This is a genomic window from Pullulanibacillus sp. KACC 23026, from assembly GCF_029094525.1.
Taxonomy (GTDB): domain Bacteria; phylum Bacillota; class Bacilli; order Bacillales; family Sporolactobacillaceae; genus KACC-23026.
In genome coordinates, this window is sequence record NZ_CP119107.1 from 3,748,648 (window position 1) to 3,863,990 (window position 115,343).

A 115,343-nucleotide genomic window follows, 5' to 3' on the forward strand; every position below is an offset into this window, starting at 1 on the left:
CAGTCAGACAATGGACGTTGTCCAGTAATAAATTGAAGTGTTGACTGTTGGACATAGTCCGTTAATGGTGTTTGTTTCAAGGTTTGCTGTTCAGATTGAGCTTGAGTATATGGATGCGGCGGATTAGGAGGAAGCAAAGTCTTGCTTTCCATATCTTTTTGGAATTGAAGCTCAGGACCACTCATCATGGATTGGAGCAATTCCGTTGAACCACCGTAAGCATAGTTACCTTGAGAGAAGCCTAAATCAGTACGTAAATCTTTCGTACCAGATGGGTTAAGACCAGCACCACCAAATGTTACATCAGGCTCAAGTGTCCGTTTACCGTTAGCGTCTTTTGTAAAGGTTTTACCTTCAACACCCCATTTGGCAAATTCTTCACCAGCATCACTGTATAATAACCAGTCAATGAATTGAAGCTCTGCAATAAAGTTAGGGTTCTTTTTAGCGTTAGCTGTAATCATAATCCCATTCTCAAGTCTGGAACCTGCAACAACGTCACCTTTAGGACCGCCTGGAACAGTGATTTTAGCTACTTCAAATTTGCCTTTACCAAGTGTTTTGTCCATATCTGTAATGTACTGTTGAGTGGTTTGTGCATTTGTAGCAATAACAAAGGATTTACCCGTTTCAAACTTTTGAACAGCTTGATCATCGGATTGAGTAAAGCTTTCTTTATCCATAAGCCCTTTAGCAACAAGATCATGGAAGTATGAAATTAAATTTTTATAGTTATCAGTAGCTGGTGCAAAAACGAATTTCCCGGAATCTTTATCAAATTGGAGTCCATCGCCTAATCCCCACCCTGCTTGAGTGCCAAATGTTGGAGCGGCAATATTCAAAGTGCTGTTTCCAGTGTTCGTGTTGAAACGGTCAGAGAATGGGATGCTGTTAGGATAAATTTTCTTTAATTTCTCAAGATCTGTTTCAAGTTCAGCCCAAGTTTTTGGAAGTGGAATATTATTCTTTTTGAAAATATCTACACGAACAGCTAGTGTGTAATCTGGCCAGTAGGCTTGGTGAATCCCTGGCAACACATAATACTTTCCATCCGCCTGTCTCAACGTATCCAGTTCAGGCTCCAAATTCCATTCCTTTACTTTTTGTTCAAAGTTTGGCATATACTTTACATAGTCACTGACTGGTAGAATCGCACCTGAAGACACAAAAGGTGTTTCTTCCCCTGGATAAGTCTTAGCAATAATATCTGGTGCGTTTCCAGAGCTGATTAACAAACTTCTTTTTTGAGAGTAGTCACTCATTGGAACAACAGTTGGTTTTAATGTAACATTTGTCTTTTCTGTAAGATCCGTCCAGAACTCCCAATCCTTTTTGTAAGGATAAGCAGGGTTATCATTAAATAGAATTGGAATAGTGATTTTCTTGGTTGCTTTAAATTGTTCCCCAGCTTTGTAATTCTTCATCGCTGCTCCGGATACCTTGACATCGCTTGAGCTTGATGATGATGATGATTTACTGCTGCCGCAGCCGGTTAGAAGCGATGCTAGAACGGTCGCTGCAACAGCCAAGGTAGCTGTCTTTTTCGCTAACTTATTCACACACATTTCCCCCTAGGAAATTTTATTAATGAACTTATATTGTCATAAGTTTCATCCGCTATTGTTTTACAGAACCTAACATGATTCCGGTTACAAAGTACCTCTGTACGAATGGGTAGACGCACAAGATAGGTAAGACGGTTAAAACCATCGTAACCGCTTTAATATTTGAAGCGATTTGAGTCAAATTATCTGCGCTTGTTGCTCCGCTTGAAAGCGAATTGGAGGCACCAGCAATCAAGTTTCTAAGATAGATAGAAACAGGGAACAAAGACGATTTATCAAAGTATAAGAAGGCAGGGAACCAAGAGTTCCATGCACCTACCGCATAGAATAAAAACATCGTGGCAAGGATCGGTTTAGAGAGTGGCAAGATGATTCGGCCTAAAGTCCCAAAAACACCTGATCCGTCAATAGCAGCCGCTTCTTCCAATTCTTCCGGCATGCTTTCAAAAAAGGATTTCATAATTAACATGTTGAAAACGCTGATGGCTCCTGGAATGACAATTGCCCAGATGGTATCCGTAAAATGCAAGCTTTTAACCAAAATGTAGTTTGGAATCAGGCCACCATTGAAGAACATGGTAAATACGGCAACAGAGGTTAAGAAACGCCGACCCACCAACCTTTTTTTAGATAAAGCATAGGCAAATATGGTGGTCAAAAACATGGAAATTAAGGTACCGACTACGGTATAGACGACTGTGTTTTTGTATGAAACCCAAAATTCCTTGTCCTTCAAAATGATTTTATAAGTATCTAAGTTAAACCCTTTCGGAATGATGCTCACATGACCTGCATTAATTTCAGCACTGCTGCTAAAAGATTCAGCAATGATGTTGACAAAGGGAATTAAAGTTAAAAAGACAACTATCAGCAAGAAAATGACGTTAAATACGGTGAATACCTTATATGAACGAGATGTTTTCATAACTATTCCAACCTCCTTACCACAAACTTGTGTCTGTAAGTTTTCTTGATAAATAGTTCGCCGAGAAGACTAGAGCGAATCCAATGATCGACTCGAATAAACCAATTGCTGTGGCGTAACTAAAATCACTTGATTGTAAACCCACTCGGTAGAGATAGGTTGAAATAACATCAGATGTCGGGTAGTTTAAAGGGTTGTAAATTAATAAGATCTTTTCAAACCCTACCGCCATTAAGTTACCAATATTAAGAATTAACAAAGTGATAACCGTTGGTAAAATCCCCGGTAACGTGATATGAATGGTTTGCTTCCAGCGATTCGCACCATCTATTCTAGCTGCTTCATAAAGGGATGTATCAATATTAGTAAGAGCTGCTAAATAGAGAATCGTTCCCCAACCAGTGGTTTGCCAAACTTCTGAACCGACATATATTGGCCTAAACCAGCTCGGGTCTTGCATGAAAAGAATTTTATGTCCAACAAGCGCTTTCATCAGGATGTTTAATACACCTGTACTTGAAGTGATTTCCAAAATCATCCCACTGACAATAACGACTGAAATAAAGTGCGGAAGATAAGAAGCGGTTTGAACGAATTTTTTGAATTTTGTTGATGTAATCTCATTTAATAATAGTGCTAAAATAATTGGTAAAGGGAAACAGAATATTAATGTTAAGAAGCTTAAAATAATATTGTTTTTAAATACGCCCCAGAAAGACGGGTCATGGATGAACATCTTAATGTAATACAGCCCCACCCATTCCTGACCGAACATGCTCCCGCCCGGCACGAACCTTCTAAAAGCGATAATATTTCCTGCCATTGGAATATATTTAAAAATCACCAAATAGGCTAATGGCAAAATCAGTAAGACATAAAGTGCCACGTCTTTTCTCATTTGTCTAAGTTTAAATTTAACCTTTGACTGGGCCTTAGGCTGAACAGTGGTAATAGGTTTTGAGAGATCGTGTTCCACTTTCATCGCTTAACCTCCTTTTTAAAATTTAAGTCTCGTCTTTTTTTAAAAAAACTCGTTAGATTGGCAGTATTTCGAAAGTTATTCAACTTAGTTCATCTATTAAACTAACTTGATTATACAAAATTCTACAAGATAATTCAAGCGCTTTCATCTATATTTTTTAACTTTTTCGTAAAATTTATATTAGATGAAGAAATATTTTTTTGATTCATTTTTTGATTGAAAGGCATTAGTTTGGAAACCAAATTTTATAGGTCCCGCTGAGTGCTAAAAGGCTGAAAAAATAAAGACAATTATCATAATACCTTCGAACACCTGTACGAACAGGGGTATTCCAAAACTTGTCAACCATCGACCATTTATAAGGTCCATCCGCTGCCAAAGAAGCCATCGCATTTGTCGCGATCAAGCCAACCGGATGTAAAGTTGCCTCTTCTAATGGGAGTCCATCGATGGTATAGCGGCGAAATTCTTCTGGAGCTTTATCTGCGAAGAAAGCCTGAATCAGGTTAGCCTCCTGTACCTCCCAAGAATCACTGCGGAACCATTCGTAATCTAGACCAATGTTGGCTGCAACACGATAAGAATCACTGTAAAAATGGCCGTAACCTCTTTCATTGTTTGGGGTTCCGTCATAATACGCATATTCAGGAGCAAGCCCCGTTACCGGATGACAGGCCAATTTTAAGTAAGCTCTGCTTGCTTCTGCTGCTTCTTTCCAAAAACTTCGATCTTCCTCATTAGCCCAAAGCGCAAACAACTCATAGAAATGAGGCAGATGATAGGATGGATCACTAAATCCACAATTTGGAACAAACTTAATCAGCTTATTTTCAGGATTCCACATGGGCTGTCCGTCACCTGACTCGCCTTTATGGAGACAAGTTCGCAGGAGCTCCCTTGCTTGTACACCATAGTTATAAGGTTCTGCTCCGTCCCCCCAGCGATGAGAGGCGAAGAAGAGGGCAAGAGCAAAATATTCTTCTCCATCCGGTGCAGGTCCGTATGCACGCTTCGATCCATCAGGATTACAGGACCACGCATAGTATCCGGCATTCTCGCCTTCAGTCATATACATATAGGTTCTTGTCCAATTCCATAAGCGATCAAATATGTCTTTTTTGTCCATTTGCACAGCCATCATCATGCCGTAGGACATCCCCTCGGTCCTGACATCCAGATTCCCTGTGTCTAAGATATAGCCTAATGAATCATCTACAGGATAATAGATACGTGTGTCATCATGTTCCCCAAATAGGGCCTCCCAAGTTTCTGTTAATCTTTGTTGAACATCTTCCTCTGTGCAGCCAATCTCTTTAAAAAGATTGGTATAGCTATTCGTTGAAAAGGCACCGTTTTCCGCTAATTTCCCCATGGTACTCCCCTTTCTCAAAGTTCTTAATTCATTCCTTCAACAGGTTGATCCGTTCAATTATTAACTAATGCCTTGCGGTAAGCGGCTACATATTGTTCAGCCTTTTTCGTTAACAGTTCATAGTCACCGGTTTTATAAGTTTCAGAGGTTAGGTCCGAACCAATTCCAACTGCCGCTGCTCCTGCATTCACCCATTCATGCAAGTTTTCTAAGGAGACACCGCCTGTTGGCATAATATGAACTTGCGGATAAGGGCCTTTGATCGTTTTTATCATGGATGGTGCAAAGTGATTGCCTGGGAACAGCTTCACGAGGTCAGCCCCGCATTCTAATGCTTCCTGGACCTCTTTAACCGATGAAACACCCGGCAAAATGGGGACTCGGTAGCGATTGCATAGGACCATCGTCTCTTTATTAAGGGACGGACTAACAATAAACGCTGCACCGTTCAGAATGGCTAGTCTTGCCGTTTCAGGATCCAAAATCGTCCCTGCACCAATAATGGGATCTTCCTCTGAACCCGAATGATAGTTAAGGGCTAATGTCTTAATGGCATCCAAAGCAAAAGGCACAGTCATGGTGATTTCAATAATTTTAATTCCGCCTTCTATCGCTTTTTCAGCAGCCTTTACAACCTCTTCCGGAGAATCTCCTCTAAGAACAGCCACTACCCCATCAGACATGACTCTTTGAAGCACCTTCAATTTCTCCATATTATCACCTCTCAATCTTTCTTTTCTTTCCTAGCAGTTGCTCGACGGTTTCCCAGGTAGGAAGAGCTTCCCAGTCACCCGTTCCTTGTACAACCATTGCCCCGACAAGACTTCCTAACTCAACTGCTTCATGGGGAGTTAATCCCTTAATAATCCCCGCCAAGAAACCTGCCGCAAATCCATCCCCAGCCCCTACTGGATCAACAACCTGTGGAACTTTATAAAAGGGCATTTCGTGAACCCCATTATCAAGAAGCAGATTGCTTTCACCGGCTCCTTTTATAACCGTTATCGTCTCAAAACCTTTAAGATATTGAAGGATATCCTCCAAGTTCGTTGTATCAAGCAAAAGCTTGAGTTCATCAAGACCTGGCAGAAAATAATCCACCTCTTGAATTAAAGGAAGTAACACCTTTCTTGCTTCTTCAATTGTCCATAACTTGAGCCGCAAATTGGGATCAAGGCTAACCTTTACTCCGAGTTGTTTGGCCGTTTCAATGGCATAGAGACAAGTATCAAGACACGACGGACTAAGAGCGGGTGTAATGCCTGTTAAGTGGAGAATCTTAGCCTGTTTGATATAAGAAGGGTCAAGATCACTTGGCGTCATAAGACTTGCCGCTGAATGACGTCTGTAATAAAAAACGAGCGTTTGATCCAAGTGCTTATCTTTTAACATCATGCCAGTTTGAGCTTCGCTTGTTTGCCTGGCTCTAGAAACGTCAACCTGTTCGCCTCTTAAGGTTTTTAAAATGGCCGTTCCCATTGGGTCAGTCCCAAGACGTCCCATCCAGCCTGCCTGAATACCTAGGCGTGCAAGACCAATGGCCACATTGCTTTCCGCTCCTCCAAATGACTGTTCAATGAATTGGCTTCGTTCAAGACTTTTATTCTGAAGAGGCATGAAGAGTCCCATGCTTTCACCAAATGTTACAACGTCCAACTTCCTCACCCCAATTCTTTTCAAAAGTTAAAAAGGTGCTACACCTTATCTCATGGTTCATCCTCTTTATTAGTAAATCAAGCGTCCTTTTTCATCAGTGATCCCCGATTTACGGTAGAAGTAAGTATTGATGATATCCCGCCATTCTTTAGAATGTTCGGCTTGCTTTGAAAGTCGATCTAAGACCGCTTCATAGCGCTCATCATCTACTTTCCCTTTCAACGATCTCCACATCACTTTAAGCTCTTCAGCCTGCTCTACACCTTCAAAATGCGTATCATAAATATGCTGAATAACGGTCTTCCCTGATTTTAATCGGTGCGTGTATGGAACATGGTGGAAGAATAACAGCAACTCATCCGGACAGGTTTCAAGGGATTCATACATCGCTTCATTTTCAGGGAAATATTGACCGGTATAGCCCGTTCCCGTCTTTTTCGTTCGATCAACCCCTATTCCGTCCCGGTCTGCAAAGTGGTACGTCCCCCAGACAGAATACTCGTATCCATCCACATTCGGTCCATAATGGTGACCAGGGTTGACCATCCAGCCGACACCAAGTGGTGAGGTATAATTTTCATAGATTGGCCACGAGCTTAGTAGCATCGTTTTAATAACCTCGTTAACAGCAGGGTCATTCCCAAAGGTTTGTTCAATCCACTCAGAAGTAATGGCTTCGGTTGAGAGATCAGGATCCCATGTCAAACGACCATATCCGAATAGATTAGCCTGAGCCAATGTGTGTCCTGTCCAATTGAGATCAAGCCCAATATTTGTTACTGCTGTCACTCCGCAGTATTTGTATGGGTAGAGCGTTCCGTCAACGACACGTTTAACATAAGAACCTTCACCCTTTGCATAAGTATCAAAATCAAGAAATTCCTTCCATTGAGGAATCAAATAACATAGATGAATTTGCTGGCCTGTGTATTCTTGAGTGACTTGAAATTCAATGATTTGGTTCGTATTCGGCATCGCACCAAATAATGGAGACACTGCTTCACGCACTTGAAAGTCCATCGGCCCATTCTTAATTTGAAGGACGACATTATCTAAGAATTGGCCATCCAATGGTTTAAAGTGATCGTAAGCCGCTCTTGCCCGATCTGTTGACCGATCTCTCCAATCCTGGAGACAGTTATAGACAAAACAGCGCCAGAAGACAATCCCGTCAAATGGCTTCAGAGCGTCAGCAAGAAGGTTGGCACCATCGGCATGATTTCGTCCATAAGTAAACGGCCCTGGTCGATGCTCCGAATCTGCTTTTACGACAAACCCGCCAAAATTTGGCATATAGGAATAGATTTCACTCACTTTTTCTTTCCACCATTGCTTAACATCTGGATCAAGTGGATCAGCTGTCGGCAGATTACCTAATTGCATCGGACTCGCATAATTAACACTTAAGAAGAGCTGAATGCCATATTCATTAAAAATACTGCCGAGCTTCGCGACTTCTGGCAAGAATTCAGAATCAATCAGCTTCGTCTCAACGGCATGAACATTGACGTTATTGATGGTTAAGGCATTGATCCCGATTGAAGCGAGTAAACGGGCATAATCGCGAATCCGTTTATAATCTTTTGTGATGCGATCATCATCGAAGAATATTGAACGCCCCGCATAGCCTCTTTCAATGCTCCCATCCATGTTGTCCCAATGATTGAGCATTCTCATTTTATTCTTAGGCTGTTCAATCAAGTTGAGCTTATTGATTGGCTGTTGCCTTTGGATAAGAGATAATAGTTTATAAGTGCCGTAAATAACGCCTTTTTCTGTCTTACCAATAACAAAAAGGTTCTGATTGGTCGTACGAATGACAAAACCATCCTCATTAAGCTTCTCCAGTTCATTTCGATCGACTTCCGGTATTTGATCTAAGCTATTTAGTGTTCCAAGAACTAGTCCGGATTCACCAATTCTCGATTGAGACACTGGTTTTTGTCCCAACATGGATTCGATTCCGCTTTTGAATTCACTCATAGCTGTTTGGATAAGGGGAGACTCTTCCAAAGCGACCAGCGTTTGACAGTATGAAAGATAGCCTTCACGAGCGTTCGTATCTTCTATTCGATTATATTGAAGCCAAGCTCTATAAGATGTAGAATCCGTGCGCTCCTTGGTTTTCATAGTTAACCATCCTTTTTCAGTTATTTACTCCTATGACGTAAAAGGCGAATCCGTTAAGCCAACTCAAGTTTCTGTTTCATGGCAGGCAGGCATGCATGCTTTAGGCTTGCCGCTATCAGTTGGCTTAACAAGCAAAGACGCCCCATTGTTCTTAACTAAAGATCCCTTAATTAGGAAATAGACTGCTCATTTTCTTGTTTTGACTGACTCTCTTTCAATTTATCCAAGCTATCCCAAATTCCTAAGATATACATGCAGCCAAGAGCACGATCGTATAACCCATAGCCAGGACGGGCCTCTTCATCCCAAATCATGCGGCCGTGGTCAGGTCTTATATAACCTGTATAGTTCGTATCGTGAAGCGCTTTAATAATCTCATATAAATCTTGTGAACCGTCACAACTGCGATGGGAGGATTCGACAAAATCACCATTTTCATAAATTTTAATGTTCCGAATGTGAGCAAAGGCAATCCGATTAATGCTCGAGAAATATCTCATCATTTCCGGAATATTATTTTGAGGATTGGCCCCTAATGCCCCTGAACATAAAGTGAGACAATTGGATGGACTATCGACCATGTTGACAATACGCTCAAGGTCCTTACGATTCTTAACAATTCTCGGTAAGCCAAAGACGGACCACGGCGGATCATCCGGGTGGATCGCCATCTTCACATCGCTCTCTTCACATACCGGAATAATTTGTTCTAAAAAGTATTGAAGATGAACAGCCAAATCCGCCTCGGTTATATTCTCATATAAAGCAAAAAGGTGTTTGATTTCCTTTAAACGCTCTGGCTCCCATCCAGGAAGCACAAACCCGTTTGATTCCTTTTCAATTTTTTCAATAAGGCCTATTGGGTCAACGCTTTCAAATTTCTCTTTTTCATAAGCCAGCACGGTTGAACCATCTGGCATACACTTTGCCAGGTCTGAACGGGTCCAATCAAAGATCGGCATAAAATTATAACAAATGACTTTTACACCGACACTCGCCAGATTTCGAATGGTTTCCTTATAGTTTTCAATGTAGCGATCGCGTGTAGGGAGGCCGAGCTTAATATCTTCATGAATATTAACGCTTTCAACCACCTCAAACGTTAAACCTTTCGATTCAATTTCTTGCTTTAGTGCGACAATCTTCTCAAGAGGCCAAACCTCTCCAACCGGAACGTCATATAAGGCACCGACAATCCCATCCATTCCGGGGATTTGTTTTATGTAATCTAAAGGTACCGTATCATCCTTGCTTCCAAACCATCTAAAGGTAAGCTTCACACAGCATTCTCCTTTGTTGTCATCAGCCAATTAAATTTAGTTGTATAGCTGATCCCCAAAATTTTAAGGTCAATTCTTACTTAAAGAAATCTGGATATCGTTCTTTTAAAACTTCCTTTTCTACTAAAGCCAATCTCAAATGATTAGCCATCGCTTCCTCCGCTTTTTGAGGCTCTTTTTCTTTAATATATTGAAAAATTTCTTTGTGCTGGGAGACAATCACTGACCAATCCATTGACGAATTGACCCTTAAGCGCCTAAGACGGTTAAGATGACTGTTCGATTGATGAAGGAACTCCCAAGTTCTTTGCTTTTGGCTGCCCTCAAATAAAAGTTTGTGAAACTGTTCATCAAGTTCAAATAATCTAGAGAACTCTTGTTTCTCAAGACAAAGCTCTTGCATCACTAAATTAGTTTCAAGCTTAAGCTCCTCTTTAAACTCATAACAGGCAAGCTGAATAACCGAGCGTTCTATACTCTCTCGAATAAAGCGATCTTCTTCTACATGGTCAAGATCAATGAGTGAAACAATTGTCCCGCTTTGAGGATAGATTTCCAAAAGTTCCTCTTGAGCTAATTTAAGGAAGGATTCCCGCACAGGTGTCCGGCTTACTTCTAGAGCAGCTGCCACTTCTTTCTCAGAGAGTTTCGTCCCTGGTTTAAGTGTTAAGCTGAGTATTTGTTCTTTAATAGTTTGATAGATAAAATCTCTTGTTAAACCCTTGCCTCGTTTGTTCGGTGTTGATATCAACAGATTCACCACCTTTTTCATATTGGCTACCTAATTGAAATATTATTTATACTAGTATGCCAGTTGGTTTAAAAAAAGAGAGGAAAGCAATTAAACATCCCCAACTAGGACGTGTTTCATTATTTAATTCGACATCATTAGATTCTTAATTACATAAATGTATTTTAATTATACTAATATGGCAGTTCTTATTATTTAGATTATAAACCGCTTTCAAGGATCCTGCAATTGTTATTTAAAAAAACTTTAGAAAATTTGACAAGAAGCTACCAAGAAGCTCGGTCAGTTCCTAGTGCGCCACCAAACATATAAGAAAAACGTGTCTGGAGCCTTTTTTGTGCGTTGGTGGCTCCAACGCACACATACTCGGGCGGTGCGGACCCTTTTGTGTGTGATGAAGCCTCCAACGCACACACACTCGGGCGGTGCAGCCCCTTTTGTGTGTGATGAAGCCTCCAACGCACACATACTCGGGCGGCGCGGCCCCTTTTGTGTGTGATGAAGCCTCCAACGCACACATACTCGGGCGGCGCAGACCCTTTTGTGTGTGATGAAGCCTCCAACGCACACATACTCGGGCGGCGGAGCCACTTTTGTGTGTGATGAAGCCTCCAACGCACACATACTCGGGCAGTGCGGACCCTTTTGTGTGTGATGAAGCCTCCAACGCACACATACTCGAGCGGTGCGGACCCTTTTGTGTGTGATGAAGCCTCCAACGCACACATACTCGGGCGGCGCGGCCATTTTGTGTGTGATGAAGCCTCCAACGCACACATACTCGGGCGGCGCGGCCACTTTTGTGTGTGATGAAGCCTCCAATACACCAATTTTCGGGCGGCGCGGCCCCTTTTGTGTGTGATGAAGCCTCCAACGCACACATACTCGAGCGGTGCGGACCCTTTTGTGTGTGATGAAGCCTCCAACGCACACATACTCGGGCGGTGCAGCCCCTTTTGTGTGTGATGAAGCCTCCAACGCACACATACTCGGGCGGTGCAGCCCCTTTTGTGTGTGATGAAGCCTCCAACGCACCAATTCTCGGGCGGCGCAGACCCTTTTGTGTGTGATGAAGCCTCCAATGCACACATACTCGGGTGGTGCGGCCCCTTTTGTGTGTGATGAAGCCTCCAACGCACACATACTCGGGCGGTGCAGCCACTTTTGTGTGTGATGAAGCCTCCAACGCACACATACTCGAGCGGTGCGGCCCCTTTTGTGTGTGATGAAGCCTCCAACGCACACATACTCGAGCGGTGCGGCCCCTTTTGTGTGTGATGAAGCCTCCAATACACACTCTTCCCCTCTAAGTTTACTCATGGTTTATGATTGAATTTTCCACAAGTCTAGAAGCTTGTAATTTCCTAACAGACTTTAAGCACAACTTTCTGGTACAAAAAAATCCACCGGTCGTATGAGAGCGGCGGATCTTAACTGTTATGGTCTGTTAAACTCAAGATATAAGCGGGTTACTTCATAGGCTGGCTCTTTTGCTTCTTTTTTTCAACCGTCTCAACAGAATCCGGAAGGGCATTCGTTTCCCCGGATTCCGCCTCTTTCATTGGCAGGACGCTTAGGATACCCGTTGGTTCTAGAATCGCCCACCGGATCGCTTCATAATTAAAATGCCCCTGTTCTCGAAGCATTTGTTTGAGCAAATCTTTGTTCACTTTACTTTTTTTTAAGTTTTCAAAGACGATCCTTCCATTATTAATAAGGACTAAAGGGAGTCCGCTCGTAGCCGATCTGAATTTACGGCTTTTCAAAGCTATGTACGATGCAAGAACCGTCAATCCAGAAAAGAGAAAAAGCTGGACAGCACTGTTGACAATCCCTTTAATATCTGAGGAGGCAATAATATTAGCTCCTATATTTCCCATACACGCTCCGGCCACCCAATTAAAATAGGTCGCCTGACTTATTTGCGTTTTACCGATCCACCGAACAAGAAGCAATAGGAACGGAAAGGTTATGCAAGTTGTTAAAACATTAAATAACCAATGAATGCCCATCTTATTTCCCTCATAGTCATATCTGTTTGTCTTTAGGATGAGCATCCCATTGAAAATTATACTAAAATTGGATTCATTTAAACTTAAGCACCCCGTCTTTCTATGGCGACCCGGATATACAAAAGAAAAAACAGCAAAAGCTCGCAAGCTTATCCGCTGTTTTTTCTTGGTTATTTTCGTAAACATTGTTTTATTTTTTAGGCTCCAATAAGCTCGTTTTCCGCGGGCAATCCGTGAGCCTCGGCAAAATACGCCTGCGGGGTCTCACCTGGCTTGCTATTCCCGCAGGAGTCTCACCTAATTCCACCTATTTTTTTTCAAATAGCAACAACCTTTTAGAAAAGAGCCTTTTCTTTTATCTCCAATAGGCTTAAGAATTTTGTTTAATCAATTGGCTTACCGCTTCTTTAATAGGTGTCACAGGACGACCAAGCAATTGTTCAAACCCTTGGCTTTCCACTTCTAATGTTCCTTCACGTATGTCTTTTTGAATGTCAACAAGCATTGGTATAATAAATTCTGGAACACCTGCTTGTTTCATCGCCTCCGCATAGGCTGCATCATCCACCTGCAGAACTGTGACCTCTTTGCCGAGAACGGTACCAACAGTTTGGGCCAGCGCCTCCATTGTCATCAATGGACCAGATAATTCATAGATGGTATTTTCATGTCCATCACCTGCCAATACAGCAGCCGCCGCTTCTGCATAATCCTGTTGAAGCGCCCAACCCACTTTGCCATTTCCTGCTGACGTCACCCAAGGAGCACCTTGTGAGACCGCTTGAATGCTGGAAAGTTCATTTTCCAAGTACCAATTATTCCGTAAAAATGAATAAGGTATACCTGTTTTTAAGATTGCCGCTTCTGTTGCTTTATGAGTGGGAGCCAGAAAATTGGTCGTTTCCTGTGCGTTCACGATGCTCGTATAGGCTATAAATTTTACACCAGCGTTTTCTGCAGCTTTTACCGTATCGGTATGCTGACGTATCCGTGTGTCATTATCGCCATCTGCCGAAATCATGAGCAGGCGATCAATACCCGTAAATGCCTTAGTCATCGATTCTGGATCATCAAAATTACCTTGGCGCACCTCTACACCGTGCACTTTTAATCCTTCAGCTTTTTCTGGATTTCGAACACTGACCACCAAATCCTCTGAAGGGACTTTCTTTAATAGTGTCTCAACCACCTTGGAACCCAATCTTCCTGTTGCTCCCGTAACTAACAGCTTCATCCTTTTTCCTCCATTCCTATTGCCTGTTAACTTGCTTGAACGACAAATGATTAAAATTTTTCCAACTCTGAATGTAATCACTCTTATTACTTGTAACCATTTTAATTACATTTAAAAGAGAAGTCAATTTATTTATCCTTATCACACCCCAATGACAACTATTAATACGGAAAAACCTTCGTTATAATAAACCTCTTATTCATATCACTGCCCCAGGATTTAGGGTATAATACTTGTAATCATTATAATTACAGTTATCAAAGTGATAGTCTGCAAGGGAGCGATTAATTATGTCCATCAGCAGCCGGTTTGCTGTCGGAGTCCATATACTCACTCTTATTGAGTTTAATAAAGAAGGCATCAGTTCCTCCGAATATTTGGCAGAAAGCGTCAATACAAACCCAGCGTTGATAAGAAAAATTACGGGTATGTTAAAAAAAGCGGAATTAGTCAACGTCCAGCCTGGCATTGCGGGGGCAAAGCTTGCTAAAAACTTGTCTGATATAACCCTTCTAGACGTCTATAAAGCAGTAGATGTGGTTCAAGATCAAGAACTTTTCAGCATTCATGAACACCCTAACCCTAATTGTCCTGTCGGCCGAAATATACAAGAAACCATTCTGCCTGTGCTTACTCATGCCCAACTTGCCTTAGAGAAAGTGCTTGGAAATGTGACCATCGAGGATATTGTGGAGGGAATCAAAGAGAAAGAGAATAACAGTCAATAATGAGGACTAGAGCGTTCTTGAAGCTCTTTAACTAACAAACAAAAGGACATCATCTTAGAAAACAGCAGTCGTTTCTAGAGGATGTCCTCATGCTTGATAAAATGAGAAAACTCGTCAATTAATGGTTTTCGAAAACGCGTCTTTTTCTTCACTATGTACAAGCTTCTAGTGATGCGAAGGTCTTTCACCTTCACCTCTTTTAGAAGGCCAAATTTCAACTCAGTAACAGCCGTCAGTTTGGGGACAATGCTCATCCCAAGCCCTGCTCTTACGGCGCTTTTAATGGCTTGAAGGCTGCCAATTTCCATTGATCCACGGATTTCCTCGAGAACACCTTTGTCTTTCAAGGCTTCCTCAACTAAAGCTCTTGTTCCGGATGATGGCTCACGCCAAATCATTTTCTCTTGGATCATCTCGCGAATCCCAATCTCAGTAATCCCTTCCCAGCGGTCATTGTTCGGAGTGACGAGTATTAATTCATCCTCTGCAAATTTCTCAACGATAATGTCTCGAGCTTTTTTATCCCTCTCAAGGATCCCTTCTACTAATGCAATATCGATCTCATAGCTCTGAAGCTTGGCTAATATATCAGGTGTATTGCTCAGTGAGAGCTGAAACTTTATTGACTCTTTTTTATTCATAAAACGCTCAAGCAAGTCAGGCAAGATGTAATCCCCTATTGTTAAACTGGCTCCAACATGAAGTTTCTTTTCAGCATTCCCCGTTATCGCCTTAACCGTCTCTATTGAGCCTTGAAAGTTCGCCACGATTTCCTTGGCATATGGATAGAGAGCTTTTCCTGCTTCAGTGAGAATTAATCGTTTATCCGTGCGGTCGAACAATTCCGCCCCGTACAGATCTTCAAGCTGATGAATTTGTTTCGTCACGGCCGGTTGTGTGACGAATCCTTTTTGCGCAGCTTGTGTGAAACTCCCCTCTTCAACTACATCACAAAACATCTTAAGACTGGATAGATTCACGGTCATGTTCACCTCCACTTTAACTTTTACTCAAAATATAGAAAAGTTCAATAGGTTCTTCTGCCGTATGCTTCATTCTTCATTCTTCATTCTTCATTCCGATTCGTTATATCCTATAACTGGAAGTGAATATACAACCTGAGTTTCTTCTTGTTAAGCTTATTACAGGCAGGTTACATAGGGGTGAAGAAAATGACAATGACAACAAGCTTGATCCTCTTGCTTATTGGTATTTTTGCAGGCGGTTATGGGACAATTGTAGGGGCTGGCGGCGGTTTTATCTATGTACCCGCATTACTTCTTATCTTCCATATGCAGCCATCTGTTGCTGCAGGTTGCGGATTAGTGATTGTGCTGATCAATTCCCTGTCAGGCGTGTTTGGCTATGCCAGGCAAAAGAGAATTGATTACCGGACAGGAATTGCCCTAGGTTTCGGCGCTCTCCCTGGTTCTCTGCTTGGCGTTTGGCTCTTACAAGTCTATTCCTCCAACTATTTCTACATTTTCTTTGCGACCTTGCTCGTTGGCTTAGGACTCTTTTTATTCATTCGGAATTCGCGTCTTTTTAATAAAAGAAATAAAACACTAGAAACAGAGGCTGAGAAGACATCAGCCGTCACTCGAGACTCAATCTTACCTAAGATTCACCTAAAATGGTTGCTTCCACTTGGTTTTTTAATGGGGATTCTTTCTAGCTACCTAGGCATTGGCGGCGGCTGGCTGCTTGTTCCTATTTTAATCTATGCTTTTAGAGTTCCGCCCCACATTGCGACCGCCACCTCTATTTTTTCTCTTTGTCTTTATACGTCAGTTGGCGTCCTTTCTCAGGTCTTTTATAGCAGCATTGATTGGATGACTGTAATATGGGGAGGCGTTGGTGTCATCATCGGCTCACAGCTGGGTGTCCTAGTGTCACAGAAAATCCCAGGAAAACTAATCGTTCAATTGTTATCCCTGCTGTTGCTTGCCATCGGCTTCAAGATGTACTTCAGTTAATTGATATCATTAAAAAACAAAAACTCACTCTAACCTTTGAGTGAGTTTAATTTACATCAAAATAGGCGGTTTTCTTGATTGAATGCTTTGGAAGCGGCCTCGTTTTGGGAAAAGAGTTTATGAATTTAAAAGCTGATTGATTAAGAGAATCACTTGGTTAATAGCTTTAATAATCAACTCAATGACGGTACCAATAAAGCGGAATACGTTCAGGATACTGTGAAAGATACCCCAAATAAACACAATCGCATCCTTAACATAACCGCCAAATTCGAATACACAAAACAGTAGGAGGCCGAGTGGTATAAAAATTTTGGCGAATAGAATCGCCGTTTTAATGATCACTTTCTCAGTAATCGACTCCACTTTTTCTTTGTCGATTTTTTTTCTATGCTTAGCTTGTTTGGTCGCAAACTTGAGCTCGTTCAGCCATTGCTGGACTTTCGCCTTTAACTTATCCGCTATTAATTGGTAGAACTGTTTTTCAGCTTTCTTTCTATGCCTTGCTTCAGTCATTCTTCGGTCATCCTTTAACCCGTCGTTAGTTTAAACCAATCAAACGACTTATTGTCCAAAAGATTGACCTTTATTATAGCCCTCAAACATTAATTTTGCATGAATACAGGTTTATTTACATGATTTCTCTTGGTTTGACTTCTAAAAAACCGCGAGCCATTCTCGTTTTTTCTTATTTTGCGGTAAACCAGCAGCCTTTAGATTTTTGCTCTTCCTCTTCTTACCCTTAAAAGAATCATTTAAAAAAAGTGAATCATGCTTCATTGATCCAGACGAGCATCTCCCCCTGCTCTCTGTTGCACCAAGCATAATAGGGAATGGCCTTAATTGGGTTGGGGACCGTTTGTACTGATGTTGCTTGATAAAGTGCCTGGTCCCACTGATTCTCATCTATCCTCACAGCATCTGCTGTTATCACCACTACCCCATTTAGCAGGGAACCCTCAAATTGAGCCGTCAGTTCTGCTGAACGCGGAAGCTTGATGGCATGTAAATTCTCTCCGTTATCCGCCTGTTCGAGACAGTAGACAACAGGTCCGCGCTTAATGGCCACTTTTCCAACATTATGGCGAACTTGCGGGTTTGAGTAAATTCTTTCAGCCACCATTGGAAAATTCAGTTCAACTTGGTCATTTTTCTTCCATTGCCTTTTAATATACACATAGCCGTCTTTCGTTAACGCTTGCTGATCGAGACGCTCCCCATTTATTTTAATCTGAGTTCCTTTAGCCCAGCCAGGAATTCTAAAGGCCATAGAAAATAGATGCTCGCGATCTGGGTCTATATTTATGACAACCTTTCCGTCCCAGGGGTAATCCGTCTTTTGCTTAACAGCAACATGGACATCTTCAATATCAAAAGCTGTTTCATTCCCCATGTACAGATGAACAAACAAGTCGTTATCCTTCTGTGAATAAATATAATGGCCAATTGAAGCAATTAGTCGAGCCAGATTTGGCGGACAGCAAGCGCAGCCAAACCAAGATTGGCGGACAGGCTTCACATGTCTTTTGTCAGGACGTTTTTCACTGGCCTCAGGCAGAACCTCTAAAGGGTTCACATAGAAAAATTTCTTCCCGTCCAAATCCATCCCGCTGATCGTGCCATTATAAAGCGCCAATTCCATAATATCTGCATAGTCACTGTTTGCTTCAAGATTCAGCATACGATTCGCCCAAAACACAAGACCGATGGAGGCACATGTTTCCGTATAAGAAAGATCGTTTGGCAAGTCGTAATTAAATGAAAAGGCTTCCCCAGCCACCATCGAGCCCATTCCGCCGGTCACATACATTTGCTTTCGCGTCACGTTCTCCCACAGCCGCTTACAGGCTGCTTTTAGAGACTCATCATTGGTTTTCGCTGCAAGGTCCGCCATCGCTGTGTACATATAGACAGCGCGGACAGCATGCCCCACGGCCTCTGATTGTTCACGAACCGGCTGATGAGCCTGATGGTAAGCATATGTATCCTCGTTCCAACTTTCAGTATTCTGCCGCTTATTTTTTTCAATATCAAAGTAATGCGGCTGTTTTCCTCGCTCATCGATAAAATACTTACTTAACTTCAAGTAGTTTTCATTTCCTGTCACATCGTATAACTTAACAAGGGCTAGTTCAATCTCTTGATGGCCCGGATAGCCGCTAAGTTTCCCTTCTTCTTCACCAAATACAGTATCAATATAATCCGCATATTTGCTCATGATATGGAGAAATGTTTCTTTACCAGTGGCTTTATAATAAGCTACTGCCGCTTCAATTAAATGGCCGGCACAATATAATTCATGATTATCTTTCAAATTCGTCCAACGTTTTTCCGGCTCTTTAACCGTATAGTAAGTGTTTAAATAACCATCTGACCTTTGAGCTCTTCCTATAAGATCAATCACCTCATCAGCCAGGCGCTCAAGTTCAGGATTTGCTTCCGTTTCTAAGCTAAAAGCAACCGCCTCAAGCCATTTGGCAACATCACTGTCTTGAAAAATCATTCCATAAAACTCACCATCTGATTCTCCAGCTGCAATCCGAAAATTTTCTATGGCATGACTTGGTTCTGCATCTGGCAACTGATCATTTAATGCCTGCCACTGATAAGGGATCATATTTTTCTTAACGATATCTTGGTACTGGCTCCAGAAAGTATCTGTGAGGCTGACTTTTGGTATAAGCTTTTCCACTGACGATTCACCCATCCTTACTCACCATTTTTTGATTGGACAACTTTTATAAGCTAAACTCGTTCGAAATTGGATAAAACAGCCGCATAGAGTACAAGTATGGTTGGAGCGCTTCGAGCACTCCGCACATATGGAAAGACGGTTTGTACGAAGGTCATCACTCGCAAGGTCCGTTTCGAGCGCTAACTGTTCGGCAACAAGCTGCTCAACGTCCAACTTCAAAATGTCTTCAACTGTTCGGCAAGCCTTACATCGTGTACTCATAAACTCACATACCTAATTCTTGAAAGTCATCGTCACAACGCTCATTGCGGGAACGGAAACCACTAACTTCCCATCCACTTCTTTGTAACTTGTAAATTCTTTTATTTTAATGACATCCGGTTCATCAAAGGAGTTATGCGAGTCCATCTTTTCTCCAGCAATATATTGACCTTCTAAACTTGAAAATTGTCCCTCTGTCAATTTGAATTCAAGCTCCTCTTTCTGATCAGTGCTAAAATTGCAAATGGAGAGTGTTGTTAAACCTGCTTTCTTAGAGGCGGTACAAGTGATAGAATCTGAGTGCTCCCCATATATCTCAATCGACTCTGCATCTTGATGATTTTTATACAAATCAAAGACATGATACGTGGGTGTTACTACCATTTTGTCGCCTTCTGTCAAGATCATCGCCTGTAACACATTAATCATTTGGGCAATGTTAGCCATGTAGACGCGGTCCGCATGCTTATGGAAAATGTTAAAGGTAATGGCGGCCACCATGGCATCACGAATTGTATTTTGCTGGAAGAGAAACCCAGGGTTCGTACCCGGTTCAACATTGACCCAAATTCCCCACTCATCAACAATTAAGCCAACTCGTTTCTCTGGATCATATTTATCCATAATATGGCTATGTTTGGTAATCAATTCATCCATGTACTGAGCTCGCTCCATCGTACTGACCCATTCACTCTCAGGAAATCCCGTTGCATTTCCTTTATCCTGCCAATTTCCGGTTGGAATGGTGTAATGATGCAGACTAATGCCATCCATATACCGTGCAGCATTGGCCATAAGAACTTCCATCCAGTTGTAATCATCTACGCTTGGTCCGCAGGCAATTTTGTAAATCTTCTCCTCACCGTATTGACGGACATAGGTTTGATATCTTCTATAAAGGTCGGCATAATATTCTGGGCGCATATTTCCACCGCAGCCCCAGTTCTCATTACCGACACCGAAAAACGCCACTTTAAAAGGCTCATCATGGCCATTTTCACGCCTGAAATTAGCCATCGGAGACTCACCAGGCATCGTCATATAGTCGACCCATTCCTGCATTTCTTCAACCGTTCCGCTGCCCACATTTCCGTTCACGTAGGCATCAGCCCCTATTTGCCTTAGCATTTCAAAAAATTCATGCGTTCCAAATGAGTTATCCTCCGTCACACCGCCCCAGTGGGTGTTGATCATCTTTTTGCGCGCTTCTTTCGGTCCAACCCCATCTTTCCAATGGTATTCATCCGCAAAACAGCCTCCTGGCCAGCGAACGAGCGGGACTTGAACAGCTTTTAAGGCTTCAATGACATCCGTGCGCATCCCATTCACATTCGGAATATCTGAGTTTTCACCGACGTAAACCCCATCATAAATGCATCGCCCTAAATGTTCGGCAAATTGGCCATAAATGTACTTGCTTATTTTGGATCCCTTTTTATCAGTCGTGAGTGTTAAAACCATGGGTCATCCTCCTTAATTAACTATGAAAAAAATTAGTAGAGTCATAGATTCACAGAATGCGCTTTCATTTAACGTCAAACCTAATCCCGTTTAAGGATCAAAAATGGTCTGCCCTTCCTTCTGGTTAATATAAGTGTTAACGCGTTTATGTAACTTCAATTCCATTTAATAATATTAACGATTTATTGTCAATATGATCTCATTGATTTAATATATTTATAAACTAGAAAAGAGGAGCCATTCCAAAATGGAACTGAATCTTACGGCAAGTGATGACTATGTCTCGATTTATGAAGCGCTCGCGAGCCCTGTCCGTCTGAAGATCATCCGACTTTTATCAGAGAAAGCCATGAACAATACCGAACTAGCTGAACAACTCAGCTTGAGTAAAGCGATCGTGACGATGCATGTCAACAAGTTAAGTGATGCGGGCATTATTACCACCGAATTAAAACGAGTGGGGAAAACGACAACCAAAATCAGCACACTAGCTCTCAATAGAATTACAATTGATCTGCCCGTGTTACACGATACAAACAACGATCCTTTTTATGAAATGAGAGTCCCAGTTGGCCATTACACCGATTTTCTAGTTCGTCCGACTTGCGGACTCGCGACAACAGAGAAAATTATCGGACATCTGGACGATCCTCGCTATTTTCTGGACCCTGCCCGGATGAATGCCGGAATCGTCTGGTTAGGCACTGGGTTTCTGGAATACAAAGTCCCGAATTATTTATTGGCAAGCGACCGGCCGAAGACACTGGAAATCACGATGGAGATCGCATCCGAAGCTCCTTCAATTAATGAAGATTGGCCCTCTGACATTTCTTTTTACATGAATAGCCTCTTTATTGGCACCTGGACAAGTCCGGGTGATTTTGGGGAAAGTCGCGGCATTTATACACCTCGCTGGTGGCCAAGAGATATTAATCAACATGGCTTGCGAAAAATTATTCGCATTGACGATAAAGGAACTTTTATAGACGGTGAGAAACTGTCAACCATCACGATCAACCAACTGGACCTGCGGCAAAAATACTTAACTTTCCGGTTATCCGTTCCTGAGGATGCCAACCATCCCGGTGGCCTGACTCTGTATGGGCAAGGTTTTGGGAACTATAATGAGGATCTCGTATTCAGACTTTATTATTCGAGTTCTCAGTTTCAAAAGGCATAGTGCCTGAGACAAAACATCCATTGCAGGTCTTTAAAAATGACGATGGAACATCCAATAAGAACTGAGCATAAGTTTTCGCATTAAATAGTCAATGACCAAAAGAGCATGCGGCAAGTTCGCGTGCTCTTTCCGCTAGACTGTTTCCTGCTATTGTTACAGAAACCCCATCTTTGAAAAATGAAAAATTTAAAATAACTTTACCAATAACACACCATGTCTGGGAACTTCACCACCAATCTCTTTTGGGTTTGTCTCTAGAAGCTCTCCTGTCCATAGGTTTAGACAGTGACTGTATGCCTGAACGCCTATTTTTTCTAGAGGAACAGAAATGGTGGCCGATTCTTCTCCTGTATTAAATAGAGCAAGATAAGTTATCGGTTCCTGAACACCCTTGGCTGCCCAAATAATGGTAGAGCCTTCTTTTGTGACCAATCGATTGTCATAACTGTTTCTATGTAATTCTAAAACTTCTTGATTGGTTAATAATGAAAGTGTCCATTCATCATTATCCCGCAACTCGCCCCCAAACATTAAGGGAGAGCGAAACATACACCACAGTGACATCATGGTTAATTGCTCATCGGAGGTAAGTCTTGTCCAACGATCTCCACCGCCTCCGTCTACCGAACGTATACCTATATGACCGAGTGGAAGCATATCACAATCTGGCCAATGCCCGGGTCCTACGAGCTCCGCCCACTTTTCACAGCGATCAAACATTTTGACTATTTCTGGCCAATGATCCCAAAGGTCATCTGTCATTCGCCACATATTGGCATTCTCAACTAAAAGACTCCCATATTCTAATGGAGCAGGACCTGGTGATAAGCTTAATACCATTGGGCGTCCGCATTGATCAATAGCCTGTCGAATCAACTTTATTTCATCAACATGAATATCATATAAGCGTGAAGCGGCACTATCATCTACCTTTACAAAATCAACTTCCCATTCAGCATATAAATCAAAGATAGAATTATAATAAGCTTGTGCCCCCTCTTTCGAAGCATCCACCCCATACATATCCGTATTCCATGGACAGATGGAATTCGTATGAGCAATGTCTCTGGCCCTCTTATCAGTTCCTTTGATTGATGTGTTTGCATGAACCGCCTGTCGCGGGATCCCGCGCATAATATGAATGCCAAACTTTAAGCCCAGCCCATGAATATAATCAGCTAACCGCTTAAACCCATCACCATTCTTGGCTGAAGGGAAACGACTTTCGGCTGGAATCAAACGGGAGTATTCGTCCATTTCGAGTGGTACAAAAGGCCGATAGATAGATGAATGCGCCCCTGGTTCATACCATTGAATATCAACCACCACATACTCCCAGCCAAATTCCTTTAAATGCTGTGCCATATAGTCCGCATTACCCCTTACTTCTTCTTCGCGAACACTGGCACCATAACAATCCCAACTATTCCATCCCATTGGTGGACGATTGGCAAATTGATGATGATTCATCCTATTCCTCACCTTTTCTTCCCATTTTTATAGTGTTTCTGTGCTAAGCCATTCCAAAATGATAGAGACAACAGCGAATCGGAATCGTTGACAATCATTCTATTTACCCGTTCTCGTTCTATTCATATTGGTCAATAGTTTTGAAGCCGTCATGAGCTCATCTTCTCCTGGCTGGCTGTTGCCATACCTCACTTTATTGTAGGTCTCTGACAATGTCTTCAATTCCTTCTCAGAGAGAGGACTCACTTGACTTACTTTTTGAATGGTTTCGGCTGGCGTTTGTGAAGGCTTAAAAGATAATCCCGTCCTTATATGATGAAGAACAACCTGACGATAAGTATGACGAATCTTTTCATCGTTCTCTAGGTCTTCCCATTTTGTCTCCCGTCTTAAAAGATGACGCAATGCTTGCCTTGCTTGACCTTTCTTCGATTCCCGCCACCCCTTAAAACTAAAGAGACTTTCTTTCTCATCATAATACTCGATCTCCTCTGTCTTCCTTAGTGACTGTAAATGAAACAAAGCATTTAATTGCTTCATCAGCCATCTAGATCCCGATTTGATCCATTTCCCAAGATTTTTGCTCAAATAATAGATCAGCCATAACGCAACGAGGATCAGTCCAATATAAAAACAAATATGGACAAGCTTATCTATTAGAAGGGCAAGCTTTGAAGGATGTCCGGGCTGTAAGAATAAGGAGGTTTGGCTGCTCTTCGCGGGCTCCTGTCCCGTTTCTTTTGAACCAAAAAGAGACATCACCCAAAATAATCCCCGAATCAGGCCCGAAATGACATAAAGAACCGCTTGTTTGACAGTCTGAAAAGCCGCTAAAATGCCGATCACTACTAGGGTAATGATAATTAAGATCACATTTTTACTTGTAATCGCCCTCGGCACGACCGGTCTCGCTTGCTTGTCGAGACTAGAAGTGGTTAAAAGTTCTCGATTTCCTGCAAGCAGGGTAGCCATGACCATGAGAACACCCGCCGTTGTCATCACACCAAGGTAAGAGTGAAGGGACGGCATGTATTTAAAGAAAAAATAGGCAAAAAAGTAAATGGGAAATCCAATTAACCAATAGGCCCATCTTGAAGGTCCATTCCCCTCCTTCAAGTTTCCATAATAAAGGCCTCTATAAAAGCAAATAAAGTTTAAGAGAAGGAGAATGCATTGGTGCAAAAGATGAGGTGAGCTAAAAAAAGCGAGGACCGCACTAATAAGGAGCGAAGAACCCATATAGACAAACCGCTTCTTGTTAGGTGCCCAAAAGCCCAAAAGCGTCCCCATTACAAACACACAAGGGAGACTCACCATTACTAATAAAGGTGAGGTGACGAATCGAACCCCTATAAAAAGCAGGATCGGAAACACTAACAAGTATTCGACAAGTCCATCCAGCCATTTTCCAAATAGGTGAGAAAGCTTAGTTGATTCCAAGTTTTATTTCACCTTCTTTCTTGTCTTCCTGACCCTTATTAAGAGAGTCAGAAATCATCAGAAGATGAACTTCATTCCCCTGATTTTTTATGGAACGGATCCTTTCCTCCCAGGCCTCCGATACGTGCGAAGTGATGATTAGAATATCCGTATTGGTACGTGAACCGATATCTTCATTTAAAAATTGCGGAAAGCTCATACTCCGATCCAAGCTTAATTTTGCCATCGCATCGTATAGACGGGTGAGCTGCTGTTGTCGATGATTGGGTTCAATTCTTACAGACGCCCTCCCCTGTGCAGGAGCACTTCCAAAAGGTGGAACAAAGTCAGAATTAGCACCAAATCCAGTGCTGATTCCTTTCGTTATTAAATAAGTCGCGAGCGTAGCCGCATAGGAGATTTTTAGTTCAGCCAAAGGTTTATTCAAGATCGGCATCCATAAATCGTCCGTTTCATCCAAATTCAAATAGATCATTAAATGAAAATCTGCGGTATAATCATTTTTGCTGACTTGTAAACGCCCGGTTCGAGCGGTTGCTTTCCAATTTAATGATCGCAAAGGATCCCCATTGACATAATCTCTTACTCCCGCCCGAATGAATGGATCTTCCATCAACCATCTTTTTACAGTGATCTCACCGAGCAAGCTATGGGCAGGTAATGGCAATTGATCGATCGGAACTAATTTGGGATAAATGAGCACCATGGCTTCCGAATGAAAGCTTTCATGAGCATTCGCTAATCCAATTAGATCCCCCAGTGTAATTGAGACGTTTTCAAGATGATAAACCCCTCTTTTCAAGCCCTTTATGCGATGTCTTCGAGTTACCTTTTGATAAGGAAATAAGCTAAATAAGGTTTTATGATAGCCTTCACTCGCTTCATCCTTTATTGAATCCTGCCTCCTTATGAACTGCAGACCGGGATCAATCCGTGATTCAAGTCTTAACCAAGGAATCGGTAAGCCTTTTCTATTTGAAATTTCATCGAGCATCTCAAACTCCTCACCTGCAAAGACACTTTCTTTACTAAAAGTACGGGAATAGGTGAGTCGAGTAAGCCCCCATTTTCTAAATAGATAGCTCTGTGCCATCAAAAAGAGAAAGGCAATAAATATAAACCAGGCGATATTCATCTTAATTAAAGCCCTTTCACAAAATCGTCTTCTGAAGGCACCATAACCTCATCCAATACGGCATCCAAAATGGCATGAATTTGATCCTTTTTTACGGGAATAAGAGAGCTCAACAGCAGGCGATGACCAAAAACAGGTTTCACCAATGCCTTGACGTCATCTGGACTAACAAAGTCTCTTCCTTTCAATATCGCGTATACCTGGACGGCCTTCAGCAAAGCTTGACTGCCGCGTGGACTAATCCCAAGTTCGATATCTGACCGCTCTCTTGTCTTCTCAACAATAGCCATAATGTAATGAAGAATTTCGTCACTCATATAGACTTGGGAATAAAACTGCCCTGCTCTTCTGATGTCTTCTTGACTTGCAACAGGCTGCAAGTCTTCCAAAGGATCGTTTTCTTTGAACCGCCTTAAAATATCAATACCTTCTTCCTTTGTGGGGTATCCCAAATTCACCTTTATTAGAAAACGATCTAATTGGGCTTCAGGAAGCGGAAAAGTTCCTTGACTTTCAACAGGATTCTGCGTAGCGAGCACCATGAAAGGACGTTCCAAAGGATAAGTCTCCCCATCAATAGTTGCCTGTCTTTCCTCCATCACTTCTAATAAACTAGATTGAGTTCGCGGCGTCGCTCTGTTAATCTCATCCGCTAAGACGATATTTGCAAAAATCGGCCCTAGACGGCATTCAAACTCTCCTTCCTTTTGATTATAGAAATGAATACCTGTCACATCTGACGGAAGCAGATCCGGTGTAAATTGAATTCTTTTAAACGTACAATCTAATGACTTAGCAAGAGATTTGGCAAGGAGTGTCTTCCCTGTTCCGGGAACATCCTCTAATAAAACATGACCTGAACTAATAAGCGCCACAAGAAGTAGGTCTAGTTGCTCCTCTTTTCCGATAACCACTTTTTCAACATTTCCCTTTATCTTTTGGGCTAATTCTCTAATAAAATGCAGCTCCATTCCCTCGAACCTCTTTTCAGACATTAATTTTTTAGTGCGCCACCTTTTAAAGCGCTTACTTTTAATTGCATTTAACATGCCCATTCAGACCTCGCAAAACCCACACATTTAAATAAATTATACACTAATTTGAATATTTGTATTATCAATCTCAAATTCTTTCTTTTTGCTTGATAAGCAGATTTAGAGGGACCTTCATTATTTACCGTTTACACTCGCCACATCTAATTGAAAATAGTCTTCGTTTTACCCAATATTGGTATCTATTACAGATGGAATAGGTACCATGAACGAGATGGGCAGGAATCTACAAATTTTTTTACCAAATTTACCTTTTTAATCTAAAATTCGCCAAGATTTCCGTTATAATAGATTAGGTAGAAAGCAAACTAAACTCTCATACTCTTGATCCTAAATGATCAAAAAAATAATCTACTAAAATTAGGAGGATTAAGATGAAAAAAGGGATTGTTGTACCCGCTCTATGCTTTGCAGTATTGTCAACTCCAGCCTTAACAAAGGCTGTTCATGCTGCAACTCCAACGACGAGCCGGCTTACGACCAATACCGTTTCTCCAACTGTCACAAAATATGTGAATGTAAATGCTGGTTCTTCGTTATTATTACGCTCGAAGGCATCAACGTCAGGAGACATTTTAGCCAAACTGTCAAAAGGAACCGCCGTGACGGTTTATTCGACTTCTGACGGGTGGGCAAATGTAAAGGCCGATGGGAAAATCGGATATGTCAGCACGGACTATCTATCATCTACTAAACTCTCAATAACGGTTGCAGGGACGACAACTAACTATGTCAATGTTGATCCTGATTCCTCCTTAATTCTAAGGAAGAGCCCATCCACCAGCAGTGCCATTCTTTCCAGTCTAAAACGCGGGGCCAGTGTCAAGGTGATTTCTACTTCTGGTGTTTGGGCTAAGGTAACTGCGAATGGATTAACCGGTTATGTACATTCGGAATATCTTTCTTCGACTAAGTTAGATTCAACGGTGGTTACAGCTAGCAGCACGACCACGGCGAAGACGACAACCAAGTATGTCAATGTTGATGCCGATTCTTCCTTAATACTAAGGCAAAACGCCTCCACCAGCAGCGCTATTCTTTCCAGTCTAAAACGCGGGGCCAGTGTCAAGGTGATTTCTACTTCTGGTGTTTGGGCCAAGGTAACTGCTAATGGGCTCACGGGGTATGTACATGCGGAGTATCTCTCTGCTTCCAAAATCGGAACCTCTGAGACCACTACAACCACGGCGAAGACGACAACCAACTATGTCAATGTGGATGCCGATTCTTCCTTAATACTAAGGCAAAACGCCTCCACCAGCAGTGCCATTCTTTCCAGTCTAAAACGCGGGGCCAGTGTCAAGGTGATTTCTACTTCTGGTGTTTGGGCCAAGGTAACCGCTAATGGATTAACGGGTTACGTTCATGCGGAGTATCTCTCTGCTTCCAAAATCGGAACCTCTGAGGCCACTGGCAATACAACCACGGCGAAGACGACAACCAACTATGTCAATGTGGATGCCGATTCTTCCTTAATTTTAAGGCAAAACGCCTCCACCAGCAGTGCCATTCTTTCCAGTTTAAAACGCGGGACAAGCGTTCAAGTGATTTCCACTTCTGGTGTTTGGGCTAAGGTAACTGCTAATGGATTAACGGGTTACGTTCACGCGGAGTATCTCTCTGCTTCCAAAATCGGAACCTCTGAGGCCACTGGCAATACAACCACGGCAAAGACGACAACCAACTATGTCAATGTGGATGCCGATTCTTCCTTAATACTAAGGCAAAATGCCTCCACCAGCAGTGCCATTCTTTCCAGTTTAAAACGCGGGACAAGCGTTCAGGTGATTTCCACTTCTGGTGTTTGGGCTAAGGTAACTGCTAATGGGCTCACGGGGTATGTACATGCGGAGTATCTCACTTCGACCCAACCTACATCAACCGGAAGTGATTCAGCCAATTCAAGTCAGAGCAGTGGATCAAGCCAATCATCAACTTCGAACCCTTCAACAATTCAAATGTACGTGAAGGTTTCAGCCGGATCTAATTTAAACATGCGAACGGCACCGACAACGAGCGCTTCTATCATTACAAAACTTTCAGATGGTACTAAAATTGAGGTCTTGTCAGAAGCAAACGGTTGGGCAAAGATCAGTGCGAACGGTCAAACAGGCTATGTGAGCACCAGCTATCTTGCACCTGCTAACGGGACTCCGACTTCAAGCACTACGGAAACCGCGGACAACGGTTCTGAGGATAACACAAGTCCAACATCCGAATCTCAAACGGTGCACATGTATGTGAACGTGTCCCCTGGTTCCAATTTGAATATGCGATCAGGACCGTCAACGACCGCTTCCGTTCTGACACAGCTTCCCTATGGCACTGTTGTGCAGGTTCTTTTAGAAACAAACGGTTGGGCAAAGGTAAGTGCCAATGGTAAAACCGGCTATGTCGATGAAACTTACTTAACCTCAACGTTGACTAATTCAAATGTTGATTCAATCGTAGAAACCTATACGCCTTATTCTATTTCATTAACTGACATGAAAAATTTAGAGCTAAACTCGAATCCTCAAACGGATAAAACCTATAATACATACATTCGATCGGACGCTCTAGTCGTAGATAATAAAACGAATCCCACTCAAGGGGTTGTATTTGGATCAAATTGGAATGTCAGAGGAGGAGCCGGTACCGACTTTTGGGTGGTTGGCCAAGTTTCAGCTGGAGCTCTTGTACAAATTCTATCATCTGTCAAAGGAAGCGATGGCTATACCTGGTACCAAATTTCTTTTGATAAGACGTGGGTTAATGCAAGTCCTGATGATGTCACCTATTATCTAGACCCCACCAATTTCGAAAATGACAATGTTCAGAAGTACCAGTTCCTTAAATTAAATGAAACGGCCAATGTGAATGCAGATGAGGTCAACCAAAAAATCCTCGCAGGAAAAGGCATACTCGCAGGTGAAGCGCAGAGTTTTATTAAAGCAGGACAAACATACGGGATTAATGAATTATACTTAATTTCTCATGCCTTACTCGAAACCGCCAACGGCACTTCCGAATTGGCTAATGGCGTCACTTACAATGGAAAAACCGTTTATAACATGTATGGAATCGGAGCTTATGATGCTTCGCCTGTCCAAAGCGGAGCGGAATTCGCTTATAATGCCGGTTGGTTTACACCAGAAGAGGCCATTATTGGGGGAGCTCAGTTCATCGACAACAATTATATTGAACAAGGTCAAGACACGCTTTACAAAATGAGATGGAACCCAGGTGCTGCTGTTTCTACTAACAGTGCCACCCACCAATATGCCAGTGATATTGGTTGGGCGTCAAAGCAAGTAACACAGATTTACAACCTGTACCAGCTGTTAAGCACTTATCAGATCAAATTAGATATTCCGCAATATCTACAGTAATCACGTTTAGAAAGTCCTATATGAATTCAAAGGATAATAGAAGTATTCGACTGAACTTAGTCCTTTATGTCCATGATTTCCTTATCCATTTGAATAATAAGTACCACTCCTATGTCGAAAGCCCTCCAAAAATTGGAGGGCTTTCTTATATCTACCTTCTTCTATGAAAAGACATAAACACGATTACGCCCTTCTTCCTTTGCCTTATAGAGCATTTTATCCGCATTATTCAGAAGGTCAAATAGAGTCTCCTCGTGATCCCCTGTAGCCTCAGCCACACCAAGGCTTAACGTCACCTTAATGACTTCATGATTCACGACAATCGGTTGTGTCCCAATTGCGTGACGGAGTTGATTAGCGAATGCTTCAGCCTCCGCTCCTGTAAAACCCTTTAGCCCAAAGACAAATTCTTCACCACCGTACCGGGCAAAAAGTGCCCCTCCCACCAATTGAGATTGACAAACTTGAGCAATATGAACCAACACACGATCCCCGACATCATGACCATATGTATCATTAATTCTTTTAAAATAGTCCACATCAATTAAGATAACCGAATACGGTGTATTAGCCCTTTTGGCCTCTTCAAAGCTTTGAGTACATTGTTGGAAAAACGCCCGCCGATTGAAGATTTGAGTTAGCTCATCATGATACGCTTGATGCTCTAATTTTAATTGCAAGTTTTTGAGCTCTGTAATATCTGTAAAAATAAGCAAGAAACCACTAATGGACCGATTATGCTGCACAGGTGAGATTCGAACTTGATAGGTGTATTCTGCCTGGTTATCTGCCAAAAACTGAAACTCCTGCTTTTCTGGGGCCTCTTTTATTTGAAAAGGTAACACGGTCCCGGAAAGTTTTTTCCAAACACTCGCAACACCCATCCCATACATTTTTGAATTTAATGATGGAAACATTTGCTGACACGATCGGTTAAACTCAATTAACCGGTTCGATTCATCCAGCACCATAACCCCATCATTAATACTGTTAAAGATCACATCTTTTGCAATGGGCATGATCTTAAACAGACGTGAGCTGTTAATGGACCATAAATATAAAAGAGAAGAGAGCCATAAAACCATTGGAACGGGGTCAAAGCCTGGAGGCGTTGCTCCAATTAGATAGAAAAAGGCGGTAAGCATAGGAACTAATTGACCACACAGTAATGTGAATAATTGAGGCTTATACTCCCTTGCAGTCTCTTTCCAATGAAAAAGACCTAATAAAAACGCAACAAACATCGTGGCAAAGGTAAAAAGCCCTTGAATCATATACCAGATCCCAATCTCCTCATGAACATAAGGAGCCCCTAAAACCGGATCAATTTCATACACTCTATAATACAGGTGGTGAAAGTCATTGGTTGCAACCATTATCAACGTAATAAAAGGAATGATAAGAAGTGCTGCACACTTTTTCTTCGTTAAAGGGATCCCTAAATAGTGCATCACAAACATTAGCCCTAAAGGAGGAGAAAAGGGCATACCCACATAACCTATGATTGTCCAAAACTTAATCTCCTCAATGGTTGTAGACATTAGGCAAAATGCAGTGGCCAAACAATAAATGGTTAAAGTTAATGTATATAAAATGAAGAGATAAGCAATATTTGTATATTTATGTCTTTTCAAAAAGACGTAAAGACATAAATACAAATTGAGAACACTTGACGTGCAAACGAGTGTGATATAGGGCATCAGCTTTGAGATCATGTTTATGTACCTTCTTTTAAGAAGAGAATTCTCTTTTCTTTCAAATGTAGCACATATAGAACGATTAGGGTTGACTATTTGATAAATTTCATCTTTGCGGGGTCCTCCCTCTACTAAAAAAACGAATAGCTAGATGAGGTCTTTCTTTCCTTAGATTAAAAAAGGCTTCGATATTACTTTGCCCATTTATTGCTTTTTTTCTTCTTAATGGTTAGATGTTCTAATCATTAAGCCATAAAAAAAACGCCTGTATAACTGATGTCACACGAATCAGTCATACAGGCGGTAAATAAATTTCTATTTGTTTAAACTCACTTTGGCGCTATACAGCTTTTGATTCTGGAACAACGGATTGACGTTGTTCGGCACGCTGATGGCGAGGTTTCACATTAAAGATGACATTTAAAATGATCGCCGTTAAGCTGCCTGTAACAATACCATTGCTTGTTAGAATTTGGACAAACTGTGGAAGCTTAGAAAACAGATCCGGTTGAACGGTGATCCCTACCCCCATTCCAATTGAACAGGCGATAATCAAAAGATTTTCCTGAGAGTTGAAGTCCACTTTTCCAAGCATTCGAATCCCTGACGTTGCAACCATGCCAAACATCGCGACCATCGCTCCACCTAAAACAGGGTTCGGAATCAATGTGGTTAAGGCACCGATCTTTGGAATAAGACCAAATACAATCAGTGCGGACCCCGCGACAAAAATAATGCGGCGATTACGGACACCTGATAATTGGACAAGCCCAACATTTTGCGAAAAGGTTGTATAAGGAAAAGCATTGAATAGAGAACCAACTAAAAGGGCAAGCCCTTCTGAACGGTAGCCTCTCTCAAGGTCATTTTCAGACAATGGCTGTTCACAAATCTCGGATAAGGCAAAAAAGGTACCAGATGATTCAATTAAACTCACGATTGAAACAAGAACCATTGTAATAATCGCATCGATATGGAACGTTGGGACGGCAAAGTGAAGCGGGGCAAGGAGATGGAACCAGCTCGCTTGTTTTAAAGAAGTAAGGTCCACCATTCCCATGAAATACGCCGCAATCGTGCCTGCAATAAGGCCAATTAGAACCGCAATAGAACGAATAAATCCTTTAAAGAAGCGTTGAATAAAAAGAATTAATAAGAGCACACCAAAAGCCAACGCTAAATTTTTCGGATCGTCATATTGCTTAGTCCCTGCAGTACCGGCAATATCTGAAATGGCAACCGGAATTAACGTAATTCCAATAATTGTAACAACAGATCCAATCACAACGGGAGGGAAAATTTTCATGATCTTACTGAAATATTTAGCAATTAAAAGGACAACTACTCCAGAAACCAAAATGGAACCTGAGATGGCACCCATTCCATACATCTTCCCAATGGAAATCATCGGAGCAACCGCTGTAAAGGTACACCCTAAGACAACCGGTAAGCCTACTCCAAAAAATTTATTTTTCCAAATCTGCAGCAAAGTAGCAAGGCCGCTAGCTGCAAGGTCAATTGAAACTAAATAGGTAAGCTGTGCAGCGGACATTCCCATTGCCGCACCGACAATAAGCGGAACAATAACCGCACCGGCATACATGGCGAGAACATGCTGAATCCCTAATGAAAAAATCTTTCCTGATGACAATCTGTTATTATCCACCAATCTTGACCTCCTCTTTTTCTCCTACAAAACTAACCTTGTTGTCTTTCAATGATGCAATTCGTGCTAATGAATAAATATCGAGATTAAGAGCGTCCAGCTTGGCTCTGCCGTCTTGAAAAGACTTTTCAATAACAATCCCTAATCCCTCTACATGTGCCCCAGCTTTTTCAACTAAACGAATCAACCCCAGAGAAGCTTCACCTCTCGCCAAAAAGTCATCAATGATCAGCACACGATCAGTTGGTTTAAGCCAATTTTTTGAAACCATAATGGTATTGCTTGTTTGCTTGGTGTAAGAATACACGGTTTCAGTGATCACTTCAGTTAGTGTTAGTGGCTTCTGCTTTCGTGCAAAGACAACCGGAATGCCCAGTATAAGGCCCGCAAAAACAGCCGGAGCAATTCCTGAAGACTCAAGTGTCACAATTTTTGTAAGATCACGCCCACTAAAATGCGTCGCAAATTCTTTACCGATTTCATGCATCAATTCAGGATCTATTTGATGATTCAAAAACGCATCCACTTTTAAGATATGTCCATCAATCACTTGGCCTTCTTTTAAGATCTTCTCCTTAAGAGCTAACATCGGCTTTCCTCCCTCTCGTTTTTCAGTACTCCTTGAATCAGGGTGGAAATAACGCAAAAAAACAAGCTGCCTTATTTCTCACCACAGAGTGAGAAAGGCACCTTGTTTACCGACAAGTTGACCTAGTAAACCGAATGTATTCTTGCCTAAAACAGGAATAACTCCCTTGTTTTTTTAGAAAACAACACGGCTTCTCACTCGTAGTCGAACCATTTACGGTAGTCCGGTAGAAACTTGTGGGCCATATCCCCACGATTATACGAGTACGATTATTAAATTCGACTTCATTATAATCGACTCTGGAAGCTTTGAAAAGTCTAAAATAAAAACTCTAATTTTAATGATAATTAAAAAAATATTCACCATCTATTCTTTTTAATTAAAACAAAGGACGTTTAACATGCTACTCCCAGAAAAAAGCTGCTTCCTCTTAAACAAATCCTTGTGAATAGCTTTCTTTAGCATGTGTGACGGACGGCGCCGCCACTATAAGAATGAAAAGGTGATAACCTTCCACCCAAATTGGACTCATTTCGGGATGGCGGAGTGCCTTTTCCCAAAACTTATCCCTTACCCAACTCCCTTACAAATAGCGGACTGGTGTTGCCGCATGGTTATCTTGCGCACCATTTTCAGTGGGCGCCCGCTCGTTTTCGTGGGCAAACTTGGCTTGCCCACCAGTTTAGCTCTCATCTCGCTAGTTTTCGTGGACAAGCTCTCACGTTATAGCCTCAATACACCAAAATGGGGCAGGAGTGATGCCAAAAGTGTGAGATGAAACCTCCAACACACCAAATCCAGGCGAGAGCGCCCCTAAAGTGTGTGTTGGAGCCTCCAATACACCAAAACATAGCGAGAGCTCCCCCAAAAGTGTGCGTTGCCTGTCCCATTACTCACTTTTCCACGCTAAGTTTATGATAGAGGTTTATAGTTCCTGAACAAAAGTAAAAACGCGACTCCTCGATTGGTATCGAGAAACCGCGTTGGTAATAGAGTTATGTATGGTGACCCGTATTGGGATCGAACCAATGACCTCCACCCTGTCAAGGTGGCGCTCTCCCAGCTGAGCTAACGGATCGTATTTGTTAAGGACAAGTAAAAATATATCGTATTTTGTCGATTAAGTCAACCATTTATTAAAATTAATTTTATAAACCTCACTTGCCCTTGATTAATCTGAAAATATAATCAAATTATAATATAGGGATTGTCTTTTGGCAATCCCTATTTGTACATTCCGAACTCGTTACAGCCTAACCGATTAAACCAATTGTCTTGAATACAAAAATAAAGGCGGTCATAGAAAAGACTGAAAGCAGTGTTGTCATCATAATGATGTTTGATGAGAGCTCACTGTCTCCATCCATAGCAGCCGTCATAATATACGAGGTAGTCGAGGTAGGCACACCAAACAGTACATATATCAATAGGACATCTTGCGTTGAAAAGCCCCAGGCTGTCGCGAGCATAACAGCGGCTAATGGAAAAATAATGAGCTTTAGAACACTTGCGTAAACCGTTGGAAGCAGCTTTTTTATAGACCCTTGGAAATTGAAAGTAGCCCCAATGGTTATTAAGGCAAGCGGTGTCGCAATCGGACTGACCTGATCAATTGAACGAGATAACATAACCGGGAGCTTTAAGCCAATTTCAGAAGCAATAATGCCCGCCACAATCGCTATAATCATGGGATTTTGGACAATCGTTTTAATCGCATCCATCGCAGTCTTCTTAAGACTAAATTCAGAACGTTTTTCTTGATTAGTCAGAGTCAGAAGAATAACGGTCAACACATTGTATAACGGAACCACAAAAGCGATGACTAAGGGGGTTTTAAGCCCGATCGTACCCGTCATATTCTCCATCAGAGTGATGCCGACATAAACAAAGTTTCCGCGAAATGCCCCCTGAACATAAGCCCCTATTTGACGCTTATCTTTTATCAAGACCAACCCGAGTCCCCATGCAAGGACCATTGTCAAGAAAGTTCCAATGACTGTGTAAAGAATAAAGCGACCATCAAAATAAGAATTAATGTGCGTGTTCATAATATCGGAAAAGAGTTTAATCGGCAAAGCCACTGTAAAAACGAGCTTATTAGATACTTTAATAAATGTGGCGTTAAGCATTCCAATACGTTTTAAAAAATAGCCGAGAGCCATGACGATAAAAATGGGCATGGCAATGTTCAAACTAAAAATAAAATTACTCATGATTTCCCTCTTAGACTGTCTATTTTTTTATACAACGAAGATACATTGAATAAGACTCAAGGTGTTTTCAAGTCAAGTCTAGCTAGACTAGTAAACATTAGATTTAGTATAGAACGACTTGAGTCTCCTGTAAAACAATCACGCCTTTATTTTCTGACAAGAGGGAGAATTCATTTGTTTTAGACAACTTACTCGTTTACTTCTTTTTTGATTCTTCCTCATCACGAATTCGATGGGCTAATCGACTAGAAGCATTTGACACAATACTTGCGACCAGGTCATCTAAAAAAGTGTGGACATTATTTCCATTTTTCGTATCCAAATCCTTTATGATACCTGTTTTGGCTTTGTCAAGATAACCAAAAGTGGTGATCGCAATACTGCCATATCCTAAGACAGCGCCTATTGCCAAAGTTTCATCGACACCAAACAGCCCTTCATCCTGCTCAACCAAGCTCTGCAGCGGTTCAGAAAGCTGCTTTTTTTCAGCAAGACGATCCAATTCGATCCCCACTAGCAAGGCGTGATGGACCTCCCGCTTTTCAAGAACGGCTTGAACACTTTCAATGCATGCCGGCATCTCTAATTCAGGAGAAAAAGGCACTTGCATCTCGTAAACAATTTCTGCCATACTTTCTATTGTGACGCCGCGCTCCCTTAAAAGCTGCTTAGCGGCCTCTGCTACAACTCGACTTTGAACGCGTTCTCCCACCAAAACGCCTCCTCTAAACAAACAGATTGTAAGAAGGTGAGGACTCCTCATCTCCCCTAAGAAAACAAGGTTATTTACATTCCTATGACTCTGTTTCAACAAGCATGCTCCTTTTTGGCATTTGAAAAAAAGGAGCCTAACGTGCGCCCAATAAAGCACTCAAAAATTTATCATTAGTTTTGAAGGATGACCGACAGCGGTATAATAATAGAGAGGTTATTTCATTTTAAGAAAGGGTGAGGAGTTTGCTCGTGTCTAACGCACAGATTCAAGATCATGCCATCCCAAGTAAAGAGTTGGATGAAGTGATCTCAACGCGTCTTTATCTGCCTCCTAATTATTCACCACTATATACATATCCTTTAATCATTGCTCAAGACGGACCGGATTATTTTGATTTAGGCCGCTTAGGAACAACACTTAACCAATTATTAAATGAAAACGAATTAGAAAAAGTCATTGTCTGCGGCATTCCGTATCCAGACCCGTTAACCCGCTGGCATCGCTATCACCCAGAAGGCGATCACCATGAGGCGTACCTCCGATTTTTGCACCGAGAGCTGCTGCCATCATTGAGACGCGATTTTGCGGTGGAAACATTGGCAAGCGGTGTAACGCTTATGGGGGATTCACTTGGGGCGACCGTTTCTCTCCTTGCCGCCTTAACCTACCCTCAATCGTTTGGGAATCTCATTCTTCAATCCCCATTTATTAACACGACCCTTTTAAACCGGATTGAAAAAGGATTGCCGAGCACTCTGACTGTCTATCATTCTGTTGGCAGAAACGAAACAGAGGTTAAGACAACATTAGGAAAGGTTGAAAATTTTTTCACTGCGAATCAAGCTCTTGCCAAACATCTGAGTCAAAATACAATTTCCAGTTATTCTTATGTCGAGCATGACGGCGTACACACATGGAGTAGCTGGCAAGAGGATTTAAAGAAGGCGCTCCTCCACTTATTCCCGCGATCCTAATGCTGCGGGTTTTCATCTGCTCAACTTTTCATTATAATTATCCTATAAGATAAGTTGATGGAGACTTGAAAGGCGGTTAGATAATGAAATACGGTATTGCCATGTTTCCAAGTAAACAGTTACAAGACCTCGTCAATTCCTATAGGAAGCGCTACGATCCTCATTATGCTTTAGTTCCGCCTCATATCACGATAAAGCCTGCCTTTGAACTAGAAAACGGTGAGGTCGATTCTTTTGTCTCACGTGTTCATGAGATCGCAGCCTCTATTGGACCTGTTCAAATTGAAGTAAACAAAGTCAAATCCTTTCAGCCTGTAAACAATGTGATTTACTTAAAAGTGGAGGAAGACCCTAACTTAGTTGAACTCTATCATCAGCTAAGGGCATTAGAAGTAGGGCCGGCTGGCGAATATCCTTTTGTTCCTCACATCACACTTGCTCAAGGGCTTTCGAACGAAGAACATAGCGATATTATTGAAGTTTTAAAAATGAAAAACATTCAGCATCATGAAACCATTGATCGCTTCCAGCTCCTTTACCAGCTGGATAATCAATCTTGGACCGTCTATGAAACATTTCATTTAGGAAAGGATACACACTAATATGTCCCTTGAAGTTGTAGTTTGTGAGAAAGAACAAGATTATCAGAACGCGCTTTACATTCGGCGCATCGTTTTTATAGAAGAACAACAGGTTCCTGAAGAGCTTGAAATCGATGACCATGAAAAAGATGCGATTCATTTTGTCGTGTATGACCAAAACCGTGAACCAGTTGGAGCGGGCCGGCTTCGAAATAAAGGCAATATGGCCAAGGTAGAGCGGATCTGCGTACTCAAGAATCGACGTGGTGAGCATATTGGCGAGGCCTTAATGGGCAAGCTTGAGCAAGTTGCGGAGGAAAAGGGATTCACTAACTTGCTTCTGAATGCACAGACTCATGCTCAAGGCTTTTATGAAAAACTCGGCTACAAAGTCACATCTGATTTATTTTATGAAGCAGGCATCCCGCATGTCGAGATGAAAAAAAACGTTTAACACTAGCCAGATTTAAAGGCTTCTCCAAGAATTTATTTTGGGGAAGCTTTTTTCATTTTTGGAAACACCCGCGAATGACTTCACTGCTTTTGAGTTAAACTACTCACACAAGAGGTGAGTCATGTGCATGAATACATAGAAACAACCGTTGAGCTCGTTGTCGGTTTCTTCGCTTTAATGCTCATTACAAAAATGTTAGGCCGCTCATCCATCTCACAAGCAACCCCCTTTGATTTTGTTGCTTCACTCGTACTAGGTGAGTTTGTTGGAGGGGCTATCTACGACCCAAAAGTCGATCTCTTTCGGATTATTTATGTTGTTGTCATCTGGGGGATCTTAATCTTCCTAGTGGACTTCATCGCCTTGAAATTCAACAAATCCCGCGGACTAATTGAGAGTGTTCCCGCGATCCTGATCAAAAATGGGATTATCAACCGAAATGTATTAAAAAAGCATCGGTTGGACATTAATCGTCTTCAGTCCTTACTTCGAGATAAAGATATTTTTTCATTTCGTGAGGTTGAGCATGCGATCTTAGAGCCCAATGGTAAAATTAATGTTATTAAAAGGCCGATGTTTGATACCGTCAAAAAAGTAGATCTCGATTTGCCTGTTCAATCTGTCAGCATTCCGGTTACTCTAATTAGTGATGGGGTTCTCATTCCAAATAACTTAAAACAGATCAATCGTGACTCAAAATGGCTGGAACAGGAGCTCTTAAATCGCTCCATTAAGAGTATACGGGATGTGATGATTTGCGAATGGCGGCTTGAGGATGGTCTCTACGTTCAAACGATTTTCCCTTCGCAAAAGACTCAATAGAAAAACCGGGCAACCCCTTTGCCCGGCCTTTTAATTTAGACTTGTTAGTCCTCCTCCTCAAGCGTCTTCTCGCGCGTCTTCTCGCGGTTCCTTTAGTGAGACCAGGAGAAAGATCACACCAACAACTAAAACGAGAAGTCCCCACCAAAGATCAATGTTTATTTTTACCGAATCCGTACGAGGATTATTGAACAGGCCATAGCCTGCTAACACAACCCCGTATAAAGTTAACAAAATGCCGATCAAGCGACGAAGGTCAAATAATTTTTGTGATTGGTTTTCGTCCATTTTTGTTCACTCCTACCAGAAGATGATGTTTAATATGACAAAGATCACTAAGCTGAGAATGCCAAGGACACCTGGGCGTTTATACCAAGCATAGCCTTTGTAGGAACGATATTTCCCGACACCCAGGACAATGCCTTTTAATTCTTCAACCGGTTTCGGTTTGGTGACAAGGCTGACCAAAATACCAACCCCCGTCGTTACCACCCATACCCACCAAGACCGCCAGAAGTTCCCTGCATTTGGTGTCGCAAAATGGATCGGTATAAAGAAATAAAAGATAAAGGCAAAAGCTATTCCAGAGACAAGCCCCCAGAATCCTCCCCAAGGTGTCATCCGCTTCCAGAACATACCGAGTAAGAACACCCCAAATATAGGCGCGTTAAAGAATGAAAAGAGCGTTTGCATGTAGTCCATAATACTTGGAAAGCCTGTCGCAATATAGGAGAATAGAACAGCCAAAACAACACCTGCAATAGTTGCGACACGTCCCATCCAGACATAATGAGCATCAGTTGCGTCTTTCTTGATATATGCCTGATAAATATCATACGTCCATACCGTTGTAAAAGCCGATATATTCCCTGCCATTCCACTCATGAAACTGGCCATAAGAGCCGTCACTCCAAGCCCAACTAGCCCTACAGGGTAATACTTAGCAAGCAAGGCAGGAAGAGCAAGATTATAACTCATCGTTCCATGACCAATATGAGGAAAAACAGCTAAGGCAATCAACCCGACCATGATATTAATCGCCGGGATAAACATTTTAATAAAAGAAGCAAAGATAGGCGTCACTTGAGCGGCTCTTTGGCTTTTGGCCGCAAAAGCCCTTTGAACAACAAGGAAATCAATGGTCCAATAAGCAAATGACGTCACAAAGCCAAGACCAAGGACAACGCCAAGCCAATTCGTACCCAATGCATTATGGTTGGATCCAAGACTGCTCCAGGCATGAGTAAATCCGTCTGGAAGCTTGGCAACTAGCCCATTCCATCCTCCTAAATGAATGAGTCCGATGATCGTAACGGGTAAAATACCAAGAACTATTAAGAAAAATTGCGTAACTTCATTAAAAATCGACGAAGTGAGACCACCCAAAGCGACATAGACTAAGACAATGGCTGCTGACAAAATGATACTCCCGGTTAATGACCAGCCCAGTAATGTTTTGAAAAGAAGCCCCATTGAATAGAGGCTTATCCCAGAAACCAGCAAAGTCATAGCCCCAAAAGCAATCGCATTCACACCACGAGTGGCTTCATTAAAACGAAGCTTCAAATATTCAGGCACTGAACGCGCACGCGATGCGTAATAGAATGGCATCATGTATAACCCCATAAAGATCATGGCTGGAATAGCGCCGATCCAATAAAAATGCACTTGAATCATCCCATACTCAGCTCCGCCTGCACTCATTCCAATAAGCTCGGTCGCACCAAGATTAGCAGACATAAAGGCGATCCCGGTAATCCAAGTTGGAAGCGCTCGGCCAGACAGGAAGAAGTCTTTTCCTGTTTTTGTATACTTTCTAAGCATAAAACCTATTATTAGAGCAAAAGCAAAATAAACAATAATGATAAAATAGTCCACAGCATGTAAATGAAACAAACCATTCATTACTTATACCCTCACTTTTGAATCAACCTCATCCTACACCTGATCTAACCGCACATGAACACGTCGTTGATGATAGTCAACCAACTACTTGAGCCAATCTTCAGTGACGGAGAACGTTGTAGGTGACATTGACTTTTTTTGTTAGTTTTTCTCCCGCCCCTTGGATTTACGCGTTCCTAAACGGATCCATTGGAAGTTCATCTTTTCAGAAGACTCTTACATTTGAATGTTTTGAGCGAAAGCGCTTTAGAAATGCTTCAAACTTAGCGAGTCTTCCCCATCTCATGCCACCCCCTCCTACTCTTAAGCTATTAGACCTTCTAACAGATGCTAAACCGGCACCAAGGAAGCGATGTCATACCACTTATTTCATGGTATGTCTCTATTAAACTGAGTATGCAAAAGCAACTGTTTGGCTTCAGTCAGGTGGGTCAGATCTCGTTACAGTCATTCTTTCAGCAGAGGCCTGTCCAAAAAAATAAAGTTCCTGATAAAACAAAAAAGAACCGCTCTCCAGTCGATCTAGCGACAAGAGACGGCTCTTTTTTTGAAGTATTAGATCCAGAATGGGTTTTGCCCAGCAGGACCTTGTGGAAAAGCCTGTGGAGCATTAGGGCCTTGAAGCGTTTGCTGTTCAGATTCCGTTGTTGTTCCTTCTGCAGCGACTGCATTTTCCTCACCGTTTGCTTCAACTGGTTGACCAGCATTAGCGAGCGGTTGTTGAGGTTGAAACATAGGGAACCCCCACAGATCGCGTTGAACTTGTGGATAAGGAGGAAGGGGAGCGGGTTGACCTTCTACTGTCCCTTCTGCTTCTCCACCCTCTACTTGGCCCTGTGGAGCTTGAAAACCTTGTGCTCCAGGAAATCCTTGTGGGGCTTGAAAGCCTTGAGGAGATGGGAACCCTTGTGGAGCTGGGAACCCTTGTGGAGCCGCAAATCCAGAAAATGGAAAACCTTGTGGGGCTTGAGTAACAACGCCTTCTTCCTCATCGCGATGGAACACGATGTCTTTGGCATGAATATGCAACGTATCTACATGTAACGTTTTGCCTTTCTTCTTTTCTTCTGGCACTTGAAATCCCTCCTGAAGTGGTTTCGTCACACTATATGCGAATGACTATCTTTTTGTATAGTCGTGTGCCCATATTTAGGGTTAAGGTTGTTTAATGACCGTGCTTCAAATGAAATACTTTTTGCTAATCAAGCGACTAGCCTGTTGGTCTAAAAAAGGATTTGGCATGACACTATAGGATATGGTTGAGAAAGAAAGGTGGTGCCTCTCAATTTAAGTTTAATAAAGGTCTGCTTCCGAATTATTTTTGTAACCCTCCCGTTTATTTTTCAAATCGAGAATGAGGTAAAAACATCATGTCGTCAAGTCCAGGGGTCCTTATTAAGTGTTTGGAACGAAAATGACTAGGGAACACTGAAAGACTAGTTGTCATTTTAAATAATAGTATCAGTTGCTAAAAGCAGATATAATAGGGATAGAACACGAAATTATTATGAACTTAATTGGAGGATAAAATGGAAGATTTACTTAAATTAGAAGGAAAAAACATCGTTGTAACCGGAGTTGCCAATGAAAGAAGCATCGCCTGGGGTATTGCACAATCTCTGTATAAAGCTGGAGCTAATGTCATTTATACATACCGCTTGGACAGATCCCTGCAAAAATTAACTAAGCTGCTAGAAAAAAACGAACAAACGACCGATCTCGTTTTCCAATGTGATGCGAACAATGATGAAAGTATTCACAACGCCTTCACGAAGATTGGCGAAAAAGTGGGCGTGATCCACGGGATCGTTCATTCGATCGCTTTTGCACATGCCGAGGATTTACATGGCGATTTTATCGATACTTCAAGAGACGGCTTTGCATTTGCCCATGATACAAGCGCCTATTCATTAATTGCGATTGCAAGAGAAGCGAAGCCTTTTATGACAGAAGGCGGATCTATTGTGACCATGAGTTATCTAGGTGCTGAGCGTGCTGTCGAAAAATATAATCTGATGGGTGTTGCAAAGGCCGCTCTTGAATCAAGTGTCAGATACTTAGCGCTTGAATTAGGCAAACATGATATCAGAGTCAATGCGATTTCCGCTGGTGCCATTAAGACTCTTGCAGCCAAAGGAATATCCGGATTTAATGAGATCCTAAAGGTCATTGAAGAAAAAGCCCCTTTGAAACGTAATGTGACACAAGAAGAAGTTGGCGACATGACCGTTGCCATGTTAAGCCATCTATCAAGGGGTGTTACAGGCGAAGTCGTTTACGTGGACTCCGGATACAATATTATTGGTTAACGATCCGACTAAAAAAAGACCGAATCCGGTCTTTTTTTAGTTTTAATTTTAATTGACCGGTGAATGGAATCAGCCGCTATTCGGGAATTCTAGTGAGAGAGAATGAGGTGAACATAATGTTTGATTGTATCGGTGACATTCACGGCTGTTATGAGGAATGTATCACGTTATTGGAAAAGTTAGGTTATAAATGGAAGGATGATCTTCCTGTTCATCCAGAAGGACGTCTTCCGGTCTTTCTTGGAGATTTGACGGACAGAGGACCCGCTTCCGTTAAAGTGATGGAGTTGGTTTCAAAACTTTTTCAGAAAAATTTGGCGAAATATGTCCCGGGAAATCATTGTGATAAACTGTATCGTTACTTAATTGGACGCAACGTGAAAATTAACAACGGGTTGGAGACAACGGTAGCCGAATTAAAGGCTTTATCCCATAAAGAATGCCGCCAAATTAGCCATGGATTTAAAAAGCTTTATGAATCTTCACCGCTTTATCTGCAGCTTGATTCAGGTCAATTAGTGGTGGCTCATGCTGGTATTAAGGAAGCCTTCATCGGTATAACGAATAAAAAAGTCAAATCCTTTGTCTTGTATGGAGATGTGACCGGCGAAACAGATGACACGGGCTTTCCTATTCGCCGAGACTGGGCCAAGCATTATAAGGGAGACGCGTGGATTGTTTATGGCCACACCCCCGTTAAAGCCCCTCGCCAAGTTGGAAACACGATTAACATTGATACAGGCTGTGTATTCGGAGGAGCCCTTACCGCATGGCGTTATCCCGAAAAGGAGCTTATTTCAGTCCCTTCCTTACAACCGCTTATTGAAGAAAAGTTTCGTCCTATCGGCGAGTGATTTTTTAAAGTGGTCCCCTATAAAAGAAGCTTCAAAAGAGAGCGCCACAGGATCCCGCTTATCGCTTCCGCAACCTGGCATCCCAGTTCACTATCCTCTCCATCCCCTTCTCTAAAAGCGGCAGCAAATCTTCTGGAAAAGGAGCCATGCAAGCTATTTCTTTTCCACTTAAAGGGTGTGGGAAAAACAAATGACGCGCGTGAAGAGCTTGCCTTTTTAATAAGGACAACTCTCCTCCATAGAGATCATCTCCGATTAACGGATGACCAATCGAAGAGAAATGCACTCGAATTTGATGGGTCCGTCCTGTTTCAAGGCGAATTCCTAAGATGGCGAGGTCGTCGTTCTGCCAAAGAACCTCATAATGTGTGATGGCCTCTTTTCCTTCATCCGTGACACAGCGCTCAATAATACTGCCTTCCTTTCTTCCTATTGGAGCATTAATTGTTCCTTGAACGGCCGCAAAAGGATGGTGAACAACGGCAATATATCGCCGTTCGATCTTCTTCTCTTTTTGAAGACGTGAGAAAAGATCATGGATATGTCCGTGTTTGGCCATTAAAACAAGGCCGGACGTTTCCCGGTCCAATCGAGTAACCGGATGAGAGGCGCCCGCTTCTCCTTTTTCTCGCAAATAGTGGACCACTCCATTGGCAAGCGTTCCTTCAAAATGCTGGTAAGAGGGAATGGTTGGCATGCCAGGACTTTTATTAACCACTAATGAGCAGTCATCCTCATAAATCACATCGAGCGGAAGAGGCTCTGGATGGAGCGATTCACTAATAGCTTCAGGAGGAAACACAATTTCTAACTGTTCACCGCCTTTTAGGATATACGTTACGAATTGGGGGGTTCCATCCACTAGAAACTCACCCCCTTGGTACTTGATGGCCTTGATCGCTCTTCTGGATACTTGCATCTGTGTTCGAACAAAATCACCTAATTTCTGTCCCGCTTTCTCGAGTGGAATTAGACAAGATAATTTAAATGGACCTTTCATGTGACCTCCTTGATGCCATTTATTTTATATGGGAGAAAAATGAAGAGAGGGCAACCTTCCTTGGCCCCTCTCTTCTAGTTCTAATTAAATCAATCACCAATAAAGGATTCTCTAACCCTGACCCAAAATGGGAATGGGCGATACCTTGCAAAGCGTACCTTTTCTTCAGCTACTCGGCAATGTATTGATTTCACACCTTTATGAATGATGGATAAATGGTCAATCGTTATGTCGAAGTTCACATCATTAACCGGTTTGAGCATACAAGTATGATGCTGCGGCAGGACAAGCGGCGACCCCACTGTGCGGTAGACGCGATTATTAATAGAAGCCATTTCTGCCAGTTGAATCGAAGCAAGCGATGGATGGATAATAGCGCCGGACAATGCTTTATTGTAAGCCGTACTACCGGTCGGTGTCGATATACAAAGACCATCCCCTCGAAACGTTTCAAAATGGTCGCCTTTGATCGTGACATCCATGACCAATGATCCTTCACTGCTTTTAACCGTACATTCATTGAGTGCCAAATAATGTCTCTCTTCATCTTCATCATTTAACTGGATAGACACTTCAAGAAGCGGGTATTCCACAACTTGAAACGGTGTCTTGGCAATATGAATCACAAGCTTCTCTACTTCATCTGGAGTCCAATCCGCATAGAAACCTAAATGACCCGTATGTACACCAACGAATGTGGTATGCTCAAGACGATTGATATAGCGGTGGAAGGCGTGAAGAAGCGTTCCATCTCCTCCGACTGAAATAACGATATCGGGTTCTTCCTCGTCAAGAGTCAACTCAAAGCCAAGCAAATAACTCATTATTTGATTCTTTATGTCGTTAGAGGTTATGTCCCCTTTTGATTGAATAGCAAATTTCATCTTTATCACCCTTAAGGCGTTGACTTGTCATTTGAATTTTTTAAAACAAAATGCTTATGTGCAATCTGAATTTCACCGCGTATCTCAGACATTTCCTCATCTAATAAAAAAGCTGCTTCGGCGGCTCTTTGGAGACGGTCCTTTATGTCCTTAGGAATACGGCCTTCATATTTATAATTTAATGAGTGCTCAATCGTTGCCCAAAAATTCATGGCCAATGTCCGAACTTGAATTTCAACCAGAATGATTTTCTCTCCTGTTATCGTTTGGACCGGATAATTGATAACTAAATGATAGGACCTATATCCGCTCTCCTTCTTTTCATTAATATAATCTCGTTCTTCGATAATTTGAAAATCCCGTCGGCTCTTCAGGAGGGCAATTACCTTATAAATATCGCCGACAAACTGACACATGACACGAACGCCGGCAATATCCTGAATGTCGGAGGCCAGGCGGTCCATTGGCACTTTCTTTCGGCGTGCTTTATCCAAAATACTTGTAACGGGTTTAACGCGGCCTGTCACAAATTCAATAGGAGAATGATCGCCACACATTTCATACTGCTCACGATATCCCCTTAGCTTAATCTTTAATTCATCAATGGCTTGTTTGTAAGGAGATAAAAACAACTCCCAATCCATTTATCATCACCCCGCCGCCTTAAGTCCCCATACTCTAACTTTCCTTACTCATACCGCTTCTTACTGAAGAAATCCTAGAAACGTTTTATGATGGGGATGAAAGGATTGTTTCCCACCTTTTATTATGTCATAATTTAGGTAACCTTTCCAAGTTAAGTTGGTGTTATTTTCAAAATGAGTCAAGAAATCGAAATTGAATTCAAAAATATGCTGACCAAACATGAGTTTGACCATCTGGTACAAGTCTTTCAATTAAATGAACAAGACTTCCTGACCCAGCATAATGATTATTTTGATACGTCCTCCTTTGAGCTTAAAAGCAAGGGAGCCGCTTTACGCATTCGGGAAAAAGAGAACCGATTCGTTCTGACGCTTAAAGAACCCCATACTGTCGGGAAACTCGAAACTCATCAATTCCTCTCAAAGAAAGACGTTCAACAGTTTTTCCAATCTCGAGAGCTTGACCCCGGTGATGTCCAGCAACGATTAGAGAGGTTATCCATCAAACCCGAGAACCTCCAGCACCTTGGGCGGCTGACCACACATCGCGCGGAGTTTCCTCATGAAGAGGGGTTATTTGTTTTAGATCATAGTTGCTATTTAGATACCGAAGACTATGAAATGGAATGGGAATTTAACGATCATCCGACTGGTCAAAAGCGGTTCGAATCCTTCCTTGAGCGCTATCAAATCCCTAAAAGACCTACACAGAACAAGATTATGCGTTTTTTTCTCTATAAAAAGTCGAAGGAAATGCGTCAGGACTAATCACCTGTAGAATCCCTTCGTTACATCGACAATCATTTAGAGGTAACGAGAATACGCTATCCGCCTCTAAATGGGGCTGAAATGACGAAATAAGGAAATGACGTTACGCCTATTTCAGTTGAGCGTAACGTGGATTCGCTATCCGCCGCGAATCCGGCCAGAATGCCGAAATAACGGATTGACGTTACGCCTATTTCAGTTGAGCGTAACGAGAATACGCTATCCGCCTCTAAATGGGGCTCGAATGACGAAATAACGGAATGGCGTTACGCCTATTTCGGCTAAGCGTAACGAGAATACGCTATACGCCTCTAAATGGGGCTGAAATGACGAAATAAGGAAATGACGTTACGCCTATTTCGGTTGAGCGTAACGAGAATACGCTATCCGCCTCTAAATGGGGCTGAAATGACGAAATAAGGAAATGACGTTACGCCTATTTCAGTTGAGCGTAACGAGAACACGCTATTCGCCGCGAATCCGGCTGGAATGACGAAATAAGGGAATGGCGTTACGCCTATTTCAGTTGAGCGTAACGAGGATTCGCTATTCGCCGCGAATCCGGCCGGAATGACCAAATAACGGAATGACGTTACGCCTATTTCGGTTGAGCGTAACGAGAATACGCTATCCGCCTCTAAATGGGGCTGAAATGACCAAATAAGGGATTGACGTTACGCCTATTTCAGTTGAGCGTAACGAGAACACGCTATCCGCCGCGAGCGAATCCGGCTGGAATGACCAAATAACGGAATGCCGTTACGCCTATTTCAGTTGAGCGTAACGAGAATACGCTATTCGCCTCCCATTATAAACTATTTGCGAAGTTAGACAGGTTGTCTTAGAATGAATCGGGGGCCTCGCTAGTTCCTTTAACCCTTTTCATTGAAGGCAGCCTTTATTTGATTTATACTAATAGAAAGATTGAACGCGCTTAACATCCTTTGTCAAATAAAGGGTATACTTGTAAATTCCAGTTAAATATGTAAGCGCTTTATATATGTAATCTCTCTTATAATAGTAGATGGGGAAAAAACCTTTTGAACCATTGCGTGTCGAATATTTGCGATACAGCACTGAACCTTGTTAAAATACTCTTATAGAAAAAAGTGTTGATGGTTCATCCAAGACCAAATACAAGGTCGGATACAGCGCTATTTCTTTGGGGGCCAAAAATGAAATGAGTCGAACAGAATATAATGCCTATAATGAAATTGGAGGTTTCGAGACGGTTGAGCGTCTCGTCACCGCTTTCTATAAGAGAGTATCCGAGCATCCCACGCTCATTCCGCTGTTTCCAAATGATTTTAAGGAAACGGCACGCAAACAGAAACAGTTTCTTACTCAATTCCTGGGAGGCCCTCCTTTATATACTGAAGAATTTGGGCATCCTATGTTACGCAAACGACACTTGCGCTTTCCTATTGGCAACAAAGAACGAGAAGCTTGGTTAAGTTGTATGTCGGGGGCAATGGAGGAAATTAAGCTTCCAGAGCCTTGGCGTGAACTAATCTTTCAAAGACTGTCCCTCACTGCACATCATATGATGAATCAAGATGACCTTAATATGAGAGGGGGATGATCATGTATAGATCCACCTGTGATGGGAGTAAAGGCAATGAAATGTGTTCATTGTCTATGGATGTTAAGAAAATTAAGCCCATCGAAATTTATTCTTTTCTCGATCCTATATGCCCTGAATGTTGGGGACTTGAACCTATTACCAAGAAATTGGCGATTGAATACGGAGAGTATTTATCTATTAGAACTTTGCTTGGTATTAACTTAAATGAATCCAACAAATCATTAGATAAGAAGTTACAATCCATTCAATGGGGCAAAACCGCCAACTTAACAGGGATGTCATGCGACGATCAAGTTCTTCGCGATTCTCCTCCCTCTCCATGGAAAGCCATCATAGCAGTTAAGGCGGCAGAATTACAGGGGAGATTAGCCGGCCAGCGTTTTCTTCGCATTTTGCAAGAAAAGTTGTTCCTCGCTAAACAGGATATCAACGATGAAGAAATCTTGTTGGCGTGTGCCAAGGCAGCTCAACTTGATTTAAATGAATTCCAAAAGGATTTGGATTCTAATGGGCCTATTAAGGCTTTTCAATGTGATCGAAAAATCATCTCTGAAATGGAAGTCATTGACATCCCAACCCTTGTCTTTTTTAACGTTAAATCCGATGAGGAAGGCATAAAAATTTCGGGGCGATATCCTTACAGTGTTTATGTACAAATTTTAACCGAAATGTTGGGCAACCCTCCTTCTCCAAAATCACCGCCTGATATGGTGTCGTTTTTGAAGGATTACCACTTTATTGCGACAAAGGAATTGGCTGTGGTTTATGATCTAGAGGAGGCGGAAGCAGAACGAGAGCTTAAAAAGCTTCAGCTCAAACAAATTGTTGAAGCCGTCCCCGTTAAATATGGAACGTTCTGGAGATATATTGGGGATTAATCGAGTTAGAAACAGCCATAGGGCTTCCTAAAAGGTCCTGTGGCCTTTTTATTTGGAAAAAAACTTTAAAAATAAGGCGCTACGCATTTTCAGAGGCTTGTATTCATAAAGTATTTGTAGACGAAATAAAATGGCTTTTCCAGTTCTTAATTAATACAAGGGAGGGAACTCCAGTGCTTCTTATTCGCATTTCAGCCATTATTTTGACTCTTATCTCCTTTTTCTATTATGTTCTCGGCCTTATGCATCTTTCCTCTTTGCTAATTACAGGTGTTGTTTTCTTTATTTGTCTTCTTATAACTATACTTCTTTTCGCGCCGTCAGAAAAAAAGGAAAAATCCACAATGCATTAAAGAGACGGGTTAGACTGTTTGGCCTGCCCTAAAGGACACCTCATGTGACCTCTATACATTTTGGGGTCACAGAAATAAAGGTTGCCCCAAATGTATAAGAAAAGCGCCCCTAAACGCTTGGGACGCTTTTTTCGTTTCAAGAATTTATCTTGTTACTCTCCTTCAAAAAGCAAGGCTTCCATTTCGTCCAAGACACTCTCAAATAATTGGAAGGCTTGTTTAACGGGCTCCTTTGTTGTCATATCGACTCCTGCTTTTTTCAGGACCTCAATTGGGTAATCAGAGCTTCCTGCTTTAAGAAACTCTTTATAACGCTGAACCGCTGTTTCGCCTTCCTCCAAAATTTGTTTAGAGAGAGCAGCAGCAGCACTATATCCTGTGGCATATTGGAACACATAAAAATTGCGGTAAAAATGGGGAATTCGAGCCCACTCGATGCCAATTTCTTTATCGACGGTCATGCCATCCCCGAAATATCTTTTATTTAAATCATAATAGATCTCTGTGAATTTTTCTGCCGTCAGTGCTTCGCCATTAGCGCTGGCAACATGGGCAAGCTGCTCAAATTCAGCAAACATAGTTTGGCGGAACACGGTCGCACGAAAGCCTTCTAACTGATTATTTAAAAGATAGAGCTTCTTCTTTTTGTCATCTGTTTGCTGAAGCAGATAATGATTGAAGAGCGCTTCATTGCAAGTAGAGGCCACCTCAGCAACAAAAATGGAATAATTAGCATAAGGATAAGGCTGGTTCTCCCGGGTGTAATAGCTATGTAGGGAATGCCCTAATTCATGTGCAAGCGTGAAGGCATCATTGATCTCATCTGACCAATTCAAAAGGATGTAAGGCATGGTTCCATAAGTTCCAGATGAGTAAGCCCCGCTTCTCTTATTCTTTGTCTCACGCACGTCTATCCAGCGGCTATCAAATCCCTCTTTAAGAATGGAGACATATTCCTCACCCATTGGAGCAAGCCCCTCTAAAACAAGCTGTTTAGCTTCCTCATAAGTCACTTTCATCTCGACATCTTTCACAAGAGGGTTATAAAGATCGTACATGTGCAGATCGTCTAACTCAAGTGCCTTTTTGCGAATTTCCACATAGCGATGAAGGAGCGGTAAATGCTCATTGACCGTTTCCACTAAATTATCATAGACCGATTCAGGGATATTGTTCCCGGCAAGAGCGGCCTCTCGTGCTGAATTGTAATGACGGATACGCGCATTGAAGTTATCCTGCTTAAAAGATCCTCCAAGGGTTGCCGCAAACGTATTTTTAAAGTTTTCATACGTTTCATGCATGGCAAGAAACGCCCCTTTACGAACCTCTCGATCCTTGCTTCGAATCAAGCTGGAATAACGTCCGTGCGTTAACTGAACCTCTTTACCCGATTCATCCATTACTTTTGGAAATTCAAGATCGGCATTATTTAGCATTCCGAAAGTATTTGAGGCGGTTGCCATGACTTCACTCGCTTCAGCTAGCAAGGCCTCTTTCTCTTCATCCAAAATATGGGGACGTTCACGATTTAAATCTTCTAATAGGTGGCGATATAGCTGTAAGTCCTTATTTTCTTTTATAAAAGAATTAAGCGTCTCTTCTGGAATGGCTAATATTTCCGGTACTAGAAATGAAAGCTGTGCGCCAACCATCGCACCTAACTGACGCCCTCGGTCATTAAGCGCTTGAAATGTCGGATTCGCCGTATCTTCATCTGCCTTCATATGAGCATAGACCATTAATTGACTAAATGTTTTGGTCAACTCATCCTCTTGCTGCAGAGCATTGAACAACGTCTCTGCTGACTCACCTAATTTTCCTTTGTAAGCGACCACTTTCGGGACGAGTGCTTTTACTTCTTCAAAAGCCTTTTCCCATTCTTCTATACTGCTATAGATCTTCTCCAAATCCCATTTTTCTAGATCTGGGACATCTTGCCTTGTTAAAACATCTTTTGCTTCGGTCTGCGCCATGCCTGACACCTCCATGATCTCATTCTGAATCATTCTTACTTAATAATATTTCTCTTTAATAAATGGATAATCCTCCCTCTTTATTCTACTATACTTTACGTATTCCCATTCATCCCTTTTCCTTGCTCAACCAAAACTCTAGCATGTGTTGATCTTCTTTCATTAATTCATCGAGAAAAGGCTCTGGCCATTCAAGCTTTTTTTCTATAACATATGCGCCCTTTGATTCCAGTCTTAAATAACCTAATGTACATAGGGCTTGGAGATAGCTTAGAACAACCGTCTCCCAATTGTTGAGTGTTTCACAGCGGATCTGAACCCGTATCCACCTTCTATTAATTAATTGTGAGAACTTATACCGTACTGTCTCCCATTCAATAAGTGTGCCTTCCGAATAGCCAAATAGGAAGATCAAGCAAATCCAACCCTGCCATTGATAGCAGGGGGTTTCAATACAGGCAAAATCTCCAGTTGGCAGTCCTACGACTCCAGGGAATGCCTTCCATACGACCGCTTTGTTACTGGCAACACGCTGAAGTTCATATTCAAACACTTGAGAATAGGCAACATAACCGACTCGCCATTTCTTCTTGACCATCATCCAGTTAGCTAGCAGTGAGTGTTGTTTGGGGAGGAGAAAGGGTTTCAAGAGATCTTGCAAGGATAAGGAGCCAAGCGGCCGTGTCACTTTCTCGGCCATAACCCGACGTGAATTAAGAGGGATAAGATGATATAAAAAGGTGACGTACTGACTTGAAGGTTCATAAAAAATTAAAAATCCTTTTTGTTGCTGGCGTAAAGTTAGTGGGGGATGAATAAAGGGAAAGCGAAGGGTACTCCATTCAAGCGGGGTGAGTTGAAAGGTATGGGTGCTTAATTGCCGGAGACGTTTCTTATGCCATATCCAAATCGGCTGCATGTCTCTGTTACGATAGCCTTTGTCTCTTTCTAATAGTTTCTCAATCGGTATGGTCGAGCATTGGAATTCAAAAGCAAGTGACTGGGGAAAACACGTAAGTCCCACATCTGCACGCTGGTTAATTTCTGGAAAGTACCATTCCAATTTTGGACTGAGCTCCTGCTTCTTGAGCCACTCGTACAGGTCCTTCTTTCCTTGAATATGTGCTGGGGTCTCTGGCTCGGAATGACTTAAACAATCTGACTCCCTCTTATGAGCAAAATGATAACACTTCTTCATACCAAGCTTCATTAAAAGCGGTGAATGGCAAATCGGGCACAAGAAGGTTTGTTCTTCTCTTTGCTTTAAGAGCCAACTGTATTCATGCGGTTCCGCCAGAGAAAAGGGGGTTCCATCTTTCCAAAGCGCGACTAACATCGCTCACCTCCAAGATGAATTTATCTTATGCTTCTAAATTCGGCACAAGAAGGTCGAGTTCCTTCTTATTAGATTTAAAATGATGACGAAGCTTACACGTGAGAAGCTTGGCCAAAAAATCACAGAAGCTCACTCCCGACTCTCATCCAGGAGCGCAAAATCCAAGAAGGTTCTCCATTTATCCAAGAAGGTCGCTAAAAAATCCAAGAAGGTTTGTCAAAAATCACAGAAGCTCTCCCCCGTCCCTCATCCACGTGAGTAAAATCCAAGAAGGTTCTCCTTTTATCCAAGAAGGTCGCTAAAAAATCCAAGAAGGTTTGTCAAAAATCATAAAAAGTCTACCAAAAATCACAGAAGCTCTCATCCAGCTTTATCCAGGAGCGCAAAATCCAAGAAGGTTGCTCATTTATCCAAGAAGGTCGCCAAAACATCCGAGAAGATTTGCCCAAAATCCCAAAAGGTCAGTCCAAAATCACAGAAGCTCACTCCCCACCCTCATCCAGGAGCGCAAAATCCAAGAAGGTTCTCCTTTTATCCAAGAAGGTCGCTAAAAAATCCGAGAAGGTTGGTCAAAAATCATAAAAGGTCAGCCCAAAATCACAGAAGCTCACTCCCCACCCTCAAGCATTAAGGGGAAAATCCCCATTTATTTATCAAATCTGCTTTAGCCTCTCCTATTAAAGATAAAAGCTTGGGATCCCCCAAGCTTTTGTCTTCTAATTATAGTGTTATTTTAGTAGCCATGGCTTTTTATTGGCGTTCGCTCACAGCAGCGGCGACAAGAGGCGTGAGGTGGATTCAACCACTCTTGTGATGATCGGCCGTTTTCTAAAAACGTCCAAAACAATTGGCGTTGCGCTTTCCAAATCTTTAATATAGTCCGCAACCAATTGAACCGTACTCTCTGTTCGATACAAGAACGCATTGACTTCAAAATTCAGATGAAAACTCCTCATATCCATATTAGCGGTTCCAATAGAAGCAAATTCATGATCGACAATAATCACTTTGCTATGCAAGAAACCCGCTTTGTAATCATAAATGTTAACCCCTGCTTCTAAGAGCTCTGGAAAATAGGAATGGGACGCATAAAAAACAATTCGTTTATCAGGACGGTTGGGTACAAGCAATTTCACGTCAATCCCACTAAGGGCGGCCACTTTGAGCGCACTCAAAATATCATCATCTGGAATCAAATAGGGAGAGGCAATCCAAATGGAACGTTTGGCTGAGACGATCATGGAGAAGAACAGGCTCTTTATTACCTCCCATTCGTCATCAGGAGATGAAGCGATCATTTGAACAGCCCCAAAATTTTTCCCGATTGCCGGCTCTGCTTTAAAATAAATAGGATCGGTTAGAACCGTCCCTGTCATATGATACCAATCCTGTAAAAAAATCGTTTGGAGGCTTTCCACAGCTTCTCCTCTCACATATAAATGAGTATCCCGCCAAAAGCCAAAGGAGGGATGTTTACCAAGATACTCGTCACCGATGTTTAATCCGCCTATGAACCCAATCTTTCCATCAATTACGACGATTTTTCGATGATTGCGGAAATTGATTTTATGATTTAACAAAGGGACTTTAACAGGGAAAAAGGAGACAACCTCTGCACCTGCCTCTTTCAGCTCTTCAACATAATGCCTTGATAACCGCCAACTCCCAACCGCATCAAACATAAAGCGAATCTCAATCCCCTGCTTCGCTTTTTTAACCAAAAGATCCTTTATTTTAGTTCCAAGTTCATCATGACGCACAATATAATATTCCATATGAATATGGTGCTCTGCTTTTTCAATGGCGTCCATAATTTCTTTGAAGGTCGCTTCACCATTTGTCAATATTTTCGTCTCTGTACCAAACGAGATCGGAAAGGGCGTTAAGCGCTGAGCAAGCTTCAATGTTCGGCTCTGATCTTCCCCCATTAAGGCGAGCTTCTCATGATCCAGCTGACTTGTTGGCGACGCTTCAGCATACGTCATTTCATTGAGGAAAGCACGTTTTCGAAACAGCCTCTTCTTTCTATAACTTTTTCCGAAAATAATGTAGACAATAAAGCCCACGACTGGAAAAATAGCGAGAACCATCAGCCAAGTAATCGTTTTAGAAGGCTGTCTATTCTCTAAGAAAATGACAATCCCTATAAAAACTACAGAGAGTGATAAACCAACATTCAAGGTCTCATAAATCCAGCGTTGCCAATTCTGCAAGAAATAAAGGAGCACCAAAGCCCCAATAATTAAAAGGGTTAATTGTAATTGCCTTTTCATATCGTGACTCCTTTTGACTCATCCCTATAACTCGCGTCTTTTTAGTAAGCTTACTAACGGTTAAGATGGCGTCTAGTTTTAGAAAATAAGCGCTTAACCTTTTTCACACACATTTAATCCGTACCTCTATAAAATCATAAGAAAAAAGGAAGGGTCAAAAGAAATGAACGCACCCATCGCTTAGATAAAGAATAGATTAAGAAGTGGGTAGTGGTCTAATTATAGTTTACCTTTTTTTACAAAAACGTTAAAGTACAAAGCCATTCGGGATATAAAATAAGCAAAACCGACTTCCAAAATGGAAATCGGTTTATTGTTAATTAGAGAAATAGTGGCGAGTTGTCTCTATAGCATGATCTTGCATGATCAGCTTGCCATACTCATGCAACACATGATTGGATAAACCCGTTTCAAACCCATATTCTAAGATGAGACTGAGACGATCTTCTTGTTCATCCTCTGTCAAGATATCTGAGAAAACAACTTCGAGATAGTAGTCCCCATCATAATGGTATAAGTGTGTTAAAATGTTATCCGTGCTCACCCGTGCGCTTAAAGCAATCATCGATTCAAAATCTTCAAGCTGAATGAGGAAGGTGAGGTCATCCTCTGTCCATTCATCCTCTGAATCTTCTTCTGTTTTGTTTCTCTTCTCATGACGTTCAGATAAGAGATCCTCGAAGCTTTCATTAACAGGAATATCAAGATGTTTGTCCTGTGATATGGGAAGTTCTAACTTGGAGCCATCCTTTGATAACTGGGCTCGGGTGACAATGATCTCCAATCCCTTTTCTAGCGCTTGGACTTGTATCCATAGAGGACCTTCTAGAGGGAAGGATTCTTGATGATTCGCTTCATCCATCATTTCCCAGAACAGTTCCTCTCCGCGCTCTCGATCAGACCAAATATCCTCACGAGTAAAGCCACGATTCTCAATATCGAGATAACTAATAAAGCACTTTAACGTGTACTCATTGACGCGTTCGATTTCCACGTCGATCTCTCCCTTCCATCATTAATTTAAAAAAGTTGGGAGCGACATACCCGAATGGTGTTCAAAAATGGCGACTCTTTTTATGGCTCTCCCAGAACACAAGTCCTTCCCATCGCTTTGAAAGACAAGACCTGTTAACCGCCTTTTTTGAACAACAAGTCTTAACACATTTGCTGTCTTACTAAACTGTGATAGAACCTCTTATACATCTATTGTATGACAAATCCAAGCCAATTGAAATTCAAAAAGCCTGAATGGTGACAAATAACACATTTGCCCATACCACTGTGTCATCATTAGTGTATGACCGTATTTTATCAAACATTAATAAGATTTGCTAACAAAAAGAAGAAATATTTAGAAAGGATTTTTCACAATTTGAACTTGCCGGCTCCTGTCATATAGAGGACAAGTTTGCATAAACATGATGTAGAGACTTGAAAGGAGATTACCTATGTCCCTAACGCAGGAGACCTTGTTTTCAATCTTAAACATAATCCTCATAGATATTGTATTAGGAGGAGACAATGCAGTCGTCATCGCACTTGCCTGTAGAAGACTTCCAGAAAAAAGACGAAACAAAGCTATTATTTTGGGAACAGGGTTAGCCGTTGTTTTGAGAATCTGTTTAACCGGCATTATGGTGGTCTTACTAAAAATCCCCCTTCTGCTCCTGTTAGGCGGTCTTTTACTAGTCGTCATTGCCTACCGTTTAATTGCCAATCAAAACGAAGACATGCATGTCCAAGCAGGCACCACCTTATTCTCGGCCGTTCGGACCATTGTTATCGCTGACCTTGTCATGGGTCTCGATAATATTTTGGGCATAGCTGGCGCATCAGATGGCCATATTGAGCTCGTTGTGTTAGGCTTATGCTTCTCTGTTCCTATTATAATATGGGGAAGTAAAATTATACTAATCGCTATGGAATATGTCCCCGGCCTGATCTATATTGGCGGCGCTATCCTTGCTTATACCGCAGCTAACATGATTGTCAGCGAACCAAAGCTCACACCATGGGTCAATGACCACCCTAATATAAAGCCGATTACGATGGCTATTATAATCACTTCGGTACTTATCAGTGGTTGGCTTAAAAATAGGCTGAACCACCACTCTTCACAGCACCTTTCTTAACACGCCTAACAGAGTGCTCAAGGCTAAGTTGCCTCCCCCTGAAAATAAGTCCAATTTGGTTGCCTAGAAATAAAGGTTAGCTAAATTTCTATTAGTTGGTGAAAGCGTCATAGAAGGCTATTAGAAAAGAAGAACACGAGTGCCTAAGCTCTCATGTTCTTCTTAAACAAACCATCTGTATGGAATTAATTAACCATGCGCTGAGCTTCTTGAAGTTTAAATGTCCTTACTTTTCTAGGTAAGAAACGGCGAATTTCATCGTCATTATACCCAACTTGAAGGCGTTTTTCATCAATCATGATTGGACGTCTTAGAAGGCCGGGATTGTTTTGAATAATTTCATATAAATCCTGTAATGGCAGCGTGTCCAACTGGATGTTTAACTCTTGGAACGCTTTGGAGCGAGTTGAGATAATCTCATCGGTTCCTTCCTCTGTCATTCTCAAAATCTCTTTAATTTCCTCAATTGAGAGTGGTTCAGAAAAGATATTACGTTCAACAAACGGTATGTCATGTTCATTAAGCCATGCCTTTGCCTTCCGACAAGATGTACAACTTGGTGATGTATATAAAGTGACCATGGTCTCACCCTCCTTAAAAGGAAATGTCACTTATCCACAATAACTCATCTATTATTATATTATAATATTTCTAATTTGACTAGCCTTTATTTTTGCCTGTTTTGTGAATGACCATAGACCTAATTCCCTTTATTTACTTGAATGAAACCACTTTTTCAAAAATTGTCGTTTATTCACTGCACCTTCTAATTGTTGAGAATGCGACTATAGTCCCTATGTAAAATAATAGCTTACACCTCTTAAATTTCCCTTAACATTCTAATGATTAACACGAAATCGATCTATTTTTAGAACCTCCCACAAATAGAAGGGAGATTTTCCTTCTGCGTGAACTAATTTTTGGGCGCAAAATTAAAGAAAACAAGGCTCGCTCCAAGCCTTTAGGCGAAGGGCTGGCCTTGCAAGCACTTTATACTTCCATCTAAAAAAGACGACCCTTCTGACAAAGAACAAGTCGTCGCAAATTTATTAGGCAGATATTTTGGTTTGAGGTGCCTGAGAAGGCTTTTGTTGAAGGCCCAGCTGACCGAATCGATCCTTTAACCATTTCTTCAAAGCACTGCGTTTCTTCCGCTTTCTATCATTTGGCTTCATATAGGCTCACTCCTCCCTTTAAGGCACCAATTTATTAATGGAAGATGATAGTCCCCATTAATGATAAGTATATTGTCTTACCTTTCCTTATCAATTGTCAAGCCTTCATTAAAAGATTAATAGTTCAATCAAAAAAGACTTTTATTTGTGAACAAAAATGGTGTCTTACTGTCTTTGACTTTTTCTATTAGTTTATGCCTTAAGCTCTTTCAGCGTGTCTTCCTCTTTACCCAAATTTGCCGATTTCAAGTGAAGAAATGCATGTCAACTTACCCGAATTGATGACGAGTCCCTTCACTTTTCGGATGAAACCTTTTTAGAGTTCTGTTCAAATGCTATAGTATAGATAGTTCAAACCCATTAAAACAATTTGCGTGACAGGCGCTTTCCACATGTTTGACATGAAAGCGAGTTTATCACTTAGAAAGGCTGATTCCTTTGTTTTATAAAATGGTAACCCTTATTTCAATAATAGGGTGTCTTGTCCTGCTTCTATTAGTCTTCTTAGAACAATTTAGTGGTCATTCCATTAGCTTTCTCAAACCAATTCTATGGGTGACGCTCCTCGCCTTCATAACCCGCTTAATTATAAGGGCTAAGACTAAGAAAAAATAAGATAAAAACAAATCTCTAACAGAAGCGACTCCCTTCTAAGACTAAACCCATGCATGTTTCTCGGGCACTATTTTTATCGCTAAACGATTAGCAAAATGGGTGGTTGTCTAACGATGTGGATATTCTCTCATTTGCTGCGGACAAACGGCCGTGTCCACGGGATGCGAGTGTCCAATTCCGAGTTCTCTATAAATTCAGATCTTAAAGTTTCTTAAGCAAAAATAAAGCCTAATCTTCTTTTAAGCAAGAGAGACTAGGCTTTTATTTTTATTTGAATTCGTGTTTATACGCATCATCGAACAGGTGACAAGCTACATAATGGCCTTCTTTTGCTTCCAACCATTTTGGTGTAACTTGAGCACAAATTTCCTGCGCCATTGGACAGCGGGTTCTAAACCGGCAGCCGCTTGGTGGATTAATTGGGCTTGGTACATCTCCCTGTAAAATAATGCGCTCACGAGAACGTTCAATTTCAGGATCTGGAACTGGTATAGCAGAAAGTAATGCTTGAGTATAAGGATGAAGCGGATTGTCATATAACTCATCACTCTCAGCAAGCTCTGCCATATTTCCAAGATACATAACGCCGACACGATCACTAATATGTTTAACCATTGAGAGATCGTGGGCAATAAATAAATAGGTTAAACCGCGCTCTTCTTGAAGTTTTCTAAGAAGATTGACGACCTGTGCTTGAATCGATACATCAAGCGCAGAAATAGGTTCATCGGCAATAATAAATTGAGGATCTACGGCTAAAGCACGAGCAATCCCAATACGCTGACGTTGACCACCACTAAATTCGTGTGGATAACGGTTAGCATGATCTTTATTCAGACCAACGACTTGAAGAAGTTCATGGACGCGTTGACGTCGTTCTTCACGAGTTGACGTTAAACCATGAATATCTAAGCCTTCAGCAATAATATCTTCAACGGTCATACGCGGATTAAGTGATGCATATGGGTCCTGGAAGATCATTTGCATGCTTCGATTAAATTCTTTAATTTCTTTTTGAGTTTTCTTACCATGTACAGGCTTCCCATTAAATAGGACTTCACCGCCTGTCGCTTCATACAAACGGATAAGTGTACGACCTGTTGTCGACTTCCCACAACCAGACTCTCCTACAAGACCTAACGTTTCACCTTTGTAAATATCAAATGAAACATTATCAACAGCTTGAAGGATGGCACTGCGGCCCACTTTAAAATGCTTTTGGAGATTTTTAACTTCCATTATTTTTTCGCGACCCTCGTACTTTGAGGAAGCGGATGCCTTCTTTGTTTCTTGAGCCATCACCGTGCACCTCCTACACTAATCGTTTCAGGGGGGTCAACCTTTGGTGCCCGCTCATCTAAGAGCCAACAAGCTGATTTCTGAGTTTCTGAAGAAGGAATCAAGTCTGGCATGTGCTCCAAACAAACCTTCATGGCATGTGGGCATCTTGCTGCAAATGGACAACCCTTCGGTGGATCAGCTAAATCTGGTGGTGATCCAGGTATTGCGAGAAGCTCAGCATCCTTTTGATTAAGACGCGGCATAGACGAAAGCAAACCCCAAGTATATGGGTGCTTTGGACTATAGAAGATTTCATCCACTGTCCCAGTCTCTACAACTTTCCCGCCATACATAACAGCTACTCGGTGAGCCATATTGGCGACAACACCTAAGTCATGTGTGATTAAAATAATCGATGTTTCCATTTTATCTTGAAGGTCACGCATGAGATCTAATATTTGTGCTTGAATGGTCACGTCAAGAGCGGTTGTCGGCTCGTCCGCAATCAACACTTTAGGGTTACAGGCAAGAGCAATCGCAATGACAACGCGCTGCCTCATACCGCCGGAAAATTGATGCGGATATTCCTTAACACGGACTTCAGCATTTGGAATACCAACTAGCTGTAAGAGTTCTATAGCCCGCTTCTTAGCTTGAGTTGTGTTCATCTTTTGATGTTTCTTAAGCCCCTCCATGATTTGTGAACCCACTGTCATGGTAGGATTGAGAGACGTCATTGGATCTTGGAAAATCATCGAGATATCTTTACCTCGAATGTGCTGCATTTTACGTTGGCTTAGCTTCGTGAGGTCTTGGCCTTCGAAGAGAATCTCTCCGCCTGTAATTTTACCAGGAGGGTTAGGAATGAGTCCCATAACAGCCTTTGAGGTGACCGACTTTCCCGATCCTGACTCACCTACTATAGCTAAGGTTTCACCCTTTTTCAATTCAAGATTAACACCTCTTACTGCTTGAACTTTCGCAGCATAGGTTGAAAAGGTTACTTGCAGGTCTTTAATCTCTAAAAGGTTTTCCATTCTGTTTCCCCCTTTCTCTTTGTCTATTTTCTCATTTTAGGATCAAATGCATCGCGCAAGCCATCAGCAAGTAAGTTGAAGGAAATCATCAAAATACTGATGATCAACGCTGGGAATAGTGCTTGATACGGATAGATTTGCAGGTTCTGGAAACCAGATTGGTTTAACGAACCTAACGATGCTTGAGGAGCTGCAATTCCTAATCCGATGTAGCTTAAGAAAGCTTCAAAGAAAATCGCACTTGGAATTGTAAACATTAGTGTGATAATTATTTGGCCAAGAACGTTAGGAATCAAGTGTTTCCAGATAATCCGCTGGTCAGCGCTTCCTAAAGTTCTGGCAGCAAGTACAAAGTCTTGATTTTTAAGCTTCAGGATTTGTCCGCGTACAAGTCGAGCCATGCCTGTCCAACCCGAAATAATCAATGCGAGAATGATCGATTTCATTCCAGGCTGCAGCCATAAGATTAACAAAATTAATAGGATCAAGTTTGGAATACCAATTAATAACTCAATGAATCGTTGCATGATGCTATCAATGCGGCCGCCATAATAGGCTGAAATCCCGCCATAGGCCACACCAATTAAACAGTCACCAATTGAAGCTACCAGAGCAATTATTAAAGAAATTTGAGTTCCTTTCCAGATCCTTGTCCATTGATCACGACCAAGTGAATCTGTCCCGAACCAAAAATTATCTTTTACATGGCTTGCAGCATATTGGTCGGTTCCAGAACCGTCTTTCCCTGTAAATCCTAACCAGCCAAGGCCATGAACCTTAGGAGGCAAGTTTTGCCGCATAAGCGATTGGTCATTGTATCCCCACTTATTCATATGTGGTCCAATTAACGCCATAACCACAATAAATAAGATAACAACAAGACCTACAATTGCTGCTCTATTCTTTGATAAACGAATCCAGGCATCTTTCCAGAAACCGATACTAGGGCGTGAGACTAGATCTTTATCATCAGAAGAGAAATCAGCTGGTGTGAACAAATCTTTTGAAAGTTTATCTTTTTCTACTGTCATTCTGAACGGCCTCCCCCTAGACGTATTCTTGGATCAATGACACCGTATAGCAAATCAACAACTAATACAACAACTAGGAATAATAGTGTGTACATTAAAGTTGTTCCCATAATCATAGGGTAGTCACGCTGTGTAATACAATCAACAAATTCTGCCCCAATTCCTGGGATAGCAAAAATGTTTTCAATAACGAGTGACCCCGTCATGATATTGACCACTAACGGTCCTAAAATGGTGATGATCGGAATCATCGCATTTCGAATCGTATGCTTGAAGATAACAGATGCACTCGTCATCCCTTTAGCCTTTGCTGTTACAATATAATCTTGACCTAAGACATCCAGCATTTCTGTCCTCATAAACCGGGCAATGGTTGCGATAACCCCAACCGCTAATGCAAAGGCTGGCATGATTTGGTACTTAGGACCGCCCCAGAAGGCAATTGGGAGCCATTGAAGCTTAACCCCTATCCAATATTGGAGAAGACCAGCAAAAACGAAAGACGGAATGGATATTCCTATTACCGATATAAAGTTAGAAAGATAATCAGCCCATGAATTTCGCTTTAGTGCGGCAATAATTCCCAGTAAGAGGCCAATAATTGATCCAACGATTACGGCTTCTAAACCAATTAAAGCTGATGGACCGATCTTAGTTGACAATATTTGCGTAACAGGACGCCCGTTTTGAGCAAAGGAAACCCCTAAGTCACCATGGAGCATATTCCCCATATACGTCATAAATTGAACAGGTATTGGATCGTCTAAATGATAGTTATGCTTTAATATTGCTATCTGTTCTGTCGTTAATTTCTGAGAATTAAACGGTGAACCCGGTAATAATTCCATCATGAGGAAAGTGATCGCTGCAATGATGATTAATGTTACGATGAGATAGCCAATTCGACCAGCGATGTATCTAATCAATGTCAACCCTCCTTGTATTTTGAAAAAAAATGTCGAAAGTTCTTTATAAAGCCACTTTATTAGTTTAATAGAAAAACAGTTATCTGACAAGTTTAAATGGAAGGGTTTGCCTTAGCAGTTTTTAGTACATGACTTTTACGCGTTAAATCAAAAGACTATTTGTTGCGTTTTAAAAGGGGTACATGTCAGTTGACATATACCCCTGATTTTACCTTTTATACCTATTAGCAAATTTTAGTGCTTTTTAACTGACATGTATTTGTAGCTGTAATCGAAACCGAATGGGTGCAATTTGAAGTTAACCAAGTATGGTTTAACTAGTGTAGCTCCACCTTGTTGATACATAAGACCGAGTGCACCATCTTGTTGGATTAAGATTTTTTCTGCATCCAACATATCTTGGTCACGTTTCTTAAGGTCGGTTGTATTTTGAGCATCTTTAATTAAAGCATCATATTGCTTATTGGAATAACCCATCTGGTTGTTACCATTACCAGTTGTGAACATATCAAGGAATGTCATTGGATCTTGATAGTCAGGGCCCCAACCAGCTGTAACGATGTCGTATTTCATGCTGGATTCTTTATCAAGCATGACTTTGAACTCCTGTTGGTTAACTGATACAGTCAAACCAGGAAGGTTCGTTTGAAGCTGATCTTGGATATAAGAGATCTCATTTTTATAAGTATCAGTATCATAAGCAAGGATTTCAAGATTAATTTTGCTTACGCCAAGCTCTTTCAAACCTTTTTTCCAGTACTTCTTAGCTTGAGCGAGATCATAATCTTGCAGGCTGCCGTTCTCTTCACGGAAATCTTGACCGTCTTGAGTTTTGTAGAAGCCTTTTGGAACAAGACCCGTTGCGTCAATTGAGCCATCGTTAACAAGTTTGCTTAAGAAAGGTTGACGATCCCAAGCCATTGAAATCGCTTTACGGATATCAGGATTTTTCAAGTACTTGTTTTGCTCATTGAATTTCAAATAATAAACAGAAGTACCAAGTGTTTGATGGAATTCAGGACTTGATTTGTATTTATTTACATAATCACCAGTAAGAACAACTGCGTCGATTTGACCGCCGTTGTAGAGATTGATTTGAGCTTGCTCATCTTTTACAACTTTTTCATTGATTTGGCTAACTTGAACATCTTTAGCATCCCAATAATTTGGGTTCTTTTTGTACGTCCAACCTGCACCAAGCTGCCAGCTCGAAAGAACATATGGACCGTTGTAAACCGCTTTGTCAGCACTTAGGCCGTAGTCTTTGCCTTGAGCTTCCACGAATTTTTGATCTTTTGGATAGAAAGTTGCCATTGCAAATAATGACTTATAGAAAGGAACTTGGTGAGTTAATGTAACTTGAAGCGTGTGATCATCCACTGCTTTAACACCAAGGTCTGTAACAGGCTTTTTGCCAGCCATAATATCTTCAGAATTTAAAACTCCCAAAGTTGGGAAAAGGTAGCTGTAAGTAACGTTTTTCGTTTTTGGATTAACAACGTCTTGCCAAGCATAAACGAAGTCTTTAGCTGTAACTGGGTCGCCGTTGCTCCATTTTGCATTTGGTTGAAGCTTGAACGTGTAAACAGAGTTACCAGCACTGTCCTTAGTGATCGTTGGGTCGCCAACGGCTAAAGCTGGAACTAAGTTATTGTTATCATCGATTGTGTAAAGCCCCTCGTAAACTTGACCAGCGACTTGGAAGGATACTTGGTCGTTAGCTACGGCTGTATCTAACGTTGGAATATCTTCCGTTGTTGCGAAGTTGATTACTTGAGTATAATTTGAATCTGCTGATGAAGAACCTTTATCAGACGATGATTTGTTGTCTGATTTTTTGCTGGATCCACAAGCAGAAAGGACCATACTTAGCGCTAAAACTAGCACAAGTACTAAGGACCATTTTGACTTTCCTCTCATGTTGAGATGACCTCCCTATTTTTATATAGTTAAACGATGAGCAAATTGAAATACTTTTCAGACTTCTATTTGCCCTTCGTTTTCGATTATACAAGTTTCCTAATTCATTTGCATAGCACTTTTTTTAAATAAAATTTAAGATTACTGAAATATTCACTATTTCGCCCATAAAAACGGGACTTTTGTCCTAGTATTCATTACACTAATTTTACCGTTTATTTACATTCAAAAACTTTTTCTAGTAGTATTGACTCAACTCCTATTTAAAGTGATGGTATAATATTCTTTTTTGGTCATACTAATTCTTAGTCGCACGACATGTTTCGGAGGTTTCTTAATAATGAACCAGACTAATTTGAAATGGACACTTTATTCTTTTGCCGGATGTCTATTGTTATCCCTCATTTTCCAGTTTTATATGTATAAAAATGTGTTTAATTTAACAGATCTTATTAACGATTTATTTCTCGCCGGCCTCACTTTCTTTTGCATCGGTGGTTTTATGTTTGTGATTCAAAGCGGTTTTTTTGATGTCCCTGTTAATTCAATTAAGATGTTTTGGAGATCCGTCTCAAAGCTTGGAAGGTGGATCCGTGATAATGAAGGGGATGAGGACCAACCGCTTTATGACTATGGAAAAAGAAAGAGCAGGCATCCTTTTGCCCTCTCCAGTGCGTTAATAGGTTTATTTTTTTGTCTCTTGAGCTTTGCCCTAAGTCTCTCGCTGTAATTGGCGGGAGACTTTTTAAGAACAGGATGTTTTACCAAGTTTACTATTTGTATTTTCCAACAAAATGTTTATAATAATAATTAAATTATTTTTTTGATAATAGAAGAAAGGCTATGAAGAAGAGTAGTACTTACGCCTCGCCTTTTAGAGAGCCCGAACAGGTGGAACCGGGCAGGAACTGAGCGTTAGGAATGGACTTTGGAGCCCTGCTTTTGAACCTATTTAAGGTGTAGGAAGCAGCGTCATTCATGCGTTAAATGAAGGGGTTATCCTAGTAAAGTTAGTTGCTTAGGATAACTTCTTTGAGCAGATTTCTTATTTTAAGAAATAATAAGGGTGGTATCGCGGTCCTGTCGTCCCTTACGACGGGGCCGCGTTTTTTTGTGCTTTATCAAGTAAATTTAATAGAAGAGGTGACAAGATGTCCATCATTTTCTCAGGCATTCAGCCAACAGGGGTTCCCACACTTGGAAATTATCTTGGGGCCTTAAAAAACTTTACACTCCTCCAAGAAAACAATGAGTGCTATTTCTGCATCGTCGACCAGCACGCGATTACTGTTCCGCAAGATCCAAAAGCTTTAAGAGAAAATACGCGCAGACTAGCGGCCCTCTACATTGCTTGCGGAATTGATCCCGAACGTTCAGTCCTATTTGTTCAATCCGAGGTTCCGGCCCATGCACAGCTGGGATGGATGCTCCAATGTGTCAGCTACATCGGCGAATTAGAGCGCATGACCCAATACAAAGACAAATCTAAAGGTAAAGAAGCCGTGTCGGCGGGTTTATTGACTTACCCTCCACTCATGGCAGCCGATATTCTTTTGTACGGAACAGAAATCGTTCCTGTTGGCGAAGATCAAAAACAGCACCTTGAATTGACAAGAGATCTAGCTGAACGATTTAACAAGCGCTATAAAGAAATCTTTGCGGTTCCAGAACCTTATATTCCAGAAGTTGGCGCTCGCATTATGTCTCTTGTAGAGCCAACCAAAAAAATGAGTAAATCTGATGACAACACCAAATCTTTTATTTTGCTTCTTGATGACTTAAAGCAGGTTGAGAAGAAGATTAAAAGCGCCACAACGGATAGTGATAATGCCATTCGCTATGACAAAGAGAATAAACCAGGCATTTCTAATCTAATGTCTATTCTTTCTCTCTGCTCTGGTCAATCCCTTGAGCAGATTGAGAAAGACTTTGAAGGGCAAGGCTATGGGGCTTTTAAGCAAACAGTAGCCAATGCCGTAGCCGAGACTTTAAAACCCATTCAAGACAGATATAACGCTCTAATTGATTCCGACTATCTTGACGAAGTGCTTGATAAAGGCGCAGAAAAAGCCAATCAGACCGCTCAAAAGATGTTGAAAAAGGCGGAAAATGCAATGGGACTCGGAAGAAAAAAACGGTGAAATTTAAACCTTTTTTAAACAAAGGCTCATACTAAAAAGAAGACGCTCACCTAAATGAGCGTCTTCTTTTCTAACTTCAAAGAATGCTATTCACCTTTTCAGAGCCTCTTCTTCTACTAGTTCACTTTAGAAACATGTTCGAGTTCCCAGATTTTCTCAAAATAGGGTTGACCTTTAATAAGCCGCTCACAGAGGTCCTGATGCTTATCAGACCAACCTTCTTTAATGGATTCAAACAGGCGATCCCAGGCTTCTTGGAATTCTAATGTTCTGCTTTCAAGATAATTTTTTGGAAACCATTCGGTATACCAATAACGCATCTCTTCAATATTTCCAGATGTTTTCAGCTGATCTAAAGCCATGAAAAGAATTTGCTTAAGCTGCCGTTCCTTCCTTGTCAGTCCTCTCATCCAATTCGGATGCGGTGAAAGAATATGATATTCTTTTTCCGAAACGGGTTCCCAATGATAATAAGAGGTTTCTAATTCCTCGGCTTTTTCCAAGATCATTTTTTCCTGTCTTGGAATCATACGACTTTTTCGAATTGGAATGGTGTAACCCAATGTATCCACTACGATATGGCGTTTTCCATCGGTTGCGATAAAGGCGTATTCAATCACTTCTCTTTGATTGTTTTTCCTTATGTAACTTTTATTTCGAACATCTTCTAATAGACTAGGCGGAAGATCAGTTAAATCATTTTCAATCCGTTCAAACAGTTTGGGCTCGACCTTGATCAGTGGCGCCTGGTCTAATAGTTCAATAAAATCATGCTTCCGCCATTCATGAAAGTCGCAGACATTATAACCATTTTCTTCGCCTTCGAACCAATTCACCCATACATCTCCTATGAGTTCCATGATGATCTTCCCTCGCTTTTAAATATTTGCCAACAGTATGGTCAGAAAGTCATGGAAATATTCCTAAGGTCTGTTTATTGTTGTTAATATATCCTATATATTCCTTTAAATAGACGGGAAATAAAGGGAGAGCCACATCAGCAATAGCCCCCCTACAAAGAGGTAACTTTCGGGTCTATGTACAACAAAATGGAAATAGTCTACGGCAGTATGCCCCATTGTTAATAAATTCAAAAAAGCAATCAGAGTCACTCCTCCAGCAACAGCTAGGCCAAAGCCAATAAATAAAAACAGGACACGGACAATCATTTGTCCCTCTCCTTTCCATACCTTCATGCGCAGGCGGCTTGTCCGTTTCTTAATTATCCCTATGCTTAAAAAGGCGTCAGTATGAAAGAGATAAACAAAAAAGACATAGAATTGGATGACCAGAAGGAGAAAGGACTGACACATCGATCAATTAGGCGTAACCTAGATTCCCTATTCCGCCCCACCGCACACAGCAAGTTCCGCCAGTAGATATGCAACGAGGATGTTTTCTAATCAAAAAAGCGCCCCAATATGGGAGCGCTTTTTGATTCATTCTCTTAGGCTTCGTAACGCTTGAAGACAAGTGTAGCGTTGTGACCGCCAAAACCAAATGAGTTGCTCATCGAAACATTAACCTCATGCTTACGAGCTTCATTTGGCACATAATCCAAATCACATTCTTCATCTGGCGTTTCATAATTAATGGTTGGTGGGACAATATTGTTCTCAATTGACTTTATAGCAAAGATCGCTTCAACACCGCCAGACGCACCAAGTAAATGGCCTGTAGCCGATTTGGTTGAACTCATTGGAATTTTATAAGCCTGCTCACCAAATACCGTTTTAACAGCGGCTGTTTCATTGCCATCATTCAATGGGGTACTTGTCCCATGTGCATTAATATAATTCACATCGTCTGGTGACAAACCAGCATCGTCTAGTGCCATCTTCATAGAACGCGTTGCTCCCGGACCGCCTGGTTCAATCGCAGTTATATGATAAGCATCACCTGTTGAGCCATAGCCCATAACTTCTGCATAGATATGGGCCCCGCGTGCAAGAGCCGAATCCAATGCTTCAAGCACAAGAATGCCTGCTCCCTCTCCCATTACGAAACCATCGCGATTTTTATCAAATGGCCGCGATGCCGTCTTAGGATCCGGATTGAACGACAAGGCTTTCGCAGAGCTAAATCCAGCAAAAGACATATGAACAAGCGGTGCCTCAGCCCCTCCAGAAATAATAATATCGTTATCACCACGCTGGATTGCTTTGAAGGCATCTCCGATCGAGTTCGTACCCGTTGCACAAGCTGTAACTGTACAAGAGTTAATGCCCTTTGCTCCAAGCTGAATGGAGACTTGCCCTGAAGCCATATCCGGAATCATCATTGGCACAAAGAACGGTGAAACGCGTCTCCAGCCCTTTTCAAGCCCTGTACGGAATTGCTCTTCATACGTTTCCATTCCGCCAATCCCAGAGCCAATCCATACACCGACTCGATAAGCATTTTCTTCATTGATAGTTAAGTTTGCATCTTCTACCGCCATTTTGGCAGCTGCGACGGCATATTGAGTAAAGCGATCCATCCGTCTTGCTTCTTTTTTTTCTATAAAATCCCCTGGATTAAATCCTTTTACTTCCCCTGCAACCTTCGCAGGAAAATCATCGGGGTTGACTCGGGTGACTACATCGATCCCTGATTTCCCTGCTAGGAGATTATCCCAAGTTGTTCCCACATTAAGGCCTAAAGGTGTTACAGCACCCATGCCAGTCACGACAACACGACGTTTCATGACGAAAGTTCTCCTTTCCATGACCTGAACAAAATAAACTTACAACACGACGTTCAATAAAAAATAAAGAGATAAATGCGTATTATATCTATTGTATATTACCTCATTCTTACGAAAAAGAGCAAACTATTTTCCCCATCTAAGGGTTAAGGCTCCCCATGTGAGGCCGCCTCCAAAGCCAACGAGCACCAACAAATCATTGTCTTTTATTCGCCCTGACTCAACTGCATCACAGAGGGCGAGAGGAATCGAAGAAGAGGACGTGTTTCCATATTTGTGAACCGTTTTAATCATCTTTTCCTCAGGTAATTCGAGACGTTCTCGAGCAGCCTCCATGATCCGGATGTTCGCTTGATGCGGGATTAAATGGTCGATATCCTCTTTCGCTAACCCAGCTTTTTCAACGACATTCACCGAGGAATCACCCATTTGACGAACCGCAAATTTAAAGACTTCACGACCGTTCATGTAAATGTGTGGTCCATCTTGAAACAGTTCTTTGGCTTTGGTGCCATCGGAGCCAAGTTCAAAGGATAAAATTCCTTTTCCTTCTGATACTTTCCCAATGACAGCTGCACTGGCAGCATCACCGAACAAGACCGCTGTGTTACGGTCTTCCCAATTCGTTATTTTAGAGAGCTTTTCCACACCAACAACTAATATATTCTTATATACATTCGTTTCAATAAATTGTTTTGCCGTTACCATCCCGTAAATAAACCCAGCACAGGCTGCACTTATATCCATTGCCGCCGCCTTGGTTGCTTGAAGCTTTCCTTGAATCAGGCTTGCTACAGACGGGAATCCATAATCCGGGGTGACCGTAGCCACCAATATTAAATCGAGATCTTGACCCGTTAATCCTGCATCTTCCAAAGCTTGTTTTGCGGCTTCATAGGCCATATCAGAAGTATTGGTTTGATCATCTGCAATGCGGCGTTCCTCAATCCCAGTCCGAGTGCGAATCCACTCATCAGATGTATCCACTAATTTCTCAAGATCGAAGTTAGTTAACACTTTATCTGGCACATATTTCCCGATTCCAATAATCCCTACACCCATGTTTCTAGCCCCTCTCAATGTATATGTCAACAAAAATTATTATCAAATATTAAGACTTGGTGCTAAATCAGTTTAATATATCCTTTATCAGTTGTAAAGGGTTCCTTTAGACTTAAACCTATGGCCTGCCTCAAAATTAAAGTTAAAATAGACAGATCCCCTACACAGTAGTATATGGCAAACATAAACTATTAACAAAACAGACTTTAAAGGAGGGGTTTTGTTATGGTAAGTCCAAATCGTCCTGCACAATCCAATTTTGCTCCACCACAAGGCCCATTTCCCCTTCGCGTTTGGGGTCAAGGAATGGGGCAAAATGGAATGCCTTATCAACCTTTTGGTCAGCAACCATTTATGCCGCCGCAAATGGGGATGGCGCCTATGAATCAGATGCCTTTTCAAGGTCAGATGTCCCAAAACTTTCAAAATGGGCCAATCAATCATCCATTCCTCGACCAAAACGGCAATTTTGATATAAATAAACTAATGGGCCATGCTGATAATATTAACAAATTTATTAACACTGCTAAACCCATGATGAAGCAATTGTCACCTCTTTTTAATATGTTCAGGGGCCAATAAAGGTTCATAGGGATAGGTTTCACTAGGCGTATAGGAAACGTTTGGCAGAAAAACGCTCATCTGGTGAAATTTATCCTTTTTAACCCTTCTCTAATTATTCGTCCACTTTATTTAAAATGAGACGGCTGTTACTCGGCTTTTCATCCTCTCCATTCCCCTCATCTGGAACGACCATCTCGTAAAAATGAATGCCAGCCTTCCTTTTTTGACCAATCAATTTGAGGATCTGTTCTGCAAAAATCGGTCTTAGTTCCTGTTGCGTGGCTAAAAGACGAGTTAAAGGAGCCCGAATAATTGCCAAGGTTAAGTCTTTTCTTTTCTCTAAAGTCTGGTTTATTTTGTCTTGAAACCTTCTCTCAATCTTCGTGATAGGGGACTGTTCCTTCTCTTCTTCCCCTTCTTCGTCAGCTCTTATTAATAAAATGGTTTTAATCGGATGATCCTTAATCAAAGAATCCAGCTTTAAGAGAAGATCTTCCTCTGTTTCAGCGAATCCCTCTTCCGGCAGCAGAAAGCACACGGTCGACCAGTTTTCATCGCTCACTTGGCGTTCCTCACTATGTTCTGAGTGGAACAAAGCATGGCGGCCAAAAAACATTTCATGCTCTTCCTCTTCTTCATTTCTTACATTTGATTTTATAGCCCAAGTCTCGATCCCTTCATCCAAGAAGCTGGTGATTAAATGGTCACCCAAGTCATTAAGTCCTCCATAAATAATTATCCCCATCATGTCTCCTCCATTATAAGTTTTATCTAGCTCAAGTCCCGTTCATCGTTATAATCCATTCTATGAGGAGTATATCTCATTCTTTCATTTAAAAAGAAAAGAGCCTGATCCTATAAAGATCAAGACCCTTACAAAGTATAATTAGCCGCCGCTCACTGGCGGGATGAGAGCAACGGTGTCGCCCTCGTTTATCATTTGATCATCTAGAGCATAAGCTTCATTGACCGCTATCATGACTTGATCAACTGCATCAAGCCCTGGTACACGCTTCAGTGCCGCGCGTAACTCGCTGACCTTTATTGGACCTTTTTCCCACTGAATCCGCTCTTGCCCAACGCGCTCTTTGAGACTGGCAAAGAGTAAAATCGTTATCAAACGTCTCCCTCTTTTCTAGGGACTCCATTTTCGTAGCTCATGGTTTCTTTTTGGTTGCCTATCCATGCCACTCCGTTATCCCAATGCTCTTTCTTCCAGATTGGTACGATCTCTTTAATTCTTTCAATCGCATAGCGGCAAGCTTCAAATGCCGCTGCTCTATGAGGAGAAGAAACGGCAATCACTACAGCAATATCCGATATTTGCAACTCGCCAATACGGTGTGTAATGGCAACACGCGTCCCGTCCCACTTTTCTTGAATTTCATAACCGATGCGCTCCAATTGTTTCACCGCCATCGGTACATAAGCTTCATATTTCAGATAAACCGTTCGTTTATCATGGGTCATTTCTCGAACTGTCCCAATAAAAGTGTTAATCGCACCGGCATTTCGATCTGCTACTTGATCGATAACGGCTTGGACATCAATTGGGCCCTCAATAATTTCGAAAAGACTCATTGGTTACTCACCATCTTCCTTTTACTTCAACTAATCCTTATTTATTTGGCGAAAGAAAGGCGCCCTTTTCTAAAAATGCCACGATCTTTGATAGTTCTCCGCGACTAAAGACAGGAAGACATCCTTTCATATCCGCTTTTAATTCTTGATTATCCGTTATAACTGCTTTGATTTGAGATAGCCTTGATAAAGCTTGCCAATCTTGAAGAGACGCAGCAACGACCAATTTCGGATAAGATGCCTCTTTGTACCCTTCAATGAACAGCCAGTCCACTCGATCGATCTGCTCATAGAACGCGATGAATGCCTTTAGCGGCGGCTCTTGCTCATAGGAAAAATGGGCAAAGAACGGGGAAATGACACCAGAAACGAGTGCTCCGGCGCTCAAGTGTGACCCACTGTCCCCATTTCTCATAGGATCTAGTTCTTCATGGCCATGATGCTTCAGTGCTGCCACATGATTCCCCTGCTTTTTCATCGTTTCGATAAGCCGAGACATCAAGGTTGTTTTTCCACTATTTTTGTAGCCGACGATTTGACAAATGTTCAAGGTCAAAACAGTCACTGCCCTCTCCATTTAGCATTAACACATCGACTCGATCCCCTTTAGAATAGCCGCGTGACCCTCCTGGTAAAACCGTTAAGGCATTCGTTCCTGCAAGGGATGTCACCACATTCGATTTATCAAGACCAACTGGGTTAACAAGAAGCGAGCCATCCCTAAAATCTACATGACTTCGGATAAATCGAGCAAATGGATTAGGCTTTGGAAAATCACTGCCAAGGACAGCCTTTGTCATGCTCAAATAACGCTTTGTCTCGCCCTGCAAAGAGCGGACGTACGGAGCAGCATATAGCTCAAAGCCCACAAAACAAGCAGAGGGATTCCCAGACAGTCCAAAAAGCAGCTTGTCCTCTAATAAAGCTACTGTTGTAACACTCCCTGGCCGCATGGCAATTTTATTAAACAAGACTTTGGCGCCGAGTCGTTTATAAATTTCCGGCAGAAAATCAAAGTCGCCCACTGAAACGCCGCCTGTTGTAATTAAAACATCCACTGTGCTTAAAGCGTTCTTAACAGCGTTATAACTCACCTCTAGATCATCTGCAAATTTCCCTAGATTAACAGGAATTCCTCCTGCTTTTTTGACTTGCGACATGACCATAAAAGCATTGCTGTTTCGTATTTTTCCAGGTTCAAGAGGTTCATCTAATTCTAATAGCTCTGAACCCGTTGCAATAACCCCCACCCGAGGCTGTTTGGCGACCTCTACCTTAGAATAACCAAATGTTGCTAACACCGCCTTAATTCCGGGTGTGATACGTACCCCTTTTTCAACCAAAACAGTGCCTTCTTTAGTGTCCTCACCTTTATAAGAAATATTGTCACCTTTTGGTACTTCCCGCTTAATCAAGATACAGGCTTGACCATCTTCTTCTAACTCTTCAACCAACTCAAGCATAATAATGGCGTCAGCCCCCACTGGAAGCTGTGCCCCTGTCATAATCCGAATCGCTTGTCCATGCTCTAGAGGCTTAGAAGCCACATAGCCTGCTCCTATATGATCCACCACTTGAAGTTTTACAGGATTCTCTCGAGTTCTTCCCTTCGTATCTTCAGACTTAATAGCAAATCCATCATAAGGTGAGCGATCAAACGGAGGGACATCATGATCGGCACGGATGGGTTCAGCTAGTAAACGTCCATCACTTTCTTCTATGGAGACATATTCTGCCTCCAGTTGTTTCTCATGCGCCATCACGCGCTGAACGGCTTCTGTGACGGGTATTGGAACGCGGCGTTCTACCATTAACTAACACACCTCAACTAATTAAATATCTTATAGCTCAACTTTAGTCTATGTAGATTAGAAAAACTTGGCTTATCGCCTAAGTCCTGGCGAAAGTTTAGTTTTCTTATACTCTCTTCTATAAACGCGAAAGTTTTTACTTTGATAGTAAAAAAAGATCAAGGTAAAGAGTAAAACCCTTGGACCTGATCTTCTTTATAAGTTCCATCTAAGGATACATCAACCAATCAAATTAAGAAATTCCGAGCGCAATTTTCGCATAGCGAGACAAACGTTCTTTTGACCAAGGCGGATTCCAAACGATGTTAACTTGAACATCGGTGATCCCCTCAATCGGTGCCACAGCCGCTTTTACTTCATGCTGAATAGTAGCTGAAAGCGGGCATCCCATTGCCGTAAGCGTCATGGTCACCATACATTCCCCTTGATCGTCGATGTCCACACCATATACAAGGCCTAAGTTGACAATATCAATGCCTAACTCAGGATCAATGACCTCTTCAAGAGCTTCCATGACTTGATCATGTAACTCACTGCTTGCTTGACCCATATAACACTCCCCTTTCCGTCTATAATCCAAGTATAACCTTTTCTGTGAAAACGATAAAGCAAACGAGTCCTCAGCTGTTTTTTTTAATACTCTCTCCACAACATCCCCTTCTCAAACCTAAAGTAGGGTGAGGAAGTCACTGAGCAGTTATTCTTACTGCAGAAGTCTGTCCACCAAGCTGCCTTTAGAAAAGAGTTATTGCGGTGAGGAGGGATTCCAATCCTTTAAATGACCTGGAAGCTGCTGAATAGAGGTGTTTAATTCATCAAGCTTCCCTTCTATTCTATATAGAAGATAGAGGGTAACGACAATCGGAAATCCCACATCCTTAATCATGCTCACCCAATCATTCATAACTGGTGTCCTCCTTTCAGTCCGAATCAAGTTTAGATGAACCTATTTTCAAATGAAACAGAGAAAGGAGGGGAATCCCCTCCTTACAATTAGGTTAATGGAATATCAGTGACATTTCGTTCAACTAGTCGCGCACTCTTTTTCTTAACAAGATCACCGCCAGAAGATGTGAATGCATTTTGAGCTAGAACCGCATCCATTGCCTGATTAATTGCCGCGGCATCAAAAGGTTCAACCGGGTTATCCAATGTATAACGCACGGCTTTGCCATCTTCATTCTCAAACTGTAATTCAAGTGTCTTTGCCATCCTTCTCACCTCCTTATTCGTTCATATGGCCGCTCACTGTGTTAAGCCGTGATGTCAATGGTATTGTCACGCTTCACCGTGAGGACTGGATAACTTTGGAGCGGTGCCAGAGCCTCAATAATCGCAAAAAGCTGATCATCCTGAGCCCCGATTTTAATTCCTGTGAATCGTTTGGTCATCACAACCGATTTCCCATCAGTGTCAATGCCGCCATCAAAGCTAACCGTTAACGTTGAATCGACTAAATTCGATGTTGCCATGTTCTTCACCCCCTTTCACCTTATAAATAGCTTTTCAACCGTAGAAATGGTGAAGGGAAATTAGAAAAAAAAAAGAAAGCCACCATTTAAGCGGCCTTCGAAGACATAATCTTATAAATAGTTAACGAACCAGTCTCTCATTCCAATGGCTCCTACTTGTGACACCACATGTTCTGCTTCCGGATCACTGAGAAAGGACATGTGATAATCAGCTTCGCTGTGGAAGCTATCATAGAATAATCGTGATTGGGCATATGGAACAATCGGATCTCGTTTTCCATGCCAAAATAAAAGAGGAACACCTTTAATTTTTTCCGGAGTCCTGCTTAAATCAAACGAAACCAGCTCTTGCATTAGATAATTTATCTCGGCTTCAGAATAGGGAATCGTATATCCCGCGTCCTTGTATTGTGCTAACACATGGCGGGCATAACCAACAAGATACGGTGCTCCCATCAACGAAACGCCTGATTTGATCCCCTCAAAAACGGATAAAGCGCTTAGAGTAATCATCGCCCCCATGGAAGTCCCGGCTAATGAAAATCGTCCATCTAGTATCCAACCCTGATTCTCACAATAATCCCAAATCACTTTTGTCTCTTCCACGCTTTTCATAATAGCAGGAAAAATAGCAGTTTGCCTTTCTTCTTCTGTAAATTCATGGGCACGTTCGCCATGTCCCATAGCGTCGGGCATAATTACTCGAATTCCTTCAGCCGCAAGGAGATAAGCATAATAAAGATTTCTCTCCTTAAGACTGGTCCATCCATGCCAAAATAAAACAAGGGGGAGAGGTTTGCCAATTGATTGGTCTTGTTCGATCTTAAGAGCCGGGATTCCCTCTATAACTACTTTATCCATACAAATCATGACACGCACTCCTCTTCTCGTGATTCTAAAAACTAGTTGTCCATTCAGAAGACCCTTTAATCAACTGGCTGTTCCATTCATCCTCTGGGTGCCGTTCACCAATTTGTTTAACAAGCATTTTAGTGCAATTTTCAAAATTGTACAGCTGGAAAATACGACTTAAAGCAGGTTTACAATAGGTTTTTGCCATTTTTTCCATTATAATCAACTATGACACTCATAATTGGAGGCATTTATTCGATGAGAAAACCTTACTTGATCGCCTTAGACCTCGATGGAACGCTATTAAGAAGCGACAAAACAATTGGTGAGAGAACGAAACGTGCACTCGATAAATGCGTATCACTTGGTCACCAACTTGTCATTGCAACAGGGCGTCCTTACCGTGCTAGTCAGAACTATTATACCGAATTAGGGCTTTCCACACCAATTGTGAACTTCAACGGGGCACATGTTCATCACCCTAGAAATCAAGCGTTTAAAGCCTATCATTCCTCAATTCCTAGGGAAACCGTCTGTTCAATCCTTGATATTTGTCATGATTTTCAAATTAAGAATGTGATGACAGAGGTCATTGAACGGATATTTGTGGAAACGTGGGATGAAGAGTTGATGGCTTCTTTTGATATTGAACGTTCGGATGTTGTGACAGGGCCTATTCAAGACACATTAAAAGAAGATGCCACCTGTGTTCTTTTAAATACACCTAGAGAACAAATTGACCAATTAATAGAAGCCCTTGATTCTGAACATGCGGAAATCATTGAACAGCGAGCATGGGGAGCACCAAGTGAAATTATAGAGATTGTGAGAAAAGGAACAAACAAGTGGTTTGGACTTGAAAAAGTAGCTGAATATCTTCAAATACCACCCTCTCGTATCCTGGCTTTCGGAGATGAAGAAAACGATCTGGAAATGCTTGGAGAAGCAGGGATCGGTGTCGCAATGGGCAATGCGCGTGACACTGTAAAAAGCGTAGCAACCTATATCACAAAGACAAATGATGAAGAAGGGGTCGCCGAGTTCCTTGAAAAGCATTTTATAGATGCAAATAGTTAATGCTTTGATCGCGATAAGGCATTAATCAAGAAGCTGCCTCTTTTTATCTTTTAAAGTGAGAAACATTGTGATATCAGCCTAATTAAGGTAAACTAGCTTTAGAAATTACAAGACTGGGTCTTTTAGTTACCATATAAACCTATTCCATTTCGAAGTATTTTCTTCTAAAAAAATGTTTAATAGAGGAAGGGAGCTCTCACATGAGTATAACCATGAGAACCGATCGCACACCTAATCCAAATGCAATGAAATTCACTGCTAATTCAAGTCTTTTTACCGATCGTTTAATTGCAAAAAAAGGGGACTCTGTCGACCATCCGCTTGCAGCCGCTCTTTTAGAAATTGAAGGAGTCGACAATATTTTTGGCTACGACGACTTTGTTACCGTGAATAAAACGTTTGATGCATCATGGGACGAGTTGCTTCCAAAAATTGAAGCCGTTTTTCAAACTAACTAACTTCATACATTTTTAGGACTTGATCCATTCTTTTGGACCAAGTCCTTTTCTTAATCAATAGGGCGGAAGAAGCCGAAGATACCCGCTGTCTCAACAATATTAGTAAAGGCATTCGGATCCACCCATTTAATAATTTGCTCAAGCGTATAGAGCTCATATCGAGTAATAACAATCATCATCAGCTCACGGTCTTCTGAGGTAAACCCGCCTTTAGCTGGAAGGCGCGTAATCCCTCTTACCATTTTTTCATGAATGGCTTTGGTAAGGGCCTCACCTTTTGTTGTGATGATCATCGCTGTCAGCTTTTCATGACGTGTATGAATAGCATCTATAACGCGTGAGCTGGCATAGATCGTAACAAGTGTGTAAAGGGCTTTTTCCCACCCAAAATAAGCGCCGGCAGATAGAACAATCAACCCATTTAATATAAGAAAATAAGTTCCAATGGGACGATCCTGCATCCTAGAGAGCACCATTGCAATAATATCCATCCCACCTGTGGAAGCACCGAATCTTAAGGTTAAACCGACTCCAATGGCACTGACGACGCCTCCAAATACGGCGTTTAATAGTGTATTATCGGTCAATGAAACAATAGGAAGAATCATTAAGACAATCATGGTCGTCGCAACACTAGCCAAACTATAGATGGTGAATCGTTGCCCCACTTTTTGCCAAGCCAAGATTGTAATGGGGATATTAAGAATGAACAAAACAACCCCTGTCCCAACCGATAGACCTAATTCATTTTTGAGCAAACTCGAAACAAGCTGTGCTACCCCTGTAAAACCACTCGATAACACATTGGCTGGTATTAAAAAGAAGTTGAGGGCTATGCCGTTTAAAATCGCTCCTATGATGACAATAGCCGTTATCTTCGCCTCAATATAGAGTTTCACATCATAGAGCTTCAACCTCCATCATCCTCTCATTTTTCTTATTAGTGTCCCTCTTTCCGTTCAAAAAAAACACTTCTTACTCAGCGCTCGTCCCGACCTTTTTTAACGTTGCGGTTTGCCGGACATTCCTTCTGCGTCAGCTAAATGCTTTTTACAAAAAAACTGACCTAAGGATATAACCCTTAAGTCAGTCTCGTTTCTTTTCTTATTATATTATACAAATATATTTAGGATCATGGCGCCAGCAAAAGCAACGAAGGAAAGAATGGTTTCGAGGACCGTCCATGTCTTGAATGTTTCTTTCATGGTCAAACCAAGATATTCTTTAACCATCCAGAAGCCTGCATCGTTTACGTGTGAGAACATGAGCGAACCGGCACCTGTTGTGATAACGAGTAATTCGAGGTTAACGCCAGTCATATGCTGAATAATTGGTGAAACAATCCCAGCAGCTGTTGTTAAAGCAACGGTTGCTGAACCGGTCGCAATCCGGATTAATCCGGCCACCACAAAGGCAAGAACAAGTGGTGAAAGATGCATACTTGTTGAAAAGTGAGCAATAACGTCACCAACGCCGCTTTCAATTAAAATCTCTTTAAATCCGCCGCCTGCGCCAATGATTAAAGCAATAGAGCCAACTGGCAGTAAGCATTCGTCTGTTAATTTTTTAAGGTCAGCTCCTTTTCTTCCTTGGCGATAGCCCAAGAAGAAGTAAGCAGCAAAGACGGAAATAAGAAGTGCGATAACCGGACTGCCGATGAAAACAAAGAATTTTTCAAAGCCTGCAGGCAGAAATTTTAAATAAGGAGCAACTGCAGAGAAAATCAAAAGGATAACCGGTAAAAGAATAACAAAGAAGGAAGTCCCTGTTCCAGGCAATTTGGATTGATTTTCATCGACTTGGATGAGATTTGGCTCCCCTTCAGGAATCACATGATTTTTCACCCACATAGCAAACAACGGGCCTGCGATGATCGCAGAAGGAATCGCAACAATCAGTGAGTAAAGAAGAACTTTACCTAAGTTTGCTTTATAAATCGTGATGGCAGCGATCGCCCCAGGGTGTGGTGGGACAATCCCATGAACGATTGATAATCCTGCGATAACTGGTAATGCAATCAATAGAAGATTTTTCTTTGATGTTTTATAAATCGAAATAACGAGCGGTAAAACGATTAAGATTCCAACCTCAAAAAAGACAGGAAGTCCGATGATTAACCCAGAGAGCAACATCGCCCAAGGCAAGAACCGTTCGCCAAAGCGGTTGACGAAGAAATTTGCAACACGAATCCCCGCACCGGAATCAGCCATCATCTTACCAAGGATGGTACCTAAAGCTAGAATACCAATGATATGGCCGAGCGTACCGCCTACTCCCGTTTCATAGGCGGTTGCAATTTTATCCATTGAAAGTCCAGACACAATGGCCAAGAACACGCTGGCAAACAATAAACTAATAAACGCATGCCATTTAAATACGGTAACCCCAACAATAACAAGAGCAATTGATAGCAATGCCATCAATAGTAAATATACATCCATTTAAAGCACCTTCCCTTATGTGTAATCCTGTTGATTAATGAATTCCATTAAGTATAAATTCAGCACGAAAATGATTTCGCTTTCACAATGTAACATAAAACCCTTTCATTTGTCCATGTGATTAGAAAAAAATTTTTTCTTAAATTCGTTTTTCGAAATATTTTTCCAATCCGACACACCATCTATAATGACCCGTTCCCTTTTTTAAATTTGAACTAAGGCTGTTTGCGCAAGCTTTTATCTCAGAACAAAATTAGACTCGCTATTTTTTAGAAAGGCTCTTTTCTAAAAGATTGTTGCTATTTTTAAAAAAATAGGTGGAAATAGGCGAGACTCCTGCGGGAATAGCAAGCCAGGTGAGACCCCGCAGGCGTATTTTGCCGAAAAGGCTCACGGATTGCCCGCGGAAAGCGAGCTTATTGGAGCCTAAAAAAAACAACAAAGTTTACGAAAACAGCCTTTAGAAAAGAGCTTGGTCAAATAAAAAACTCCTTAATTTTAAGGAGCTTTCAGCTTTTCTTATTATGGGTCATTTCCCTCTAAATATGCGTTTACGGTCGTCCCAAATAAGACTTAAGTTTCTTAATTGAGTTCTTTAAAAATCCTTCTCTCGCATTAATCACATTGACATAAAGGGCATCAATCAAGCTGAGTTGTAGGATCCGGGAAGAGACGCCATTCTCAAGCTGATCATTCATTCCATTGACCGCCATGTTGAGGGCAACGTCAACGCCCCGACTCAAAGGTGAGTTAGAAAAATGGATAAAGCCGATGGTCTTAGCCCCGCTTGCCTTTGCAATTTCAAAAACCTTAAATAAGTCTTCTTGGTGATCGAGATCGGATAAAATGACTGCTACATCCTTATTTGTAAGCTGTGTGGCAGCTTTTTGTTGGAGATAACTATCCGTATAAGCGGCTGTCGTAATTCCCGACCCAATAAATTTATGATGAGCATCTAACGCGACTATGGCTGAATTCCCTAAGCCATAAAACTCCACCCGGTCCGCCTTTACTATCGTATCGACGGCTTGCTTCACCTGGTTAAAATCAATCATTTTCATGGTTTCTTTAAAGGTCTGAATCGTTGTGTTGAATATCTTCTCAGTAATTTGCCGTTCTGTATCATATTCCGTAATTTTCTCTTGAACACTTTCTAAATACGGGTTGGCCACTTCGGCAGCTAAAGTAATTTTCATCGCTTGATAGCCTTTAAAGCCAAGTGTTTTACAAAAACGGAAGACCGTTGAATTCGCGATCTTCAAATCATCTGCAACTTGTGAGATGGTTTGATAAAGAATTTTATTGGGAGATTCTAAAATATAATCCGCAATAAGTTTTTCAGTCTTATTAAACGATTGGTAGTTGGATCTAATGTTTGCCAAACAATAGTTTACCTGTTCCATTAACCTCACCTAACTTTAAAATTCTTATCTTAATTATAACCGATTTACTAAAAAAGGAAATCGTTTTCTTAAATTCATTGAACAGAAAAAAATTTTTCTGTATAATAGAGTGGTTTTGAAGAGGAGGTTCGTTTACTTAAACAACGAGCCTTTATCATAACCAGAATAAGAGGTACTAAAAACCTTTAGAGGAATGGGTTCATTCACCTCTGGTCATTCTAACAAGGAGCCTTTTGCTGACCTCTTAATTCGTATTGATAAGGGAAGACCTTCAGACACCACTCTAAATTGGTGGAAACCTGAGAGCTTTACCTACATAAAGGAGGATTTGATTGTCTCAGTCCTACTTACTTGTTATCGCATTTTTATCGATCTTTTTGTTGCTGCTTTTAATTATTAAAGCAAAATTACATGCATTTGCTGCCCTGCTCTTAGTTAGTTTGGTGCTTGGAATTGCTTCTGGTATGCCTTTGGACACCATTATTAACTCTTTTAAGAAAGGGATAGGGGATACCTTAGGGTTTGTGGCAATCATAGTTGGTCTTGGGGCAATGTTTGGACAAATCCTTGAAGTCTCTGGTGGTGGAGAAGGTCTCGCCGAAAAAATGATCGGGTTATTTGGGGAAAAACGAGCTCCCCTAGCCTTAGGACTTGCTGGTTTTATCGTTGCGATTCCTGTATTCTTCGAAGTGGGCTTTATCATTTTGGTTCCCATTATTTATAATCTAACCAAAAAAACGAAGCGTTCCTTACTCTTTTACGGACTTCCATTACTCGCAGGGTTGTCAGTGGCTCACAATTACATCCCGCCTACACCCGGCCCATTAGCGGTTGCGGATCTTATCGGCGTTAAGCTTGGCTGGGTGATCTTGTTTGGCTCTTTGGCAGGACTTCCTGCAATGCTGATAGCAGGACCGCTTTTTGGAACTTTTATCGCATCTAAAATAGATGTTCAGATACCCGACTATATCCCTATTGAAGAAAAACCGGCCAGTATAGATCCACCCTCTTATCTATTAGTTGTTTCACTCATCTTAGTGCCTATTGGGTTGATCTTAATTAACACATTTTCATCGGCCATTTTTCCACAAAACAGTACCGTCAGAGAAATTTTAACGTTTATTGGTCATCCCTTTACAGCACTTATTATTACAACACTCTTAGCCTTTTACTTTCTTGGGATCAAAAAGGGGTTTTCTGCTCAACAAGTGCAATTAATCGCAACGAAAGCACTGGAGCCAGCAGGCATTATTATTTTAGTTATCGGAGCAGGCGGGGTTTTCAAACAAATACTTATCGATTCAGGGATCGGCAATATTCTAGCCGAGTTAGTCGATTACTCGCCATTGCCTCCCATCCTGCTTTCATTTTTGGTAGCTGCTGGCGTCCGAATTGCACAAGGCTCCTCAACCGTTGCCATGATTACAGCGGGCGGCCTCATTTCACCGGTTATTTCAAGCTGGCACATGACGCAGCCCGAGCTTGGCTTGATTGTCATTGCGATTGCATCAGGTTCCACGATTCTATCCCATGTCAATGATTCAGGTTTTTGGCTCATTAACCGTTATTTTGGCATGAACATTCCGGACACCGTCAAATCTTGGACGTTAATGGAAACCATTATTTCTTTATCAGGCTTTATCATGGTCTGCCTGATTTATAGTCTTATTAATTAGTTCTAAGATAGATAGCCTTTACTTGTTCATTTGAAACTTCAAAAGGAGGGACACTTATGAGTCCATCTATGTATATTCTTGGTGTCGATATCGGCACAACGAGTACAAAATCAGTGTTATTTACAGAAAAAGGGGAAGTCGTTGCCAAACATAATATTGGCTATCCGCTCTCAACACCTAATCCATCCACGGCCGAACAAGATCCGGAAGAAATCTATCAAGCTGTACTCGGTACCATGAAAGAGGCGCTTAATAAAAGCAGCGTAAAACCTGAAGAAGTGCTATGCGTGTCTTTTAGTTCAGCCATGCACAGCCTGATTGCAGTCGATGAAAAAGGAAAACCGCTCACCCAATGTATCACTTGGGCGGATAATCGAAGTGAAAAATGGGCCGAGAAAATTAAAAATGAGATGAATGGGCATGAGATTTATCTCAGAACCGGGACACCGATCCATCCCATGTCTCCATTATCTAAACTAACTTGGATGCGCCATGAGAAACAAGATCTGTTCTCTAAAGCTGCCAAATTCATCTCCATAAAAGAATATGTATTCTACAAGCTGTTCAATGAGTACGTCATTGATTATTCGATTGCTTCAGCAACCGGCCTCTTTAACCTAAAAGAGCTCAACTGGGATTCTGAAGCCTTAGAAGTGGCGGGAGTAACACCTGAACAATTATCAACACCTGTTCCAACCACCCACTATCTTAAAGGCCTTAAACCAGATATGGCGGAATCCATTGGTCTTGCGATGGATATTCCATTCATTTTAGGAGCAAGCGATGGCTGCTTATCGAACCTTGGGGTCAATGCCATTGAATTTGGCTCCGTCGCTGTTACGATTGGGACAAGCGGTGCCATCCGAACGGTTGCTGATCGTCCGATTACTGATCCTAAAGGCCGAACTTTTTGTTATGCCTTAACTGAGAATCATTGGGTCATTGGCGGACCTGTTAACAATGGCGGGATGACCTTCCGTTGGGTTCGTGATGAGCTCGCCGCTTCAGAAGTGGAAACAGCCGGGCGCCTTGGAATGGATCCTTATGAAGTACTGACACGGATTGCTTCAAAAGTTTCACCTGGATCCGACGGTCTCCTCTTTCACCCTTATCTTGCTGGTGAGCGGGCCCCTCTTTGGAATGCCAACGCACGCGGATCATTTTTTGGCTTAGGGATGCATCACAAGAAAGAGCATCTAATCCGTGCTGTTCTTGAAGGGGTCATCTATAACTTATACAGCGTGCTCCTTGCTCTCGAGGAATTAATTGGTCAGCCTAAGAAAGTACTGGCAACAGGCGGATTTGCTCGTTCTGAACTTTGGCGGCAAATGATGGCCGATATTTTTGATCAAGAGGTCATTGTCCCGGAAAGCTTTGAAAGTTCTTGTCTAGGCGCTGCCATATTAGGCTTATATGCACTCGGAAAAGTGGATACGTTGACTGTCGTGAGTGACATGGTTGGAGATACCCACCGCCACCACCCTATCCCAGAAAATGTAGCCATCTATCAAGAACTTGTTCCGATTTACCTTAGCCTTTATCGAAAATTAGATGATGAATACAGCCGTATCTCTGAATTCCAGAGAAAAACACTCGGCTAAATAAAGCCATGATTAAAAGCCCTGTCGATCACGACAAGGCTTTTCTTCTTTATAGACCAATTTTTTTCTTGTGAGAGGTCTTAGCGGTTTTCTTTTTTGGCAGTTCTGTTGAGGCTGAAGCCATCTTTCCTGCAAGTAACTTTTTTGGTGGAGCCTCACTTTCAGCAGTTGAAGGGGCTTCGGCTGTTCTGGCAGAAGGAACAGCTTTTTTAGGCGGTGCTTGTGTGGGTTGTGCAGGCGTGCTTCCACGAGTTTCCTCCACACTTTTTTGTAAAGCTGCAAGTAAATCGACGACGTTTTCTCTAGCAGGCGCCTTCTTCGGTGCCGTCGTTTCATGCCCCGCCAGTTTTTCCTCGACAAGATGCTGAACATCCTCCCGATAGGTATCTTTGTATTTCTCAGGTTCAAAAGCTGTTGTCAACTGCTCGATCAGTTGCTTAGCGGTTGTCAGCTCTTTTTCATCGAACTCGCCCATTTGTTCAAGCCCTGGTACTTGATTAACAGGGCGAACTTCATCGGGGTAATACATGGTTTCTAGCATAAGACCTTCTTTGTAGACACGGACAACCGCCAAATGTTCCTTAGAATGAAGGGTTAGTTTAGCGAGTCCAATTTTATTCGTTTCTTTCAAAGCTTGTCGAAGTAAGGCATAAGCTTTACCGCCATTTTCATTAGGTCCGACAAAATAAGAACGATTAAAGTAGACTGGATCAATTTCGGATAAATCGACAAAATCCAGGATGTCTACCGCTCTAATGACATCGCCTTTAAGTCCTTGTAATTCCTGATCGGTAATGGTGACAAATTCACCTGGATAAACTTCATAGCCTTTTATTAAATGGTCGTTTTCTACAACCGTGTCGCACTCCGGACAATACTTTTGGTAACGAATCGGGGTATGGCACACATCGTGCAGGGTGCGGAACGACACATCTTTTGACTCCGTTGCAGCATATAACTTGATGGGGATATGGACAAGCCCAAAGCTGATCGACCCCTTCCACATCGTGTGCATCCTATCTCTCCTTTTTACTTAGAGTCTGTCTTAGTTTGAGCAATCCTCGATCAATCTATTTCAGCGAAAAAATCGGCTATCGTGGATTTCCCCAGCGAATAGTTTAAAATTTTATTTGTCAGTTCTTATGACCGTAAACATGCTCGCGATCAACCCTTCCGCATTTCCGGAGCTTCATTTTGAAAAGTACAAGTTCTTGGGTCGATCTCCAAAAAAGCTTGGATGGAAGGCTGTCTAAGAGAACGGCCTTCTGTCCATTCAGCAAAATGAATTTTACAGACCCATTTCGGGCTGACCCAATAAGTATCCGAGGTTTGACCAGGAGGGTTAACAAATGGCGCCTCGCTTTCACCAAAGCTTTTTAAATGAGTAGTCAAGTCGCGCCATTCCGCTTTCGTTAACTTCCCCGTGCCAACATGACCAATATACCAAAGTCGGTTCTGATCATCATAAAGTCCGATCAAAAGGGCGTTGGCCACACCGTTTTTTAGAGTATAACCGCCAACAACAGCATTGACATCCCGTTTAATTTTGATTTTTTGCCAGGTTGGTTTTTTCTCATTTATAAGATAGGGTGAGGATTCGTCTTTAACGACAAGGCCCTCCATCCCGTATTGAGACATGACTTCAAAGAGCGCTTCACCATCCTTTTGTGCTGTCACAGCTTGAACATAGGGAGTTGGGGTTAACCTCTCTTCTATTAAAGCCAAGCGCTCGACTAATGGAAGATCTGTCACCCATTTGCCGTCTAAGTACAGGATATCAAACACCATATATGAAATAGGGACAAGGGGCTGAACGGCCTTCACCTTAGAAAGGTTTCGGAGGCCATCACGGCGCATGACTTCATGAAAGGAAGGAATCCCATCTTGTCCCATTGCAATCACTTCTCCATCTAAGATGACTGAATCGGCAGCAAAAAAGTCAAAGGTCGTAATCTCCGGATAGTGATACGTCCGTTCATTCTTCTTTCGATTGAATAGACGGACATGGCCTCGCTCAGCATAAGTTAAAATGCGTACACCATCCCATTTTACTTGAGCAAGCCATTGACCCCCTTGAGGTATGGCATGACTCGATACAGGTTCCATGGGAAATACCGGTTCCATCTGCTTTCGTCCCCTCTCGTGTTCCTTGACTCTAGTTTGACATTTATTTTAGGAAAGTATGATAAGAGAAAAGGCGGCAGGTCTTAAAAATCCTTGATCCCAACTCCAAAGCCGCTCATCAAAAAATAAAAGAACATCGTGACCGCATCATGCTGATGAGGTGACAACGTTCCCTTTTTTCCAGATTAGCGGGTAACTTAGCCGGTTAATCGGACCACGGATCTTTAATATAGGCATTTACCGCACTGTCGTTTTTTTGATGCTGAAGGACCACTCGGAAATTCCCATCAAATGGTGCCTCAAGGGTGAATTCCCCTTTCGAACCTTCTTTCACGTCATTAACATCTGAACTGAAACTTCCATCCTCGCTCTCAATCCATAGACTGAACGAGCTGTTACCGGTCGTTTCCCCGCCAAATGTGATCGTATCACCGGCATTAGCCCAAATATAATCAGAATAACTATATTCTTCGTTTGAAGCGAGCACTGCCTTTTCACACACATATTGATCAGTTGAACAAGAAAGCAAAGGATCATCAACTGCTAAAGTCGTTTTAACTTTCGTTTTGGCAGTGGCCGCTTTGGTACTTTTGGATGTTGCCTTTTGTGTGCTCGCTGTTTGTGAACTAGTTGGATTGGCTGTCGTCGATTGAACCGTTTTTTTGGTTGGGGCGTGTGTCAGAAACCCTTCATGCCAACCTGCATAGAGGATCGCAATAATCATAATACTGAATAAAAAAATCAATTCCTTTTTTTTCATCGAGATTCCCTCCATTAAGAACACAAGCACTTCTGCCCAGCACGTTCAGGATTTTATCATTGGCAAGGCCCTTGTCCACAATCGGATTCCATATTGGACATGCTGCTTAATAAAAGGTATTCAAAAGAAAAGGGAAGTATGAGGATTCTTTACTAGAAAGAATCCTGGGGCTGAACTTAAGAAAGCAAGAAAAGGGAAATCTCTTGGAGGATGGCTTGTCCCGAAGCACAAAAAGACTGATTCCAAACCGCTGCTCGTCGCTTCAGAATCAGTCTTTGTATATGTTAACTATGAATAACGACCTTTGTTCCTTCAGGGATGTTCTCATAAATCCATTTGGCATCATCAACAGGCAAACGGAAGCAGCCATGAGAGGCTTTTTGTCCGAGTTTCTCGGCTTCAGACTGAATGTAGTTCCCGTCCTTGTCAATTGGAATGCTATGGAATAAAAACTCCCCATGGTTTTTCCAGGATGTCCAATAATTGGCCCCTTCTTGTTCGGATGCAGAGAAGAAAGTGAGTCCTTTCTCTGCTTGTACATAAAATGTGCCTTCTGGAGTAGAAGTGTCGGGTTCCGTATCAATCCCTGAAGAGGTCAACATGGTGTAAATGACCTTATTTCCATTCATAATATAAACGCGTTCCTTAGTCGTATCCGCATCAATCCACACATCCTCACCTTTTTCAAGGGTTGGATAAGGGCCATCACTTGGCCCCATGAAATTTGTTCCGGCAATCAGCTTCTCCCATTGCTTATTCGTCAACTTAGTGATATTCACCTTGCCGGCCTCAAGTTCTTTTGTTGTTGGCAGACTCTTTGCTTGCTCCGCTTTCTTACTAGTTGAGTTTGATGCGTGAGCTTTTTGCGTCGAAACTTCTTTCTTACTCGAATCAGCTGCATTTGAGCTCTTATTAATCCCGCAGCCTGAAAGGAGCAAACTTATCAATATTAACCCAAATAGGGAATAGCTTGTCTTTTTTAATAACATCTTGTCCACTCTTTCTTTTATAATAACTTAGGCTACTCACATGGCTTTCAAAAAGCCACAAACTGAAGAATGATTAGGTCCTGATTAGTAAAAGCCTTAGTTTTTCTTATACCTTTTTCCTATTCGGTTTAATAAAGGTTCCCCTACAAAAATTATAAGGGTTTATTGACAATCGGAGCAATAGCCATAAATTTCGAACTTATGCTCAACAATTTTAAATTCCTCAATCTCAGGTACCTGTGACATCGGACACTGTTGGATGGTTTTAGACTTTCCGCACTTAAGACAGATCACATGGTGATGATGGTGACTTGCCTCACAGTTGACTTGAAACCGCTTCTCCCCGTCTAGCTCTGTTTCCTCAAGAATTCCTAAATCACGGAATAAAGCTAAATTACGGTAAACCGTTTCAAAGCTGAGCCCCGGATAAAGTTCTTTTAAATAATCAATGACTTCTTTAACAGAGAGATATCGTGGATGCTCGAAAAAATAGTGTATAATTTTCTCTCTTTTATCGGTAATGCTGTATCCATTCTTTTTTAAAAGCTCGAGCGCTTCAGTGCTTGTCATGGATAAGAACTCCTTTAAGCTCATGTAATCAATAACACTATATCATTATAGCAAAAAATGTCCGCTCTTGTCGGATTTTCTACATAGTTTACTTTATAATGTTCAAACTAAATGAAGGAGTGTGATCACACATGGACCCAAGTGATATCCAAGTCAGCATTGACAGTCAAACCTTGACTCTTACAAGCCTCTCTAAAATCCTGTGGCCAAAAAGCGGTGTCACTAAAGCGGATTATTTTCGCTATATAAATGAAGCAGCTCCATATATTTTGCCTTTTATAAAGGATCGGGCACTCACCCTTATTCGCTATCCTCATGGTGCTTCAGGACCTTCTTTCTTTCAAAAAAATTGTCCTGATTATGCTCCCGAATTCATAAAAACAGTGTTGATCCATGACATTAATTATATTGTTGGCGGTGATTTGCCTACCTTGTACTGGCTTGCCAATCAGCTGGCCCTTGAAATTCATGTTCCCTTTCAATTGATCCATTCAAAGGGACCTTCAGAAATAGTCTTTGATTTAGACCCTCCTTCCCGGGATGCATTTGACTTAGCTATAGACGCAGCCCTTTTAATTAAAGAAGTATGTGACCAGCTTCAAATCATCAGCTTTATAAAAACGTCTGGAAATAAAGGGCTGCAAATCTATATCCCCTTGCCCGAAAATACCTATTCTTATGAAGAAACACGGCTGTTCGGGGATTTTATGGCCGCTTTTTTAATTAATAAAAAACCGCAATCCTTTACAACAGAACGTCTCAAAAAAAATCGCAAAGGAAGGCTTTATCTCGATATTGTTCAGCACGCAGAAGGAAAAACAATCGTTGCTCCTTATACTGTTCGAGGGAATGAGGACGGTTTAGTCGCTGCTCCCTTGTTTTGGGAGGAAGTTAAGCCCGGTCTTCGTCCCGAACAATTTCCCATACAATCCATGATGGAGCGGATTAAGCAGAAAGGCTGCCCCTTTGCTCACTTCTTTTCAGCAAAAGATCATCAGCCATTTAACCAAGTTCTGTCCATCCTTAAAAAAAATCAAGCGAAAGGAGCTTTATCATGACAACAAATGTTATTTTAAAATTCGTTTTATCTCCTGTTATCGTCATTTTGTGTGATTGGTTCAGCCTTTACCAAATCCATTATGAAAGTGTCTTACAAGCGTTGATTATTGGCTTTTTCGTCGCCATTGTCAATACAGCTTTTGAGTGGCTGTTCTTCGCAAAGGGAACTTATTGGATCACCACCATTTTTGATTTTATCCTCACCTTGTGTGTCGTCTATTTCGGCTCTATGATGTTCCCAGCAGCCCTTGTCACCACGATCGGGGCATTATCCATCACCATTTTAATCACCTTAATGGAATACTTTCTCCACAATTGGTTATGGCGCCATAATCGGGGAACAGACCTTGCCACGAAATAGCTGATGAGAAAAGTCTTTAAAGACTTGTTGCATGAACGAATTCCGTCTTTTTTCACTTTCAGTACTCTTGGGCATCCGCAAAGGGGCCGGTATCTGAAATTTTCGCCATATTCCTGATAAATGATACTGCCCATGACGGTTTAATTATCATCCAATCGGTTGAAACGACTTGAATCTATCCTTTTTTCATTACTCAAATCAATTTAAAAATCATCCACCTGCTAATAGGACTGCTCTTTCTTCTGAATCACTGGTTCCTATGAAATAAAGAGCGCCACTCCTCAAAATGACAAAAGGCCCACCCAATTAATGGGTGAGCACTTGAATTAGGGGCTGATCAACAGTCTTATGGCTGTTCATCACGCTTCTTCAATTTTTACGCTTTGTGTTTCCAGCCAATAATTCATTTGCGCAAGGTGGGCAATGAGCTGTGGTCCCATCATGAGCTGGCCGAACCATGGCACTTTAAAGGCATCACCGTTTGTTTCAATAATCGCTTCAACTTGTTTCCGGTCTACAATTTCGAGCAATGGCGCAGATGGTTTACTGATTTCTTTTTTGAGCCAGTCTGAAACCGCCTTTGTATAACCAGGATCATGTGTTTTCGGATAAGGGCTTTTCTTGCGATATAGAACCTCATCTGGAAGCCAGCCCTCAAACGCCTTTCTTAAAATGCCTTTTTCACGTCCCTTATACATTTTAATATCCCATGGAATATTCCAAACGTATTCCACTAGACGATGATCTGCAAATGGCACACGGACTTCAAGACTTGCTCCCATAGACATCCGGTCTTTTCGATCCAAGAGAGCGGTCATAAACCAATGCATATTCAGATAGAAAAGTTCACGCCTTTTGGCATCGACACCTGTTTCTCCCTCAAGTCGAGGCGTTTCCGCAACCGTTTCATCATAACGCATCAGCATGTATTCTTTTAGGTTTAATTTATCTTGCCAATGGTCGTTTAAGAGCTTTTGCCGCTCTTCAATAGAACGCATCCATGGAAAGCCTTCTTTCGAGGATGTCTCAGGACTATGAAACCAAGGATAACCGCCAAATAGTTCATCCGCACATTCCCCAGAAAGCGCAACAGTTGCATGCTCCTTAATCCCTTTACATAACCATAATAAGGAGGAATCGACATCCGCATAACCAGGCATATCGCGGAGGTCAACTGCTTCCTTCAAATAATCAACAAGCACATCATTTCCAATAATCAAGTCATGGTGGTTCGACTGAATATAATCGGCTACTTTATGAGTGAAATCACTATCCGTATTGGGCTGGAATTTACTCTTTTTAAAGAATTTATCATTATCGCGATAATCAATTGAAAAAGTATCAATCGCCCCTAGCCCTTTTTCTTTGTAGTAATGGGCGGCAATCGCAGAAATAACACTAGAATCAAGTCCCCCAGACAGGAATGTGGAAACAGGGACATCTGCAAATAATTGACGTTCAACCGCATCACGGAACAAGAAACGAACATGTTCCGCTGTTTCCTCTGCCGATTCCGTATGTTCCTCACTTTTGACGTTCCAATAACGCCATACTTTGAGACCATCTTTGGAGTACGTGAGAGCGTGAGCAGGGCGCAGATCACTGATTCCCTTGTAAACGCCATGTCCTGGTGTTCGAGATGGCCCTAATCCAAACACCTCTGAAAGTCCCTCACGTGTGATGATACGGTCTATATCAGGATGCTCGAACAAAGATTTAAGCTCTGACGCAAACACGAATCGGCCATCCGCTTCACTGTAGAAAAGCGGCTTAACCCCTAATCGATCCCGTGCCATAAATAGTTTTTCATTCGCATGATCCCAGATGGCAAAAGCAAAGATACCGTTGAATTTATCAACACAGGCTTCTCCCCACTCAATATAAGAGGTCAAAAGCACCTCAGTATCAGAGTGACCTTTAAATGAATGACCTTTCACAAGCAACTCTTTTCTAATATCCTCGGTGTTATAAAGCTCACCGTTATAGACAAGTGTAAATGTACGCTCATTTACCGTTTTGTGCATCGGCTGTTTACCATTTTCAGGATCGACGACAATGAGTCTCGCATGCCCAAAAGCGGCGCGCGGGGATACCCATACCTGTTTCTCATCAGGTCCTCTATGATGTAAGTTGGCTGTCATTTTTTCTAATCGTTTATGTTCATGGCTTAAATCACGGTGCCAGTCAATCCATCCCGTAATACCACACATCGCAACTCAATCCTTTCTTAAAAAGATGTTGTGATAATTGCCTAGTTTTCACTATATGCACGAATGGATAAAGGCGTGCGAAACGGGCGGGCTCACCTCCAATCACTATTTAGACAGACTGGCTTTACGAATAGATAGGGACAGACCGTTTCGAGCAACTAAACCTCCCATTATTGGTGGGGAAAGACCTCTTCAAGCAGTGATTCTTTCAGTAGAGGTCTTTCCCCTCCAAATAAAAAGACAGCCGATTGTAAACCGGTCACTCCAAATCGGTTTGAAAAATAAACGGAGACTTTCCGCTTAAATTGGGAAATACCCCTATTTCCCGTAAAATAAAAGGAGTTTTTCCGTTTATATGTATCCAAACCCTTGGATTTACTCTTGTTTAGAGTCATTAATCGGAAAATCTCCGCCTATTCTATTACTCAAGCGTTCTCTCGATACATTAGCCGGAAATTCTCCGCCTATGATTCTCATACCGGCAGCAGAAAACCAACAAAAACTTTAAAGCGGCTTCCGATCCATAAAAATAGACCATTCCGATTGGGAAATGGTCTGAAATCCGTTCTGTTCGTTTGGGTAAAGCTCCTCTTGATGAGAACCTGTTAAGGAAACCCGCTGCATCAGAGTTTTTTTTAAGTCAATTTTTTTCATTTTAATTCATATTTTGAAAGTATCGAGGGAATTCATTAACCCAGCTTCCCATAACCAATATAAAAAACAAGAGCTAGGAAGATGATTAAGAGTACCCAGATCACTCCAGTAGAAGCTTGTTTCTTGCGGCGAACGAGGAGCATTTCCATCGTCACGATGACACCCAAACCGCAGATCATTTTAATAATGACCCAGATTCCATATAAACTAAAGACATGGAACAGAAGGTAAAGCCCTGTAATAATAATTAACACATACATTAATCTCAAAATCATATGGAAGACTTTAAGCGCTGTCCCTCTTAAAAACAAGCTGATTACGAACAAAACTAAAGCTAACGTCCAAAAGCCAACGTGTGCTTGAAGCCACATGGTTACCCCTCCTTATGTCACATTCATTCTTTATCAAAATAGCAATAAAGTCAAGCTGTAACCCCTTTCTATTCAAGAAGGCGTACGGTTTGTACAGAATTTTTCGCCTCAAGCGAATAGGCTTTTACAAAGAAGCTTGATATAATAAAAGCAGCTAGAATAGATGACTGGAACGCGAAGTCTTCTCATTCTTAACCGCTCTCCCTTATTTAACCTGCAGTCTATCAAACTTTGTAACTGCACAAAATGAAAAGAGGTGTCCGTGTGAATCAATCTGAAAAAATTATTGACCAGACAGAGCGCTTCGGAGCCAAAAACTATCTCCCGCTTCCCATTGTTGTCTCAAAAGCAGAAGGGGTGTGGGTAGAGGATCCTGAAGGCAAACGGTACATGGATATGTTAAGCGCTTACTCAGCGGTTAATCAAGGTCATCGCCACCCAAAAATTATTCAAGCACTAAAGGATCAGGCTGATCGCGTTACCCTAACCTCCCGTGCCTTTCATAACGATAAACTTGGACCCTTCTATGAGAAAGTAGCGAGTCTAACCCATAAAGAACGCGTGCTTCCCATGAATACAGGTGCAGAAGCGGTTGAAACAGCGGTCAAAGCGGCACGACGCTGGGGCTATGACGTTAAGGGCATTCCTGACAATCAAGCTGAACTCATTGTCTGCGAAGGCAACTTCCATGGCCGTACAATGGCAGCGGTGTCCTTTTCTTCGAGCCCTGAATATCAGCGCGGGTTTGGCCCGCTTCTCCCTGGCGTTAAGTTGATTCCTTATGGGGATTTAGAGGCCCTAAAAGCAGCCATCACCGCGAACACGGCGGCTTTCCTTGTTGAGCCTATACAAGGTGAAGGCGGAATTATTATCCCTGAAGAAGGCTTTTTGAAAAAAGCGTTTGAATGGTGTAAACAAGAACAGGTCCTCTTCATTGCTGATGAAATTCAAACTGGTCTTGGCCGAACAGGTAAGCGGTTTGCCTGTGATTGGGAAGAGGTCATTCCTGACATGTATATTTTAGGTAAAGCGCTTGGCGGCGGTGTCATGCCGATTTCTTGTATAGCAGCTAATGACGACATTTTAGGTGTTTTTGAACCGGGCTCCCATGGCTCGACTTTTGGCGGTAATCCGCTTGCTTGTGCCGTTTCACTCGCAGCTTTAGAGGTCATTGAGGAAGAAAGGCTCGCTGAACGTTCGCTCGTATTAGGCCAATCTTTTATCAAGCGCCTTCTAGAAATTAAAAATCCAATCATTAAAGACGTGCGCGGTAAAGGTTTATTTATTGGCGTAGAGCTTAATGAACCCGCTCGTCCATACTGTGAGGCTTTGAAAGAGAAAGGGCTGCTCTGCAAAGAAACGCATGAAAATGTGATTCGTTTTGCTCCGCCTCTTATTATAAAAGAAGAGGAACTCGATTGGGCCTTTGAGCAAATTAAGGATGTATTAGGCCACCAATAAGAGTATAAAAAAGAAGGGGGCAGCCCCCTTCTTTTTTTCACTCATATTGATAATGAAATGTATTTAACTTCTAGGTATTCTTCAATTCCTTCAATCCCACCTTCGCGGCCAAGTCCGCTTTGCTTTGTGCCACCAAATGGAGCTTGGGCGGTGGAAGGGACACCATCATTCCAGCCAACGATCCCGTAGTCTAATGCTTCGGTTAGGCGAGTTCCTCTTGATACATTTTCTGTAAAAACATAAGCCGCAAGCCCAAACGGTGTGTCGTTAGCAAGCCTGATCGCTTCTTCATCCGTCTCATATTTTTGTATAGGCGCTACTGGTCCAAAGGTTTCGATATGCATGACTTCCATATCAGCGGTCACACCTGCAAGTACAGTGGGTTCAAAGAAATACGTTTCTTTCTCGTCATCAGCTATCCCTTTTCCGCCTACCACGCAGGTTGCTCCCTTTTCAATAGCTTCCTTCACTTGACGTTCAACCTTCTCATAACCTGATTGATCAATGAGAGGTCCAACCTCTACGCCTTCTTCCAAGCCATTTCCGAGCTTCAATTGCGCCACTTTTTTTGAAAAGCGATCTACAAATGCCTCATAAATGCCAGATTGAACATAAAACCGATTGGCACATACACAAGTTTGGCCACTGTTGCGAAACTTAGAGGCAATAGCCATATCCACAGCCTTGTTTAAGTCCGCATCATCACAAATAATGACCGGTGCATGGCCGCCTAGCTCAAGTGACATTTTTTTAATTTGCTCAGCGCCTTGCTTCATAAGAAGACGCCCCACCTCAGTAGAACCTGTAAATGTAATTTTGCGAACTCTGCTATCTTTCATGAACGCCTTGCTAATGGCTTCTGGATTACCGCAGACGACATTAAATACACCTTCTGGAATACCTGCCTGTTCAGCGAGTTCAGCTAAACGCATTGCCGTCAAAGGGGTTTGCTCGGGCGGTTTGACGATAAACGTACATCCGGCAGCAAGTGCAGGCGCTAACTTTCGGGTAATCATGGCGGCCGGAAAATTCCATGGCGTAATGGCACCAACCACGCCTACCGGTTGTTTAATGACTCTAATCCGATGGTTTTCGCTTTTTCCAGGAACGATTCGCCCATAAATTCGTTTTCCTTCTTCGGCAAACCACTCGACAAAGGAGGCGGCATACCGCACTTCACCCATTGCTTCTTTATATGGTTTTCCATTTTCCTCTGTCATTAATTTGGCAAGCTCATCTTCGTATTCAAGCATTAATTCAAAAAAGCGTTTAAGGATATTCCCTCGCTCTTCAGCTGTTCTTTTTGACCAATCGGCAAACGCTTGGTGGGCTGCTTCGATGGCCTGCTCCGTTTCCTTTTCCCCTGCAATAGGTACCGTACCTACTTTTTCACCAGTTGCCGGGTTCTTAACGATGATCTTCTCAAGACCTTCTCCCGTCCATTTACCACCAATATAGTTTAAGTAATCATACATGGTACCTCACTCCTTCTACCTAATCTTTCCTATCTAGTATACCTTTTTCGCCAGATAAGTGGAAAAACCCTGCTTAATATAGGTGGGGACAACCTCTTCAAGTCGCTCTTTAACAATTAATGGGGACAGACCTCTTTTCTTTCAATAGAGGTCTGTCCCCTCAGCAATTTAGCATTCGTTTTCTAATCGGACATATCGGGCGCCATCAAAAAACCAGAGACCGACCTCTTGAACGGGCTGTTTCCAGATTCGTTCGATGGCTTGACGATAGAGAGTCATCGGAACATGATAACGGGTTTGGAGATGTTCGACCGTTTCCTGCTCGGTTTGAAATCGGCCGGCTAATCGGTCGGTTTTATAATCCAATAAATTCCACCCTGACTCATCAAGAAAAAGGCAGTCTATAACCCCTTGAACCATAATCGATTCCACATCGCCTGTCCAATCTGGCTGAATGTCTTCAATCGGAAGTTTTAATGAGAAAGGCTGTTCTCGAATAATTTTATTGGAGGCCACTAATCTCTCCCCAACATCTGATTGGAAGAAAGCCGCCACTTCTTCTAATAACAGTCGGCTTGCTTCCTCTTCAAGAATCAGCTCATCTCGAACCATTCGCGCTCTCTCTTTCTCAAGTTCCTCGATGGTCAATCCCGGCCTTAAGGTTACCAATTGCATAAAGCGGTGGGTCAATGTCCCTAATTCTGCTGCCGTGGACTCCTGTTTGCTTAAGAAGGCTGGCCGGTCTCCAATAGGCCGACGAAATTGACGAATTAATTGTTCGCCTGCTCCTTCACTGAATTGATCCTGTTGCCTTTTAATCTCAGTAACCGTTAATTTAGACATCTGCATGGTAGCTGCCAGATTGGGATAGGACCATTCTAATCGGCGAGTCACCTCTTCTTCCCAATCCGAAGAGTCCAGATCAACAGGTAACCATTTACTTAGACGCACCTCTTTTTCTCGACTTTCAATCACTTTGTCCGTTTGACGAATGACGGTGTTGGCCGGATGCAAAAAGCACGACCATGATGAGGGATGCGTGCTAACAGGGCTGTCCAGACGCGGTGAATAACCTGATACATCATGAAAAAGCTTGGCAGTTGAATGCCTGAGGACAGCTGGCCCGACCCAATCTAAATAACGATTTCCTCTTGATCTGTAGTAAGCGGGCAGCACCCACCCGCGCTCAAGGGCAGATAAGCGCCACTTCTGTAAGGCTTTTTCTGCATCAGGAACGGTGCCGACTAACATTAATTTTTCCCGAGCGCGAGTTAACGCCACATAAAGCACCCGCATTTCTTCCGCAATCGTTTCTCTTTCTATTTGCTGCTTGATAGCGGAATGAGCCAATGTCGGCAATGTATAGCGCGCCTCTGGGTCCACGAATTTGGTCCCAAAGCCAAGCGACTTGTGAAGCAAGGTTTTTCCGTAAACATCCCGCTTATTAAACTGCTTATTCATTCCGGCTACAAAAACAACCGGAAATTCAAGACCTTTACTTTTGTGGATGGTCATGATGCGAACAACATCCTCTTGCTCGCTCAAGGCCCTTGCCTCACCCAAATCGCTCCCGCGTTCCTGAAGGCGTTCGATAAAACGGAGAAAACGGAAGAGACCTCTAAAAGTGGTTTGTTCATATTGCCTTGCTCGGTCATAGAGCGCCTTCAGATTGGCTTGACGCTGCTCGCCTCCCGCTAATCCCGCTACATAATCGTAATACCCCGTTGTTCTATAGATAGACCAAATTAGATCTGCTAAAGCCCCTTGTCTTGCCTGATTACGCCAAGTCTGTAAGTGTGTGTAAAAATCATTCAGCTTACTATATAAAGGATGGTCCGCATTCAGCATGATCTTCTTAAGCGCTTCATAATAGGAAGCATCCGGGTCCTCAAGCCTGATAGCAGAAAGCTCTTCACCCTTTAATCCCACAATTGGTGAACGCAAGACAGACGCAAGGGGAATATCTTGAAAAGGGTTGTCGATGACATTTAGAAGGGCCATCATAATGGAAACTTCAACGGCTTCAAAATAACCCGTTGTGAGCTCCGCGTAAGCCGGAATCCCTCTCTCCTTCAGCACATCCTGTATGACAGATGCCGTGCCTTTTGCCGAGCGTATCAAGATCACTATGTCTCGATAGTGTAAGACACGAGCATGGCCAACTGATTTATCAAATACTTTGAACTCTTGGTCAATCAAATTTTCAATCTGTGTCGCGATTAAGTGGGCCTCAAGCTCCATTTTTTGAGCGGATTCGATTGTTTCTGCCCCTTCCTCATCCTCTTCACCCGCACTGCTTGCCTGGTCGATTAAATGAAGTTCTACAGAATGGGAAGTATCATCATAATCCCTGGAACCAAATTTTAATGCCGCCCGATCGTCATACTCAATTTCACCAACCGTTTCGTCCATGATTTGTGAAAAGATATAGTTGGTCCCATTTAGAACCTCTTTTCGGCTGCGGAAGTTTTGCGATAAGTCAATTCGTCTGCCTTGTGCATGACCCTCATCATCTGTCGAACTCGAAAACGTCTTATATTTTTCTAAAAAGAGCGAGGGTTCAGCTAAACGGAACCGGTAAATGCTTTGCTTCACATCACCGACCATGAATCGATTTCCGCCATGAGAAACGTGCCACAGCACGGTCTCTTGCACCTGATTCGTGTCTTGATATTCATCAATCAACACTTCATCAAATTGATTCCGATAAAGCATCGCCACTTCGGACGGTTTCTCAACACCAGGTAAGCTTTCTTCATCTCTTAATAATCTCAAGCAATCATGCTCCAGATCACTGAAGTCAAGAAGTCCCCGCTCACGTTTTACCTGACGAAACTGATCGCGAAATTCTTTAACAAGTCTGACAAGTAGACTGACATACGGTGCTGCTTCATTTATATCTTTTAAATAATCTTCAGGCGACTGCATAAAACAAGTCTCTTTCAAATCCTGAACCCCATCTTTTACCTCTTTACGGATCGCTTGGACCTGCTTCTTTAACGATTCATCGTAATCGGCCCCACGAGCTTGCTTCAAAGTCTTAAAAGAAATCTCTGCAAAAGCAGTCGCTAACTGTGACCAGGGACCAAGGCTTGCTTCCAATAACCGGCTTATCAGCAACCGGTCCTGCTCAAGGGTTTCTAGATAAGGGGCTGGTCCGCCAGGCTCTTGTGCAAGCTCCTCTGCTACATTTAATGCACTGATCAAGCCGTCTAACTTTTCCTTAATCGAAGCCTTTAGACTCGGAATCCAATGGACGTCATCCAACGTCTGACTTTCGGAAACAGCATAATGCTCGGCCAATTCGTCTAACCAGAGATCCGGCCAAGGGTGACTCTGAGAGAACTCATAAAGTTGAAGAACGAACTTAAACAAGTCCCGGTCACTTCGATCATCTGAGTAACGGTCGACAAGGGCATAAAAGAGGTCCTGCTCCTCTGGCGATCCATAATACGTCTCGAAAAGACTTTCCAAAACCTCTTCCCGCAGCAATTCAGCTTCCGTTTGCTCAGCGATCCGAAAAGCAGGGTCCAGATCAAGTTTATAATAATACTTGCGAATAACAGATTGACAAAAGGCGTGGAAGGTCATGATATGGGCTTTACCTAAAAGAACTAATTGTTCTCTTAAACGTGGATTATTTGGATCCGCGCTCAAGGCTTTTTCAAGCGCCTGACCAATCCTTCCTCTCATTTCTGCTGCAGCTGCATTCGTAAAGGTCACAATTAACAATCGGTCGACATCAATAGGCTCTTTTGCGTCTGTGAGGCGTTTAATGATGCGTTCAACCAAAACGGCTGTTTTACCTGATCCCGCTGCTGCAGCGACTAGGATGTCTTGTCCCTTTTCAACAATGGCTTCCCATTGGTCATCCGTCCACTGGCTTTTCTTTGGTTTTGGTAGAATCGATGCCGTCATTTGAACATTCCCCTCTTTCTTCCATCTGTCTGATTGCCCTATTTTCTAATGAGAGATCCCAAGCGCCTCTATCATTTTCTCAAGCGGTGGCCGATCATCTTCTGAATCTAATACGCGGGCCGTATTTCCCGGCTGTGATGGATCAAATTGACACAGAGACTTAAAGTCGCAATAGGTACAGGGCATGCGATCCTTTAATTTATACGGTGAGATAGAAATAGTTCCTGACACGATCTCATTGCCGACTTTTTCAAAAACCTGCCGAGTATATTGTCTGAGCTGATCAAATTGTTCTTTTGTTGCAACGGTTGAGCTTTTATGAAGGGAGCCATTTTTGTTAAAGCCAAAGGGGGCAATGAGGGAGAGACCGCCTCCGTCCTCAATCCCTTGATCCATGAGCTTGAGCATGTCCTTCTCCTCCATCAACAGCCCCTTCATCTTAAATTCCTTTAATAGGCTCTTTTCCAATTCATCCGCATCTGGATGTGTTTTAAACGATAATAGGGGGTTGTGCAGATGAAAATACAAGACCCCTGCCGGCTCAGCTTCTTCCCCAAGCCATTCCATGGAATGCGTCAACACTACATCCAGATAGGCAAGCATTTGTAGAGCAAGCCCGTAATAAACTTCCGATAAGTCTAGGTTTTTCTTTCCAGATTTATAGTCAATGATCCGCAGATAAACACCCTCGGCATTCTCACCACGGTCAACGCGATCAATTCGACCCACAAGCTGCATCGTTCCCCCGTTTTTTAACGAGAAGGTAAGCGGTGGCAGCTCTTTCCCCGGACCAAACGGCAATTCCAGTCCTATTGGTGAAAAACCGCTCACAGAGGCATGTTTCGCTAATATGACCGCCACACGGCCAACGATTTCTTCAAGCTTTCTTTTTAGATAATGATAGCGTGGGGAGCTTAACAGAATTTCTCGCTGCAGCCTAGGCGCTAGAGCCTCTACGGTGGTTGATGCCAAACTCAAGCATTCCTCACTTGTTAAGGCCGACCATTCTCGCTTGTTCTCCCTTAGCTGATCGGTCATCATCTTCAAGGCAGCATGAAATAATTGGCCAATATCCGGTGCCTCTAATCGATAGACATCTCGCTCCTTTAGGCGCAATCCATAGCTTGCAAATTGTGAAAACGGGCAGCGGTTGTATAATTCCATCCGCGAAACACTGGCTTGAATGTCCTTTCCATAAAGGGCTTCTGCCGTCTCAGGTTTCAGAGCAGGCTCTTCATTTTTATAAAAGCGGCTGCTTAAAATACGAATAGCCAACTTCCGCTTAGATTCTGACAGCATGAAGTAGTTATACGTTTCCCACCAAATATCGGATATTGGATAGCTGTTCTGCCATCTTCTAAGTGCCATTGAAGTATGACTTAATGTACGCATCGAAGAACTGACAAAAGAAAGCTGCTCCTCAGGGGTCCCTTCAGTCGGATCACCCGAAACAAATACCGGTTTTATACCGCTAAAGTAATAGCCCATTCGGCGAATAAATGAAGAGGGCATCAGAGCTTGTCCTTCTTCAGACGCAATCGGATAGGATAAGACTAACCGCTCACTTGGGCTGGTCACCGCCTTGTAAATAAGAAATTCTTCATAGAACAGTTGGTCACGAGCGGTCGGTGCTAGCTGAAACCCGTTCTCCTGAAGCGAAAGGCGTTCTTCATCACTAAGAAGCCCATCCTCCATTGGTTTTGCCGGAAGCACGCCTTCATTTACTCCAAGTATAAAGAGTTCTTTAACTCCCTCTACTCTTGTCCGATCAAGCGAGCCAACAATCACTTGATCAAGGGCAGGCGGAATGAGGCTGAACTTTAATTGATCCAAACCCGAATCAAGCACTTTAGTAAAAATCTCAAACGACCATTTTTCCTGACCTGCTGCTTCGACCAATTGATCAAGCACTTCAAGAAGAGCATTCCAAGCCTGATCATGCTCTCTCGCATCAGACAGACGGCCTTCCGCCTCCGCCGTATTTCTTAATCGTTCAATTCTTTCAGGTACCTCAAGGCCTTCTAAAAAACGATAAAGCTCTGTGCAACGCTCCTCAACGGTTTTTGCCTGCTTTATTTTTCTTTCAAAAGCAAGAAGCGGATCTGTGAAGGTATGTCGCCAATGATTGAGATTTTGAGCCAATTCCAAGTCCTTCTGTCGTGCCTTTGGCTGATCCTCCAAACCGCGAAAAGTGTGGTATTCCCATTTTTCTTGCGACTTCCACTGTTTCCCATTGATGCCGTAAGCCAAACAATAATTTTCTAATTGATCAAGCTGCTCTCTCATGAGTTGAAGCTCTTCTCCTCTAGGAAAAAGAAAATCCGTTTTCAGTGCCCTAAAAACAGGTTCATAACGCCAATTCTGAAGAATAGCTTCAAGAGAAGAGCGGATGAATTCAATTAAAGGGTGATGGTGCATCGAGCGTTTTTGATCCGTAAAAATCGGAATCTTATAATCGGCAAAAATGGTTTCGATCAAATCTTGATAGCTTGATAGATCGCGAACCAAAATGGCCATATCCTTATAACGACGGTTGTCGTTCATCACTCGAGATTGAATCCGCCTCGCCATCTCTTCAATTTCCGTTCGACGATTCGCCGCCTCAATGATCATCACCGATTCATCATGAGATAGAGCGGTTGTTTGAAAGGGGCGTTTATCAAAAGCCTGTTCTAAATGAGCTAACATTGGACTTTTGAATCGGCGCATCGTTTTATGAACGATCGTCTTTTCAATCGATAGATGCCATTCCTTCGCAACCTTCATAAGCTTCCGATACGTATCAGATGACCGCTTAAAAAGAGACAACTGAGAAGACGGAACAGATGGGTCTTGACTCTCATCAAGAGTGAGCGTTAAAGTCACTTCCCGACTCTCACAGAGCAATGGCTTTAAAAACAGCCATTCCTGCGGTGTAAATTGATCAAAGCCATCAATAAAAATCGTTGCTTCCTTAAGCATTGGCCATTGCTTAATTTTTTCCGCCGCAAATGTGAGATAATCATCACTATCAATATATTTACCAATCAACGCTTGGTTAAGCGATGAATAGATCGTTTGCAAATCCTTAAGTTTATCTAAAATAAGTGAAGAGGATGATTCGGACACTTCCATCTCTGTCTGCATGGCTGCTAACAGTTCCTCTGTCACACCATATCGTTTAAATTCACTAAAAGTGCGCTGAAGCACCTCATAAAACCCACTTTGATCGGCCGCTTTCTTAAAGACTCGCAGACTTTCACGATGATCTTCTACTGCTTTTCGAATTAACATCGCAATGCCGACAGGGGTCAAATGAGTACGAGTCGCCCCCCCTGCGTTTTCTAATACCCGTAAAGCCAGTCTAGAGAAGCTAAAAACCTGAAGCCGCGTTATCCCAGCTACCCCATCTAACTCGTTAATCGCCTGCTCCATATGAAACGTCATCTGGTCGGGTACAATCATCCAAATCGGCGGCCCCATAGGATCCTGCATCAGTTGTTCATGTATTGCAGCCAAAATTCTCGATGTCTTTCCTGTCCCAGAACGCCCGATCATCACATTAAGGCTCAAGACGACGCCCCCTTTTTAAAATAATAACACTAGACTCCCTCTCACCATTATCCCACGGATGCACAGACTGAAACAAGCGAAACAGGGCGACACTTCTCCCGTTTCACCTATGAAACTTATGGAAACGCAGGGACGGTTCTCCCGTTTCAGCTTGAGCCCTCCCGTTTAATAAAACCAGCCTTGCTCATCCTAAAAAAGGAAGCGCAGGCTGGTTCATTCATTGATTATTCTTTCCCCTCACCGGTCGCAACAGGGTGATCGTCATAACTGATCCAATCGCTAAAGCTTCCTGGGTAAAGTTTAAGGTCTGTCAGGCCAGCTTCGGTAAACCCCAAGAAATTCGCACATGCGGTGACTCCTGACCCACAGTAAAGCGTAATCGATTTCTTATTAAAAGCCTCAAATTGTTTGCGCAAGGCTTCCCGCGATTTCCATTTTCCATCTTCAAGATTGTTTGCCCAAAACCAGTTGATCGCCCCTGGAATATGCCCCGCTTTTTTATCCAGCGGCTCCACATCCCCGCGATATCTCTCGGGGGCCCTAGCATCGATCAAAAGCGTACCAGCAGGCAGATTCTTCACATCCTCTACATCCATAATCCAATTCTCATTAGGATTAGGTTTGAAGAGGACCGGATGGGGGACAGGAAGCTCCTTAGTAAGAGGATAGCCCTGTTCTAGCCAGGCTGAAACCCCACCATTTAAGACATGAACGTCCTCATGCCCGTAAAATTTCAAAAGCCACCAGAGCCGCGCCGCCATACTTCCATTTTGATCATCATAGACCAACACTGTTTTTGTCTGATCAATCCCGATCGTCCCAAGCTTCTGAGCAAGAATCTCCAAATCAGGGAGAGGATGACGGCCGCCATGAATCTGGACGGAACCCGAAAGATCCTTCTCAAGATCCATATAAAAAGCTCCGGGCAGATGCCCCTCATCGTAGGCTCTTTTTCCCGCTTCTTTATCTGCCAAATCAAACCGGCAATCGACAATGATTAATTTCGGATCACTCAACCGCTCACAGGCCTCTTCGACAGTCATGAATTCACTCATTGATCCAGCCACCTTTCCTTATCACTGAGCCGTATAAGTCTCAGTCTGTGATAGAAAACATTCAGGGTCATGCGGCGGCACACAGTAGCCAGCCGCAAAAAGAAAGCTCTCAAGAACCGATGGACCAGCATGCTTAAAATGCCGCTTGATCACCTTCAACTTCTGCCCAAAATCATCCGGCAATTGCATAAAAAACGAATTAAGCGAGCCAAAATTTCGAATGATCTCAAGCGCACTTTTGGCGTTATGTACGGTTGCTTCTATTTTCCGTTTGTTGCGGATAATACCTGGATTTTGCATCAACTCTGCTATTTTTTCTTCATTGTACACGGCCACTCGCTCAATCTGAAACTGATCAAAGGCCTCTCTAAACGCCTCGCGCTTATGAAGCACCGTTCGCCAGCTTAATCCGGTTTGGAAAAGCTCTAAGATAAAGAGTTCGAATAGCGGTTGATCTTTCCGTTCAACTTTTCCCCACTCCTTATCATGATAGTGGATGAGAAGCGGATCCTCTTGTGCCCATTTGCAGCGCTGCATCACGTCATCCTTCCCTTCTCTGAATACTTTATCTCCATGATAACGAGTCCAACTTCTTTATACAATCTTTTTTACAAAAGCAGGTCGCCAGTCGCAAAAAAAGACCCCAGCCCTTATAAAAAGGGGTGGAGTCCTTGTCTTCGATGCTTTATCTGTTAATCTTCATCCCATACTTTTACTTCTGTCATCACATCGCCGGCTTTCATGGCACGCGCTGTGTCTAAACCTTCTGTAACACGACCAAATACAGTATGTACACCATTTAAATGAGGCTGTGGATCGTGAACGATAAAGAACTGACTGCCTCCCGTATCTTTACCAGCATGAGCCATTGATAAGGCACCTGCTTCGTGCTTATGTGGATTGCCTTCTGTTTCACATTTGATGGTATAACCAGGACCGCCTGTTCCATTACCGATCGGACACCCGCCTTGGGAAACAAAGCCCGGAATGACGCGGTGAAAAGTCAACCCGTTATAAAAACCGGAATTCGCTAATTTCTCGAAGTTAGCAACCGTATTTGGTGCTGCCTCTGGGAAAAACTCCACCTTAATTTCCTTACCATTGTCCATTTTAATAGACCCTTTTTTCATCTTGCTTCCTCCTCCATGTTTTAAGAGATGGGAGAGCGAACGTACTCCCCCACCTCTATTTTAAACGATCCCTTATCTCTTTGCTTGATAGGCCTGAAGCATCCAAAGGTGCTTTTCGAAATCTCCCACTAATCCAATCAAGAGATCTTCAGTAGGCTTGTCCTTTGCTTCATCTGTAAGAGAAAAGCCCGTTTCTTTCACCTCTTTGACGATTTGACTCAAATCAGACTCTAGATGACTAATCACTTCATCTTCTTTCACATCGGCCTGAGCTTCCTTGATCGTCGCCTCGTCCAAGAATTTAGACATCGTCGCTAACGGCTTGCCGCCAATGGCCAAAATCCGCTCCGCCAAAGTATCAATACGCTCTGCCATTTCTTCAAACAAGCTCTCAAAAAGAGCATGCAGATTAAAGAAGTGATGGCCCTGTATATACCAATGATAGCGATGAAGTTTGACGTGAAGCACATAGAAGTTCGACAGTTCTTGATTCAAAAAGTTAATAAGTTTTTGATTTTCCATAAAAACCCGCTCCTTCTTGTTGTGCAATCATCATTAGAATACACGATTGTAGATGGTTTATGCAAAAGTGATCACCTATTGGCGAAAATCGAAGAACCATTAATCATCAAAGAGGAAGGCTTACTTTAACCAACGCGCGCCCCTTTTAAGGCGCGTGCTGTTGATTAATGGATAAAGGAGACGAGAAGATAACCTATTGCTGAAACGCCTGCTGCAATCAATCCTGACTTTAACTTATAGTGGGCATAGGAGACCGCCTCTAAGTCTAAGACACCTGCCATCGTATTCGTATCGTCGCTGAGCGGTGAGGAGAACGTCCCAAATGCACCGCTCGCAAAAACGGCTCCAACTATGACCGGAAGACTGGCTCCTGATGTATGGGCCATCGCCACACCCAAAGGCATCAGAATGCCCCATGTCCCCCAAGAAGATCCAATGAAATAAGAGATCATGGCGCCGAGGATAAATAGAACAGGCGGTGTAAAGGCAGGCGGAATCCAGCTCACATGACGAGTTACAAATGTAGCAAATCCTAGTTTATTGGTAACAAGCGACAACCCCCATACGATACTCAAGAGCGCAACCACCGTCATCAGATTATTAGCCCCTTCAAAAAAGGCGTTCATCAAATCCGTGAGACGAAAGCGCTGAATGAGATAAAAGAAAAACGCCAGAAAGGTGGAAATAATTAAAGCAACAAGCATGGCATTTAATACATCTGCTTTAATAAAGGTTTGAAAGCCGGAGCCGCCATGTTTAACTCCGCTTATATAAGTTAAAAGCAGCGTGAGAACGATCACTAATATCAAAGGCACTAGAAGATTAATCGATTTAGCGGGTAATTCTTTAGCCACAACGGGATGGCAATCCTCCCAGCCCTTTGCCTTAGCTTGAACCTCATTTTCAGGGATGGCTGTGTGCTTGACCTTTTTTCGATCATGGTGAAAGAACCCAAAATAAATGCCTAACAAAATGATTGAAAAAGAGAAAAAGTTATAAGGAATGCTGTGAATAAATAAGAGGTAGGGGTCTCCTGTAATATGATTATTTTTTAACGAGACATTAATAATCGAGGTCATATACCCGACAAAGGCGGTTGCGACAGGGATTAAGGCAATAATAGGTGTCCCTGTTGTTTCGATGACATAGCCCAACTCCTTAGCTGAAATATTCACCTTATCGATAAGTGCTCTCATAATGGGTCCGATCGTAACCATTCGAAAGGAAGGAGAACTAAACGTTCCGAGTATCGAAATCCAAATGAGAAAGAGCGCTTGCTTCTTAGTCTTAACATGTTCAGCTGACCACTTAACGAACCCCTTGATCCCTCCTGTTTGCTTCATCATGCCAACAAGTCCAGTAAAAATATAGAGAAATAAAATGATCTCAATGTTACTTTTTTCCACTAGAGCGGTGATCACAAAGTTAACAGCTGCCTGTATGCCGCCAATCCAATGGGGAGAATACAGATAGGAACCCACCACTAACCCTAAGGCTAAGGCTGGTAAGACTTGTTTGGTAATGATCGCAATTGGAATAACGACTATAAATGGAACAATGGAAAGCCAATAAGCGTGCATGCTTGAAATCTCTCCTCTCATCAAACAGAAACTTTTCTAATAGCTTCTCGAGGATTCGGTGAAAATATGCTTAACATTGACTTTTATAATCCGTTCGCACACATCGCACACATAAAGTAAAAGGGCTAAAGCACAACCCGATCAGCTTGAAGAGAACGAATGAAACACATGAAGCAGTACGAATCAGCTGTCCTTGATCGGCGCGGAGAACCTTACTCAGGATCGGTATAAAGGGTCAACTTTTGGGGGTTATTTGATGCATCAAAAAAGATTAAATCCTGCTCAATACCTTGCTATGTGGTTAATTATCATCATTTTAATCGGAACATGCTTGCTTAAGCTTCCCTTCTCGACCAAAGAACCTGTCAGTTGGTTAGCTTGTTTTTTTACGGCGACATCGGCTACAACGGTCACAGGTCTCGCAACGTTTTTTAATGGTGAGGTATTTACGTTATTCGGCAACATCATTATTTTGATTCTTATTCAGCTTGGCGGCTTAGGCATTATGTCCTTCGCCGTTCTGATCTTTCTTCTGATGGACAAAAAAGTGTCTGTCCGAAATCGACTGTTGCTGCAGGAGGCCCTCAATCAGAGTACGTTCGGGGGGATCATACGCTTAGTTAAAAGGTTGTTGATTTTTTCTTTAAGCTTTGAGGTTTTTATCGGCCTGTTGCTCTATATAAGGTGGTGGCCTGAATTCGGGCCTTTGAAAGGGTTCTATTACGCCATGTTTCATTCCATATCGGCGTTTAACAATGCCGGATTCTCCCTTTTTCCCGATAATATGATCCGCTATGTCGGCGATCCAACCATTAACCTTTGCATCCTCATTTTGGTGGTTTTTGGCGGACTTGGCTTTACTGTTATGATCGATATTTGGGAAAAGAAGGCGTGGCGGACGCTCTCCGTTCATTCAAAGATCATGATCATTGGAACAGTTGTTATGAATCTAGTTGGTTTTATTTTTATATTTGCTTTTGAAGCCCATAATCCGAAAACATTGGGTTCGCTTTCCACTGGAGAAACCATTTGGGCAAGTTTATTTCAGGGGGTTATTACACGTACGGCCGGTTTTAATACCTTAAACATTGGGGATTTAAAGCCCGAAACACTCTTTCTTATGATGATTTATATGTTTATAGGAGCAGGGTCTATTTCGACTGGCGGGGGAATTAAGCTCACCACCTTTGCAGCACTGTTATTCATGACAAGAGCTTATGTAAAAAGAAGGCGTGAATCGGTCATTTTCAATCGTACCATTCCCAGTCACGACATTTTTAAAGCTCTAGCCATTACTCTCATTGCGTTTGGGGTGGTCTTATTCGCGATTTTTTTAGTTCTTATATTTGAGAGTGACCGGTTTTCCTTTCTTCAAATCTCCTATGAAGTCATCTCGGCATTTGGAACGGTTGGTTTGACAACGGGAATCACTCCTCATTTAAATCCTGCAAGCCAGATTGTCATTTGCCTCATGATGATTTTTGGAAAACTAGGTCCTTTGACCATTGCCCTATCCCTCACTACCGCTACAAGTGAGGACATCCACTATCCAAAAGGAAAGCTTTTCATTGGCTAGTCACCGCATAAGGAGAAACTTAATGCTTAAAAAAACCGCTTCAAGAGAGTAACGGGTTTACTTGTGAGGTGCAAAACTCTAATTATCACCTTAATTCACAGAAAGAAAAGACTAGTAAACGTCAAAACAACCGAATCTTTTGAGATTCGGTTTGATTATTTTCATAAAAGGCAATCGATTACCTATTTGATTAAATGGCTAAAGCGAGATTTCTAAATAAGCGGAGAAATTCCGCTTATTTAGAAATCAACATTGAAAATAGCTAAAATAGACGGAGAAATTCCGACTATTGACTCAAAAAACATGAAAATGGGTCATTTCTTTTTGTTTAAACGGAAAAACTCCGCTTATTTACGACGAACTGAACGCTACTTTGGTTGATAACGGAAAAAACTCCGCTTATTTCAACGATCACAGGTGACTCTAAAATTTCTTGTTAACCATTACAGTCTTTTTTTACCTTAAGAACCATTTTTTTTACAAAGTCATAGATAATCTAACTTTTATTTTAACAGATAGATCCAAATGACTTGGTAATCCCCCTACCTTTCACTTGCTCAATTACTGGTTAATTCACACACCGCCAATAATTATATCCACACCATGTAAATTAAACTGTGATTTGATAGGTGATTTACGGATGAAATGGTCAATCAACATTGATATTACAATAAACGTCGCACGGTGAACGACTAGGTAAAAACCCGTGCGATTTATCTTGATAGTTAATTGTTTGCACCTCTGAAGTGAACCTGTTATCAAGAGAGAGGCGGTTTCTTTTTAGCCCAATCGTTTTGAACGGAGGAAGGGAAAAGGGATCGCTTTTTTGATTTCCTGTCCGCTGTGTTTAACGGTGGCGACGAGTGCCGCGCCTTGATCGGCTGTATATTTCAATTGGTCAAGGGATTCCTTAGTCGCTTTCTCTAAGTCTTGAAAATGATGAACTGCCGACTCTTGTTTCTTCTTCGCCTTCTCCGTTTCTTCACGAACCTTTTCTATTTTCTTTGCCATATGTACGGTTTCTTCCCTGATTCCTTTGAGCGTATGAATAGCACTTACAATCAAATAAATGAGTGCCACTGCTATTACAACAAGGCTTAAATAGACAATGATCATCGAAACACCTCCGGCCATGGGTCGTCAGACTCCTTTCCTTTAATTAGTTTCTAGCTTCAGTCTAACAATTATACTCTTTTTAGCAAACGCAGCCGCTCCAGAGAGGAACGGCTACTGTCGCTAATACTACCACCAAACTTGATTCATAGGCCTCCCGTAAGCATCATAGGGCTGATTCCAGGCATTGGCATTCATTAGATTAACCGGTTGGACTGCATAAGGATTGGGACCTCCCCACCCCTGATGCATCGGTTCAGGAAAGGGATAAGGGGAATAGTTATAATGGGGGGCCGGCCCAAAGAAATCATTCGCATAATAACCTTGGTGCTGCCTGCCTCCTAACCAAGGATCCCCTCCATATGGCATGTTATAGTTACCTGGCGGATAGGGATTTCCCCAATTCCCATAACCATTTCCATAACCATTTCCATAGCCATTATAATTATAGTGAGCGACTCCTTGATGATAATAGTTCATAGGTGGTCCGTTATAGAAATAAGGATCAGGGAATGGGGATGCTACAGGCATTCCTCCATAGGGTGGCCCATTTCCATATAGGGACGGATGAAATCCATTGAATCCCCCACCATATCCCGGATTCGAATACATGTTTATAGGCTGATGATATGCTCTAGGATCATATCCGTAATTGGGATAAATGCCTGACCCATATGAATTTCCATAAGAATTCCTATATGACAAATTAGTATCAACAAGCTGACCATTTGTTGTGATTTTTCCTACTATGACGAGTAAGATGAATAAAACA

At 42.1% G+C, this 115,343-nt stretch carries 103 protein-coding genes, 1 tRNA gene, 1 riboswitch and 1 other annotated feature (2 of these 106 only partly in view); of the genes, 26 read left to right on the forward strand and 78 right to left on the reverse strand.

Annotated elements, in window-relative coordinates; genetic code table 11:
- The 11 genes from PU629_RS17330 to PU629_RS17380 form a co-directional block, all read right to left on the reverse strand.
- Positions 1–1,559: the 5' portion of an ABC transporter substrate-binding protein gene (locus PU629_RS17330; protein WP_275281291.1), read on the reverse strand. Its footprint begins 100 nt before the window's first position; the window shows 1,559 of its 1,659 coding nt (coding positions 1–1,559); its start codon is at positions 1,557–1,559; the stop codon falls past the left edge of the window.
- A gap of 58 nt (positions 1,560–1,617) precedes the next feature.
- Positions 1,618–2,490 (reverse strand): carbohydrate ABC transporter permease, encoded by an 873-nt coding sequence (locus PU629_RS17335; protein WP_275281292.1) that lies wholly within the window; start codon positions 2,488–2,490, stop codon positions 1,618–1,620.
- Positions 2,491–2,506: 16 nt separating this feature from the next.
- Complete coding sequence (locus PU629_RS17340; protein WP_481900452.1) at positions 2,507–3,472, reverse strand: ABC transporter permease; 966 nt, start codon at positions 3,470–3,472, stop codon at positions 2,507–2,509.
- Positions 3,473–3,698: 226 nt separating this feature from the next.
- On the reverse strand, positions 3,699–4,844 hold the full coding sequence (locus tag PU629_RS17345) for a family 8 glycosyl hydrolase (RefSeq protein WP_275281293.1): 1,146 nt from the start codon (positions 4,842–4,844) through the stop codon (positions 3,699–3,701).
- Between the two features lie 53 nt (positions 4,845–4,897).
- Positions 4,898–5,557 (reverse strand): bifunctional 2-keto-4-hydroxyglutarate aldolase/2-keto-3-deoxy-6-phosphogluconate aldolase, encoded by a 660-nt coding sequence (locus tag PU629_RS17350; RefSeq protein WP_275281294.1) that lies wholly within the window; start codon positions 5,555–5,557, stop codon positions 4,898–4,900.
- A gap of 4 nt (positions 5,558–5,561) precedes the next feature.
- A complete protein-coding gene (locus PU629_RS17355; RefSeq protein WP_343076292.1) occupies positions 5,562–6,509 on the reverse strand; it encodes a sugar kinase in 948 nt (315 codons plus the stop codon).
- Positions 6,510–6,569: 60 nt separating this feature from the next.
- Positions 6,570–8,630, reverse strand: coding sequence for an alpha-glucuronidase family glycosyl hydrolase (locus PU629_RS17360; protein WP_275281295.1), 2,061 nt, complete (start codon positions 8,628–8,630; stop codon positions 6,570–6,572).
- Between the two features lie 170 nt (positions 8,631–8,800).
- Positions 8,801–9,910 carry a mannonate dehydratase gene (gene uxuA, locus PU629_RS17365; protein WP_275281296.1) on the reverse strand — a complete coding sequence of 370 codons (1,110 nt, stop codon included), beginning with the start codon at positions 9,908–9,910 and terminating at the stop codon, positions 8,801–8,803.
- A 76-nt stretch (positions 9,911–9,986) separates the two neighbouring features.
- A complete protein-coding gene (locus tag PU629_RS17370; RefSeq protein WP_275284483.1) occupies positions 9,987–10,658 on the reverse strand; it encodes a GntR family transcriptional regulator in 672 nt (223 codons plus the stop codon).
- 1,472 nt (positions 10,659–12,130) lie between these two features.
- Positions 12,131–12,673 (reverse strand): DUF421 domain-containing protein, encoded by a 543-nt coding sequence (locus tag PU629_RS17375; protein WP_275281297.1) that lies wholly within the window; start codon positions 12,671–12,673, stop codon positions 12,131–12,133.
- Positions 12,674–13,043: 370 nt separating this feature from the next.
- Complete coding sequence (locus PU629_RS17380) at positions 13,044–13,907, reverse strand: SDR family oxidoreductase (RefSeq protein WP_275281298.1); 864 nt, start codon at positions 13,905–13,907, stop codon at positions 13,044–13,046.
- 290 nt (positions 13,908–14,197) lie between these two features.
- Here PU629_RS17380 and PU629_RS17385 point away from each other — a divergent pair, with 290 nt between their 5' ends.
- Complete coding sequence (locus PU629_RS17385; protein WP_275281299.1) at positions 14,198–14,635, forward strand: Rrf2 family transcriptional regulator; 438 nt, start codon at positions 14,198–14,200, stop codon at positions 14,633–14,635.
- 74 nt (positions 14,636–14,709) lie between these two features.
- Here PU629_RS17385 and PU629_RS17390 read toward each other — a convergent pair whose 3' ends face one another.
- Positions 14,710–15,621: a LysR substrate-binding domain-containing protein gene (locus PU629_RS17390; protein ID WP_343076293.1), complete on the reverse strand. Its 912-nt coding sequence runs from the start codon at positions 15,619–15,621 to the stop codon at positions 14,710–14,712.
- 186 nt (positions 15,622–15,807) lie between these two features.
- Here PU629_RS17390 and PU629_RS17395 point away from each other — a divergent pair, with 186 nt between their 5' ends.
- On the forward strand, positions 15,808–16,611 hold the full coding sequence (locus tag PU629_RS17395; protein WP_275281300.1) for a sulfite exporter TauE/SafE family protein: 804 nt from the start codon (positions 15,808–15,810) through the stop codon (positions 16,609–16,611).
- A gap of 117 nt (positions 16,612–16,728) precedes the next feature.
- Here the strand turns inward: PU629_RS17395 and PU629_RS17400 are convergent, their stop codons facing one another.
- From PU629_RS17400 to PU629_RS17415, 4 genes are all read right to left on the reverse strand, one after another.
- Positions 16,729–17,127 carry a hypothetical protein gene (locus PU629_RS17400; RefSeq protein ID WP_275281301.1) on the reverse strand — a complete coding sequence of 133 codons (399 nt, stop codon included), beginning with the start codon at positions 17,125–17,127 and terminating at the stop codon, positions 16,729–16,731.
- Positions 17,128–17,380: 253 nt separating this feature from the next.
- A complete protein-coding gene (locus tag PU629_RS17405; RefSeq protein ID WP_275281302.1) occupies positions 17,381–19,318 on the reverse strand; it encodes a glycoside hydrolase family 127 protein in 1,938 nt (645 codons plus the stop codon).
- 6 nt (positions 19,319–19,324) lie between these two features.
- Complete coding sequence (locus tag PU629_RS17410) at positions 19,325–19,567, reverse strand: DUF6171 family protein (RefSeq protein WP_275281303.1); 243 nt, start codon at positions 19,565–19,567, stop codon at positions 19,325–19,327.
- Positions 19,568–19,579: 12 nt separating this feature from the next.
- Entirely contained in the window at positions 19,580–21,028 is a 1,449-nt protein-coding gene (locus PU629_RS17415; RefSeq protein ID WP_275281304.1) for an alpha-N-arabinofuranosidase, read from the reverse strand.
- Between the two features lie 247 nt (positions 21,029–21,275).
- Between PU629_RS17415 and PU629_RS17420 the strand changes: the two genes are divergently transcribed.
- Positions 21,276–22,208 (forward strand): ArsR/SmtB family transcription factor, encoded by a 933-nt coding sequence (locus PU629_RS17420; RefSeq protein WP_275281305.1) that lies wholly within the window; start codon positions 21,276–21,278, stop codon positions 22,206–22,208.
- Positions 22,209–22,394: 186 nt separating this feature from the next.
- Here PU629_RS17420 and PU629_RS17425 read toward each other — a convergent pair whose 3' ends face one another.
- The 4 genes from PU629_RS17425 to PU629_RS17440 form a co-directional block, all read right to left on the reverse strand.
- Entirely contained in the window at positions 22,395–23,678 is a 1,284-nt protein-coding gene (locus PU629_RS17425; RefSeq protein WP_275281306.1) for a glycoside hydrolase family 27 protein, read from the reverse strand.
- Between the two features lie 99 nt (positions 23,679–23,777).
- The gene (locus PU629_RS17430; RefSeq protein ID WP_275281307.1) at positions 23,778–25,118 is read right to left on the reverse strand and encodes a DUF4129 domain-containing protein; all 1,341 of its coding nucleotides are present in this window, start codon (positions 25,116–25,118) and stop codon (positions 23,778–23,780) included.
- Positions 25,105–26,253 carry a DUF58 domain-containing protein gene (locus PU629_RS17435; RefSeq protein ID WP_275281308.1) on the reverse strand — a complete coding sequence of 383 codons (1,149 nt, stop codon included), beginning with the start codon at positions 26,251–26,253 and terminating at the stop codon, positions 25,105–25,107. The genes PU629_RS17430 and PU629_RS17435 overlap by 14 nt, the downstream gene beginning before the upstream one ends.
- A gap of 5 nt (positions 26,254–26,258) precedes the next feature.
- Positions 26,259–27,224, reverse strand: coding sequence for an AAA family ATPase (locus PU629_RS17440; RefSeq protein ID WP_275281309.1), 966 nt, complete (start codon positions 27,222–27,224; stop codon positions 26,259–26,261).
- Positions 27,225–27,679: 455 nt separating this feature from the next.
- Between PU629_RS17440 and PU629_RS17445 the strand changes: the two genes are divergently transcribed.
- A complete protein-coding gene (locus PU629_RS17445) occupies positions 27,680–30,676 on the forward strand; it encodes an SH3 domain-containing protein (RefSeq protein WP_275281310.1) in 2,997 nt (998 codons plus the stop codon).
- Between the two features lie 161 nt (positions 30,677–30,837).
- On the opposite strand, the gene PU629_RS17450 is transcribed toward PU629_RS17445, so the two are convergent.
- From PU629_RS17450 to PU629_RS17475, 6 genes are all read right to left on the reverse strand, one after another.
- Positions 30,838–32,391, reverse strand: coding sequence for a histidine kinase N-terminal 7TM domain-containing diguanylate cyclase (locus tag PU629_RS17450; protein WP_275281311.1), 1,554 nt, complete (start codon positions 32,389–32,391; stop codon positions 30,838–30,840).
- A gap of 322 nt (positions 32,392–32,713) precedes the next feature.
- Positions 32,714–33,976 (reverse strand): nucleobase:cation symporter-2 family protein, encoded by a 1,263-nt coding sequence (locus PU629_RS17455; RefSeq protein ID WP_275284485.1) that lies wholly within the window; start codon positions 33,974–33,976, stop codon positions 32,714–32,716.
- A gap of 55 nt (positions 33,977–34,031) precedes the next feature.
- Positions 34,032–34,628, reverse strand: coding sequence for a xanthine phosphoribosyltransferase (locus PU629_RS17460; protein WP_275281312.1), 597 nt, complete (start codon positions 34,626–34,628; stop codon positions 34,032–34,034).
- Positions 34,629–34,809: 181 nt separating this feature from the next.
- Positions 34,810–34,911: riboswitch (purine riboswitch) on the reverse strand.
- A 719-nt stretch (positions 34,912–35,630) separates the two neighbouring features.
- Positions 35,631–35,706 (reverse strand) — tRNA-Val (locus PU629_RS17465).
- Between the two features lie 175 nt (positions 35,707–35,881).
- On the reverse strand, positions 35,882–36,841 hold the full coding sequence (locus PU629_RS17470) for an AEC family transporter (protein ID WP_275281313.1): 960 nt from the start codon (positions 36,839–36,841) through the stop codon (positions 35,882–35,884).
- A 196-nt stretch (positions 36,842–37,037) separates the two neighbouring features.
- Entirely contained in the window at positions 37,038–37,553 is a 516-nt protein-coding gene (locus tag PU629_RS17475) for a phosphatidylglycerophosphatase A family protein (RefSeq protein ID WP_481900453.1), read from the reverse strand.
- A 251-nt stretch (positions 37,554–37,804) separates the two neighbouring features.
- Between PU629_RS17475 and PU629_RS17480 the strand changes: the two genes are divergently transcribed.
- The 4 genes from PU629_RS17480 to PU629_RS17495 all read left to right on the forward strand — a co-directional run bounded on the left by PU629_RS17480 (position 37,805) and on the right by PU629_RS17495 (position 40,387).
- A complete protein-coding gene (locus PU629_RS17480) occupies positions 37,805–38,530 on the forward strand; it encodes an alpha/beta hydrolase (RefSeq protein ID WP_275281314.1) in 726 nt (241 codons plus the stop codon).
- An 83-nt stretch (positions 38,531–38,613) separates the two neighbouring features.
- Entirely contained in the window at positions 38,614–39,132 is a 519-nt protein-coding gene (locus PU629_RS17485) for a YjcG family protein (protein WP_275281315.1), read from the forward strand.
- A 1-nt stretch (position 39,133) separates the two neighbouring features.
- Positions 39,134–39,565 carry a GNAT family N-acetyltransferase gene (locus PU629_RS17490; RefSeq protein WP_275281316.1) on the forward strand — a complete coding sequence of 144 codons (432 nt, stop codon included), beginning with the start codon at positions 39,134–39,136 and terminating at the stop codon, positions 39,563–39,565.
- A gap of 123 nt (positions 39,566–39,688) precedes the next feature.
- Positions 39,689–40,387, forward strand: coding sequence for a DUF421 domain-containing protein (locus PU629_RS17495; protein WP_275281317.1), 699 nt, complete (start codon positions 39,689–39,691; stop codon positions 40,385–40,387).
- 57 nt (positions 40,388–40,444) lie between these two features.
- Here PU629_RS17495 and PU629_RS17500 read toward each other — a convergent pair whose 3' ends face one another.
- The 3 genes from PU629_RS17500 to PU629_RS17510 form a co-directional block, all read right to left on the reverse strand.
- Positions 40,445–40,675, reverse strand: a complete 231-nt coding sequence (locus PU629_RS17500; protein WP_275281318.1) for a hypothetical protein — start codon at positions 40,673–40,675, stop codon at positions 40,445–40,447.
- A gap of 12 nt (positions 40,676–40,687) precedes the next feature.
- On the reverse strand, positions 40,688–42,292 hold the full coding sequence (locus PU629_RS17505; RefSeq protein ID WP_275281319.1) for a sodium:solute symporter family protein: 1,605 nt from the start codon (positions 42,290–42,292) through the stop codon (positions 40,688–40,690).
- Positions 42,293–42,847: 555 nt separating this feature from the next.
- The gene (locus PU629_RS17510) at positions 42,848–43,366 is read right to left on the reverse strand and encodes a hypothetical protein (protein ID WP_275281320.1); all 519 of its coding nucleotides are present in this window, start codon (positions 43,364–43,366) and stop codon (positions 42,848–42,850) included.
- A 455-nt stretch (positions 43,367–43,821) separates the two neighbouring features.
- Between PU629_RS17510 and fabI the strand changes: the two genes are divergently transcribed.
- Positions 43,822–44,601: an enoyl-ACP reductase FabI gene (fabI, locus tag PU629_RS17515; RefSeq protein ID WP_275281321.1), complete on the forward strand. Its 780-nt coding sequence runs from the start codon at positions 43,822–43,824 to the stop codon at positions 44,599–44,601.
- Positions 44,602–44,714: 113 nt separating this feature from the next.
- Positions 44,715–45,455 carry a bis(5'-nucleosyl)-tetraphosphatase PrpE gene (prpE, locus tag PU629_RS17520; protein WP_275284487.1) on the forward strand — a complete coding sequence of 247 codons (741 nt, stop codon included), beginning with the start codon at positions 44,715–44,717 and terminating at the stop codon, positions 45,453–45,455.
- Positions 45,456–45,513: 58 nt separating this feature from the next.
- On the opposite strand, the gene PU629_RS17525 is transcribed toward prpE, so the two are convergent.
- The 3 genes from PU629_RS17525 to yjbM all read right to left on the reverse strand — a co-directional run bounded on the left by PU629_RS17525 (position 45,514) and on the right by yjbM (position 47,983).
- Entirely contained in the window at positions 45,514–46,455 is a 942-nt protein-coding gene (locus PU629_RS17525; RefSeq protein ID WP_275281322.1) for an RluA family pseudouridine synthase, read from the reverse strand.
- 89 nt (positions 46,456–46,544) lie between these two features.
- The gene (locus PU629_RS17530) at positions 46,545–47,339 is read right to left on the reverse strand and encodes an NAD kinase (protein ID WP_275281323.1); all 795 of its coding nucleotides are present in this window, start codon (positions 47,337–47,339) and stop codon (positions 46,545–46,547) included.
- 11 nt (positions 47,340–47,350) lie between these two features.
- The gene (gene yjbM / locus PU629_RS17535) at positions 47,351–47,983 is read right to left on the reverse strand and encodes a GTP diphosphokinase (protein ID WP_275281324.1); all 633 of its coding nucleotides are present in this window, start codon (positions 47,981–47,983) and stop codon (positions 47,351–47,353) included.
- A gap of 174 nt (positions 47,984–48,157) precedes the next feature.
- On the opposite strand from yjbM, the gene PU629_RS17540 reads away from it, so the two are divergent.
- Complete coding sequence (locus tag PU629_RS17540; RefSeq protein ID WP_275281325.1) at positions 48,158–48,751, forward strand: CYTH domain-containing protein; 594 nt, start codon at positions 48,158–48,160, stop codon at positions 48,749–48,751.
- Positions 48,752–48,848: 97 nt separating this feature from the next.
- Positions 48,849–49,007, forward strand: a complete 159-nt coding sequence (locus tag PU629_RS17545) for a hypothetical protein (RefSeq protein ID WP_275281326.1) — start codon at positions 48,849–48,851, stop codon at positions 49,005–49,007.
- Between the two features lie 127 nt (positions 49,008–49,134).
- On the opposite strand, the gene PU629_RS17550 is transcribed toward PU629_RS17545, so the two are convergent.
- Complete coding sequence (locus tag PU629_RS17550; protein WP_275281327.1) at positions 49,135–49,329, reverse strand: hypothetical protein; 195 nt, start codon at positions 49,327–49,329, stop codon at positions 49,135–49,137.
- 602 nt (positions 49,330–49,931) lie between these two features.
- Here PU629_RS17550 and PU629_RS17555 point away from each other — a divergent pair.
- Both PU629_RS17555 and PU629_RS17560 read left to right on the forward strand, forming a co-directional pair.
- The gene (locus tag PU629_RS17555) at positions 49,932–50,333 is read left to right on the forward strand and encodes a globin domain-containing protein (protein WP_275281328.1); all 402 of its coding nucleotides are present in this window, start codon (positions 49,932–49,934) and stop codon (positions 50,331–50,333) included.
- 2 nt (positions 50,334–50,335) lie between these two features.
- Positions 50,336–51,214, forward strand: a complete 879-nt coding sequence (locus PU629_RS17560; RefSeq protein ID WP_275281329.1) for a ClpXP adapter SpxH family protein — start codon at positions 50,336–50,338, stop codon at positions 51,212–51,214.
- Between the two features lie 505 nt (positions 51,215–51,719).
- Here PU629_RS17560 and pepF read toward each other — a convergent pair.
- From pepF to mecA, 4 genes are all read right to left on the reverse strand, one after another.
- The gene (gene pepF, locus PU629_RS17565; RefSeq protein ID WP_275281330.1) at positions 51,720–53,540 is read right to left on the reverse strand and encodes an oligoendopeptidase F; all 1,821 of its coding nucleotides are present in this window, start codon (positions 53,538–53,540) and stop codon (positions 51,720–51,722) included.
- A 109-nt stretch (positions 53,541–53,649) separates the two neighbouring features.
- Entirely contained in the window at positions 53,650–54,876 is a 1,227-nt protein-coding gene (locus PU629_RS17570; RefSeq protein WP_275281331.1) for a competence protein CoiA, read from the reverse strand.
- A gap of 764 nt (positions 54,877–55,640) precedes the next feature.
- Positions 55,641–57,149: a cardiolipin synthase gene (gene cls, locus PU629_RS17575; RefSeq protein ID WP_275281332.1), complete on the reverse strand. Its 1,509-nt coding sequence runs from the start codon at positions 57,147–57,149 to the stop codon at positions 55,641–55,643.
- 316 nt (positions 57,150–57,465) lie between these two features.
- Positions 57,466–58,143, reverse strand: a complete 678-nt coding sequence (gene mecA, locus PU629_RS17580) for an adaptor protein MecA (protein ID WP_275281333.1) — start codon at positions 58,141–58,143, stop codon at positions 57,466–57,468.
- A gap of 454 nt (positions 58,144–58,597) precedes the next feature.
- On the opposite strand from mecA, the gene PU629_RS17585 reads away from it, so the two are divergent.
- Positions 58,598–59,281, forward strand: coding sequence for a TerC family protein (locus tag PU629_RS17585; RefSeq protein WP_275281334.1), 684 nt, complete (start codon positions 58,598–58,600; stop codon positions 59,279–59,281).
- Positions 59,282–59,466: 185 nt separating this feature from the next.
- On the opposite strand, the gene spxA is transcribed toward PU629_RS17585, so the two are convergent.
- The 7 genes from spxA to PU629_RS17620 all read right to left on the reverse strand — a co-directional run bounded on the left by spxA (position 59,467) and on the right by PU629_RS17620 (position 67,266).
- Positions 59,467–59,862 (reverse strand): transcriptional regulator SpxA, encoded by a 396-nt coding sequence (gene spxA / locus PU629_RS17590; protein WP_275281335.1) that lies wholly within the window; start codon positions 59,860–59,862, stop codon positions 59,467–59,469.
- Between the two features lie 468 nt (positions 59,863–60,330).
- A complete protein-coding gene (locus PU629_RS17595; protein ID WP_275281336.1) occupies positions 60,331–60,456 on the reverse strand; it encodes a hypothetical protein in 126 nt (41 codons plus the stop codon).
- A gap of 882 nt (positions 60,457–61,338) precedes the next feature.
- A complete protein-coding gene (locus PU629_RS17600; RefSeq protein ID WP_275281337.1) occupies positions 61,339–62,370 on the reverse strand; it encodes an ABC transporter ATP-binding protein in 1,032 nt (343 codons plus the stop codon).
- The gene (locus tag PU629_RS17605; RefSeq protein WP_275281338.1) at positions 62,370–63,389 is read right to left on the reverse strand and encodes an ABC transporter ATP-binding protein; all 1,020 of its coding nucleotides are present in this window, start codon (positions 63,387–63,389) and stop codon (positions 62,370–62,372) included. The genes PU629_RS17600 and PU629_RS17605 overlap by 1 nt, the downstream gene beginning before the upstream one ends.
- Before the next feature lie 23 nt (positions 63,390–63,412).
- On the reverse strand, positions 63,413–64,420 hold the full coding sequence (opp3C, locus tag PU629_RS17610; protein ID WP_275281339.1) for an oligopeptide ABC transporter permease: 1,008 nt from the start codon (positions 64,418–64,420) through the stop codon (positions 63,413–63,415).
- On the reverse strand, positions 64,417–65,346 hold the full coding sequence (locus PU629_RS17615) for an ABC transporter permease (protein ID WP_275281340.1): 930 nt from the start codon (positions 65,344–65,346) through the stop codon (positions 64,417–64,419). Before PU629_RS17615 ends, opp3C begins: the two co-directional genes overlap by 4 nt.
- 234 nt (positions 65,347–65,580) lie before the next feature.
- Positions 65,581–67,266 carry a peptide ABC transporter substrate-binding protein gene (locus PU629_RS17620; protein ID WP_275281341.1) on the reverse strand — a complete coding sequence of 562 codons (1,686 nt, stop codon included), beginning with the start codon at positions 67,264–67,266 and terminating at the stop codon, positions 65,581–65,583.
- Positions 67,267–67,606: 340 nt separating this feature from the next.
- On the opposite strand from PU629_RS17620, the gene PU629_RS17625 reads away from it, so the two are divergent.
- Positions 67,607–67,996: a DUF3899 domain-containing protein gene (locus PU629_RS17625; protein ID WP_275281342.1), complete on the forward strand. Its 390-nt coding sequence runs from the start codon at positions 67,607–67,609 to the stop codon at positions 67,994–67,996.
- A gap of 104 nt (positions 67,997–68,100) precedes the next feature.
- Positions 68,101–68,360: a binding site (T-box leader), on the forward strand.
- A gap of 57 nt (positions 68,361–68,417) precedes the next feature.
- Complete coding sequence (gene trpS, locus PU629_RS17630; protein WP_275281343.1) at positions 68,418–69,407, forward strand: tryptophan--tRNA ligase; 990 nt, start codon at positions 68,418–68,420, stop codon at positions 69,405–69,407.
- 116 nt (positions 69,408–69,523) lie between these two features.
- On the opposite strand, the gene PU629_RS17635 is transcribed toward trpS, so the two are convergent.
- From PU629_RS17635 to PU629_RS17650, 4 genes are all read right to left on the reverse strand, one after another.
- Positions 69,524–70,267, reverse strand: a complete 744-nt coding sequence (locus PU629_RS17635) for a DUF3603 family protein (RefSeq protein ID WP_275281344.1) — start codon at positions 70,265–70,267, stop codon at positions 69,524–69,526.
- Between the two features lie 105 nt (positions 70,268–70,372).
- The gene (locus PU629_RS17640) at positions 70,373–70,576 is read right to left on the reverse strand and encodes a YuzI family membrane protein (RefSeq protein ID WP_275281345.1); all 204 of its coding nucleotides are present in this window, start codon (positions 70,574–70,576) and stop codon (positions 70,373–70,375) included.
- A gap of 278 nt (positions 70,577–70,854) precedes the next feature.
- Complete coding sequence (gene fabF / locus PU629_RS17645; RefSeq protein WP_275281346.1) at positions 70,855–72,093, reverse strand: beta-ketoacyl-ACP synthase II; 1,239 nt, start codon at positions 72,091–72,093, stop codon at positions 70,855–70,857.
- A 126-nt stretch (positions 72,094–72,219) separates the two neighbouring features.
- A complete protein-coding gene (locus tag PU629_RS17650) occupies positions 72,220–73,155 on the reverse strand; it encodes a beta-ketoacyl-ACP synthase III (RefSeq protein ID WP_275281347.1) in 936 nt (311 codons plus the stop codon).
- Positions 73,156–73,380: 225 nt separating this feature from the next.
- Between PU629_RS17650 and PU629_RS17655 the strand changes: the two genes are divergently transcribed.
- On the forward strand, positions 73,381–73,737 hold the full coding sequence (locus tag PU629_RS17655) for a YppG family protein (protein WP_275281348.1): 357 nt from the start codon (positions 73,381–73,383) through the stop codon (positions 73,735–73,737).
- A 94-nt stretch (positions 73,738–73,831) separates the two neighbouring features.
- Here the strand turns inward: PU629_RS17655 and PU629_RS17660 are convergent, their stop codons facing one another.
- The 10 genes from PU629_RS17660 to PU629_RS17705 form a co-directional block, all read right to left on the reverse strand.
- Positions 73,832–74,464 (reverse strand): hypothetical protein, encoded by a 633-nt coding sequence (locus tag PU629_RS17660; protein WP_275281349.1) that lies wholly within the window; start codon positions 74,462–74,464, stop codon positions 73,832–73,834.
- 141 nt (positions 74,465–74,605) lie between these two features.
- A complete protein-coding gene (moaD, locus tag PU629_RS17665) occupies positions 74,606–74,839 on the reverse strand; it encodes a molybdopterin converting factor subunit 1 (protein ID WP_275281350.1) in 234 nt (77 codons plus the stop codon).
- Positions 74,836–75,300 carry a molybdenum cofactor biosynthesis protein MoaE gene (locus PU629_RS17670; RefSeq protein ID WP_275281351.1) on the reverse strand — a complete coding sequence of 155 codons (465 nt, stop codon included), beginning with the start codon at positions 75,298–75,300 and terminating at the stop codon, positions 74,836–74,838. Before PU629_RS17670 ends, moaD begins: the two co-directional genes overlap by 4 nt.
- A 37-nt stretch (positions 75,301–75,337) precedes the next feature.
- Positions 75,338–75,856: a molybdopterin-guanine dinucleotide biosynthesis protein B gene (gene mobB, locus PU629_RS17675; RefSeq protein WP_275281352.1), complete on the reverse strand. Its 519-nt coding sequence runs from the start codon at positions 75,854–75,856 to the stop codon at positions 75,338–75,340.
- On the reverse strand, positions 75,816–77,111 hold the full coding sequence (locus PU629_RS17680; RefSeq protein WP_275281353.1) for a molybdopterin molybdotransferase MoeA: 1,296 nt from the start codon (positions 77,109–77,111) through the stop codon (positions 75,816–75,818). The genes mobB and PU629_RS17680 overlap by 41 nt, the downstream gene beginning before the upstream one ends.
- Before the next feature lie 232 nt (positions 77,112–77,343).
- Positions 77,344–77,661: a metal-sulfur cluster assembly factor gene (locus PU629_RS17685; protein WP_275281354.1), complete on the reverse strand. Its 318-nt coding sequence runs from the start codon at positions 77,659–77,661 to the stop codon at positions 77,344–77,346.
- Positions 77,662–77,856: 195 nt separating this feature from the next.
- Positions 77,857–78,015, reverse strand: coding sequence for a YvrJ family protein (locus PU629_RS17690; protein WP_275281355.1), 159 nt, complete (start codon positions 78,013–78,015; stop codon positions 77,857–77,859).
- Between the two features lie 89 nt (positions 78,016–78,104).
- A complete protein-coding gene (locus tag PU629_RS17695) occupies positions 78,105–78,323 on the reverse strand; it encodes a DUF2922 domain-containing protein (protein ID WP_275281356.1) in 219 nt (72 codons plus the stop codon).
- Positions 78,324–78,364: 41 nt separating this feature from the next.
- Positions 78,365–78,583: a DUF1659 domain-containing protein gene (locus PU629_RS17700; protein WP_275281357.1), complete on the reverse strand. Its 219-nt coding sequence runs from the start codon at positions 78,581–78,583 to the stop codon at positions 78,365–78,367.
- A 111-nt stretch (positions 78,584–78,694) separates the two neighbouring features.
- Positions 78,695–79,453: an alpha/beta fold hydrolase gene (locus PU629_RS17705; protein ID WP_275281358.1), complete on the reverse strand. Its 759-nt coding sequence runs from the start codon at positions 79,451–79,453 to the stop codon at positions 78,695–78,697.
- 240 nt (positions 79,454–79,693) lie between these two features.
- Here PU629_RS17705 and PU629_RS17710 point away from each other — a divergent pair, with 240 nt between their 5' ends.
- Positions 79,694–80,512, forward strand: a complete 819-nt coding sequence (locus PU629_RS17710; protein ID WP_275281359.1) for a Cof-type HAD-IIB family hydrolase — start codon at positions 79,694–79,696, stop codon at positions 80,510–80,512.
- A gap of 200 nt (positions 80,513–80,712) precedes the next feature.
- Positions 80,713–80,970, forward strand: a complete 258-nt coding sequence (locus PU629_RS17715; protein ID WP_275281360.1) for a NifU N-terminal domain-containing protein — start codon at positions 80,713–80,715, stop codon at positions 80,968–80,970.
- 50 nt (positions 80,971–81,020) lie between these two features.
- On the opposite strand, the gene PU629_RS17720 is transcribed toward PU629_RS17715, so the two are convergent.
- The 3 genes from PU629_RS17720 to PU629_RS17730 form a co-directional block, all read right to left on the reverse strand.
- Positions 81,021–81,869 (reverse strand): YitT family protein, encoded by an 849-nt coding sequence (locus tag PU629_RS17720; protein ID WP_275284488.1) that lies wholly within the window; start codon positions 81,867–81,869, stop codon positions 81,021–81,023.
- Positions 81,870–82,082: 213 nt separating this feature from the next.
- Positions 82,083–83,411: a GntP family permease gene (locus PU629_RS17725; RefSeq protein ID WP_275281361.1), complete on the reverse strand. Its 1,329-nt coding sequence runs from the start codon at positions 83,409–83,411 to the stop codon at positions 82,083–82,085.
- Between the two features lie 551 nt (positions 83,412–83,962).
- On the reverse strand, positions 83,963–84,814 hold the full coding sequence (locus tag PU629_RS17730) for a MurR/RpiR family transcriptional regulator (RefSeq protein ID WP_275281362.1): 852 nt from the start codon (positions 84,812–84,814) through the stop codon (positions 83,963–83,965).
- Positions 84,815–85,146: 332 nt separating this feature from the next.
- Here PU629_RS17730 and PU629_RS17735 point away from each other — a divergent pair, with 332 nt between their 5' ends.
- Together PU629_RS17735 and gntK are read left to right on the forward strand one after the other, a co-directional pair.
- On the forward strand, positions 85,147–86,490 hold the full coding sequence (locus PU629_RS17735) for a GntT/GntP/DsdX family permease (RefSeq protein ID WP_275281363.1): 1,344 nt from the start codon (positions 85,147–85,149) through the stop codon (positions 86,488–86,490).
- 56 nt (positions 86,491–86,546) lie between these two features.
- Entirely contained in the window at positions 86,547–88,091 is a 1,545-nt protein-coding gene (gene gntK / locus PU629_RS17740) for a gluconokinase (protein WP_275281364.1), read from the forward strand.
- Between the two features lie 49 nt (positions 88,092–88,140).
- On the opposite strand, the gene ku is transcribed toward gntK, so the two are convergent.
- The 5 genes from ku to PU629_RS17765 form a co-directional block, all read right to left on the reverse strand.
- The gene (ku, locus tag PU629_RS17745) at positions 88,141–89,106 is read right to left on the reverse strand and encodes a non-homologous end joining protein Ku (protein WP_275281365.1); all 966 of its coding nucleotides are present in this window, start codon (positions 89,104–89,106) and stop codon (positions 88,141–88,143) included.
- 149 nt (positions 89,107–89,255) lie between these two features.
- The gene (gene ligD / locus PU629_RS17750) at positions 89,256–90,215 is read right to left on the reverse strand and encodes a non-homologous end-joining DNA ligase (protein WP_275281367.1); all 960 of its coding nucleotides are present in this window, start codon (positions 90,213–90,215) and stop codon (positions 89,256–89,258) included.
- A 205-nt stretch (positions 90,216–90,420) separates the two neighbouring features.
- Positions 90,421–90,975, reverse strand: coding sequence for a hypothetical protein (locus PU629_RS17755; RefSeq protein ID WP_275281368.1), 555 nt, complete (start codon positions 90,973–90,975; stop codon positions 90,421–90,423).
- A gap of 284 nt (positions 90,976–91,259) precedes the next feature.
- On the reverse strand, positions 91,260–91,964 hold the full coding sequence (locus PU629_RS17760; protein WP_275281369.1) for a L,D-transpeptidase: 705 nt from the start codon (positions 91,962–91,964) through the stop codon (positions 91,260–91,262).
- A gap of 162 nt (positions 91,965–92,126) precedes the next feature.
- On the reverse strand, positions 92,127–92,534 hold the full coding sequence (locus tag PU629_RS17765; protein WP_275281370.1) for a Fur family transcriptional regulator: 408 nt from the start codon (positions 92,532–92,534) through the stop codon (positions 92,127–92,129).
- Positions 92,535–92,665: 131 nt separating this feature from the next.
- Here PU629_RS17765 and ligD (PU629_RS17770) point away from each other — a divergent pair, with 131 nt between their 5' ends.
- On the forward strand, positions 92,666–93,592 hold the full coding sequence (gene ligD, locus PU629_RS17770) for a non-homologous end-joining DNA ligase (protein ID WP_481900454.1): 927 nt from the start codon (positions 92,666–92,668) through the stop codon (positions 93,590–93,592).
- The gene (locus tag PU629_RS17775) at positions 93,589–93,954 is read left to right on the forward strand and encodes a hypothetical protein (RefSeq protein ID WP_275281371.1); all 366 of its coding nucleotides are present in this window, start codon (positions 93,589–93,591) and stop codon (positions 93,952–93,954) included. The genes ligD (PU629_RS17770) and PU629_RS17775 overlap by 4 nt, the downstream gene beginning before the upstream one ends.
- A gap of 359 nt (positions 93,955–94,313) precedes the next feature.
- Here the strand turns inward: PU629_RS17775 and asnB are convergent, their stop codons facing one another.
- Both asnB and PU629_RS17785 read right to left on the reverse strand, forming a co-directional pair.
- Positions 94,314–96,164 (reverse strand): asparagine synthase (glutamine-hydrolyzing), encoded by a 1,851-nt coding sequence (gene asnB, locus PU629_RS17780; protein WP_275281372.1) that lies wholly within the window; start codon positions 96,162–96,164, stop codon positions 94,314–94,316.
- Positions 96,165–96,853: 689 nt separating this feature from the next.
- Complete coding sequence (locus PU629_RS17785; protein ID WP_275281373.1) at positions 96,854–97,189, reverse strand: DUF1516 family protein; 336 nt, start codon at positions 97,187–97,189, stop codon at positions 96,854–96,856.
- A 264-nt stretch (positions 97,190–97,453) separates the two neighbouring features.
- On the opposite strand from PU629_RS17785, the gene PU629_RS17790 reads away from it, so the two are divergent.
- Positions 97,454–98,650 carry an ornithine--oxo-acid transaminase gene (locus PU629_RS17790; protein WP_481900455.1) on the forward strand — a complete coding sequence of 399 codons (1,197 nt, stop codon included), beginning with the start codon at positions 97,454–97,456 and terminating at the stop codon, positions 98,648–98,650.
- Positions 98,651–98,691: 41 nt separating this feature from the next.
- On the opposite strand, the gene PU629_RS17795 is transcribed toward PU629_RS17790, so the two are convergent.
- The 8 genes from PU629_RS17795 to PU629_RS17830 all read right to left on the reverse strand — a co-directional run bounded on the left by PU629_RS17795 (position 98,692) and on the right by PU629_RS17830 (position 111,882).
- Positions 98,692–100,125, reverse strand: coding sequence for an NAD-dependent succinate-semialdehyde dehydrogenase (locus PU629_RS17795; RefSeq protein WP_275281375.1), 1,434 nt, complete (start codon positions 100,123–100,125; stop codon positions 98,692–98,694).
- 168 nt (positions 100,126–100,293) lie between these two features.
- The gene (addA, locus tag PU629_RS17800; protein WP_275281376.1) at positions 100,294–104,043 is read right to left on the reverse strand and encodes a helicase-exonuclease AddAB subunit AddA; all 3,750 of its coding nucleotides are present in this window, start codon (positions 104,041–104,043) and stop codon (positions 100,294–100,296) included.
- A 45-nt stretch (positions 104,044–104,088) separates the two neighbouring features.
- Positions 104,089–107,595, reverse strand: a complete 3,507-nt coding sequence (addB, locus tag PU629_RS17805) for a helicase-exonuclease AddAB subunit AddB (RefSeq protein WP_275281377.1) — start codon at positions 107,593–107,595, stop codon at positions 104,089–104,091.
- 224 nt (positions 107,596–107,819) lie between these two features.
- Positions 107,820–108,650 carry a sulfurtransferase gene (locus tag PU629_RS17810; RefSeq protein ID WP_275281378.1) on the reverse strand — a complete coding sequence of 277 codons (831 nt, stop codon included), beginning with the start codon at positions 108,648–108,650 and terminating at the stop codon, positions 107,820–107,822.
- Positions 108,651–108,671: 21 nt separating this feature from the next.
- Positions 108,672–109,187 carry a DNA-3-methyladenine glycosylase I gene (locus tag PU629_RS17815; RefSeq protein WP_275281379.1) on the reverse strand — a complete coding sequence of 172 codons (516 nt, stop codon included), beginning with the start codon at positions 109,185–109,187 and terminating at the stop codon, positions 108,672–108,674.
- Positions 109,188–109,342: 155 nt separating this feature from the next.
- On the reverse strand, positions 109,343–109,780 hold the full coding sequence (locus PU629_RS17820; RefSeq protein ID WP_275281380.1) for a peptidylprolyl isomerase: 438 nt from the start codon (positions 109,778–109,780) through the stop codon (positions 109,343–109,345).
- A 72-nt stretch (positions 109,781–109,852) separates the two neighbouring features.
- Complete coding sequence (locus PU629_RS17825) at positions 109,853–110,302, reverse strand: Dps family protein (protein ID WP_275281381.1); 450 nt, start codon at positions 110,300–110,302, stop codon at positions 109,853–109,855.
- Between the two features lie 164 nt (positions 110,303–110,466).
- A complete protein-coding gene (locus PU629_RS17830) occupies positions 110,467–111,882 on the reverse strand; it encodes a Na+/H+ antiporter NhaC family protein (protein WP_275281382.1) in 1,416 nt (471 codons plus the stop codon).
- A 256-nt stretch (positions 111,883–112,138) separates the two neighbouring features.
- Between PU629_RS17830 and PU629_RS17835 the strand changes: the two genes are divergently transcribed.
- Positions 112,139–113,458 carry a TrkH family potassium uptake protein gene (locus PU629_RS17835; RefSeq protein ID WP_275281383.1) on the forward strand — a complete coding sequence of 440 codons (1,320 nt, stop codon included), beginning with the start codon at positions 112,139–112,141 and terminating at the stop codon, positions 113,456–113,458.
- Between the two features lie 780 nt (positions 113,459–114,238).
- Here PU629_RS17835 and PU629_RS17840 read toward each other — a convergent pair.
- Both PU629_RS17840 and PU629_RS17845 read right to left on the reverse strand, forming a co-directional pair.
- Positions 114,239–114,592 carry a hypothetical protein gene (locus PU629_RS17840; protein ID WP_275281384.1) on the reverse strand — a complete coding sequence of 118 codons (354 nt, stop codon included), beginning with the start codon at positions 114,590–114,592 and terminating at the stop codon, positions 114,239–114,241.
- Positions 114,593–114,700: 108 nt separating this feature from the next.
- Positions 114,701–115,343 carry the 3' portion of a hypothetical protein gene (locus PU629_RS17845; protein ID WP_275281385.1) on the reverse strand. 50 nt of this gene lie beyond the right edge of the window, so only the last 643 of its 693 coding nucleotides appear in the window; its start codon lies off the right edge, out of view — the gene reads right to left on this strand; its stop codon occupies positions 114,701–114,703.

Bases quoted from the DNA above. Each gene is read 5' to 3' on its own strand.
- PU629_RS17545 (WP_275281326.1), top strand. From the start codon at position 48,849: ATGACGTTACGCCTATTTCAGTTGAGCGTAACGTGGATTCGCTATCCG.
- PU629_RS17410 (WP_275281303.1), bottom strand. From the start codon at position 19,567: ATGAGTACACGATGTAAGGCTTGCCGAACAGTTGAAGACATTTTGAAG.
- PU629_RS17605 (WP_275281338.1), bottom strand. From the start codon at position 63,389: ATGGAAAACCTTTTAGAGATTAAAGACCTGCAAGTAACCTTTTCAACC.
- spxA (WP_275281335.1), bottom strand. From the start codon at position 59,862: ATGGTCACTTTATATACATCACCAAGTTGTACATCTTGTCGGAAGGCA.
- PU629_RS17585 (WP_275281334.1), top strand. From the start codon at position 58,598: ATGTCCCTAACGCAGGAGACCTTGTTTTCAATCTTAAACATAATCCTC.
- ku (WP_275281365.1), bottom strand. From the start codon at position 89,106: ATGCACACGATGTGGAAGGGGTCGATCAGCTTTGGGCTTGTCCATATC.
- PU629_RS17450 (WP_275281311.1), bottom strand. From the start codon at position 32,391: ATGATCTCAAAGCTGATGCCCTATATCACACTCGTTTGCACGTCAAGT.
- PU629_RS17455 (WP_275284485.1), bottom strand. From the start codon at position 33,976: ATGTATGCCGGTGCGGTTATTGTTCCGCTTATTGTCGGTGCGGCAATG.
- PU629_RS17345 (WP_275281293.1), bottom strand. From the start codon at position 4,844: ATGGGGAAATTAGCGGAAAACGGTGCCTTTTCAACGAATAGCTATACC.
- PU629_RS17360 (WP_275281295.1), bottom strand. From the start codon at position 8,630: ATGAAAACCAAGGAGCGCACGGATTCTACATCTTATAGAGCTTGGCTT.
- PU629_RS17715 (WP_275281360.1), top strand. From the start codon at position 80,713: ATGAGTATAACCATGAGAACCGATCGCACACCTAATCCAAATGCAATG.
- PU629_RS17795 (WP_275281375.1), bottom strand. From the start codon at position 100,125: ATGTATGATTACTTAAACTATATTGGTGGTAAATGGACGGGAGAAGGT.
- PU629_RS17810 (WP_275281378.1), bottom strand. From the start codon at position 108,650: ATGAGTGAATTCATGACTGTCGAAGAGGCCTGTGAGCGGTTGAGTGAT.
- PU629_RS17555 (WP_275281328.1), top strand. From the start codon at position 49,932: ATGAGTCGAACAGAATATAATGCCTATAATGAAATTGGAGGTTTCGAG.
- PU629_RS17785 (WP_275281373.1), bottom strand. From the start codon at position 97,189: ATGTGGCTTCAAGCACACGTTGGCTTTTGGACGTTAGCTTTAGTTTTG.
- PU629_RS17660 (WP_275281349.1), bottom strand. From the start codon at position 74,464: ATGGGGATAATTATTTATGGAGGACTTAATGACTTGGGTGACCATTTA.
- PU629_RS17400 (WP_275281301.1), bottom strand. From the start codon at position 17,127: ATGACTGAAGCAAGGCATAGAAAGAAAGCTGAAAAACAGTTCTACCAA.
- asnB (WP_275281372.1), bottom strand. From the start codon at position 96,164: ATGTGTGGTATTACGGGATGGATTGACTGGCACCGTGATTTAAGCCAT.
- PU629_RS17420 (WP_275281305.1), top strand. From the start codon at position 21,276: ATGGAACTGAATCTTACGGCAAGTGATGACTATGTCTCGATTTATGAA.
- yjbM (WP_275281324.1), bottom strand. From the start codon at position 47,983: ATGGATTGGGAGTTGTTTTTATCTCCTTACAAACAAGCCATTGATGAA.
- PU629_RS17375 (WP_275281297.1), bottom strand. From the start codon at position 12,673: ATGGGCATTCATTGGTTATTTAATGTTTTAACAACTTGCATAACCTTT.
- PU629_RS17655 (WP_275281348.1), top strand. From the start codon at position 73,381: ATGGTAAGTCCAAATCGTCCTGCACAATCCAATTTTGCTCCACCACAA.
- PU629_RS17395 (WP_275281300.1), top strand. From the start codon at position 15,808: ATGACAATGACAACAAGCTTGATCCTCTTGCTTATTGGTATTTTTGCA.
- fabI (WP_275281321.1), top strand. From the start codon at position 43,822: ATGGAAGATTTACTTAAATTAGAAGGAAAAAACATCGTTGTAACCGGA.
- PU629_RS17380 (WP_275281298.1), bottom strand. From the start codon at position 13,907: ATGAAGCTGTTAGTTACGGGAGCAACAGGAAGATTGGGTTCCAAGGTG.
- PU629_RS17485 (WP_275281315.1), top strand. From the start codon at position 38,614: ATGAAATACGGTATTGCCATGTTTCCAAGTAAACAGTTACAAGACCTC.
- PU629_RS17385 (WP_275281299.1), top strand. From the start codon at position 14,198: ATGTCCATCAGCAGCCGGTTTGCTGTCGGAGTCCATATACTCACTCTT.
- gntK (WP_275281364.1), top strand. From the start codon at position 86,547: ATGAGTCCATCTATGTATATTCTTGGTGTCGATATCGGCACAACGAGT.
- PU629_RS17490 (WP_275281316.1), top strand. From the start codon at position 39,134: ATGTCCCTTGAAGTTGTAGTTTGTGAGAAAGAACAAGATTATCAGAAC.
- PU629_RS17820 (WP_275281380.1), bottom strand. From the start codon at position 109,780: ATGAAAAAAGGGTCTATTAAAATGGACAATGGTAAGGAAATTAAGGTG.
- PU629_RS17470 (WP_275281313.1), bottom strand. From the start codon at position 36,841: ATGAGTAATTTTATTTTTAGTTTGAACATTGCCATGCCCATTTTTATC.
- PU629_RS17755 (WP_275281368.1), bottom strand. From the start codon at position 90,975: ATGAAAAAAAAGGAATTGATTTTTTTATTCAGTATTATGATTATTGCG.
- PU629_RS17440 (WP_275281309.1), bottom strand. From the start codon at position 27,224: ATGGAGCTGCATTTTATTAGAGAATTAGCCCAAAAGATAAAGGGAAAT.
- PU629_RS17600 (WP_275281337.1), bottom strand. From the start codon at position 62,370: ATGGCTCAAGAAACAAAGAAGGCATCCGCTTCCTCAAAGTACGAGGGT.
- PU629_RS17415 (WP_275281304.1), bottom strand. From the start codon at position 21,028: ATGGTTTTAACACTCACGACTGATAAAAAGGGATCCAAAATAAGCAAG.
- PU629_RS17635 (WP_275281344.1), bottom strand. From the start codon at position 70,267: ATGGAACTCATAGGAGATGTATGGGTGAATTGGTTCGAAGGCGAAGAA.
- PU629_RS17405 (WP_275281302.1), bottom strand. From the start codon at position 19,318: ATGGGTGAATCGTCAGTGGAAAAGCTTATACCAAAAGTCAGCCTCACA.
- PU629_RS17840 (WP_275281384.1), bottom strand. From the start codon at position 114,592: ATGGCCGGAGGTGTTTCGATGATCATTGTCTATTTAAGCCTTGTTGTA.
- trpS (WP_275281343.1), top strand. From the start codon at position 68,418: ATGTCCATCATTTTCTCAGGCATTCAGCCAACAGGGGTTCCCACACTT.
- PU629_RS17710 (WP_275281359.1), top strand. From the start codon at position 79,694: ATGAGAAAACCTTACTTGATCGCCTTAGACCTCGATGGAACGCTATTA.
- PU629_RS17340 (WP_481900452.1), bottom strand. From the start codon at position 3,472: ATGAAAGTGGAACACGATCTCTCAAAACCTATTACCACTGTTCAGCCT.
- PU629_RS17725 (WP_275281361.1), bottom strand. From the start codon at position 83,411: ATGGATGTATATTTACTATTGATGGCATTGCTATCAATTGCTCTTGTT.
- PU629_RS17560 (WP_275281329.1), top strand. From the start codon at position 50,336: ATGTATAGATCCACCTGTGATGGGAGTAAAGGCAATGAAATGTGTTCA.
- ligD (WP_481900454.1), top strand. From the start codon at position 92,666: ATGGACCCAAGTGATATCCAAGTCAGCATTGACAGTCAAACCTTGACT.
- PU629_RS17815 (WP_275281379.1), bottom strand. From the start codon at position 109,187: ATGCAGCGCTGCAAATGGGCACAAGAGGATCCGCTTCTCATCCACTAT.
- PU629_RS17830 (WP_275281382.1), bottom strand. From the start codon at position 111,882: ATGCACGCTTATTGGCTTTCCATTGTTCCATTTATAGTCGTTATTCCA.
- PU629_RS17680 (WP_275281353.1), bottom strand. From the start codon at position 77,111: ATGGTAGAACGCCGCGTTCCAATACCCGTCACAGAAGCCGTTCAGCGC.
- PU629_RS17625 (WP_275281342.1), top strand. From the start codon at position 67,607: ATGAACCAGACTAATTTGAAATGGACACTTTATTCTTTTGCCGGATGT.
- PU629_RS17445 (WP_275281310.1), top strand. From the start codon at position 27,680: ATGAAAAAAGGGATTGTTGTACCCGCTCTATGCTTTGCAGTATTGTCA.
- PU629_RS17335 (WP_275281292.1), bottom strand. From the start codon at position 2,490: ATGAAAACATCTCGTTCATATAAGGTATTCACCGTATTTAACGTCATT.
- PU629_RS17695 (WP_275281356.1), bottom strand. From the start codon at position 78,323: ATGGCAAAGACACTTGAATTACAGTTTGAGAATGAAGATGGCAAAGCC.
- PU629_RS17730 (WP_275281362.1), bottom strand. From the start codon at position 84,814: ATGGAACAGGTAAACTATTGTTTGGCAAACATTAGATCCAACTACCAA.
- PU629_RS17435 (WP_275281308.1), bottom strand. From the start codon at position 26,253: ATGAATATCGCCTGGTTTATATTTATTGCCTTTCTCTTTTTGATGGCA.
- PU629_RS17690 (WP_275281355.1), bottom strand. From the start codon at position 78,015: ATGAATGATTGGGTGAGCATGATTAAGGATGTGGGATTTCCGATTGTC.
- PU629_RS17620 (WP_275281341.1), bottom strand. From the start codon at position 67,266: ATGAGAGGAAAGTCAAAATGGTCCTTAGTACTTGTGCTAGTTTTAGCG.
- PU629_RS17540 (WP_275281325.1), top strand. From the start codon at position 48,158: ATGAGTCAAGAAATCGAAATTGAATTCAAAAATATGCTGACCAAACAT.
- PU629_RS17500 (WP_275281318.1), bottom strand. From the start codon at position 40,675: ATGGACGAAAACCAATCACAAAAATTATTTGACCTTCGTCGCTTGATC.
- PU629_RS17570 (WP_275281331.1), bottom strand. From the start codon at position 54,876: ATGTTAGTCGCGCTTTGGAAAGATGGAACCCCCTTTTCTCTGGCGGAA.
- PU629_RS17530 (WP_275281323.1), bottom strand. From the start codon at position 47,339: ATGAAATTTGCTATTCAATCAAAAGGGGACATAACCTCTAACGACATA.
- PU629_RS17650 (WP_275281347.1), bottom strand. From the start codon at position 73,155: ATGGGTGTAGGGATTATTGGAATCGGGAAATATGTGCCAGATAAAGTG.
- PU629_RS17700 (WP_275281357.1), bottom strand. From the start codon at position 78,583: ATGGCAACATCGAATTTAGTCGATTCAACGTTAACGGTTAGCTTTGAT.
- PU629_RS17460 (WP_275281312.1), bottom strand. From the start codon at position 34,628: ATGTTAGCTCTTAAGGAGAAGATCTTAAAAGAAGGCCAAGTGATTGAT.
- pepF (WP_275281330.1), bottom strand. From the start codon at position 53,540: ATGGCGCAGACCGAAGCAAAAGATGTTTTAACAAGGCAAGATGTCCCA.
- ligD (WP_275281367.1), bottom strand. From the start codon at position 90,215: ATGGAACCGGTATTTCCCATGGAACCTGTATCGAGTCATGCCATACCT.
- PU629_RS17525 (WP_275281322.1), bottom strand. From the start codon at position 46,455: ATGAAAGGTCCATTTAAATTATCTTGTCTAATTCCACTCGAGAAAGCG.
- PU629_RS17390 (WP_343076293.1), bottom strand. From the start codon at position 15,621: ATGACCGTGAATCTATCCAGTCTTAAGATGTTTTGTGATGTAGTTGAA.
- PU629_RS17425 (WP_275281306.1), bottom strand. From the start codon at position 23,678: ATGAATCATCATCAATTTGCCAATCGTCCACCAATGGGATGGAATAGT.
- PU629_RS17835 (WP_275281383.1), top strand. From the start codon at position 112,139: ATGCATCAAAAAAGATTAAATCCTGCTCAATACCTTGCTATGTGGTTA.
- opp3C (WP_275281339.1), bottom strand. From the start codon at position 64,420: ATGACAGTAGAAAAAGATAAACTTTCAAAAGATTTGTTCACACCAGCT.
- PU629_RS17670 (WP_275281351.1), bottom strand. From the start codon at position 75,300: ATGAGTCTTTTCGAAATTATTGAGGGCCCAATTGATGTCCAAGCCGTT.
- PU629_RS17640 (WP_275281345.1), bottom strand. From the start codon at position 70,576: ATGATTGTCCGTGTCCTGTTTTTATTTATTGGCTTTGGCCTAGCTGTT.
- PU629_RS17705 (WP_275281358.1), bottom strand. From the start codon at position 79,453: ATGATTTGTATGGATAAAGTAGTTATAGAGGGAATCCCGGCTCTTAAG.
- PU629_RS17595 (WP_275281336.1), bottom strand. From the start codon at position 60,456: ATGAAGCCAAATGATAGAAAGCGGAAGAAACGCAGTGCTTTGAAGAAA.
- PU629_RS17760 (WP_275281369.1), bottom strand. From the start codon at position 91,964: ATGTTATTAAAAAAGACAAGCTATTCCCTATTTGGGTTAATATTGATA.
- PU629_RS17350 (WP_275281294.1), bottom strand. From the start codon at position 5,557: ATGGAGAAATTGAAGGTGCTTCAAAGAGTCATGTCTGATGGGGTAGTG.
- fabF (WP_275281346.1), bottom strand. From the start codon at position 72,093: ATGAAACGTCGTGTTGTCGTGACTGGCATGGGTGCTGTAACACCTTTA.
- PU629_RS17505 (WP_275281319.1), bottom strand. From the start codon at position 42,292: ATGAATGGTTTGTTTCATTTACATGCTGTGGACTATTTTATCATTATT.
- PU629_RS17825 (WP_275281381.1), bottom strand. From the start codon at position 110,302: ATGGAAAATCAAAAACTTATTAACTTTTTGAATCAAGAACTGTCGAAC.
- PU629_RS17775 (WP_275281371.1), top strand. From the start codon at position 93,589: ATGACAACAAATGTTATTTTAAAATTCGTTTTATCTCCTGTTATCGTC.
- PU629_RS17765 (WP_275281370.1), bottom strand. From the start codon at position 92,534: ATGACAAGCACTGAAGCGCTCGAGCTTTTAAAAAAGAATGGATACAGC.
- PU629_RS17685 (WP_275281354.1), bottom strand. From the start codon at position 77,661: ATGGGTCAAGCAAGCAGTGAGTTACATGATCAAGTCATGGAAGCTCTT.
- addA (WP_275281376.1), bottom strand. From the start codon at position 104,043: ATGACGGCATCGATTCTACCAAAACCAAAGAAAAGCCAGTGGACGGAT.
- cls (WP_275281332.1), bottom strand. From the start codon at position 57,149: ATGAAAAGGCAATTACAATTAACCCTTTTAATTATTGGGGCTTTGGTG.